Source organism: Micromonospora sediminicola (assembly GCF_900089585.1).
Lineage (GTDB): Bacteria > Actinomycetota > Actinomycetes > Mycobacteriales > Micromonosporaceae > Micromonospora > Micromonospora sediminicola.
In genome coordinates, this window is record NZ_FLRH01000003.1 from 218,691 (window position 1) to 331,268 (window position 112,578).

The 112,578-nt window shown below is 73.5% G+C and carries 104 protein-coding genes, 2 tRNA genes, 2 pseudogenes and 1 riboswitch (2 of these 109 running past the window's edge); of the genes and pseudogenes, 45 read left to right on the plus strand and 63 right to left on the minus strand.

All coding sequences use genetic code 11. From position 1 onward, the window contains the following. From GA0070622_RS01495 to GA0070622_RS01505, 3 genes are all read left to right on the plus strand, one after another. Window positions 1–1,073: the 3' portion of a 3' terminal RNA ribose 2'-O-methyltransferase Hen1 gene (locus GA0070622_RS01495; protein WP_091565836.1), read on the plus strand. Its footprint begins 370 nt before the window's first position; 1,073 of the gene's 1,443 nt are visible here — the last part of the coding sequence; its start codon lies off the left edge, out of view; the stop codon is at window positions 1,071–1,073. Then, on the plus strand, window positions 1,070–3,586 hold the full coding sequence (locus GA0070622_RS01500; protein ID WP_091565841.1) for a polynucleotide kinase-phosphatase: 2,517 nt from the start codon (window positions 1,070–1,072) through the stop codon (window positions 3,584–3,586). Before GA0070622_RS01495 ends, GA0070622_RS01500 begins: the two co-directional genes overlap by 4 nt. Window positions 3,587–3,668: 82 nt before the next feature. Further along, window positions 3,669–4,451, plus strand: a complete 783-nt coding sequence (locus GA0070622_RS01505) for a DedA family protein (protein ID WP_091565846.1) — start codon at window positions 3,669–3,671, stop codon at window positions 4,449–4,451. 220 nt (window positions 4,452–4,671) lie between these two features. Here the strand turns inward: GA0070622_RS01505 and GA0070622_RS01510 are convergent, their stop codons facing one another. The 15 genes and pseudogenes from GA0070622_RS01510 to GA0070622_RS01580 all read right to left on the minus strand — a co-directional run bounded on the left by GA0070622_RS01510 (window position 4,672) and on the right by GA0070622_RS01580 (window position 18,113). Further along, entirely contained in the window at window positions 4,672–5,049 is a 378-nt protein-coding gene (locus GA0070622_RS01510; protein ID WP_007073957.1) for an ArsR/SmtB family transcription factor, read from the minus strand. Between the two features lie 57 nt (window positions 5,050–5,106). Continuing rightward, window positions 5,107–5,646 carry an orotate phosphoribosyltransferase gene (gene pyrE / locus GA0070622_RS01515; protein ID WP_091576739.1) on the minus strand — a complete coding sequence of 180 codons (540 nt, stop codon included), beginning with the start codon at window positions 5,644–5,646 and terminating at the stop codon, window positions 5,107–5,109. A gap of 155 nt (window positions 5,647–5,801) precedes the next feature. Continuing rightward, window positions 5,802–6,611 (minus strand): SDR family NAD(P)-dependent oxidoreductase, encoded by an 810-nt coding sequence (locus GA0070622_RS01520; protein ID WP_091565850.1) that lies wholly within the window; start codon window positions 6,609–6,611, stop codon window positions 5,802–5,804. Window positions 6,612–6,871: 260 nt separating this feature from the next. Further along, window positions 6,872–7,456: pseudogene (locus GA0070622_RS01525) on the minus strand (hypothetical protein); the annotation flags it as partial. 72 nt (window positions 7,457–7,528) lie between these two features. Then, window positions 7,529–8,296, minus strand: a complete 768-nt coding sequence (locus GA0070622_RS01530) for a hypothetical protein (protein ID WP_091565855.1) — start codon at window positions 8,294–8,296, stop codon at window positions 7,529–7,531. A gap of 67 nt (window positions 8,297–8,363) precedes the next feature. After that, window positions 8,364–9,362 carry a hypothetical protein gene (locus GA0070622_RS01535; RefSeq protein ID WP_176558857.1) on the minus strand — a complete coding sequence of 333 codons (999 nt, stop codon included), beginning with the start codon at window positions 9,360–9,362 and terminating at the stop codon, window positions 8,364–8,366. 64 nt (window positions 9,363–9,426) lie between these two features. Continuing rightward, window positions 9,427–10,995: a polyamine aminopropyltransferase gene (locus GA0070622_RS01540; RefSeq protein WP_091565863.1), complete on the minus strand. Its 1,569-nt coding sequence runs from the start codon at window positions 10,993–10,995 to the stop codon at window positions 9,427–9,429. Further along, complete coding sequence (locus tag GA0070622_RS01545) at window positions 10,992–11,759, minus strand: hypothetical protein (RefSeq protein ID WP_091565866.1); 768 nt, start codon at window positions 11,757–11,759, stop codon at window positions 10,992–10,994. Before GA0070622_RS01545 ends, GA0070622_RS01540 begins: the two co-directional genes overlap by 4 nt. Next, entirely contained in the window at window positions 11,759–12,181 is a 423-nt protein-coding gene (locus GA0070622_RS01550) for a DUF350 domain-containing protein (RefSeq protein WP_091565872.1), read from the minus strand. The genes GA0070622_RS01545 and GA0070622_RS01550 overlap by 1 nt, the downstream gene beginning before the upstream one ends. 30 nt (window positions 12,182–12,211) lie before the next feature. Then, window positions 12,212–12,637, minus strand: a complete 426-nt coding sequence (locus GA0070622_RS01555) for a DUF4247 domain-containing protein (RefSeq protein ID WP_091565875.1) — start codon at window positions 12,635–12,637, stop codon at window positions 12,212–12,214. Then, window positions 12,634–13,128, minus strand: a complete 495-nt coding sequence (locus GA0070622_RS01560; protein WP_091565881.1) for a DUF2617 family protein — start codon at window positions 13,126–13,128, stop codon at window positions 12,634–12,636. The genes GA0070622_RS01555 and GA0070622_RS01560 overlap by 4 nt, the downstream gene beginning before the upstream one ends. 2 nt (window positions 13,129–13,130) lie before the next feature. Next, window positions 13,131–13,766 (minus strand): DUF4178 domain-containing protein, encoded by a 636-nt coding sequence (locus tag GA0070622_RS01565; protein ID WP_091565884.1) that lies wholly within the window; start codon window positions 13,764–13,766, stop codon window positions 13,131–13,133. Window positions 13,767–13,853: 87 nt separating this feature from the next. Continuing rightward, window positions 13,854–14,210, minus strand: a complete 357-nt coding sequence (locus GA0070622_RS01570; RefSeq protein WP_091565889.1) for a hypothetical protein — start codon at window positions 14,208–14,210, stop codon at window positions 13,854–13,856. Between the two features lie 584 nt (window positions 14,211–14,794). Continuing rightward, the gene (gene clpB / locus GA0070622_RS01575; RefSeq protein ID WP_091565893.1) at window positions 14,795–17,386 is read right to left on the minus strand and encodes an ATP-dependent chaperone ClpB; all 2,592 of its coding nucleotides are present in this window, start codon (window positions 17,384–17,386) and stop codon (window positions 14,795–14,797) included. 88 nt (window positions 17,387–17,474) lie between these two features. Beyond that, window positions 17,475–18,113 carry a TetR/AcrR family transcriptional regulator gene (locus tag GA0070622_RS01580; RefSeq protein ID WP_091565897.1) on the minus strand — a complete coding sequence of 213 codons (639 nt, stop codon included), beginning with the start codon at window positions 18,111–18,113 and terminating at the stop codon, window positions 17,475–17,477. Window positions 18,114–18,195: 82 nt separating this feature from the next. Here GA0070622_RS01580 and GA0070622_RS01585 point away from each other — a divergent pair, with 82 nt between their 5' ends. The 4 genes from GA0070622_RS01585 (at window position 18,196) to GA0070622_RS01600 (ending at window position 21,723) form a co-directional block, all read left to right on the plus strand. Continuing rightward, window positions 18,196–19,332 carry an epoxide hydrolase family protein gene (locus GA0070622_RS01585; protein ID WP_091565901.1) on the plus strand — a complete coding sequence of 379 codons (1,137 nt, stop codon included), beginning with the start codon at window positions 18,196–18,198 and terminating at the stop codon, window positions 19,330–19,332. Between the two features lie 74 nt (window positions 19,333–19,406). Next, on the plus strand, window positions 19,407–19,907 hold the full coding sequence (locus tag GA0070622_RS01590) for a cation:proton antiporter regulatory subunit (RefSeq protein WP_091565906.1): 501 nt from the start codon (window positions 19,407–19,409) through the stop codon (window positions 19,905–19,907). Window positions 19,908–19,912: 5 nt separating this feature from the next. Continuing rightward, the gene (locus GA0070622_RS01595) at window positions 19,913–21,124 is read left to right on the plus strand and encodes a cation:proton antiporter (protein ID WP_091565909.1); all 1,212 of its coding nucleotides are present in this window, start codon (window positions 19,913–19,915) and stop codon (window positions 21,122–21,124) included. A 170-nt stretch (window positions 21,125–21,294) separates the two neighbouring features. Continuing rightward, window positions 21,295–21,723, plus strand: a complete 429-nt coding sequence (locus GA0070622_RS01600; protein ID WP_091565913.1) for a hypothetical protein — start codon at window positions 21,295–21,297, stop codon at window positions 21,721–21,723. Between the two features lie 53 nt (window positions 21,724–21,776). Here the strand turns inward: GA0070622_RS01600 and GA0070622_RS01605 are convergent, their stop codons facing one another. From GA0070622_RS01605 to dnaK, 5 genes are all read right to left on the minus strand, one after another. Next, the gene (locus tag GA0070622_RS01605; RefSeq protein WP_091565916.1) at window positions 21,777–21,983 is read right to left on the minus strand and encodes a hypothetical protein; all 207 of its coding nucleotides are present in this window, start codon (window positions 21,981–21,983) and stop codon (window positions 21,777–21,779) included. A gap of 170 nt (window positions 21,984–22,153) precedes the next feature. Beyond that, on the minus strand, window positions 22,154–22,594 hold the full coding sequence (locus tag GA0070622_RS01610) for a heat shock protein transcriptional repressor HspR (protein WP_091565919.1): 441 nt from the start codon (window positions 22,592–22,594) through the stop codon (window positions 22,154–22,156). A 24-nt stretch (window positions 22,595–22,618) separates the two neighbouring features. Then, a complete protein-coding gene (gene dnaJ, locus GA0070622_RS01615; RefSeq protein ID WP_091565923.1) occupies window positions 22,619–23,815 on the minus strand; it encodes a molecular chaperone DnaJ in 1,197 nt (398 codons plus the stop codon). 79 nt (window positions 23,816–23,894) lie between these two features. After that, window positions 23,895–24,644 carry a nucleotide exchange factor GrpE gene (grpE, locus tag GA0070622_RS01620; RefSeq protein ID WP_091565928.1) on the minus strand — a complete coding sequence of 250 codons (750 nt, stop codon included), beginning with the start codon at window positions 24,642–24,644 and terminating at the stop codon, window positions 23,895–23,897. Between the two features lie 48 nt (window positions 24,645–24,692). Next, entirely contained in the window at window positions 24,693–26,561 is a 1,869-nt protein-coding gene (gene dnaK, locus GA0070622_RS01625) for a molecular chaperone DnaK (protein ID WP_091565933.1), read from the minus strand. 210 nt (window positions 26,562–26,771) lie between these two features. On the opposite strand from dnaK, the gene GA0070622_RS01630 reads away from it, so the two are divergent. The 10 genes from GA0070622_RS01630 to GA0070622_RS01675 all read left to right on the plus strand — a co-directional run bounded on the left by GA0070622_RS01630 (window position 26,772) and on the right by GA0070622_RS01675 (window position 42,572). Continuing rightward, window positions 26,772–28,610: a GTPase family protein gene (locus GA0070622_RS01630; protein ID WP_091565937.1), complete on the plus strand. Its 1,839-nt coding sequence runs from the start codon at window positions 26,772–26,774 to the stop codon at window positions 28,608–28,610. Between the two features lie 76 nt (window positions 28,611–28,686). Continuing rightward, window positions 28,687–30,345: a GTPase gene (locus GA0070622_RS01635; RefSeq protein ID WP_091576742.1), complete on the plus strand. Its 1,659-nt coding sequence runs from the start codon at window positions 28,687–28,689 to the stop codon at window positions 30,343–30,345. 52 nt (window positions 30,346–30,397) lie between these two features. Continuing rightward, window positions 30,398–31,624 carry a hypothetical protein gene (locus tag GA0070622_RS01640; protein ID WP_091565941.1) on the plus strand — a complete coding sequence of 409 codons (1,227 nt, stop codon included), beginning with the start codon at window positions 30,398–30,400 and terminating at the stop codon, window positions 31,622–31,624. A 163-nt stretch (window positions 31,625–31,787) separates the two neighbouring features. After that, window positions 31,788–32,693, plus strand: coding sequence for a collagen-like domain-containing protein (locus tag GA0070622_RS32945; RefSeq protein WP_245666096.1), 906 nt, complete (start codon window positions 31,788–31,790; stop codon window positions 32,691–32,693). 613 nt (window positions 32,694–33,306) lie between these two features. Beyond that, on the plus strand, window positions 33,307–34,485 hold the full coding sequence (gene pdhA / locus GA0070622_RS01655; protein ID WP_091565944.1) for a pyruvate dehydrogenase (acetyl-transferring) E1 component subunit alpha: 1,179 nt from the start codon (window positions 33,307–33,309) through the stop codon (window positions 34,483–34,485). After that, complete coding sequence (locus tag GA0070622_RS01660) at window positions 34,485–35,474, plus strand: alpha-ketoacid dehydrogenase subunit beta (protein WP_091565947.1); 990 nt, start codon at window positions 34,485–34,487, stop codon at window positions 35,472–35,474. Before pdhA ends, GA0070622_RS01660 begins: the two co-directional genes overlap by 1 nt. After that, window positions 35,471–36,928, plus strand: coding sequence for a dihydrolipoamide acetyltransferase family protein (locus tag GA0070622_RS01665; RefSeq protein ID WP_176558753.1), 1,458 nt, complete (start codon window positions 35,471–35,473; stop codon window positions 36,926–36,928). The genes GA0070622_RS01660 and GA0070622_RS01665 overlap by 4 nt, the downstream gene beginning before the upstream one ends. Before the next feature lie 221 nt (window positions 36,929–37,149). After that, on the plus strand, window positions 37,150–37,287 hold the full coding sequence (locus GA0070622_RS32335) for a hypothetical protein (protein WP_172967877.1): 138 nt from the start codon (window positions 37,150–37,152) through the stop codon (window positions 37,285–37,287). A gap of 348 nt (window positions 37,288–37,635) precedes the next feature. Next, window positions 37,636–40,605, plus strand: coding sequence for an LppU/SCO3897 family protein (locus tag GA0070622_RS01670; protein WP_091565956.1), 2,970 nt, complete (start codon window positions 37,636–37,638; stop codon window positions 40,603–40,605). A gap of 131 nt (window positions 40,606–40,736) precedes the next feature. Continuing rightward, a complete protein-coding gene (locus GA0070622_RS01675; protein ID WP_091565960.1) occupies window positions 40,737–42,572 on the plus strand; it encodes an NHL domain-containing thioredoxin family protein in 1,836 nt (611 codons plus the stop codon). Window positions 42,573–42,634: 62 nt separating this feature from the next. Here GA0070622_RS01675 and GA0070622_RS01680 read toward each other — a convergent pair whose 3' ends face one another. The 3 genes and pseudogenes from GA0070622_RS01680 to GA0070622_RS01690 all read right to left on the minus strand — a co-directional run bounded on the left by GA0070622_RS01680 (window position 42,635) and on the right by GA0070622_RS01690 (window position 44,959). Continuing rightward, entirely contained in the window at window positions 42,635–43,384 is a 750-nt protein-coding gene (locus GA0070622_RS01680; RefSeq protein WP_091565964.1) for a LamB/YcsF family protein, read from the minus strand. After that, window positions 43,368–44,342 (minus strand): annotated as a pseudogene (locus GA0070622_RS01685) (5-oxoprolinase subunit C family protein); the annotation flags it as partial. The pseudogene GA0070622_RS01685 and the gene GA0070622_RS01680, both read right to left, overlap by 17 nt. A gap of 2 nt (window positions 44,343–44,344) precedes the next feature. Further along, window positions 44,345–44,959 (minus strand): 5-oxoprolinase subunit B family protein, encoded by a 615-nt coding sequence (locus GA0070622_RS01690; RefSeq protein ID WP_091565973.1) that lies wholly within the window; start codon window positions 44,957–44,959, stop codon window positions 44,345–44,347. 75 nt (window positions 44,960–45,034) lie between these two features. Between GA0070622_RS01690 and trhA the strand changes: the two genes are divergently transcribed. Continuing rightward, window positions 45,035–45,712, plus strand: coding sequence for a PAQR family membrane homeostasis protein TrhA (trhA, locus tag GA0070622_RS01695; RefSeq protein WP_091565976.1), 678 nt, complete (start codon window positions 45,035–45,037; stop codon window positions 45,710–45,712). 73 nt (window positions 45,713–45,785) lie between these two features. Here trhA and GA0070622_RS01700 read toward each other — a convergent pair whose 3' ends face one another. Next, the gene (locus GA0070622_RS01700) at window positions 45,786–46,076 is read right to left on the minus strand and encodes a DUF6458 family protein (protein WP_091565981.1); all 291 of its coding nucleotides are present in this window, start codon (window positions 46,074–46,076) and stop codon (window positions 45,786–45,788) included. A gap of 116 nt (window positions 46,077–46,192) precedes the next feature. On the opposite strand from GA0070622_RS01700, the gene GA0070622_RS01705 reads away from it, so the two are divergent. Further along, window positions 46,193–46,723, plus strand: coding sequence for a SixA phosphatase family protein (locus GA0070622_RS01705; protein ID WP_091565985.1), 531 nt, complete (start codon window positions 46,193–46,195; stop codon window positions 46,721–46,723). A 575-nt stretch (window positions 46,724–47,298) separates the two neighbouring features. Here the strand turns inward: GA0070622_RS01705 and GA0070622_RS01710 are convergent. The 4 genes from GA0070622_RS01710 to GA0070622_RS01725 all read right to left on the minus strand — a co-directional run bounded on the left by GA0070622_RS01710 (window position 47,299) and on the right by GA0070622_RS01725 (window position 51,547). After that, entirely contained in the window at window positions 47,299–47,568 is a 270-nt protein-coding gene (locus tag GA0070622_RS01710; protein WP_013283345.1) for a DUF6458 family protein, read from the minus strand. A gap of 183 nt (window positions 47,569–47,751) precedes the next feature. Then, window positions 47,752–49,608: an acyl-CoA dehydrogenase gene (locus tag GA0070622_RS01715; protein WP_091565991.1), complete on the minus strand. Its 1,857-nt coding sequence runs from the start codon at window positions 49,606–49,608 to the stop codon at window positions 47,752–47,754. A gap of 116 nt (window positions 49,609–49,724) precedes the next feature. Next, window positions 49,725–50,852 (minus strand): PP2C family protein-serine/threonine phosphatase, encoded by a 1,128-nt coding sequence (locus tag GA0070622_RS01720; protein WP_091565993.1) that lies wholly within the window; start codon window positions 50,850–50,852, stop codon window positions 49,725–49,727. A 68-nt stretch (window positions 50,853–50,920) separates the two neighbouring features. Beyond that, window positions 50,921–51,547 carry a septal ring lytic transglycosylase RlpA family protein gene (locus GA0070622_RS01725; protein WP_176710403.1) on the minus strand — a complete coding sequence of 209 codons (627 nt, stop codon included), beginning with the start codon at window positions 51,545–51,547 and terminating at the stop codon, window positions 50,921–50,923. 167 nt (window positions 51,548–51,714) lie between these two features. Between GA0070622_RS01725 and GA0070622_RS01730 the strand changes: the two genes are divergently transcribed. The 3 genes from GA0070622_RS01730 to GA0070622_RS01740 are packed head-to-tail and all read left to right on the plus strand — an operon-like array spanning window position 51,715 to window position 53,784. Beyond that, window positions 51,715–52,278, plus strand: a complete 564-nt coding sequence (locus GA0070622_RS01730) for a phosphoribosyltransferase (RefSeq protein ID WP_176710404.1) — start codon at window positions 51,715–51,717, stop codon at window positions 52,276–52,278. A gap of 33 nt (window positions 52,279–52,311) precedes the next feature. Continuing rightward, a complete protein-coding gene (locus GA0070622_RS01735) occupies window positions 52,312–53,334 on the plus strand; it encodes a questin oxidase family protein (protein WP_091566002.1) in 1,023 nt (340 codons plus the stop codon). Window positions 53,335–53,370: 36 nt separating this feature from the next. After that, window positions 53,371–53,784 (plus strand): ASCH domain-containing protein, encoded by a 414-nt coding sequence (locus tag GA0070622_RS01740; RefSeq protein ID WP_091566005.1) that lies wholly within the window; start codon window positions 53,371–53,373, stop codon window positions 53,782–53,784. A 5-nt stretch (window positions 53,785–53,789) separates the two neighbouring features. On the opposite strand, the gene GA0070622_RS01745 is transcribed toward GA0070622_RS01740, so the two are convergent. The 4 genes from GA0070622_RS01745 to GA0070622_RS01760 form a co-directional block, all read right to left on the minus strand. Next, window positions 53,790–54,668, minus strand: coding sequence for an LLM class flavin-dependent oxidoreductase (locus tag GA0070622_RS01745; protein ID WP_091576744.1), 879 nt, complete (start codon window positions 54,666–54,668; stop codon window positions 53,790–53,792). A gap of 49 nt (window positions 54,669–54,717) precedes the next feature. Continuing rightward, window positions 54,718–55,773 (minus strand): MerR family transcriptional regulator, encoded by a 1,056-nt coding sequence (locus GA0070622_RS01750; RefSeq protein ID WP_091576746.1) that lies wholly within the window; start codon window positions 55,771–55,773, stop codon window positions 54,718–54,720. 70 nt (window positions 55,774–55,843) lie between these two features. Then, window positions 55,844–56,410, minus strand: a complete 567-nt coding sequence (locus tag GA0070622_RS01755; protein WP_091566007.1) for an NUDIX hydrolase — start codon at window positions 56,408–56,410, stop codon at window positions 55,844–55,846. Window positions 56,411–56,442: 32 nt separating this feature from the next. Then, the gene (locus GA0070622_RS01760; protein WP_091566010.1) at window positions 56,443–57,336 is read right to left on the minus strand and encodes a LysR family transcriptional regulator; all 894 of its coding nucleotides are present in this window, start codon (window positions 57,334–57,336) and stop codon (window positions 56,443–56,445) included. A 115-nt stretch (window positions 57,337–57,451) separates the two neighbouring features. On the opposite strand from GA0070622_RS01760, the gene GA0070622_RS01765 reads away from it, so the two are divergent. Continuing rightward, window positions 57,452–57,844 (plus strand): VOC family protein, encoded by a 393-nt coding sequence (locus GA0070622_RS01765; RefSeq protein WP_245666097.1) that lies wholly within the window; start codon window positions 57,452–57,454, stop codon window positions 57,842–57,844. Between the two features lie 9 nt (window positions 57,845–57,853). Next, window positions 57,854–58,351 carry a GNAT family N-acetyltransferase gene (locus GA0070622_RS01770; RefSeq protein ID WP_091566013.1) on the plus strand — a complete coding sequence of 166 codons (498 nt, stop codon included), beginning with the start codon at window positions 57,854–57,856 and terminating at the stop codon, window positions 58,349–58,351. A gap of 25 nt (window positions 58,352–58,376) precedes the next feature. On the opposite strand, the gene GA0070622_RS32340 is transcribed toward GA0070622_RS01770, so the two are convergent. Both GA0070622_RS32340 and map read right to left on the minus strand, forming a co-directional pair. Continuing rightward, window positions 58,377–58,538: a hypothetical protein gene (locus GA0070622_RS32340; protein WP_176558756.1), complete on the minus strand. Its 162-nt coding sequence runs from the start codon at window positions 58,536–58,538 to the stop codon at window positions 58,377–58,379. A gap of 103 nt (window positions 58,539–58,641) precedes the next feature. Then, a complete protein-coding gene (gene map / locus GA0070622_RS01775; RefSeq protein WP_091566017.1) occupies window positions 58,642–59,412 on the minus strand; it encodes a type I methionyl aminopeptidase in 771 nt (256 codons plus the stop codon). Between the two features lie 77 nt (window positions 59,413–59,489). Between map and GA0070622_RS01780 the strand changes: the two genes are divergently transcribed. The 3 genes from GA0070622_RS01780 (at window position 59,490) to GA0070622_RS01790 (ending at window position 61,738) form a co-directional block, all read left to right on the plus strand. Beyond that, window positions 59,490–59,756 carry a helix-turn-helix domain-containing protein gene (locus GA0070622_RS01780; RefSeq protein WP_091566020.1) on the plus strand — a complete coding sequence of 89 codons (267 nt, stop codon included), beginning with the start codon at window positions 59,490–59,492 and terminating at the stop codon, window positions 59,754–59,756. Between the two features lie 102 nt (window positions 59,757–59,858). After that, window positions 59,859–60,821: a phosphotransferase enzyme family protein gene (locus GA0070622_RS01785; protein WP_091576752.1), complete on the plus strand. Its 963-nt coding sequence runs from the start codon at window positions 59,859–59,861 to the stop codon at window positions 60,819–60,821. Between the two features lie 176 nt (window positions 60,822–60,997). Further along, window positions 60,998–61,738 (plus strand): dienelactone hydrolase family protein, encoded by a 741-nt coding sequence (locus tag GA0070622_RS01790; protein WP_091566026.1) that lies wholly within the window; start codon window positions 60,998–61,000, stop codon window positions 61,736–61,738. A 58-nt stretch (window positions 61,739–61,796) separates the two neighbouring features. On the opposite strand, the gene GA0070622_RS01795 is transcribed toward GA0070622_RS01790, so the two are convergent. Continuing rightward, window positions 61,797–61,870, minus strand: a tRNA-Gly gene (locus GA0070622_RS01795). Between the two features lie 202 nt (window positions 61,871–62,072). On the opposite strand from GA0070622_RS01795, the gene GA0070622_RS01800 reads away from it, so the two are divergent. Next, the gene (locus GA0070622_RS01800) at window positions 62,073–63,062 is read left to right on the plus strand and encodes a zinc metalloprotease (RefSeq protein WP_091566029.1); all 990 of its coding nucleotides are present in this window, start codon (window positions 62,073–62,075) and stop codon (window positions 63,060–63,062) included. A 74-nt stretch (window positions 63,063–63,136) separates the two neighbouring features. Here GA0070622_RS01800 and GA0070622_RS01805 read toward each other — a convergent pair whose 3' ends face one another. After that, window positions 63,137–63,682: a pyridoxamine 5'-phosphate oxidase family protein gene (locus GA0070622_RS01805; RefSeq protein WP_091566032.1), complete on the minus strand. Its 546-nt coding sequence runs from the start codon at window positions 63,680–63,682 to the stop codon at window positions 63,137–63,139. Between the two features lie 78 nt (window positions 63,683–63,760). On the opposite strand from GA0070622_RS01805, the gene dcd reads away from it, so the two are divergent. Then, window positions 63,761–64,339: a dCTP deaminase gene (dcd, locus tag GA0070622_RS01810; RefSeq protein ID WP_091566035.1), complete on the plus strand. Its 579-nt coding sequence runs from the start codon at window positions 63,761–63,763 to the stop codon at window positions 64,337–64,339. Window positions 64,340–64,411: 72 nt separating this feature from the next. Here dcd and GA0070622_RS01815 read toward each other — a convergent pair whose 3' ends face one another. Continuing rightward, a complete protein-coding gene (locus GA0070622_RS01815) occupies window positions 64,412–65,446 on the minus strand; it encodes a C40 family peptidase (RefSeq protein ID WP_091566039.1) in 1,035 nt (344 codons plus the stop codon). A 13-nt stretch (window positions 65,447–65,459) separates the two neighbouring features. Continuing rightward, a riboswitch (cyclic di-AMP (ydaO/yuaA leader) is annotated at window positions 65,460–65,597 on the minus strand. A gap of 220 nt (window positions 65,598–65,817) precedes the next feature. Here GA0070622_RS01815 and GA0070622_RS01820 point away from each other — a divergent pair. Then, entirely contained in the window at window positions 65,818–67,851 is a 2,034-nt protein-coding gene (locus GA0070622_RS01820; RefSeq protein WP_091566042.1) for an N-acetylmuramoyl-L-alanine amidase, read from the plus strand. A 67-nt stretch (window positions 67,852–67,918) separates the two neighbouring features. Here the strand turns inward: GA0070622_RS01820 and GA0070622_RS01825 are convergent, their stop codons facing one another. The 3 genes from GA0070622_RS01825 to GA0070622_RS01835 all read right to left on the minus strand — a co-directional run bounded on the left by GA0070622_RS01825 (window position 67,919) and on the right by GA0070622_RS01835 (window position 71,404). Next, on the minus strand, window positions 67,919–68,929 hold the full coding sequence (locus GA0070622_RS01825; RefSeq protein WP_091576754.1) for a C40 family peptidase: 1,011 nt from the start codon (window positions 68,927–68,929) through the stop codon (window positions 67,919–67,921). 170 nt (window positions 68,930–69,099) lie between these two features. Next, a complete protein-coding gene (locus GA0070622_RS01830) occupies window positions 69,100–70,104 on the minus strand; it encodes a hemolysin family protein (protein ID WP_091566047.1) in 1,005 nt (334 codons plus the stop codon). Further along, the gene (locus GA0070622_RS01835; RefSeq protein WP_091576757.1) at window positions 70,097–71,404 is read right to left on the minus strand and encodes a hemolysin family protein; all 1,308 of its coding nucleotides are present in this window, start codon (window positions 71,402–71,404) and stop codon (window positions 70,097–70,099) included. The genes GA0070622_RS01830 and GA0070622_RS01835 overlap by 8 nt, the downstream gene beginning before the upstream one ends. An 82-nt stretch (window positions 71,405–71,486) precedes the next feature. Here GA0070622_RS01835 and GA0070622_RS01840 point away from each other — a divergent pair, with 82 nt between their 5' ends. After that, the gene (locus GA0070622_RS01840; RefSeq protein WP_245666099.1) at window positions 71,487–72,158 is read left to right on the plus strand and encodes a GOLPH3/VPS74 family protein; all 672 of its coding nucleotides are present in this window, start codon (window positions 71,487–71,489) and stop codon (window positions 72,156–72,158) included. A gap of 67 nt (window positions 72,159–72,225) precedes the next feature. Here GA0070622_RS01840 and GA0070622_RS01845 read toward each other — a convergent pair whose 3' ends face one another. After that, on the minus strand, window positions 72,226–74,424 hold the full coding sequence (locus GA0070622_RS01845) for a (Fe-S)-binding protein (RefSeq protein WP_091566053.1): 2,199 nt from the start codon (window positions 74,422–74,424) through the stop codon (window positions 72,226–72,228). Between the two features lie 167 nt (window positions 74,425–74,591). Further along, window positions 74,592–74,855, minus strand: a complete 264-nt coding sequence (locus GA0070622_RS01850; RefSeq protein ID WP_091566056.1) for a cell division protein CrgA — start codon at window positions 74,853–74,855, stop codon at window positions 74,592–74,594. 231 nt (window positions 74,856–75,086) lie between these two features. Here GA0070622_RS01850 and GA0070622_RS01855 point away from each other — a divergent pair, with 231 nt between their 5' ends. The 4 genes from GA0070622_RS01855 (at window position 75,087) to GA0070622_RS01870 (ending at window position 79,094) form a co-directional block, all read left to right on the plus strand. Beyond that, window positions 75,087–75,893 (plus strand): DUF881 domain-containing protein, encoded by an 807-nt coding sequence (locus GA0070622_RS01855; RefSeq protein ID WP_091566060.1) that lies wholly within the window; start codon window positions 75,087–75,089, stop codon window positions 75,891–75,893. A 1,274-nt stretch (window positions 75,894–77,167) separates the two neighbouring features. Continuing rightward, entirely contained in the window at window positions 77,168–78,151 is a 984-nt protein-coding gene (locus GA0070622_RS01860; RefSeq protein WP_245666100.1) for a class E sortase, read from the plus strand. 3 nt (window positions 78,152–78,154) lie between these two features. Beyond that, window positions 78,155–78,439 carry a hypothetical protein gene (locus GA0070622_RS01865; RefSeq protein ID WP_091566062.1) on the plus strand — a complete coding sequence of 95 codons (285 nt, stop codon included), beginning with the start codon at window positions 78,155–78,157 and terminating at the stop codon, window positions 78,437–78,439. A gap of 4 nt (window positions 78,440–78,443) precedes the next feature. After that, window positions 78,444–79,094 (plus strand): aminodeoxychorismate/anthranilate synthase component II, encoded by a 651-nt coding sequence (locus GA0070622_RS01870; RefSeq protein WP_091566067.1) that lies wholly within the window; start codon window positions 78,444–78,446, stop codon window positions 79,092–79,094. A gap of 329 nt (window positions 79,095–79,423) precedes the next feature. Here GA0070622_RS01870 and pknB read toward each other — a convergent pair whose 3' ends face one another. Genes pknB through GA0070622_RS01905 form a run of 7 tightly spaced genes read right to left on the minus strand, consistent with a single transcriptional unit; the run spans window position 79,424 to window position 88,341 of the window. Continuing rightward, entirely contained in the window at window positions 79,424–81,244 is a 1,821-nt protein-coding gene (gene pknB / locus GA0070622_RS01875; RefSeq protein WP_091566072.1) for a Stk1 family PASTA domain-containing Ser/Thr kinase, read from the minus strand. Next, a complete protein-coding gene (locus GA0070622_RS01880; protein ID WP_091566076.1) occupies window positions 81,241–82,602 on the minus strand; it encodes a serine/threonine-protein kinase in 1,362 nt (453 codons plus the stop codon). The genes pknB and GA0070622_RS01880 overlap by 4 nt, the downstream gene beginning before the upstream one ends. A gap of 1 nt (window position 82,603) precedes the next feature. After that, the gene (locus GA0070622_RS01885) at window positions 82,604–84,109 is read right to left on the minus strand and encodes a peptidoglycan D,D-transpeptidase FtsI family protein (RefSeq protein ID WP_091566079.1); all 1,506 of its coding nucleotides are present in this window, start codon (window positions 84,107–84,109) and stop codon (window positions 82,604–82,606) included. Continuing rightward, window positions 84,106–85,596 (minus strand): FtsW/RodA/SpoVE family cell cycle protein, encoded by a 1,491-nt coding sequence (locus GA0070622_RS01890; RefSeq protein ID WP_091566083.1) that lies wholly within the window; start codon window positions 85,594–85,596, stop codon window positions 84,106–84,108. The genes GA0070622_RS01885 and GA0070622_RS01890 overlap by 4 nt, the downstream gene beginning before the upstream one ends. Before the next feature lie 28 nt (window positions 85,597–85,624). After that, complete coding sequence (locus GA0070622_RS01895; RefSeq protein WP_091566087.1) at window positions 85,625–87,058, minus strand: PP2C family protein-serine/threonine phosphatase; 1,434 nt, start codon at window positions 87,056–87,058, stop codon at window positions 85,625–85,627. Further along, on the minus strand, window positions 87,055–87,546 hold the full coding sequence (locus GA0070622_RS01900; protein WP_091566091.1) for an FHA domain-containing protein FhaB/FipA: 492 nt from the start codon (window positions 87,544–87,546) through the stop codon (window positions 87,055–87,057). The genes GA0070622_RS01895 and GA0070622_RS01900 overlap by 4 nt, the downstream gene beginning before the upstream one ends. 6 nt (window positions 87,547–87,552) lie before the next feature. Beyond that, window positions 87,553–88,341 carry an FHA domain-containing protein gene (locus GA0070622_RS01905; RefSeq protein WP_026267912.1) on the minus strand — a complete coding sequence of 263 codons (789 nt, stop codon included), beginning with the start codon at window positions 88,339–88,341 and terminating at the stop codon, window positions 87,553–87,555. Between the two features lie 209 nt (window positions 88,342–88,550). Here GA0070622_RS01905 and GA0070622_RS01910 point away from each other — a divergent pair. From GA0070622_RS01910 to GA0070622_RS01925, 4 genes are all read left to right on the plus strand, one after another. Then, window positions 88,551–88,636 (plus strand) — tRNA-Leu (locus GA0070622_RS01910). A gap of 71 nt (window positions 88,637–88,707) precedes the next feature. Continuing rightward, window positions 88,708–89,817 (plus strand): NAD-dependent epimerase/dehydratase family protein, encoded by a 1,110-nt coding sequence (locus GA0070622_RS01915; protein ID WP_176710405.1) that lies wholly within the window; start codon window positions 88,708–88,710, stop codon window positions 89,815–89,817. Then, window positions 89,814–90,620 carry a WecB/TagA/CpsF family glycosyltransferase gene (locus tag GA0070622_RS01920; RefSeq protein ID WP_091566098.1) on the plus strand — a complete coding sequence of 269 codons (807 nt, stop codon included), beginning with the start codon at window positions 89,814–89,816 and terminating at the stop codon, window positions 90,618–90,620. The genes GA0070622_RS01915 and GA0070622_RS01920 overlap by 4 nt, the downstream gene beginning before the upstream one ends. A gap of 254 nt (window positions 90,621–90,874) precedes the next feature. Then, window positions 90,875–91,483, plus strand: a complete 609-nt coding sequence (locus GA0070622_RS01925; RefSeq protein WP_091566102.1) for a hypothetical protein — start codon at window positions 90,875–90,877, stop codon at window positions 91,481–91,483. Here the strand turns inward: GA0070622_RS01925 and GA0070622_RS01930 are convergent. The 3 genes from GA0070622_RS01930 to GA0070622_RS01940 all read right to left on the minus strand — a co-directional run bounded on the left by GA0070622_RS01930 (window position 91,451) and on the right by GA0070622_RS01940 (window position 93,064). Further along, window positions 91,451–91,843 carry a hypothetical protein gene (locus tag GA0070622_RS01930; RefSeq protein WP_091566106.1) on the minus strand — a complete coding sequence of 131 codons (393 nt, stop codon included), beginning with the start codon at window positions 91,841–91,843 and terminating at the stop codon, window positions 91,451–91,453. The genes GA0070622_RS01925 and GA0070622_RS01930 overlap by 33 nt on opposite strands. 148 nt (window positions 91,844–91,991) lie before the next feature. Continuing rightward, window positions 91,992–92,213, minus strand: a complete 222-nt coding sequence (locus GA0070622_RS01935) for a DUF397 domain-containing protein (protein ID WP_091566110.1) — start codon at window positions 92,211–92,213, stop codon at window positions 91,992–91,994. Next, window positions 92,183–93,064: a helix-turn-helix domain-containing protein gene (locus GA0070622_RS01940; RefSeq protein WP_091576762.1), complete on the minus strand. Its 882-nt coding sequence runs from the start codon at window positions 93,062–93,064 to the stop codon at window positions 92,183–92,185. Before GA0070622_RS01940 ends, GA0070622_RS01935 begins: the two co-directional genes overlap by 31 nt. A gap of 620 nt (window positions 93,065–93,684) precedes the next feature. On the opposite strand from GA0070622_RS01940, the gene GA0070622_RS01945 reads away from it, so the two are divergent. Then, a complete protein-coding gene (locus tag GA0070622_RS01945) occupies window positions 93,685–93,972 on the plus strand; it encodes a hypothetical protein (protein WP_091566115.1) in 288 nt (95 codons plus the stop codon). 99 nt (window positions 93,973–94,071) lie between these two features. Next, window positions 94,072–94,533, plus strand: a complete 462-nt coding sequence (locus GA0070622_RS01950) for a hypothetical protein (RefSeq protein ID WP_091566119.1) — start codon at window positions 94,072–94,074, stop codon at window positions 94,531–94,533. Window positions 94,534–94,536: 3 nt separating this feature from the next. Here GA0070622_RS01950 and GA0070622_RS01955 read toward each other — a convergent pair whose 3' ends face one another. Both GA0070622_RS01955 and GA0070622_RS01960 read right to left on the minus strand, forming a co-directional pair. Continuing rightward, on the minus strand, window positions 94,537–95,385 hold the full coding sequence (locus GA0070622_RS01955; RefSeq protein WP_091566123.1) for a PASTA domain-containing protein: 849 nt from the start codon (window positions 95,383–95,385) through the stop codon (window positions 94,537–94,539). Window positions 95,386–95,495: 110 nt separating this feature from the next. Then, window positions 95,496–96,170, minus strand: coding sequence for a PASTA domain-containing protein (locus GA0070622_RS01960; protein ID WP_245666101.1), 675 nt, complete (start codon window positions 96,168–96,170; stop codon window positions 95,496–95,498). 114 nt (window positions 96,171–96,284) lie between these two features. On the opposite strand from GA0070622_RS01960, the gene GA0070622_RS33630 reads away from it, so the two are divergent. Next, complete coding sequence (locus GA0070622_RS33630) at window positions 96,285–97,793, plus strand: hypothetical protein (protein ID WP_425412752.1); 1,509 nt, start codon at window positions 96,285–96,287, stop codon at window positions 97,791–97,793. A 97-nt stretch (window positions 97,794–97,890) separates the two neighbouring features. On the opposite strand, the gene GA0070622_RS01970 is transcribed toward GA0070622_RS33630, so the two are convergent. Both GA0070622_RS01970 and GA0070622_RS01975 read right to left on the minus strand, forming a co-directional pair. Continuing rightward, the gene (locus GA0070622_RS01970) at window positions 97,891–99,369 is read right to left on the minus strand and encodes a glutamate-cysteine ligase family protein (RefSeq protein WP_091566131.1); all 1,479 of its coding nucleotides are present in this window, start codon (window positions 99,367–99,369) and stop codon (window positions 97,891–97,893) included. Between the two features lie 249 nt (window positions 99,370–99,618). After that, the gene (locus GA0070622_RS01975; protein WP_091566135.1) at window positions 99,619–100,200 is read right to left on the minus strand and encodes a YceI family protein; all 582 of its coding nucleotides are present in this window, start codon (window positions 100,198–100,200) and stop codon (window positions 99,619–99,621) included. Between the two features lie 101 nt (window positions 100,201–100,301). On the opposite strand from GA0070622_RS01975, the gene GA0070622_RS01980 reads away from it, so the two are divergent. After that, a complete protein-coding gene (locus tag GA0070622_RS01980; protein WP_091566138.1) occupies window positions 100,302–100,796 on the plus strand; it encodes a MarR family winged helix-turn-helix transcriptional regulator in 495 nt (164 codons plus the stop codon). Between the two features lie 204 nt (window positions 100,797–101,000). Here the strand turns inward: GA0070622_RS01980 and GA0070622_RS01985 are convergent, their stop codons facing one another. From GA0070622_RS01985 to GA0070622_RS02000, 4 genes are all read right to left on the minus strand, one after another. Further along, a complete protein-coding gene (locus GA0070622_RS01985; protein ID WP_091566142.1) occupies window positions 101,001–103,547 on the minus strand; it encodes an ATP-binding protein in 2,547 nt (848 codons plus the stop codon). Between the two features lie 102 nt (window positions 103,548–103,649). Further along, a complete protein-coding gene (locus tag GA0070622_RS01990) occupies window positions 103,650–104,798 on the minus strand; it encodes an acyl-CoA dehydrogenase family protein (RefSeq protein WP_091566146.1) in 1,149 nt (382 codons plus the stop codon). Window positions 104,799–104,914: 116 nt separating this feature from the next. After that, on the minus strand, window positions 104,915–106,447 hold the full coding sequence (locus GA0070622_RS01995; protein WP_091566150.1) for an acyl-CoA carboxylase subunit beta: 1,533 nt from the start codon (window positions 106,445–106,447) through the stop codon (window positions 104,915–104,917). Between the two features lie 464 nt (window positions 106,448–106,911). Beyond that, the gene (locus GA0070622_RS02000; protein ID WP_176558859.1) at window positions 106,912–107,823 is read right to left on the minus strand and encodes a hydroxymethylglutaryl-CoA lyase; all 912 of its coding nucleotides are present in this window, start codon (window positions 107,821–107,823) and stop codon (window positions 106,912–106,914) included. A 179-nt stretch (window positions 107,824–108,002) separates the two neighbouring features. Between GA0070622_RS02000 and GA0070622_RS02005 the strand changes: the two genes are divergently transcribed. Together GA0070622_RS02005 and GA0070622_RS02010 are read left to right on the plus strand one after the other, a co-directional pair. Then, window positions 108,003–108,383, plus strand: coding sequence for a YciI family protein (locus tag GA0070622_RS02005; RefSeq protein WP_091576765.1), 381 nt, complete (start codon window positions 108,003–108,005; stop codon window positions 108,381–108,383). Continuing rightward, the gene (locus GA0070622_RS02010) at window positions 108,380–109,657 is read left to right on the plus strand and encodes an RNA polymerase sigma factor (RefSeq protein WP_091566159.1); all 1,278 of its coding nucleotides are present in this window, start codon (window positions 108,380–108,382) and stop codon (window positions 109,655–109,657) included. The genes GA0070622_RS02005 and GA0070622_RS02010 overlap by 4 nt, the downstream gene beginning before the upstream one ends. 31 nt (window positions 109,658–109,688) lie before the next feature. Here the strand turns inward: GA0070622_RS02010 and GA0070622_RS02015 are convergent, their stop codons facing one another. From GA0070622_RS02015 to GA0070622_RS02025, 3 genes are all read right to left on the minus strand, one after another. Next, window positions 109,689–111,056, minus strand: a complete 1,368-nt coding sequence (locus tag GA0070622_RS02015; protein WP_091566162.1) for an acetyl-CoA carboxylase biotin carboxylase subunit — start codon at window positions 111,054–111,056, stop codon at window positions 109,689–109,691. Window positions 111,057–111,133: 77 nt separating this feature from the next. Then, window positions 111,134–111,748, minus strand: coding sequence for a TetR/AcrR family transcriptional regulator (locus tag GA0070622_RS02020; protein ID WP_091566167.1), 615 nt, complete (start codon window positions 111,746–111,748; stop codon window positions 111,134–111,136). Between the two features lie 74 nt (window positions 111,749–111,822). Continuing rightward, window positions 111,823–112,578, minus strand: the 3' portion of a protein-coding gene (locus GA0070622_RS02025; protein ID WP_091566171.1) for a tetratricopeptide repeat protein. It continues 2,082 nt past the right edge of the window; 756 of the gene's 2,838 nt are visible here — the last part of the coding sequence; its start codon lies beyond the right edge, outside the window; its stop codon occupies window positions 111,823–111,825.

Below are 112,578 nucleotides of genomic sequence, written 5' to 3' on the forward strand. Positions count from 1 at the left end.
TACGGGTGCCGGTGCTGCGCTGCCGGGGCGGCGCGGACCTGGCGGTACGGGTGTTCGCCCCGCTCGGCTGGACCGTAACGGCCACGCCGATCCCGCTCGACGAGACGTACCCGGAATGGGGTGACAGCCGGTACGTCGACCTGACGCTGACCGGCACGCTGCGGCTCGCCGACGCCCTCAACCACCTGTACGTGCTGCTGCCCGTGCTGGACGACGCCAAGCACTACTGGGTCGCGCCGGACGAGGTGGACAAGCTGCTGCGGGCCGGCTCCGGCTGGCTGGCGGACCACCCGGAGCGGGGCCTGATCACCCGGCGTTACCTGGCGCACCGGCGGGCTCTGGCCGGTACGGCACTGGCCCGCCTGGCCGAGCTGCGCCTGGCCGACGAGCCCGACGCCGACGACAGCATCGACCCGACCGCCGACGACGCCGGGGACCCGCGACGGGTCCCACTGGCCGCACAGCGGCGGGAGGCGGTGCTCGCCGCGCTGCGGGACAGCGGCGCGAGTCGGGTCGTGGACCTGGGTTGCGGTGGTGGCGCGCTGCTCACCGCGCTGGTCGCCGACCGGCGGTTCACCGAGGTGGTCGGCGTCGACGTCTCCGACCGGGCGCTCGGCCTGGCCGCCCGCCGGTTGCGGCTGGACCGGCTGCCCGAGCGGCAGCGGGACCGGATCCACCTGCGACAGTCCGCGCTGACCTACCGGGACGACCGGCTGCGCGGCTACGACGCGGCGGTGCTGATGGAGGTGGTGGAGCACCTCGACCCGCCGCGACTGCCGGCGCTGGAGGACGCGGTGTTCGGTCACGCCCGACCGGGCACCGTGGTGGTGACCACCCCGAACGTCGAGTACAACGTCCGCTACGAGGGGTTGGCGCCGGGTCGGTTCCGGCACGCCGACCACCGGTTCGAGTGGACCAGGGCGGAGTTCGCCGCCTGGGTGCGGCGGGTGGCCGCGGCCCACGGCTACACGGCCACCGTCGCCGGGGTGGGCGACGCCGACCCGGAGCTGGGCGCGCCCACCCAGATAGCAGTGCTGACCCGTGACGACCGGAAGGAGGAGACGACCCGATGACCGTCCTGGACATTCCCGAACTCGCCCTGGTGGCGCTGGTCGGCGTCTCCGGCTCCGGCAAGTCCACGTTCGCCCGCCGGCACTTCGCGGCCAGCCAGGTGCTCTCCTCGGACACCTTCCGTGGCCTGGTGGCGGACGACGAGAACGACCAGTCCGCGTCCGGCGACGCGTTCGACGCGCTGCACCACGTGGCCGGGATCCGGCTGCGGCGGGGCCGCCTGACCGTCGTCGACGCGACCAACCTCCAGCCGCACGCCCGGGCCGGGCTGATCCGGGTGGCCCGGGAGCACGACGTGCTGCCGGTGGCGATCGTGCTGGACGTGCCGGAGGCGGTGGCCTGGGAGCGCACCGAGGCCCGCGCCGACCGGACGCACGGCCGGCAGGTGCTCACCCGGATGCGCCGCGACCTGCGGCAGTCGTACGGGCGGCTGGCCCGCGAGGGCTTCCGCAAGGTGCACGTGCTGCGCGGGGTGGAGGAGATCGACGCCGCGGAGATCCGCTTCGAGCGGCTGTTCAACGACCGGCGGGAGCTGACCGGCCCGTTCGACGTGATCGGGGACGTGCACGGCTGCCGCGCCGAGCTGGAGACGCTGCTGTCCCGGCTCGGCTACGTGCTGCGGCACGACGACGCGGGCCGCCCGGTGGACGCGGCGCACCCGTCGGGACGTACCGCGGTGTTCGTGGGTGACCTGGTCGACCGCGGCCCGGACTCGCCCGGTGTGCTCCGCCTGGTCATGGGCATGGTGGCGGCCGGCCACGCGATCTGCGTGCCGGGCAACCACGAGCAGAAGCTGCTGCGCAAGCTGCGCGGCCGGGACGTCCGGCTCACCCACGGCCTGGCCGAGACGATGGAGCAGCTCGCCGCCGAGACGCCGGAGTTCGTCGCCGAGGCGGAGACGTTCATCGACGGTCTGGTCAGCCACTACGTGCTGGACGGCGGGCGGCTCGTGGTGGCGCACGCCGGCCTGAAGGAGGCCTACCACGGCCGGGCGTCCGGCCGGGTGCGGTCGTTCGCGCTCTACGGCGAGACCACCGGCGAGACCGACGAGTACGGCCTGCCGGTGCGCTACCCGTGGGCCCGCGACTACCGGGGCTCGGCCATGGTCGTGTACGGGCACACCCCGACGCCCGAGCCGGAGTGGATCAACAACACCATCTGCCTGGACACCGGCTGCGTGTTCGGCGGCAAGCTGACCGCGCTGCGTTACCCGGAGAAGGAGCTGGTCGCGGTCCCGGCGGTGCAGGAGTGGTACGCGCCGGCCCGCCCGCTGGTGCCGCCCACGCCGGCCCGCCCGGACACCGTGCTCGACCTGGCCGACGTGACCGGGCGGCGGCACCTCACCCACGCGTACGGGTCGCTGACCGTGCCGGCGGAGAACGCGGCCGCCGCGCTGGAGGTGATGAGCCGGTACGCGGTCGACCCGGGTCGGCTGGTCTGGTTGCCGCCGACCATGGCGCCCTGCTCGACGTCCACCGTCGAGGGGTTCCTGGAGCACCCGGCGGAGGCGTTCGCCGACTACCGCGCGGCCGGCGTCGACCGGGTGGTCTGCGAGGAGAAGCACATGGGCTCCCGGGCCGTGGTGCTGGTGGAACGGGAGCCGGGCCGGTTCGGCGGCGGCGCCGTGCACACCCGTACCGGTCGGCCGTTCTTCGGTCCGCCGCTCGACGACGAGCTGCTGGCCCGGGTGCGCGCGGCGGTCACCACCGCCGGCCTCTGGGCCGAGCTGGACACCGACTGGCTGCTGCTCGACGCGGAGCTGCTGCCCTGGTCGGCGAAGGCGGGCGGGCTGATCCGCGAGCAGTACGCCGGGGTCGGCGCGGCCGGCCGGGCGGCGCTGCCGGCGGTGCTCGCCACGCTGGACGCCGCCGCGGGCCGCGGCCTGCCGGTGGCGGAGCTGCACGCCCGGACCGCCGAGCGGGCGGCCGAGGTGACCGCCTACTCGGCGGCGTACCGGGCGTACGTGGGTCGCACCGACGGGCTGCGCGGGGTGACGCTCGCGCCGTTCGCCGTGCTGGCCGGCGCGGGCACGAGCTACGCGGACCGGGACCACGGGTGGCACCTGGCGCTGGCCGACCGGCTCTGTGCGGCCGACCCGGAGTTCTTCACCCCGACGCGTCGGCGGGTGGTGGAGCTGGCCGACGAGGCGGCGGTGGCGGCCGCGACGGACTGGTGGCTGGCGCTGACCGGGTCCGGCGGCGAGGGCATGGTGGTCAAGCCGTACGCGGGCCCGGCCGCCCGTTCGCCGAAGGGCTCGCTGCTCCAGCCGGGGATCAAGTGCCGCGGCCGGGAGTACCTGCGGATCATCTACGGCCCCGGGTACACCGGGGCGGGTCAGCTCGCCGCGTTGCGGCGGCGCTCGCTGGGCCGTAAGCGCGGGTTGGCGTTGCGCGAGCACGGTCTGGGCCTGGCCGCCCTGGACGCGCTGGCCGAGGACGCCCCGCTCTGGCGCCGCCACGAGCTGGTCTTCGCGATCCTCGCCTGCGAGTCCGAACCGGTGGACCCGCGCCTGTAGACGACGGTGGGCCCGGTCCGGCGCGACGCCGGACCGGGCCCGGGTAACCTGTGTGGCCGTGGACACAGCTGAGAAGACCCGGATGATCTCCGAGAACGTGGCGCTGAACCCGCTCGACCCGAAGGACCTCATCCACACCTTCGGGATGATCGGCGTCTGGGCGATCCTGTTCGCCGAGACCGGCCTGCTGGTCGGGTTCTTCTTCCCGGGCGACTCGCTGCTCTTCCTGGCCGGGGTGGCCGCCTCCCCGGTGGCCGACGCCATCTTCGGCGACGGCACCCGGCTCTCGCTGGCCGGGCTGATGATCGGCGGCCCGCTCTGCGCGATCGCCGGCGCCCAGCTCGGGCACTGGCTCGGCGCGCGCTACGGCCGGCGCATGTTCGACAAGCCCAACTCCCGCCTCTTCAAGCGGGAGTACGTGGAGAAGGCGGAGTACTACTTCCAGAAGTTCGGCCCGGCCAAGGCCGTGGTGCTGGCCCGCTTCATCCCGATCGTGCGGACGTTCCTCAACCCGGTGGCCGGCGTGCTCGGGATGCCGGCCCGGCAGTTCTTCGTGTGGAACGTGGTCGGCGCGATCCTCTGGGTGGACGGCATCCTGCTGATCGGCTACCTGCTGGCCCGCCAGATCTACGACGCCATCGGCGACAAGATCGACCGGTACATCCTGCCGGTGGTCGCGCTGATCATCGTGATCTCGGTGCTGCCGATCTTCTTCGAGTTCCTCCGCGACCGGAAGGCGCGCAAGCGGGGCGAGGCGGTGGCGGTGATCGCGGCGGCGACCGCGGCCGGCGCGGTGGAGGCCGCCCGGGACGCCGTCGACGGCGACGACCACCCGCACGGGCACGGCGGGCAGCACCGCCGCTGACCGCGACTACACCGAAGGCCGGCCCCCGTGCGGGAGCCGGCCTTCGCGCGCACGACCTGTCGAACCACGGACGGCGTCAGCCGTCGCCGTGCGACTGGTGACGCCACCCCTGGCACGCCACCGGTCACCCGCAACCGGGCGGGACGGCCTGCCGGGTTCGGCGCGCGTGCCATCGCGCCGGGGCCTCGGCCGGCCGGACCGTCCTCGGACGGGCCGTGGTTCAGCGAGCCTTCTTGGTGGCCCGCTTCCGCGGCGGGGTGAGCAGATCCGCGATCGTGGCGATCGCGGTCGGCACCAGCCGGTAGTACGCCCAGACCCCACGCTTCTCCCGCTCCAGCAAGCCGGCCTCGGTGAGGATGCGCAGGTGGTGGCTGACCGTCGGCTGCGAGAGGCCGAGCGGCGCGGTGAGGTCACACACGCACGCCTCCCCCTCGGGAGCCGACTGGATCAGGCTGAGCAGCCGGAGCCGGGCGGGGTCGGCAAGGGCCTTGAGGACCCCCGCCAGCCGCTCGGCGTCGGCGCGTTCGATCGGCTCGCCGGCAAGCGGCGAGATCTGAGGCATGGTCATTTCAGCCAACGCAGTTCCCACGTATTCCATCCTTCCACCAGCAGCATCGATCCGCCTGCATATCAGCAGATCCGAATCGGCAAACTTTTACGCCACAAGGCCGAGGTCAGCCAACGTATAGGCCGCCCGATACGGCAATCCGGCGGCTCGCACCGCGTCGCCGGCGCCTCGATCAACAATAACCGCCACGCCCACCACGTCGGCCCCGGCCTCACGCAACGCCTCGACCGCCGTCAACACGCTGCCACCCGTGGTGGAGGTGTCCTCCACCGCCAGGACCCGGCGACCCGCGACGTCCGGCCCCTCGATCCGGCGCTGGAGACCGTGCGCCTTACCCGCCTTACGGACCACGAACGCGTCCAACGGGCGGTCGGTGCCGGCCGAGGCGTGCAGCATCGCGCCCGCCACCGGATCGGCCCCCAGGGTCAGTCCACCGACCGCGTCGTACGACCAGTCGGCGGTGAGGTCGCACATCACCCGGCCGATCAGCGGGGCGGCCCGGTGATGGAGCGTGACGCGACGCAGATCGACGTACCAGTCCGCCTCACGGCCCGATGAGAGCACCACCCGACCGTGGACCACGGCCAGGTCAGTGATGAATTTACGCAGGTCGTCGTGGTCCCCCATGGCGATAGAGCGTACTTCGCAAGTCTGGACGCCGTCCGTGGGGTCCGCCCCGATCACCCGGCGGGCAACCGATGATTGGCAATGTCCGGCTACTCTGCGCGACCGTCCATCCAGGGCCGGCGGCGCGGCCGGGCCGGCGCCGGGACCGCCGACCGTCAGCCGCGGGCCCGGTCGACCTTCCCCCGGGTGTCCCGGACGGCGCCGCGCAGCAGCCGTTTCGGCGCGTGCCGCAGCCCGGCCACAGCCAGCTTGTACTTCCAGCCCGGCACGCTGACCAACTTGCCTTTGCCCAGGTCACGCAGCCCTTCGTCGACCACGTCGTCGGCCCGCAGCCACATCCACGCGGGCGTGCGCGACATGTCGATGCCGGCGCGTTCGTGGTAGCCGGTGCGGGTGTAGCCGGGGCAGAGCGCCATCACGCGCACGCCGAGCGGGGCCACCGACTGGCCGATCGACTCGCTGAAGTTCGTCACCCACGCCTTGCTGGCCGAGTACGTCGATCCCGGCATGGGTACGCCGAAACCCGCCACCGAAGAGACATTTATCACTGCCCCCTCACCCCGCTCGATCATCGGACCGAGGGCGGCGTGGGTCAGCCGGAGCACCGCCAGCACGTTGAGCCGGACCAGCCGGGCCTCGTCCGCGACGGTCGACCGCACGAACGGCGTGTTCAGACTGATCCCCGCGTTGTTCACCAGCAGCTCCACCGGCGGGACGGTGGTCAACCGGCGTTCGACCACCGCACAACCGTCGTCGGTGGACAGATCGGCCGGGATCGTCTTCACCTCGCCGCCGTGCCGGCCGGCCAGCTCGGTCGCCAGGGCGTCGAGCCGGGTGAAGTCGCGGGCCACGAGCACGAGGTTCCAACCGTCCGCGGCGAGCCGGCGGGCGAACGACTCGCCGATGCCCAGACTGGCGCCGGTGACGAGGGCCCAGCGCCGGGAGGGGTGGGGGTCAGCGGTCACGGGCGGTCCTCCGGGGGCGGCGTCGGCCCGGACGGCGGCGTCACCGGCGGGGCGGACGGGGGTGGCGTCGGCCCGACGGGGGCCGACGAGGGTGGCACCGGCCCGGGCGGGGCCGACGAGAACGGCGGTGCCACCGGCGGGGCGGACGAGGGCGGCACCGGCCCGGGCGGGGTGGAGGGCGACGTCACGCCGGCCGGCGGGCCCCACGGTGTCGGTCCGGAGACCGGAGCGCCGGACACGGTCGCGCCGTAGCCGGTCGCCGGGCCGGACCGCGGCGCGACCGGGCGGTGCAGGAAGGCGTTCGCCGAGGGGAGCGTGAGCAGCGCGGCGACCACCAGGTAGCCGAGGATCTGCGCCACCGACAGCGCCGCGTTCAGCGGAATCCACCACGCGGGATAGGCGTCACCGACCAGCCCCAGCAGGTCGGCGGTGACCCGGTCGTCGGCGCCGAGCCGCAGCGGCGCGGCCCGCTGCCCGACCAGCACCGCGAGCCCGCAGCAGCCGCAGAGCAGGCCCAGCCCGGCCACCACCCAGGTGGCCACCCGCGCCCCCGGGCGGCCGGCGAGCAGGCCCAGCGCGAGCCCGAGCAGCAGCAGCGCGGCCAGCACGCCGAGCACGGCGGCCAGCACGGTCGAGCCGCGCAGCAGGCCGGCCACCCGGTCGATGTCGCCGCCGCCCGCGCCGGTGTCCGCCGCCGCGGCTCGGAACCGGTCCACCGTGCCGCCCGCGACGGCCAGGTTCGTCACCGCGTACGCCACGGCGCCGACCGCCATCAGCAGCAGCACCGCCGCCGCGGCGACGACCGTGCCCGGTCGGCGGGGAGCTACCCGATCGGGGTTGGACACGACAGATCCCTCCGGTAGGCGTCGGCTTGCAACCTACTCGGAGGGATCGTCGGCGTCGCTGAAATCCTGCCGTCAACTTCCCTGTGGCGGCTCCGGGTCGCGGCGCTCGCCCGGCTGACCGGTCGGCCCGGCCGGCGGCTGGTCACCGGGGGCCATCGGCGGCGTGCCGCCGGTCGGCTGCTGGCCGGGGGTCGACGGGTAGGCCGGGTCGGTCGACTGGCCCGGGGTCGACGGGTACGCCGGGTAGGAGCCACCCGGCACCGAGGGCTCCCAGGCCGCCTTCGGCTTGCGGAAGAACTCGTTCGCCTTCGGCAGCGCCAGCAGGATCAGCGCGGCCAGCAGGGCGAGCAGCGCGACGATGCCGAGCAGCAGGCTGACCGGGCCGTACCAGGACGGCAGCGCGTCCTCCAGCCGACGCTGGATCTCCTGCCCGCTGGGCAGGTCGCCGTTGGCGTTGCCGCCACCGCCCATCGTGCCGCCGGAGACGCCGTTGAGCAGGCCGCCGCCGGTGCAGCAGAGCAGGATGCCGCCGAGCACCCAGGTGGTGATCCGGGAGGCGTTCTTCCCCCGGTTGTTCAGCAGCGCGAGCACGACCAGACCGGCCGCGAGAAGCAACGTCAGGATCGACGAGCCGATGGTGAAGGCGTACGCGATGTCGCCAGCCGACTCGGCCGAGGTGCCCGCGTACGCGTCCTTGAGGACGTCGCGGATCGTGCCGATCACGGACAGCGTCACGATCAGGTTCAACACCTGGATGACGGCGACGAGAATGAGCAGCCAGCTGGAAAGCGTCACCACGCTGGGACGCGCGCGGGGCGTGGTGCCCGGAGCATCGACCATGATTCTCCCTCCCTCGATGAGATGACCACCGTAGCGATCTCGCACCAGGTGGGCACGTCGGAAAGGCTCACCGGTCCGCGGCGCGCCGCAACCGGCGGTGCTCGGCGGTGACGACCCCGAGCAGGGCCAGGTCGAGCGCGACCGCGAAGACCGCGCCGAACTGGTTGACCGTGAAGTTGAAGACCTGCCCGAACAGCAGGTCGACCAGGAGCGCCAGCTTGAACAGTCGGAACGCTTCGGTCCGGTCCCGGCGCAGCAGCCAGGCCGCGCGCAGGCTCAGCACGGCGGTGACCAGCGCGGTGGCGGTGACGCCGAGGACCGCGCCCCACTCCCGTTCCTGGTCCAGCTCGCCGGTGACGCCGTCGACCAGCACCGCCATCACGGTCACCAGCGGCTCCGCCACCAGCCAGACCACCACCGGCCAGACCAGCCAGCGACGGCCGGCGGCCCAGGCGCCGAGTCGGCGGGCCCGCTCCGCCCCCCGCTGCCAGAACCGCACCGGCGGCGGTTCCCGCCGCGGGACCGCGTCCAGCAGCTGCGCCAGCGCCGCCTCGGTCGCCGGCCCGGTGCCCTGCACCAGGCGCAGCACGGCGATCCGACGCCGGTCGGTCAACCCGCCGGGCAGCGCGCTGAGCACCACGTCCAGCGCGTTGGCGGTGCGTTCGGCCGGGGTCAGCCGGGACCGGCCGGTGCGCCCGCGTACCGCCTGGACGAGCAGGACGAGCAGGGCGAAGGCCACGTAGATGATGGCGGCGGCCGGGGCGTAGAAGTAGTCAGTGCGGGCGGTGACGAACTTGCCCACCTCGTCGATGAAGAGCCCGAACCCGATCCCACCGACCACCGCCCCGGCGGTGCGGGATCCGTCGCCCAGGAAGACCAGCGGGATTCCCAGCCCCACGGCGAGCAGCAGACCACCCCAGAGGACGTGCGCGATGTGCAGCCCGCCACCGCCGAGCTGCGGGTAGTCGGCGGCCTGGAGGTAGGCGCGGACGGCCAGCACGGTGACCACGCCGGAGAGCACGAACGCCTGGAGGTGGGAGGCGGCGCCGATCGCCCGGGGCGGCAGCCGGCGGACCAGCCAGCCGAGCCCCGGCGGGTGGTGGGACGGTCCGGGTGGCATGCCCCGAAACCTAGTAGCCGCGCCACTCCTCGCGGGCGTACTCCAGCACCCTGGGCTGCAACAACGTCGAGGCCGGCACGTCCACCCGGGCCCGGTCGGCGGGGAAGGCGGCCGCCGCGGCGAGTACCGGCGGGGTGAGGAAGCGCAGCGGCGGCGCATCGGCCGGCAGCGCCAGCTCCGGCGCGGCGTCGCCGGGCGCGGCGAGCACGAAGCCCCAGTCGCCGAAGCTCGGCACGTCGACGTGGTAGGGCGTGGTGGCGAAGCCCGCCTCGCGCACCGACCGCTCGATCGACCAGTACGACCGGGGCGCGAAGTAGGGCGAGCCGGACTGGACCACGAGCCGGCCGCCCGGAGCCAGCACCGGCCGGATGAGCGCGTAGAACTCGACCGTGTAGAGCTTCGCGGTGGCCGTCTCGTCCGGGTCGGGCAGGTCGGCGACCACCACGTCGAAGCGTTCCGTGGCGGTCCGCAGCCAGCCGAACGCGTCCAGGTTCAACACCCGGACCCGGGGGTCGGTGAGCGACCGGCGGTTCAGCTCGCGCAGCTGCGGCTCGCTGCGGGCCAGCGCGACCACGGCCGGGTCGAGGTCGACCAGGGTCACCGAGCGCACGTCCGGGTACGTGAGGATCTCCCGCGCGGCCAGCCCGTCGCCGGCGCCGAGCACCAGCACGTCGCCGTGCGGCCCGCGCATCGCCGGGTGCACCAGCGCCTCGTGGTAGCGGTACTCGTCCACGGAGCTGAACTGGAGGTCACCGTTGAGGAACAGCCGCAGGTCGGTGTCGGTGTGGCCGACCTCCCGCACCGAGCGGGTCAGCACGATCTCCTGGTAGCGGCTGCGCTCGGCGTGCACCACCGGATCCCGGTAGAGCTGCTGGCGGGCGGTCACCTCGAAGTCGTGGGCGGTCACCCAGGCGTACCCGAGCAGGAGACCGACCACGACGGCGCCGGCGCCGAGCACGACCCGCGCCCGGCGGCCGAGTTCGGCGCGGAACACCGTGAAGACCAGCGCGAGCCCGGCGACGGCGTTCACCGCGCCGACCACCAGCGCGCCCTTGAGCTGGCCGAAGACCGGCATCAGCAGGAACGGGAAGGCCAGCCCGCCGAGCAGCGCGCCGACGTAGTCGGCGGCGAACAGGTCGGCCACCGCGCTGCCCGCGGACTGCTCCCGGATGCGTTGCAGCATGACCATGAGCAGCGGGATCTCCGCGCCGATCAGCAGGCCGAGCACGAACGCGGTGCCGACCAGCGCCGGCCCGTAGAGGTCGAGCCACGCGAACGCGGCGTAGAGGCCGAGCACGGAGAGGCCGCCGAGCAGCGCCAGGGTCAGCTCGATCGCCGCGAACGCGGCCGCCGCGCGGGACTGCAACGGCTTCGCCACCAGCGCGCCGACTCCCATCGCGAAGACCATCACGCCGAGCACGATCGACGCCTGGCCGACCGCGTCGCCGATCAGATAGCTGCCCAGCGCGACCAGGGCCAGCTCGTAGACCAGGCCGCAGGCCGCGCAGACGAAGACCGCGAGCAGGACCGCCGCGCGGGCCGGGCGCCACCGCGGCCGTACGGGCGCGTCGACGGTCACGTCTTCTCCCGGGTACGCCCGGCGGCGCCCGCCCCGGCGCGCTGCGCGGGCACCGGTCCCCGGAGCTGACGACGGCGTTGCCGCACGCCCACGCCGATGAAGAGCGCGGCGAGCAGGAACAGCCCGACCGTGGTCAGCAGCAGGATCCACCGGTCCCGCCAGAAGTCGCTGCCGGCGTCCGGCAGCGGGACGGCCGGGGTGGCCGGTTCGGCGGTGGGGGTGGCGGCCGGGTCGGCCAGCCCCCGCTCGGTGGCGAGCAGCGGCAGCATGGTCGCGGCCCGGGTGACGGCCCAGCCCGGATCGTCGACGAACGCGTCCTCGTCCAGCCCGAAGCGGCCCAGCCCGGATTCGATCGCGGCCAGGTCGCTGAACTCGATGTCGTCCGACCCCTTCACCCGGATGCTGGCGGAGTCGTTCGACTCGCTGCTGGACGACGTGTAGATGACGTTGGCGTAGACCTCGATCCACCGGGAGCAGCCGGGCGCGTCCGCGACCGCCGTGCCGTCGCCGAGGTTCGAGCCGACGCTCACCGGGTCGTACGTGTCGACCAGCTGCCAGCCGTAGCAGATGCCCTGGCTGTCGGCGGCGGCCCGGAGGATGGGCACGGTGCCGGAGCGCTCGTCGGCCGCCGGGGCAGGCACGTCGGTGTCCGAGTCGCCGCTGATCGCGCCGATGACGCAGGCGCCGACCGTGATGCCGATGATCACCGTCCAGATCAGCGCCTGTCGGCGCTTGTTCTGGGTGGCGGTGGCCTTTCCGGCCATCAGCTGATCGCGGCGGCGATGATCGCGCCGGTGGCGACGTGCACGGTGGCGGAGATCCAGACCGCCGGGTGCGGCTCCGGGTCGACCAGCAGCTCGCCGAGCTTGCCGGGGGTGGCCACGTCGAGCAGCACGAAGGCCGCCGCCATGATGACCAGCCCGAGGATCCCGTACGCGGCGGAACCGGCCAGCCCGAGCGCGAAGTCGTCGTCGCTGGCCACGATCGCGGCGACCACCACGGTGCCGACACCGAGCAGGTTGGAGGCGAGCAGCACCGTGGCGTTGCGGTTGCGCTCGGTCCAGATCAGCTCGTGGAGCTTGCCGGGGGTGGCCAGGTCGACCAGCGCGTAGCCGATCGCCATGAGGACGACGCCGACCACGCCGTAGGCGAGGGTGACCAGCAGATCGGTGACGAGATGCTGCACAGGGACTCCAGGGTGAGGGGGTCGGACGGGCTACTTGCCGGCGCCGGGGCCGCCGCCCCGGACGGTGCTGCCCCGGCCCCAGCCCCAGCTGTTGCCGACGACGCGGTGGTACCGGGGGTAGGCGGTGGACATCTTCTCCAGCAGGATCACCGAGCCGACGGCGAGCGGGAGGATCACCACCGAGTCGTCGTCGTAGCGCAGGTAGACGCCGCTGCCGTCGACGTACTGGTCGGCCGGCTGCCACGCGTCGGTGATCTCCTTCGACACCTGGCTGGGCGACTGCTTCGACGTGTAGGCGACCGCCTGGGCGCCGATGTCCCGGCCCGACGCGCGGGAGAAGTGGTCCTCCACGTAGCCGCGGGGCGAGAAGTTGCCGTAGAAGATCGTGAAGGCGGCGATGAGGGCGCCGACGACGGCGACCGCCACCCCGACCACGAACCACCGTCGGTACGTCACAGCTCTTCCACCACCGTCTCGGTCAGGACCAGCTCGTTGGTCTGGGGGTAGGCGTGCCACGTGCGCCAGGCGAGCGTGCCGCCGGGCGGGTCGGGGCGGACGGCGAGCGCGGTGACCGCGTCCTCGTCGCCGGGAAAGACGCCGACCAGCGCGTACGGGTCTTCGGCCAGCTCGGCGCGGAGCGCCGCGACCCGGGTGCGGAGGCCGTCGCCGGCCGGGCGGAGCACCGTGGCGGTGAACCGGTAGCCGACGGTCTCGTCGTGCAGCGTGTCCGGCAGGTGCGGCGGGCGGCCGGGCAGGCAGGCGACCGTCTCGGTCAGCCCGCCCAGCACCACCTGGTGGGAGGCGCCGAGCAGGCGCAGCCGCAGCCACGTGCCGCCCGGCAGGTCGAGGTCGCGCACGGCCAGCGCCGGCAGCTCCGGGCCGCCGAGGGTCAGGCTGAGGTCGGCGGCGCGGCTGTCGACGTACGGGGTGTGCAGAGCGACGAGCACGCCTACTTCACCTGGTCCGGGCCGCCCTGCGGGTAGATCATCACCTCGGCCCGGCGCAGTTCGTCGCCGAGGTTCACCTCCCAGCCGGCCTCGCCGTACGCCTCGAACGACAGCCGGGCCCCGCCGGGCGCCTGGTAGTCGTGGTAGCGCATCGTGCCGCGCGGGTCCAGGCCGGTGCCCTCGGTCGCGGTGTAGCGCGCCTGGCCCGACTCGTCCCAGTTGTAGCGGCGGCCGGCGATCTCCAGCGTCGGGGCGCCCGGCGTCACCGTGGCGCCCGGCTCGCTGGTCCAGAGCACCATCTCCAGGTCCGGCTCCGCCTCGACGGAGAGCCAGCGCTTCACCCCGCCCGCGTCATCGAGCAGGTGCTCCGCCCAGCTCCAGCCGCCCTCGACCAGGTGCACCGAGCCGCGCACGGTGTAGGGGACCTGCCGGATCTCGATGATGTCGCCGGGCTTGAGCGCGCGGGGGTCACCCCGCAGCGCGTCCGTGTCCCGGTCCCGGAACGGGTCCCCGGGCGTCGCCGCCTGCGGGCGGGCCGCCGAGCGGGACCGGCGCAGCGCGATCACGGCGATCACCACGCCGGCCACCCCGACCAGGCACCCCAGCGTGGTCACCAGGTACGCCACCGAACCGTTCACGAGCGCCTCCCCCCAACATGCATCGGCGGAGACGGTAACAACCCCGCGCACCCCCGCCGAAGTGCCGTTCGTTGAGTGTGCGGTCAGCTACTCTCGGCCGCCGGCCAGCCGCTCGGCGGCGTACTCACGCAGCGTTGCGCGGCCCATCACGCATCCGCTGAACGTGGTGAACTCCCCGTCGTCGTCGCGCAACCGTTCCCAGGCCGCCCGCCCGGCCGCCGGGTCGACCGCCTCCAGCAACGTCGCCGCGTAGGCCCTTCCGGCGGGCGAACCCTTCCGGAGCAGCCGGTCGAGCTTCTTCCGGGCCGCCTCCGGGTGTTCGCGCAGCGCCTGCTCCGCCTGCCGGTACGCCTCGGTCGCGGGCAGGATCTGCCCCGCGAACCCGACCCCGCCGAAGGCCAGGGTGTCCGCGCCCTCGAGTTCCCGCTCCCACTTCCCGCTCATGCCCCACTATGTGCCCACCCCGCCCACCCCTCACCCCTCGCAGGTAAGGAAGGGACCCCTGTTAACGCCTCCGGTAGAGGAAGGGACCCTTGTTAACGCCCACGACGCGCAGCACCAGCGGCACGCAGGGCGCACCGTTGATCAAGGAGTCGTGGAGCCGGTTCGGTCAGGTCAGCCGGGTCGTCGCTGACCGAGGCCACCAGCAGTGGGCCGGCGGCCATGGTGACACCGTCACCGATGGTGGAGACCGCGGAGGCGGTCCACAGTCTGGTGAAGTCCGCGCCGAGACGCGCGGAAACAAGGGCACGCGAGAAGAGCTCCTCGAGCCAGGAAGGGAAACGGTCATGAGGGACCGCTTCGCGGCGAGGAGCACCACGCCGCCGGGACCCGGCGGCGAAGCGTCAGCGAGCGGAGTGCTCTCGCGGCGAAGCGGGGACCGTCAGCAGGCCGAGGCGCATCTGCGGCTTCCCAACTGTCGATCGACGTTCCGGGCAGGATGTTCGGCCGACGCCCGCGGCGCTGTCCGTCCCACCGGATGGCGAAGGCCCGGCCTGGACGGCCGGGCCTTCGCGGGGTGCTACGGGTCAGGCGGCGGTGACCGCCAGGGACTCCTTGGTGTCGGACAGGTCGACGCGGACCGTGTCGCCGTCGCGGATCTCGCCGGCCAGCAGCGCCTTGGCGAGCTGGTCGCCGATCGCCGACTGCACCAGCCGGCGCAGCGGGCGGGCGCCGTAGATCGGGTCGTACCCGTGCTCGGCCAGCCAGGTGCGGGCCGCGTCGGTGATCTCCAGGCCAAGCCGGCGGTCGGCCAGTCGGCGGCGCATCCGGTCGAGCTGGATGTCCACGATCGCCCGCAGGTCCCCGCCCTGGAGCGCGGCGAACACCACGATGTCGTCGAGGCGGTTGAGGAACTCCGGCTTGAAGTGCGACCGGACCACCGCGAGCACACCCTCCCGACGCTCCTCCTCGCTCAGCGTCAGGTCGCTGATGACCGAGGAGCCCAGGTTCGAGGTGAGGATGAGGATGGCGTTGCGGAAGTCCACGGTGCGGCCCTGACCGTCGGTGAGCCGACCGTCGTCGAGCACCTGGAGCAGCACGTCGAAGACGTCCGGGTGGGCTTTCTCCACCTCGTCCAGCAGGATCACCGAGTAGGGCCGACGGCGCACCGCCTCGGTGAGCTGGCCGCCCTCCTCGTAGCCGACGTAGCCGGGCGGGGCGCCGACCAGGCGGGCCACCGAGTGCTTCTCGCCGTACTCGCTCATGTCGATGCGGACCATGGCCCGTTCGTCGTCGAAGAGGAACTCGGCGAGCGCCTTGGCCAGCTCGGTCTTGCCGACGCCGGTCGGGCCGAGAAAGAGGAAGCTGCCGGTCGGGCGGTCCGGGTCGGCGACGCCGGCGCGGGCGCGACGGACCGCGTCGGAGACCGCCCCCACCGCCTCGGCCTGGCCGACAACGCGACCGCGCAGCGACTCCTCCATCCGCAGCAGCTTGGCGGTCTCGCCTTCGAGCAGCCGCCCGGCGGGGATGCCGGTCCAGGAGGCGACCACGGCGGCGATGTCGTCCGCGCCGACCTCCTCCTTGAGCATCGCGCCGTCGGCCTGAAGGCGGGCCAGCTCCTCCTCGGCCTGCTTCAGCTCGGCGCGCAGCGCGGGGATCCGGCCGTACCGCAGCTCGGCGGCGCGTTCCAGCTCGCCGTCGCGCTCGGCCCGCTCGGCCTCGCCGCCGAGGCGCTCCAGCTCCTCCTTGGCGGTGGAGAGCTTGGTGATGTGGCTTTTCTCGGTCTGCCAGCGCTCGGACAGCGCGGTGAGCTGCTCACGCTTGTCGGCCAGCTCCTTGCGCAGCCGCTCCAGCCGCTCGGCGGACGCGGCGTCCGGCTCCTTGGCCAGCGCCATCTCCTCGATCTCCAGCCGGCGGACCGCACGCTCGATCTCGTCCACCTCGACCGGGCGCGAGTCGATCTCCATGCGCAGCCGGGACGCGGACTCGTCGACCAGGTCGATCGCCTTGTCCGGCAGGAACCGGTCGGTGATGTAGCGGTCGGACAGGGACGCGGCGGCGACCAGTGCGGCGTCGGTGATGCGTACGCCGTGGTGCACCTCGTAGCGCTCCTTGAGCCCGCGCAGGATGCCGATGGTGTCCTCGATGGTCGGCTCGCCGACCAGCACCGGCTGGAAGCGACGCTCCAGGGCCGGGTCCTTCTCGATGTGCTCGCGGTATTCGTCCAGCGTGGTCGCGCCGACCATCCGCAGCTCGCCCCGGGCCAGCATCGGCTTGAGCATGTTGCCGGCGTCCATCGAGCCCTCGCCCTTGCCGGCGCCGACCACGGTGTGCAGCTCGTCGAGGAACGTGATGACCTGGCCGTCGGAGTTCTTGATCTCCTCCAGCACGGACTTCAGCCGCTCCTCGAACTGGCCGCGGTAGGACGCGCCGGCCACCATGGCGCCCAGGTCGAGCGAGACGAGCTTCTTGTCCCGCAGCGACTCCGGCACGTCGCCGGCCACGATCCGCTGGGCCAGGCCCTCCACGATCGCGGTCTTGCCGACGCCCGGCTCACCGATGAGGACCGGGTTGTTCTTGGTACGCCGGGACAGCACCTGGATCACCCGGCGGATCTCCGAGTCCCGGCCGATCACCGGGTCGATCTTGCCGTCGCGGGCGCTGGCGGTGAGGTCGACGCCGTACTTGGCGAGGGCCTGGTAGGTCTGCTCCGGGTCGGCCGTGGTGACCCGGCGGTCCCCGCCCCGGACGGTGGGGAACGCGGCGACCAGGTTCTCCTCGGTGGCGCCGGCGTTCTTCAGCGCCACCGAGACCGCGCCGCCGACCCGGGCCAGCCCGGCCAGCAGGTGCTCGGTGGAGGTGTATTCGTCGCCCAGCGGCCGCGCGATCTGCTCGGCGGCGCCGATGGCGTTGACGAACTCGCGGGCGAGCGTCGGCTCGGCGATGCTGGACCCGCGTGCGGCGGGCAGCGCGTCGACCGAACGCTGGGCGACCCGGCGCAGCTCGGCGGGGTCGGCCCCGACGGCGCGCAGCAGGCCCGCCGCGGTCGAACCGTCGGTGTCCAGCAGTGACAGCAGCAGGTGCCAGGGCTCCACGGTGGCGTGGCCGCGCTGGTTCGCCAGCGCGACGGCACCGGTGATGGTCTCGCGGCTCTTGGTGGTGAGGCGTTCCGTGTTCATGGGCTCCCCCGGATCGGCGTGTCCACTGGGAACGACACAACCAGACTTGAGTCTATTCCGCTCAACTCCAGCGGTGTGACCTGAGTCACTACTTCGCTCGCCACCGCCAGTCGAACTCTCCCGCCGCCGGCGGCGGCCCGGGCAGCGGCGGCCCGGGCACGGCCAGGCCGGCCAGCAGCACCGCGAGGTGGCGGCGGCGCAGCTGCCGGGTCCGGTCCGGATCGGGTACGCGAATCGCGGCGCACCCCTCCAGCAGCAGCCCGACGTCCTGCGTCACCACGTCCGGTCGGAGCCGCCCGGCGTCCCGCGCCCGCCCGACCAGCCCGTCGACCAGCTCGTTCGCGCGCACCGCGGCCCGGCCCATCTCCTCGGTGGGCGTGAAGGTGCCGGCGAGGTGCACGGTGAGGGAGTGCACGTCGGCGTCGACGACGCGCTCCAGGAAGCCGGCGAACGCGGCCCAGTCGTCCGGCTCGGCGACGGCCTCCTCGGCCGCCGCGACGAACCGGAGCAGACCGTCGTGGCAGAGCGTGCGCAGCAGGTCCTCCTTGCCGGCGTACCGGCGGTAGAGGGCACTGATGCCGACGCCGGCCCGCTCGGCGACGGCGGCGATCGGCGCCTTCGGGTCGTCCAGGAAGACGGTGCGTGCCGCCGCCAGGATCGCGGCGTCGTTGCGGGCCGCCTGCGCGCGCCGGCCGGCCAGCGGCAGGTCGTCGGTCGGGTTCGACATGCGTCGACGATAACAGTGGAACGGATCGTTCCGCTCTGCTACGTTAGAACGGAACGAAACATTCCGTTCCGAGGGAGAAGTCATGTCGGCCACCGCTCTCCGTCCCTACCGCGTCGAGATCCCGCAGACCGCCCTGGACGACCTCGCCGACCGGCTGCGGCGCACCATCTGGCCGGGCGAGCTGCCCGACGCCGGCACGGCGTACGGCATGCCGACCGCCCGGGTCCGCGAGCTGGCGACCTACTGGCTGGAGACGTTCGACTGGCGGGCGGTCGAGGCCCGACTGAACGCGCACCCGCAGTTCGTCACCGAGATCGACGGCGAGGAGATCCACTTCCTGCACGTCCGGTCGTCCCGGCCGGACGCCACCCCGCTGGTGCTCACCCACGGCTGGCCCGGTTCCGTGGTCGAGTACCTGGACGTGATCGCCCCACTGGCCGAGCCGACCGACCCGGCCGCGCCCGCGTTCCACCTGGTGATCCCGTCGCTGCCCGGATTCGGCTTCTCCGGCCCGACCCGCAGCGCCGGCTGGAACCGCTACCGCACCGCCCGGGCCTGGGCCGAGCTGATGGCCCGCCTCGGCTACGACCGGTACGGCGCGGTCGGCAACGACGCCGGCTCGATGATCTCGCCCGAACTCGGCCGCCTCGACCCGGACCACGTGCTCGGCGTGCACGTCACCCAGCTCTTCTCGTTCCCGTCCGGCGACCCGGCCGAGTTCGACGGGCTCTCCGACGCCGACCAGGCGGCGCTGCGCCACCTCCAGTGGTTCTACGAGAACAAGTTCTCCTTCAACCAGGTGCACAGCCAGCAGCCGCAGACGCTGGCGTTCGCGCTGGCCGACTCGCCGGTCGGCCTGCTCGCCTGGAACGGGCAACTCCTCGACGAGAACCTCGACCCGGACTTCGTCCTGGCCAACGTCGCCGTCTACTGGTTCACCGGCACCGCCGCCTCGTCGATGCGCTTCTACTGGGAGGACGCCCACGCCACCGAGCAGCCGACCGGGCCGACGACGGCACCGACCGCGGTGGCGATGTTCCCCGGGGACTTCCAGTCGATCCGCCGGTTCGCCGACCGGGACCACGCCGGCATCGTCAGCTGGCACGCCTTCGACGCCGGGCCCGACCGGGGCGGGGACGTCGGCGGGCACTACGCCGCACACCAGGCCACCGACGTGCTGGTCGGCGACATCCGGCAGTTCTTCGCCGGGCTCCGTTGAGCCCGACCCCGGTCGAGGGCCCCGCGGCCCTCGACCGGGCGTCGCGGTCGGCGAGGCAGGGTAGCCTCACCCGCGTGCGAGTACGTGTCGAACAGACCGCCTTACCGGGGATCGGCGTCCGTCATGACCTGATGACGGAGTCGGGCCGCCGGCTCGGTGTGGTCTCCCACCGCAATGGCCGCCGCGACCTGGTCCTCTACGACCCGGACGATCCCGACTCCTGCCAGCACGACATACCGCTGACCGACGACGAGGCCGAGGCGTTGGCCGACATCCTCGGCGCGTCGCTGATGCTGGGCCAGCTCTCCGGGCTGCGCGAGCAGGCCGCCGGGCTGCTGACCGAGCAGATCGTGATGCCGGCCGGCTCGAAGTACGTCAACCGGCGGCTGGGCGACACCAAGGCACGCACGCGGACCAGCGCCTCCATCGTGGCGGTGCTGCGTCAGGGCGAGGTGAACGTCTCGCCCGACCCCACCTTCCGGTTCGAAGCCGGCGACGTGATCGTCGTGGTCGGAACCCGTCAGGGTCTTGACGGCGTCACCGCGATCCTCGCCGAGACCGACCCGGACGGCTGACGCGTATGCACGAAACCCAAATCCTGCTCGTCGAGGTCGGCGCGCTGCTGCTCCTGCTCGGCCTGCTCGGCCGGCTCAGCCGTCGCGTCGGCGTCTCACCCATCCCGCTCTACCTGCTCGCCGGCCTCGCCTTCGGGCACGGCGGGCTGTTGCCGCTCAACGCCAGCGAGGAGTTCTTCGCCGTCGGCGCCGAGATCGGCGTGATCCTGCTGCTGGTCATGCTCGGCCTGGAATACAGCGCGAACGAGCTGGTGGGCAACCTCCGCTCGGCCGCGCCGGCCGGGCTCATCGACGCGGTGTTCAACGCGCTGCCCGGTTTCGCCTTCGCGCTGCTGCTGGGCTGGGGTTGGGTCGCCGCCGTGGTGCTCGCCGGCGTCACCTGGGTGTCGTCCTCCGGGGTCATCGCCAAGGTGCTCGGCGACCTGGGCCGGGTCGGTAACCGGGAGACCCCGGTGATCCTCTCCGTCCTGGTGATCGAGGACCTGGCCATGGCCCTCTACCTGCCGCTGGTCACCGCGCTGCTGGCCGGGGTCGACCTGGTGAAGGGCGGCATCGCGCTCGCCGTCGCGGTCTTCACCGTGGTCGTCGTGCTGGCCGTGGCAATTCGGTACGGGCACCTGATCTCCGCCGCGCTCTCCGCCAAGGACCCGGAGGCGCTGCTGCTCGGGGTGCTCGGCCTGACCCTGCTGGTCGCCGGCATCGCGGCCAAGCTCCAGGTCTCCGCCGCGGTCGGCGCGTTCCTGGTCGGCATCGCGTTGTCCGGCCCGGTGGCGCACCACGCCACCGAGCTGCTCTCGCCCCTGCGGGACCTCTTCGCCGCGGTCTTCTTCGTGTTCTTCGGGCTGGTCACCAACCCGCTGGACATGCCGCCGGTGCTGCTGCCCGCGCTGCTGCTGGCCGTGGTCACCATGGCGACGAAGGTGGCCACCGGCTACCTGGCCGCCCGGCGGGCCGGGATCGCCGAGCCCGGTCGCTGGCGGGCCGGGCTGGCGCTCACCCCGCGCGGCGAGTTCTCCATCGTCATCGCCGGGCTGGCCGTCGCCGCCGTCTACCCGGTGGAGCCCAAGCTGGCCGCGCTCGCCACGGCGTACGTGTTGATCACGGTGGTGACCGGGCCGCTGCTCGCCCGACTGCCGGACATGCCCTGGTTCAAGCAGTGGCTGCGCCGCCGCGCCGCCGCCAGCCGGCCGCCCGCGCCGGTAAGGGTGGGCGACTGACCTCGGTCGGGCCGGATCGGCCGCACGGCGGATCCGGCCCGGCCAACGGTTGTCAAATTGATTCCGGGAAGGTCTACCACTGCTCCGCCCAACCGCGTTAACGTGTCGCCCCAGCAGCCAGGGTCCGCGGGTGGCCGGTGCCCCCGCCAGCGCAAGCGGAAGGTCGGCCGGTGAGCGTGCAGGAAGAGACGTTTCACGGCTTCGCCAACCCGGTCGACCCCTCGCCCGCCGAGCTGCGGGCCTGGGCCTACCAGCCCGACTCGGTGCCGCTGAGTTCCATGCCACCGGACTGGGACCTCCTGGTCGCCGGTGACCACCTGGTGCAGACCCTGTTCGACCTGGCCATGGACCGCTCCTGCCCGGCCCGCCGGTTCGCGCTGCACTGCCTCTACATCTACGCCGCCGACGGCATCCGGACGAACTTCCGGGCCCACCCGAAGCGCCGCTTCCGGAAGCTGGTGGAGCAGGCCGAGCGGGCCGGCGACGACCTGATGCGCAACTGGGCGCACAACAGCCGGGTCCTGCTCGCCCGCCCGGATCTCTTCGTCTACCGCGACTGGTGCGAGGGCGGCCTGGTCCGCGAGAACCGCCGCCTCTGACGGCGAACGGGCCGGGACCCCCCGTGGGTCCCGGCCCGCACGCCGACGGATCGTCAGGTCGACCCGCCCTGCTTCCTGCGCCGCTCGTCGTCCCTCGCCCGGTCCACGCCGTGGTCCGTCTGGTCGGCGAAGCGCCCTTCCTTGACCTTGTCGCTGAAACGACCCTCGGTGACCCGGTCGAATCGCTCCCGGACGTTCTCGGCCACCTTCTCCAGCCGTTCCTCCGCCCGCTCCGCCACCTTCTTCGCCGGTTCCGCCATGGCTCCCCCCGCCAGCCCGGAGTGCGATTTAGGGGCTTTTGCCCTGCTGAAAATCGTAGTGGACCCCGCCCCTGTCGCACCGCGCTTTCCCCAACCTCACCGGGGGCCGGCGCGGGAACGGCGAAGGCCGGCGCGCGCCCCGGGCGGGGGCGGCGCCGGCCTTCGTGCGGTCAGCGGTCGGGGGTGCGGCGGGGTCGCCAGACGACGAGCGCGGTCGAGGTGCGGTTGGTGGGCACCAGGTCGCCCCGGGGGAAACCACCGAGCGACTCCAGCTCGGCGATCCGCCGGTACGCGGCGTCCAACTCCGCCTCCAGCCGGGCCACCCTCCGTTGCGCCTCCTCCAGCAGGCGCTCCAGCCCGATGATCCGCTTGACCCCGGCCAGGTTGATCCCGTCGTCCTGGCTGAGCCGCTGCACCTCGCGCAGCAGCACCACGTCCCGGACGCTGTAGCGGCGACCGCCACCGGCCGCCCGGCCCGGCTGGACCAGCCCCAACCGGTCGTACTGGCGCAGCGTCTGGGGGTGCATGCCCGCCATCCGCGCGGCCACCGAAATCATCAGGACCTTGGCCTCGTAGGCCGGGTCACCCGCGCCGACGTACTCCTCCGACATGCCCGCTCACCTCCGCTGCCGCCGTCAACCGAACCGACGTACCCGCGCGTCCAGATGTTCCCGCGCGGCGGGCGGGGTCTGCTCCGCGAAGGTCTCCAAGGCCGCCCGCGCCTCGTCCGACACCTTCGCCGGGACCACCACGTCGAGCGTGACCAGCAGGTCACCGGCGCGGCCGTCCTTGCGTACGACGCCCTTGCCACGGGCGCGCAGCACCCGTCCGCTGGGCGTACCCGGCGGCACCCGCAGGGTCACCGTGCCGTCCAGGGTCGGCACCCGCAGATCGGTGCCGAACACCGCCTCGGCGTACGTGATCGGGACGCTCAGGGTGAGATCGTCCCCGGTACGCCCGAACAGCTCGTCCGGGCGGACTTTGACGTGCACGAACAGGTCGCCCGCCGGACCGCCCCGCTCACCCGGCTCGCCCCGGCCCGCCAGCCGGATCCGCTGCCCGTCGGCCACCCCGGCCGGGAAGCGCACGTTCAGCGTGCGGGTCTTGGTGACCCCGCCGGTGCCGTGGCACTCCGGGCACTTCTCCTCGACGATCGTGCCCACGCCCTGGCAGTTGCGGCACGGCTCGGAGAAGCTGAACGACCCCTGGTTGCGGGTGGTCACACCGGCGCCGTGGCAGACCGGGCACGCCACCGGCTGGGTGCCGGGCTTCGCGCCGTTGCCGTGACACGTGTCGCAGACGCCCGGCGCGCGCAACGTCAGCGGCAGGGTGACGCCGCGGACCGCGTCGGAGAAGTCCAGCGCCACCTCGGCCTCGACGTCTCGGCCCCGGGCCGGACCGCGCGGACGGGCCGCACCGCCGCCACCGCCGCCGCCGCCGCCGGAGAAGATCGTGCTGAACAGGTCGGTGAAGCCACCACCGCCGAAGCGGGCGTCGCCACCACCACCGCCGCCGCCGAACAGGTCGGAGACGTCGAACGGCGCGCCGCCGCCCGGCTGGCCCGCGCCCCGGGCGCTGCGTCGGAAGGCGCCCGAGCCGAACAGCGACCGCATCTCGTCGTACTCGCGCCGCTTCTTCTCGTCGCCGAGCACCGCGTACGCCTCGGAGACGGTCTTGAACCGCTCCTCGGCCCTGGGGTCACCGGGGTTGTGGTCCGGGTGCGACTCCCGGGCCAACTTCCGGTACGACTTCTTGATCTCGTCCGAGGAGGCGGACTTGTCCACGCCCAACGCGGCGTAGTAGTCCTTCTCGATCCAGTCCTTGGAACTCACCGGTCCACCCCCTTCCACGGGTCCGATCCCGGTCGTCCCGCCCGCCCGACAAGGGCGGACGGGACGTCACGGGTGGGCACTACTCCGGGTCCGCGACCGCGACCAGAGCCGGCCGCAGCAGGCGCTCGCCGAGCTGGTAGCCCCGGCGCATGACCTGCACGCAGGTCGGCTCGGTGACGTCGGCGGAGGTCTGGTGCGCCACCGCCTCGTGCCGGGTCGGGTCGAACGGGTCGCCCTGCTCGCCGAACGCGGTCAGGCCGAACTTGCCGAGCGCGGCGGTGAGCTGGTCGGCCACACTGCCGAACGGTCCCACCAGGTCGCCGTGCTCGCGGGCCCGGTCCAGGTCGTCCAGGATCGGCAGCAGCGCGGTGAGCACCGTGCCGGTGGCCTGCTCCTGGACCAGGCTGCGGTCCCGGTCGACCCGCTTGCGGTAGTTGGCGTACTCCGCCGAGACCCGCTGGAGGTCGCGGGTGCGCTCCTCCAGGTCCCCGCGGAGGGCCTCCAGCTCGGCGCCGAGCGGCGCCGCCTTGCCGGTCTCCCCGCTCGGCTCGGCCGGGGAGTCGACCACCGGCGGGCCGGAGACCTCGGCCTCGCCGCCGATCTCGTCGACCACGACCTCGGCCTCCTCGACCAGCCCCTCGGCGGGCGCGTCGGCGGCCGCGTCGGCCGCCGAGGCGTCGTTCGCCGGCTGCTCGGTCACCTTGCCGAGCTTGCGCTTGTCGCGGATGACGACCCGCGGCTCGTCACCGGCGTCCTTGCCGGTGCCCGCGGAGCCGCCCGGCGCCGACCCGGTGGAACCCGGGTCGGACGCTCGTGGCTTGTCCGTCATGCGGTTACCTCATCCCTCTGCCGTGCGGACCGTGCCCGGGACCGAAGGTCACTTCTTGTCCTCGTCCACGATCTCCGCGTCGACCACGTCGTCGGCGCCACCGGCCTGCGGGCCGCCGGCCGCACCGGCACCCGCGCCGGCGCCCGGCCCGGCCGCGCCCGGGGCGGTCTGCTCGCCCTCCTGCTGCTGGGCGTAGAGCAGCGAGCCGGCCTGCTGGGAGACCTGGGCCAGCTTCTCGTGGGCCGACTTGATCTTCTCGATGTCCTGGCCGCCGAGGGCGCTGCGCAGCTCGCCGAGCGCCTCGTTGAGCTGGTCCCGGTTCTCGCTGGGCAGCTTGTCGCCGCTCTCGGCGAGGAACTTCTCGGTCTGCCACTGGAGCGCCTCGGCCACGTTGCGGGTCTCGGCCTCCTCACGGCGACGCTTGTCCTCGTCGGCGTGCTCCTCGGCGTCCCGGCGCATCCGCTCGATGTCGTCCTTCGGCAGCGAGGAGCCGCCGGTGATCGTCATCTTCTGCTCCTTGCCGGTGCCCAGGTCCTTGGCGTGCACGTTGACGATGCCGTTGGCGTCGATGTCGAACGTGACCTCGATCTGCGGCACGCCGCGCGGCGCCGGCGGGAGGCCGGTCAGCTCGAACGTGCCGAGCTTCTTGTTGTAGGCCGCGATCTCCCGCTCGCCCTGGAACACCTGGATCAGCACCGACGGCTGGTTGTCGTCCGCCGTGGTGAAGACCTCGGAGCGCTTGGTCGGGATGGTGGTGTTGCGCTCGATGAGCTTGGTGAAGATGCCGCCCTTGGTCTCGATGCCCAGGCTCAGCGGGGTCACGTCGAGCAGCAGGACGTCCTTGACCTCGCCCTTGAGCACGCCGGCCTGCAGGGCGGCGCCGACGGCGACGACCTCGTCCGGGTTGACGCCCTTGTTCGGGTCACGGCCGGTGAGCTGCTTGACCAGGTCGGTCACGGCCGGCATCCGGGTGGAGCCGCCGACCAGGATCACGTGGTCGACGTCGGAGATCTTGATCCCGGCGTCCTTGACGGCCTGCTCGAACGGGCCCTTGCAGCGGTCCAGCAGGTCCTGCGTCATGCGCTGGAACTCGGCGCGGCTCAGGGTCACGTCGAGGTGCAGCGGGCCGGCCGAACCGGCGGTGATGTACGGCAGGTTGATGTTGCTGGTGGTGGCGGCGGACAGCTCGATCTTGGCCTTCTCGGCGGCCTCCTTGAGACGCTGCATGGCCATCTTGTCCTGCGACAGGTCGATGCCGTGCTCGCCGCGGAACGTCTTCACCAGGTGGTCGATGATGCGCTGGTCCCAGTCGTCGCCGCCCAGCTGGTTGTCACCGCTGGTGGACTTGACCTCCACCACGCCCTCGGCCAGCTCCAGCAGCGACACGTCGAAGGTGCCGCCACCGAGGTCGAAGACCAGGACGGTCTGCTCCTTGGAGCCCTTGTCCAGGCCGTACGCCAGCGCCGCCGCGGTCGGCTCGTTCACGATCCGCAGCACGTTGAAGCCGGCGATCTCGCCGGCCTCCTTGGTGGCCTGACGCTGGCCGTCGTTGAAGTAGGCCGGGACGGTGATCACGGCGTCGGTGATCTGCTCGCCCAGGTAGGCCTCGGCGTCCCGCTTGAGCTTCATCAGCGTGCGGGCCGAGATCTCCTGCGGGGTGTACTTCTTGCCGTCGATGTCGACGGTCCAGTTGGTGCCGATCTCCCGCTTGACCGAGCGGATGGTCCGGTCGGGGTTGGTCACCGCCTGGCGCTTGGCGACCTCACCGACGAGCACCTCGCCGTTGCGGGCGAACGCGACGATCGAGGGAGTCGTACGCGAGCCCTCGGCGTTGGCGATGACGGTGGGCTCACCGCCCTCGAGAACGCTGACGCAGGAGTTCGTCGTGCCGAGGTCGATGCCGACCGCACGTGCCATGTTCGCTTCCTCGCTTCGTAACGGGTGAGCAGGTCAGGTGGCCTGCCCGGCGGGTCGCCCGGAAGCGACCGCACCACAAGTTGAGTGAACTTGACTCAATAGTGCCACGCGATCGGCAATCCGCAAGTCGGGGTTGAGCCGACCCGGCGCAACCTGACCGTTATTACCGTCCGGTTGTCTTACCTTGCGTCGGTCGGGCACGCTTTAGCGGTGACGACGCATGGCGATTCCGCCACCCGTGCCGGCGCGCCCGCCGTCGCAGCCCGCACCGGACCTCCCACCGGCGAGGACCAGCCCGCCGAAGCCGCGGCGGGCCTGCCCGCCGCGCTCACCGGCCTGCGGGCCGCGATCGACGCGGCTCGCTTCCCGCTCGCGCTCGCCTCGGCCGAGCCGGCCCGGCACGCCGCCCGCAGCCTCACCGACCAGCTCGACGACTACCTGCTTCCCCGGCTGGCCCGGCTCGACGCCCCGCTGCTGGTGGTCGTCGGCGGGTCGACCGGCGCCGGCAAGTCGACGTTGGTCAACAGCCTGGTCCAGGCACGGGTCAGCGCGGCCGGCGTGCTCCGCCCCACGACCCGCTCGCCCGTGCTGGTCTGCAGCCCGAGCGACGCCGCCTGGTTCCGCCAGGGCGACCTGCTGCCCGGCCTGACCCGCACCACCGAGCCGAGCGAGCAGCCCGGCACCCTCCAGCTGGTCACGGCCCCGGCGCTCCCGCCCGGCCTGGCCTTCCTCGACGCGCCCGACATCGACTCGGTGGTCGACGCCAACCGGGCGCTGGCCGGGCAACTGCTGGCCGCCGCCGACCTGTGGCTGTTCGTCACCACCGCCGCCCGCTATGCCGACGCCGTCCCCTGGGAGCTGCTGCGCAGCGCCCGGGCCCGGGGCACCGCCGTCGCCATGGTGCTCGACCGGGTCCCGCCGGAGGCCGCCGACGAGATCGCCGCCCACCTGTCGGAGATGCTCGCCGCGCAGGACCTGGGCGCCGCGCCGCTGTTCGTGCTGCCGGAGACGTGGGTCGACGGTCAGGGGCTGCTGCCCGACCGGATGACCGCCCCGCTGAGCGGCTGGTTCGCCCGGCTCGCCGCCGACGCCGACGCCCGCGCGGCGGTGGTCCGGCAGACGCTCGACGGCGCGCTCGCCGCCCTGCACCCGGTGGTGGAGGCGCTGGCCGAGGCCGCCGACGAGCAGGCGACCTCGGCCGACGCGCTGGACGAGCGGGTCCGCGCCGCCTACCGGGGCGCCGAGCGGACCGTCGACCAGGGGCTCAAGGACGGCCGGCTGCTCCGCAGCGAGGTGCTGGCCCGCTGGCAGGAGTTCGTCGGCACCGGGGAGTTCTTCCGCAGCCTGGAGGCGCGGATCGGCCGGCTGCGCGACCGGGTCGTCGCGGCGGTCACCGGGCGGCCCGCGCCGGCGGCCGAGCTGCGCACGGCGATCGAGTCCCAGCTGGTCACGCTGTTGCGCGGGGTGGCCGCCGAGGCGGCCGAGAACGCGTACACCGGGTGGAAGGCGCACCCGGCCGGCGCGGCGCTGCTGGAGCCGGACCTGGCGCACGCCTCGGCCGACCTGCCCGCTCGCGCCGAGCAACTCGTCCGCGACTGGCAGCGCGGGGTGCTGGAGCTGGTCCGGGTCGAGGGCGGGGACCGGCGGTTCGTGGCCCGCACGGCCGCGTACGCGGTCAACGCCACCGGCCTGGCCGTCATGATCGGCGTCTTCGCCTCCACCGCGTTCATTCCGACCGGGCTGGAGGTGGCCGCCGGCACCGGCACGGCGGTCGCCGGGCAGACCGTGCTCCAGGCCATCTTCGGCGATCAGGCGGTGCGAAACCTGGCCCGCACGGCGCGGGTGGACCTGCTCGACCGGGTCGGCGCGCTGCTGGCCGAGGAGGCCGGCCGCTTCCTCGCCCGCACCGAGGCGGCCCGCCCGGCCGCCGACGCCGGCGCGACGCTGCGGCGGGCCGCGACCGAGGTCGAGCGGGCCCGGCACCGCAGCGGCCTGACCCGCGCCGACCGGGCCGCGCTGCCCACCACCGAGCAGGACGGTCGCCCGTGAGCGCGAGGAGTGAGCCGGGTTTGCGAGCCCCGCAGTCGCGAGCAAGGACGGCACAGTGAGCAACATCGTGGGGCGGATGCGCGAGGCGTTCCGGGGTGACCAGCGGGTCGACCCGGACGTCCTGATCGCGCGCCTCCAGGCGGTCCAGCGCTTCCTCGGCGCGGTCGACGGCCAGGTGCCCGACGCCCAGCTCGTCGCCGCGCACACCGTGGTCGAGCGGGCCGGTGACCGGCTCGCCCTCTCCGGCCGTCACACCGTGGTCGCCCTCGCCGGCGCCACCGGCAGCGGCAAGTCCAGCCTGTTCAACGCGCTGGCCCGGATGGACCTCTCCCCGGTCGGCGTCCGCCGCCCGACCACCGGCGTGACCCACGCCTGCGTCTGGGGCCCGCTCGACGGCGCGGTCCGGCTGCTCGACTGGGTCGGGGTGCTGCCCCGGCACCGGTTCGTCCGGGAGAGCCCGCTCGACGGTGACGACGAGTCGACCCTGCACGGGCTGGTCCTGCTGGACCTGCCCGACTTCGACTCCGTCCAGCACACCCACCGGCTGGAGGTCGACCGGCTGCTCGGCCTGGTCGACCTCGTGGTCTGGGTGGTCGACCCGCAGAAGTACGCCGACCGCGTGATCCACACCAGCTACCTGCGCGAGTTCCACCGGCACAAGGACGTCACCGTCGTGGTGCTCAACCAGGCCGACCGGTTGCCCCCGACCGAGCTGCCCCGGGTCCTCGACGACCTGCGCCGGCTGCTCGACGCCGACGGGCTGGGCGGCGTGCCGCTGTTGCCCACCGTGGCGGTGGATCCGGCCGGGCTGGACGGGCTGCGGGGTGAGTTGGAGCGTACGGTCGCCGAACGGCAGGCCGCCCTGCGCCGGCTCTCCGGCGACGTGGACGCCGTGGTGGCCGACCTCGAACCGCTGGTCGGGCCGGAGCCACCGGCCACCCGGCCCGGTGACGCCTCGGCCCAGGAACTCACCCGGGCGCTGGCCGGCGCGGCCGGGGTGGCGACCGTCGCGCACGCGGTCGAGGGGGCCTACCGGCACCGGGCCGTGGCCAGCACCGGCTGGCCGCTGGTGCGGGGGTGGCGGAAGCTGCGGCCGGACCCGTTGCGCCGGCTGCACCTGCCCGGGCGGGACCCGGACGCGCCGGCGGAGAGCCTGGTCGCGGCCACCTCCGTACCCGATCCGACGGCCGCGCAGCGGTCGGCGCTGAACCTGGCCATCCGGGCGGTGGCCGACCGGTCCAGCGCCGAGCTGCCGGCGCCGTGGCCGACCGCGGTGACCAGCGCGGCCCGGTCCCGCCTGGGCGAGCTGCCGGGCGCGCTCGACCACGCGGTGGCCGCCACCGACCTCGGCATGGACCGCCGCCCAAGCTGGTGGCGGGTGGTCGGCGGGCTCCAGTGGCTGGTCACCCTCGCGGCGCTGGGCGGGCTGGTCTGGCTGGTCCTCGGGTACGCCCTGCGCCTGCTCGGCCTGCCGCCGCTGGAGCACCCGAAGCTCGGCGAGGTGCCCTGGCCCACCGTGCTGCTGCTCGGCGGACTGCTGGCCGGGCTGCTGGTCGCGGTGCTGACCCGCCCGGTGGTCGGCTGGGCGGCCCGGCGGGCCCGGCGTCGGGCCGAGCAGCGCCTGCTCACCTCGGTCGGCAGCGTCGGCGAGAAGTACGTGCTGGACCCGGTCTGGGCGGTGCTGGCGCGCTACGGCACGGCCCGCGACGCGGTGCGGGACGCCGGGCGACGCTGAACCCGGCGCGCTGGCCGATGTGGTGGCCGGCAGCGCGGCGTAGGGTCGACGCATGGCCACGCCACAGACCCCCTACGACGCGGTGCTGCACGCCGCGCGCGACGTGACGAGGCTCGACTCCGCCCTGGACGCGGAGATGCTCGGCGCCGCGTTGCTGGGCAGCGTCTACGCCGTCGCGGAGCACGACCGCGAGCACGCCGTCCGCGAGTTCGTGGCCGGCTTCCTCGCCGCCACGTCCCGCCGGCGCAGCGCCGCCGCCACCACCATCCGCGCCGTCTTCGCCACCCTGGTGCCCGACGCCGAGGGCGCCGCCCGGGTCCGGCCCGGCGCGCACGCCCCGGCATGGGCCGGCCAGCTCGGTCGGGTGCGCGTCACCGGCGCCTGGGCGTACGGCGACGTGTACGGCGACCAGACCTCCTACCTCGCCACGTTCGCGTACGACGACGAGGAGCAGGGCGGCCCGGAGCACGCCCTGGTGGCGCTCGTCGACCACAACATCGGCATCACCAAGGACGTGTTCGTCGGCGGCCCGGCGGCCCGGATCGTCGAGCAGGCCCGGGAGATCTGCACCGAGGACGAGTTCACCTGGTTCCGCACCGAGGACCCGGCCCGGATGCACGCGGGGGTGAGCCGTCACCTGGCGGTCACCGACGACCTCGCCGAGCTGCCCACCCAGGGTTCGCTCGCCACCGACCGGGCCCTGGTGGGCGCCCGGCTGGCCGTACTGCCCGGGCAGGCCCCGCCGGCCGGACCGGCCGTCGTGCTCCCGCCCACCGACGAGGAACGGACCCGCCTGGTACGCGCCTTCCTCGACTCGCCCGAGGCCGCCCGGTTCGGCCTGCCCCAGGTCGCCGACGGCGAGCTGGCCTCCCTGCACTTCTGCCTCGGCCTGCTGCTCGACCACGCGGCGAGCTTCCCGGACGCGGACCCGATGCGGTGGAGCCCGATGGTGGCCGAGCTGTTCCTGCTCGACTGGGTGCACCGTCGGGCCGTGCTGGACATGGACGACGCGGCGATGCTGCCCCGGGTGCTCCGCGCCTGGGCGGCGTACGCGGCCCGGCAGCGGGGGCTGTCGCAGCCGGCGGCCGACCGGACGGACGAGACGATCACCGAGATGGTGCCCGAGTTCGCCCGGCTCTACAGCACCGGTGAACGGCGCAGCCCGGCCACCGCGGCGGTGGCCCAGCTGATGGCGGACGGCGTGGACCCGGACGACCCGGAGGCACTGAACGCCTGGATCGAGGCCAACCGGCACCGCCTCACCGACGACCCCGCCTGACCGGTCCGCCTGACCGGCCCGCCTGACCGGCCCGTGTGACGGTGCCTGCGTGCCGGCTGCAAATGATCAACACCGGCTCGCCCGGATGTGCCTCTCGCGTGACGCTGCGTGACGCGAGAGGCGAAGCCTCGGGAAGAGAGCGATATACCGGAGAGTCATAAATATGACTCCTGGTCATATCGCTCGTGACTGGTCGGGCCATCCGGCGGCGGACCGGCCGATCAGGCCGGCCCGACCACGCCGCGCGGATCGCCCGGGTCAGGCCGGCCGGACACTCCGGCCCCCGGGCCGGCCGAGCGAGAACGGGCTCGGCGCGGACCGGCTGGGCGCGACCGTCGCGCTCGGAAGCGGCGTATCGTCCGGCTCTCCACTCGGCGCGGGGCCGCCGCTCGGCGCGGGGCCGCCGCTCGGCGCGGGGCCGCCGCTCGGCGCGGGGCCGCCGCTCGGCGCGGGGCCGCCGCTCGGCGCGGGGCCGCCGCTCGGCGCGGGGCCGCCGCTCGGCGCGGGGCCGCCGCTCGGCGCGGGGCCGCCGCTCGGCGCGGGGCCGCCGCTCGGCGCGGGGCCGCCGCTCGGCTCGGAGGTCGGCTCCGGCGAACCGCCCGACGATCCGGGCGTCGGTTCGGCGGACGAGCCGGACGGCTCGGGGCTCGGGCTCGGTCCGGGAGTCCCGGGGTCGGACGGCGACGGGGACGGGGAGGGCACCGGCGACGGGCGCGGCGGCCGGACCGGCGTGGGCCGGGTGGGCGTGGCCGGCGGCGTCGGCGCGGTGGCCGGCCGGGACCGACGCTCGCGGACGAGGTCGCTGTCGTCGGCCGGGACCGGGGCGGCCGGCAGCACCGGTCGCGGGGGCACGGTGGTGGCGCCGGCCACGGGCGTGGGCGCGGGGAGCACCGGGGCCTGGGTGGTCTGCGGCAGCGGGACGACCACCGGGCCGACCGAGGGCGTGGGGAGGAACGGGGTGCTGGTGTCCGGGAGCGCGCTGTTCCCCACGGTCGCCGAGCCGGCGCTGATCGCGGCCAGGATCGGCATCGACGCGGTGCCGGCGAGCAGCGCCACGGTCAGCAGGTAGCCGCGGCTCGGTCCGCCGGCTCCGGGAGCCCGGTGCGCGCCGACCACGCGGCGGTAGCGGGCGGCGGGCAGGGCCCGGTGCCGGCCGAGGAAGGGAGCACCGGGAGGACCCTCTGGCTCGGACACCGGGCACACTCCTCGTACGCGTCGACGTGGACGGGAGAGCACGCGCGCATATTCGGACAAATGCCGCGCGAAGGCTCACCGTCAGCTTGGACCAGTGACGCTCAGTTCACCAGCCACCACCGCGTGTCGACACACAATTTGTCCGTCGGCCCTACCTGACACATCGGGCAAAAACGTCTATGCGTCGCGAACCCGATCGAACGTCACCGACGGGGGAGGCCATACTGTGGGCCCGCTCACCTCCTCTGCAATCATTCAGGCACGACGGCAACGCAGCCGCCACCTCCGCGCACCCCGCGGCTGGTGCGGTACGGCGCCGGCGCTCCCGGGCCTGGGTCCCCCGACGGACCCCGGCTCACGCCGCGCGGCAACCCTCACCGGGGCTAGGCGCGGTCGCCAGGGACCGACCCGGCAGCAGCCGGGCGGGCGCACGAGGTGCGCGGCTCGGGTCACCCCCGGCGCCGGCGCAGACAGACAGGGAGAGACGGATGGCAAAGGGCGACCCCGGGGCCGCCACCCGCAGCAAGCGGGCCGCACCCCGAACCAGGCGCGCCGCCGCGACCGGCGAGCCGGAACTCGTACAGCTGCTCACTCCCGAGGGCGAGCGGATCGAGACCGCGCTCGGCCCGGACGGGACCGAGTACCGCGTCGACTTCACCGACGAGGAGTACCGCGGGCTCTACCGCGACCTCGTCCTGGTCCGCAAGCTCGACGCCGAGGCCACCGCGCTCCAGCGTCAGGGCGAGCTGGGCCTGTGGGCCAGCCTGCTGGGCCAGGAGGCCGCCCAGGTCGGCTCCGGCCGGGCGCTGCGCGCGCAGGACATGGCGTTCCCCACCTACCGGGAGCACGGCGTGCTCTACTGCCGTGGCATCGACCCGATCATGCCGCTGGGCCTGTTCCGCGGCGTGGACCAGGGCGGCTGGGACCCGAACGAGTTCAAGTTCAACATGTACACGATCGTGATCGGGGCGCAGACCCTGCACGCGACCGGGTACGCCATGGGTGTCGCCATGGACGGCAGGACCGGCGGCGAGGACGGCGAGGCGGTGATCGCCTACTTCGGCGACGGCGCCACCAGCCAGGGCGACGTCAACGAGTCGTTCGTCTGGGCCAGCGTCTTCAACGCCCCGCTGGTGTTCTTCTGCCAGAACAACCAGTACGCCATCTCCGAGCCGCTGGAGCGGCAGACCCGGGTCCCGCTCTACCGGCGGGCCGGCGGGTTCGGCTTCCCCGGCGTCCGGGTGGACGGCAACGACGTGCTCGCGTCGTACGCGGTGACCCGGCACGCGCTGGACAACGCGCGCAACGGCCAGGGGCCGAGCCTGATCGAGGCGTACACCTACCGGATGGGCGCGCACACCACCTCCGACGACCCCACGCGCTACCGGATCGCCAGCGAGGTCGAGGCCTGGCAGGCCAAGGACCCGATCGCCCGGATGAAGGCGTTCCTGCTCAAGCAGCAGATCGCCGACGAGTCGTTCTTCACCGAGGTCGACGAGCAGGCCCGCACCGAGTCGGTGCACCTGCGCGAGCGGGTGCTCACCATGCCCGACCCGCAGCCGGTCAGCATGTTCGACCACGTCTACCCGCACGGGTCGCCCGAGCTGGACGAGCAGCGGGCCCGGTTCTCGCAGTACATGGAGTCGTTCGAGGGGAGCGCCCACTGATGGCCACGGAGACGCTCACCCTCGGCAAGGCGCTCAACACCGGCCTGCGGCGGGCCCTGGAGAACGACCCCAAGGTCGTCATCATGGGCGAGGACGTCGGCAAGCTCGGCGGCGTGTTCCGCATCACCGACGGCCTGCAGAAGGACTTCGGCGACCAGCGGGTGATCGACACGCCGCTGGCCGAGTCCGGCATCATCGGCACCGCGGTCGGCCTGGCCATCCGCGGCTACCGGCCGGTCTGCGAGATCCAGTTCGACGGCTTCGTCTACCCCGCGTACGACCAGATCGTGTCGCAGGTGGCGAAGATGCACTACCGCTCGCAGGGCAAGGTGCGGATCCCGATGGTCATCCGGATCCCCTACGGCGGCGGCATCGGCGCGGTGGAGCACCACTCCGAGTCGCCCGAGGCCTACTTCGCGCACACCGCCGGCCTCAAGGTGGTCACCTGCGCGAACCCGCAGGACGCGTACGTGATGATCCAGCAGGCCATCGCCTCGGACGACCCGATCGTGTTCCTGGAGCCGAAGCGGCGCTACTGGGAGAAGGGTCCGGTCGACCTGGACGCGCCGCTCGCCGACGCGTACCCGCTGCACTCGGCCCGGGTCGCGCGGCCCGGCACGGACGCCACCGTGCTGGCCTACGGCCCGATGGTGCGCACCGCGCTGGACGCGGCCACCGCCGCGGCCGAGGACGGCCGGGAGCTGGAGGTCGTCGACCTGCGCACGCTGTCCCCGCTGGACCTGACCGCCGCGTACGAGTCGGTGCGGCGCACCGGCCGCTGCGTGGTCGTGCACGAGGCCCCGGGCAACCTGGGCCTCGGGTCGGAGATCGCGGCCCGGGTCACCGAGGAGTGCTTCTACTCCCTGGAGTCCCCGGTGCTGCGGGTGACCGGCTTCGACACCCCCTACCCGGCCTCCCGGGTGGAGGAGGAGTACCTGCCGGACCTCGACCGGGTGCTCGACGCCGTCGACCGCACCTTCGGCTGGTGAGCGGCATGTCCCGGATCAAGGAGTTCAACCTGCCCGACCTGGGCGAGGGCCTGACCGAGGGCGAGATCCTCGCCTGGCTGGTCAAGGTGGGTGACGACATCGAGCTGAACCAGCCGATCGTCGAGGTGGAGACCGCGAAGGCGGCGGTCGAGATCCCGGCGAAGTGGGCCGGTCGGGTGCAGGCGATCTTCCACCCGGAGGGTTCGACGGTCGAGGTCGGCGTACCGATCATCGCGATCGACACCGACCCGGGCGCCGGGCCGGTGGAGGAGTCGACGACCGGTGCCCCGGCGTCGGCGCTGCCGACGCCGTCGGCCGCCTCGCTGGCCGCGGTCGAGGTCGCGCCCGCCGAGGGCATGGTCGAGCCGGGCCTGATCGGCGGCGCGGCCCCGGGCGGGCGGACCGCCGTGCTGGTCGGCTACGGCCCGCGCAACGCGCCGGCCAAGCGCCGGGCGCGCAAGGGCGACGTGCCGGCCCAGGCCGCCGCCCCGGCGCCGGTCGCGCCGGCGCCGGCCCCCGTCGCGCCCGCTCCGGCGGTGAACGGCAACGGCCGGGTCTCCGGTCCGGTGCTGGCCAAGCCGCCGGTCCGCAAGCTCGCCAAGGACCTCGGGGTCGACCTGGCCACGCTGACCGGCTCCGGTCCGCTGGGCTCGATCACCCGGGAGGACGTACAGCGGGCGGCGAGCGGCACCCCGGCGGCGGCCGAGCCGCTGACGGTCACCGCGCCGGCGACGTCGGTCGCGAGCTTCGGCGCGGACCGCGAGCAGCGCATCCCGGTCAAGGGGGTACGCAAGCTGACCGCGGAGAACATGGCCCGCTCGGCGTTCACCGCCCCGCACGTGACGGAGTTCCTCACCGTCGACGTGACCCGGGCGATGAAGGCGCTGGACCGGCTCCGCGATCGGCGGGAGTGGCGCGAGGTGCGGGTCTCCCCGCTGCTGCTGGTCGCCAAGGCGGTGCTGCTGGCGGTCAAGCGCCACCCGATGGTCAACTCGACCTGGGCCGGCGACGAGATCGTGGTGAAGGAGTACGTGAACCTGGGCATCGCGGCGGCCACCGAGCGGGGCCTGATCGTGCCGAACATCAAGGACGCCGGCCGGCTCTCGCTGCGCGAGCTGGCGGACGCGATGACCGGCCTGGTGCAGACCGCGAAGTCGGGGAAGACCTCCCCGGCGGACATGTCCGGGGGCACGCTCACCATCACCAACGTCGGCGTCTTCGGCGTCGACACCGGTACGCCGATCCTGCCTCCGGGCGAGTCGGCGATCCTCGCCTTCGGCGCGGTCCGGGAGCAGCCCTGGGTGCACAAGGGCAAGGTGAAGGCGCGCCTGGTCACCACGCTCGGGCTCTCCTTCGACCACCGGATCATCGACGGTGAGCTGGGCTCGAAGTTCCTCCGCGACATCGGGGACTTCCTGGCCGACCCGGAGGCGGCGCTGCTCGCCTGGACCTGACCTACCACCGCTCCGGTCGACGGCCGGTGTGCCACGGGTGAACGCCCGGCACACCGGCCGTTGCCGTTGGGGGTGAAATCGTCGGTTCAGGAGGGCATCCGACCTACGATCCTTAGGTGCGTGGTTCAGCTCACCTAATAATCGATGGCGTTCGGCGGCGTCATGCGCTTCAATAGAGACATCAAGGGGCTGACAACCGAATAGCCAGGAGGAGACCCAAGATGAGCATGATCGAGCGAATCCGCACCCGCCGCGACGCCAACCGCCGGGCCCGTGCCATCGAGCACGCCCTGCGTTCCGCCAACTCGCCCGCGGTCCGGAACGAGCTTCTCGCCATCGCCCAGCGTCACATGAGCTGACGCCACCGACCTTTCTCACCTCCTCCAGTTCGAAGACCCGCCCGGCACGCCGGGCGGGTCTTCGGCGTATCCGGGGTCGGTCGGCACCGGGATTCCACCCCGCCGCACCGCCCGGTACGGTTGGCACGGTCGCCAACCGACTGCCTCCGGACCGACGAGGGAAGCGAAACCCATCGACGTCGCCCGGTGACTCTCGGTGGCGACTGAGGCTCCCCCGAGCGCCTTCGGGCGACCACCGGATACGGTGCGGGGAGCCCGCACGGCCGGTACCCGCCGGCGACGCCGGTGGCCATGCCGACGGTTCCCGACCGGCATCGGCGGCCGACCTGTGATGGAGGAGGCGCACCCATGACGTCCGAGGCTCCGCACCGCCCCGGCCAGGAGCCGGGCGAGGTGTCGCCGGGCACCGGCGGACCGGTGCCGTACGGCGATCAGCCGGCGCAGCAGGACAACGGGTACAACGGGTCGTCCGACCTCGGCTGGGCCCCGCCCCCGCCGGCCGGTCGGCCCACCCAGCCGGCCCCCGCCTGGGCTGCGCCCGACGACCAGCCACCCGCCTGGGGCCCGCCCCCGGGCCAGCCGGTCAGCGGCCGGGCCAGCGCCCAGGTTCCGCCGCCCGCGGACCAGGGCGGCCGGGGCCAGCAGCCCGCCTGGGGCGCCCCCGAGCAGGGCGCGCCGGCCTGGGCCGCGTCCGGCCCGGGCAACCCGACGTGGGCCACGCCCGAGCAGCCCGGCCCGGAGCGGTCCACCGAACCGGCACCGCCCGCGTGGGCCGCCGCGCCACCGAGCGGTCCCGCCGAGCCGGCGCCCCCGGCCTGGGCCGCCGAGCAGAACAGTCCCACGTGGAATGCCGGCGGATCCTCCGGCGAGCAGCCGGCGTGGGCCCAGTCCGGCGACGCGGGTGCCCGCGGCACCGGCTACGTCCCGGCCCCGGCCACCGTGCCGAACGAGTCCTGGGCCACCCCGGCCGGCGCCGACGACCCGCACCGCTCCGGCGGGTTCACCCCGGGCGTCGGGCAGCAGGACGACGACCCGGGCCGCTCCGGCGGCTGGGCCGTCGGCGCCGCCGCCCAGCCGGACGACCCGAACCGCTCGGGCGGCTGGACGCCGCGCGACGAGCAGCCCGCCGGCGACGACCCGCACCGCTCCGGCGGTTGGACGCCCCGCGACAGCCAGCCGGCCTGGACCCCGCCGGGCCCGCAGACCGGCGCGACCTGGCCGCCCGCCGAGCCGCCCGCCCGTGCCGCCGCCAAGGTCTCCGTGCCCGGCGCCGCCCGACCCGACGCCTGGTCCAACCAGGAGCAGTCCGACCAGGACAACCGCGCGACCGGCGCCGAGGACGACCCGCACCGCTCCGGTGGATGGCCCGCTCCGCAGGCCGAGAGCCGGTCCGGTGGCTGGGACGAGTCCACCCGCGACGACGACCCGGACCGCTCCGGCGGCTGGGCCGCCGGAGGCCGGGCCGAGGCTCCGCAGCCGGGGGGCTGGGGCGGTCCGGAACAGCAGTCCCGCTCCGCCGGCGGGTGGAGCGGCGCCGCCGCCGTGCCGCAGCAGCGTGAGCCCGAGCGGCCGACCGACGAGCCGGCGCAGCCGGCCTGGGGAGCCGCTGGCGAGTCGTCGGCCCGGGCCAGCGTGTCCGTACCGGCGCCGGACGGCCGGCGCGGCCACCAGGACGAGCGCGGCGCCGAGCGCCCGGCGGTGCCGGACGCTGAGCCGTGGTCGCCGGACGAGGCCTGGGGACGGGCCGACGAGAGTGGTCAGGCGGCGTCGCCGGGCTGGCAGCCCGAGAGCGCGCCGGTCTACCAGCCGGCGCCCGCGCCGGGCATCTCCGCCGGCAACGCGGTGCCGCTGCCCGCCCAGGAGCAGCGGCGGGTGCCGGGCGCGGCTCTGGCAGCCTCGCCGCCCGCCGACCACCCGGCAGCGCCCTACGCACCGGCCGAGCGCGAACCCCAGGCGTACGAGCCGGAGCACGGTGACGCCGGCTGGGGCGCGGCCCGCCCCGGGCACGAGGAGCCGCAGTCACCCGCCGGTCCGGCCGTTCCGGGCCCGCGCACGTCGCCCGAGTCCGGCCCGGTCTCGGCCAGCGCGTCGGTGCCGATGACCAGCCGGGTCACCCCGCCGTCCGACCAGCCCCTGCACCCGACCGGCACGCCGGCGCCCCAGCCCCGGGTGTACGGCCGGCCGGCCCGGCCGGAGCCCGACGAGACTCCCGAGGCGGACGAGGCACCCGCCTTCGGCGGCCCGCAGTCCCGCCCGGACGACGCGCGCGGCTTCGCCGGGCCCGACGACCGTCCCGGGTTCCCGGGGCAGGACGACCGTCCCGGGTTCCCAGGACACGACGACCGTCCCGGGTTCGTCGGACACGACGACCGCTCCGGGTTCCCAGGACACGACGACCGTCCCGGGTTCCCGCGGCAGGACGACCGGTCGGGCCACCGCGGGTCGGACGGCCCGCGGCAGGATGGTCCGTCCGGGTTCGCCGGGCCGCAGTCCCGGTCGGACGACGACGGGCCGCACGGATACGCCGACGCCCCGGCGGCGCCGCCGTCCTCGCCGGCCGCCCCGCCGCCCTTCCCGATGGGCGTACCGTCCTTCGTCGACCCGCCCGGCAACGACCGTCCCGCCAACGGCGTCCACCCGCACGGCGAGCAGCCCGGCGGCCCGCGCGACCCGTTCGGCGGCCCTGGCGGCCAGCCCCCGTACGGCAACCAGGACCTGTACGGCGGTCCCGGAGGCCAGCAGGACCCGTTCGGCGGCCCCGGTGGGCGTCCCGACCCGTTCGGCGGGCCGCAGGACGGCTACGGCCCACCGGCCGGCGGACGCGCCTCGGTCGCGGTGCCCGGTCAGGGCGGCGATCCGGGCGGCTTCCCGCCCGCGTTCCCGCCGCCGCCGCAGCAGGCCCCGCCGGCCTGGTCCCCCGACGGCCCGTCCGGAGATCAGGACCAGGGCCGGTTCGACGCGTTCAAGCCGGAGGCCGAGCCGAAGACCGAGGCGCCCACGCCGAAGGTGCGCAACGGCCGGGTGCTGGCCGCCGTGCTGGTCGCGGCCGTGCTCATCCTCGCCGTGCCGCTCGGCCTGCTCACCCTGCTCGGCAAGGTGGGTGACGACAAGCCGGCGGGCTTCGACCCGGCGGTCGGCTCCTGCATCAAGCAGTCGGGGCAGAGCGCGGTGGCCGCGGACTGCGGCGAGCAGGGCGCGTTCACCGTGGTGTCGAAGGTGGACAACAAGGACAAGTGCGCGGACCTGTCCCAGCCCACGGTCGACCTCCAGGGCGGCGGCACCAACCGGGTGCTCTGCCTGAAGCCGGCCGGTCAGTAACCCACGTTCCCCGAGGCGCCCGTCCCCACCCGGGGGCGGGCGCCCCGCGTTGCCCGCCCGGGGCGCGGTGTGCGTCTGTTCACTCGGCCGTCCCGGGGGAGTCGGCCGGGGCGGTGCGGCACGATGGGGGCATGAGCGCACGAGTACGGGCACCCGAGCTGCGCGGTCGCGGCTGGCTGAACACCGGCGGCAGGGCCGTCACGCTGGCCGACCTGCGGGGCAAGATCGTTTTGCTGGACTTCTGGACCTTCTGCTGCATCAACTGCCTGCACGTGCTCGACGAGCTGCGCCCGCTCGAGAAGAAGTACGGCGACGTGCTGGTCGTGATCGGGGTGCACTCGCCGAAGTTCGAGCACGAGAAGGACCCGGACGCGCTGGCCGCGGCCGTCGAGCGGTACGGCGTGCACCACCCGGTGCTCGACGACCCCGAGATGGACATGTGGCAGCAGTACGCCGCCAAGGCGTGGCCGACGCTCTCGGTGGTCGACCCCGAGGGCTACGTGGTCGCCACGATGGCCGGCGAGGGGCACGCCGAGGGCCTGGCCCGGCTGGTCGACGACCTGATCGCCACCCACGAGGCGAAGGGCACGCTGCACCGGGGCGAGGGCCCGTACGTGCCGCCGGCCGAGCCGGAGACGGCGCTGCGCTTCCCCGGCAAGGCCGTGCCGCTCGACGGCGGCAACCTGCTGGTCTCGGACTCCGCCCGACACTCAGTGGTCGAGCTGGCCCCGGACGCGGAGACCGTGGTCCGCCGGATCGGCACCGGCGCCCGTGGCCGCACCGACGGCCCGGCGGAGGGCGCGACGTTCGCCGAGCCGCAGGGCCTGTGCCTGCTGCCGCCGCACGTGGCCGAGGTCGCCGGCTACGACCTGGTCGTCGCGGACACGGTCAACCACCTGCTGCGCGGCGTACGGCTGGAGACCGGCGAGGTGGTCACCGTGGCCGGCACCGGGCGGCAGTGGCGCTCGACGGTCGACGACCACGCGCACGACGCGCGCTCGGTCGACCTCTCCTCCCCCTGGGACGTGGCCTGGTACGACGACCGGGTGGTCGTGGCGATGGCCGGCATCCACCAGCTCTGGTGGTTCGACCCGATCAAGCGCACCGCCGGCATGTACGCCGGTACCACGGTCGAGGCGCTGCGGGACGGGCCGCTGCCGGACGTCTGGATGGCGCAGCCGTCCGGGCTCGCCGTCTCGGCCGACGGGGCCCGGCTCTGGATCGCCGACAGTGAGACCAGCGCGATCCGCTGGGTCGAGGCGGGTGAGATGCACACCGCCGTGGGGCAGGGCCTGTTCGACTTCGGGCACGTCGACGGTCCGGCCGACCAGGCGCTGCTCCAGCACCCGCTGGGGGTGTGCGCGCTGCCCGACGGTTCGGTGCTGATCGCGGACACGTACAACGGCGCGGTGCGCCGCTTCGACCCGGGGACCGGGCAGGTGGGCACCGTGGCCGACGGGCTGGCCGAGCCGAGCGACCTGGTGCTCACCACCGACGGCGAGGTGCTTGTGGTCGAGTCGGCCGCGCACCGGCTGACCCGGCTGGCGCCGGGCGCGTTGACCGCGGCGGGCGCGAACACGGTGCAGGGCCCGCGACACCGGCTGGAGCGCAAGCCCACCGACGTGACCGCCGGCGAGCTGACGCTCGACGTCATCTTCACGCCGGCACCGGGGCAGAAGCTCGACGAGACGTACGGGCCGTCGACCCGGCTGGTGGTGTCGGCGTCCCCGCCGAAACTGCTGGTGGAGGGCGCGGGGACGACCACCGACCTGTCCCGCCGACTGGTGATCGACGGGGACGTGGCGCAGGGCGTGTTGCAGGTGACCGCGCAGGCGGCGACGTGCGACGCCGACGTCGAGCACGCCGCCTGCCATCTGACCCGACAGGACTGGGGCGTACCGGTGCGGGTGGTGGCCGGTGGCGCCGCCCGTCTCCCGCTGGTGCTGCGCGGCTTGGACGAGTCCTGACCTGACGAGTGTTAGGAGGGGCCCCTTGTTATGCAGAATGCGTTAACAGGGGGCCCCTCCTTTCACGCGAACGGAGTGAGCGTGACCCCCGCGTCGATGAGCGCCGCGCGCACCAGCTCGCCGCACCGCACCGCCCCCGGCGTGTCCCCGTGCAGGCAGATCGACTCGACCGGGCAGGGGACCACGCTGCCGTCGACGGCGACCACGGTCCGCTCGACCGCCATCCGCACCGCCCGGACCGCGACCTGGTCGGGGTCGGTCACCAACGCGTTCGGGGCGCTGCGGGGCACCAGCGTCCCGTTGGGAAGATAGTTGCGGTCGGCGAAGCCCTCGGCCACCACCCGCAGGCCGGCACCGGCCGCGAGCTGGGCGAGCACCGTGCCGGGTTGGCAGAGCACCGGCAGCTCGTGGTCGTACCCGCTGATCGCCGCCACCAGCGCGGCGGCCTGCGCCTCGTCGCACGCCGCCGCGTGGTAGAGCGCGCCGTGCGGTTTCAGATAGCGCACCCGGGTGCGGTACAGCCGGCAGAACGCGTCCAGCGCGCCGAGCTGGTAGATCGTCTCGTCGCGCAGCTCGGCGAAGTCGTAGGCGATGTGCCGCCGGCCGAAGCCGGCGAGGTCCCGATAGCCGACCTGCGCGCCGACCGCGACACCACGTTCGGCGGCGGCGGCGCAGACCCGGTGCATGGTGGCCGCGTCGCCGGCGTGGAAGCCGCAGGCCACGTTCGCGGAGCTGATCAGGCCGAGCAGCGCCTCGTCGTCGCCGAGCCGCCAGCTGCCGAATCCCTCACCCAGGTCAGCGTTGAGGTCCATGGAACCTCACCGTAGTCCCTGGGCGGGCCTGGGCGAGCGCTGTCACGTCGTCCACCACCCCGATGACCGGGTAGCCGCCCGTGGTGGGGTGGTCGGCGAGGAAGACCAGCGGCTGGCCGTCCGGGGGCACCTGCACCGCGCCGAGCACCAGGCCCTCACTGGGCAGTTCGCCGGCCACCGCGCGGGGCAGGGCCGCGCCGGCCAGCCGCGCGCCGACCCGGTTGCTGTCCGGACCCACCGTGTACGCGTCGCGGCACAGCAGGTCGAACGCGGCCGGGGTGAACCAGTCCTGCCGGGGGCCGGGGCGCACGGCCAGCCGCACCTCGGCCGGCACCGGCCGGGTGACGGCGACGTCGACCGGGGCCGGCGGTCCGGCCGGCGTGCCCAGCGGCAGCCGGTCGCCGTCGCGCAGCGGCGGCGGTCCGAGCCCGGAGAGCGTGTCGGTGGCCCGACTGCCGAGCACCGGCTCGACCGCGATCCCGCCGGACACGGCCAGCCAGGTACGCACTCCGGCGCGAGCCGGGCCGACCCGCAGCACCGCCCCGGCCGGCAGCGACAGCGGCCGACCCACGTCAGCGGGCCGCCGCGTACCCGCCACCACGTCATCGGGCCGCCGCGCACCCGCCGTCACCTGGGCGCCTGCCTCGACGGTCCCGCGGCCGGTGCGGCGGTCGGCGGCCACCGGCCCGGGCACGGTGGCCGGGCCGGTCGGGGGCCACTCGACCAGAACGTCGGCGGGAGCGCCGGTGAGCGCGACGGTGACCGCCCGGGTGACGCGCAGCACGCAGCCGGTCAGGGTGATCTCCAGGCCGGCGGCGTGCTCGGGGTTGCCGACGAGCCGGTTGGCCAGGCGCAGCGCGTCCGGGTCGAGCGCGCCGGACCGGGGTACGCCGAGGTGGGCCCAGCCGGGTCGGCCCTGGTCCTGCACGGTGGTGAGCGGGCCGGCCCGCAGCACTTCGATCACCGGGTCTCGACCAGCCGGACCCGGGTGCCGGGGGCGAGCCGGGCCGGCGGGTCGGCGTGCACGTCGAACAGCGGCAGGTCGGTCCGCCCGACCAGCAGCCAGCCGCCGGGCGACGCGGTGGGATAGATCCCCGCGTACGGGCCGGCGAGCGCGACCGAGCCGGCCGGCACCCGGGTACGCGGGGTGGCGAGCCGGGGCACGGCCAGCTCCCGGGGCAGCCCGGTGAGGTAGGCGAACCCCGGCGCGAAGCCGCAGAACGCGACCCGGAACTCGGTACGCCGTAGCCGCGCCACCACGTCCGGCACGTCGACGCCCCAGTGGTCGGCGACGGCGGGCAGGTCAGCCCCGTCGTACACGGTGGGCACCCGGACCTCGACGGAGTCGGCCCCGCGGGAGGTGTTCCGTGGCCGCCACCCGGCGATCCGCGCGGCCGTGGCCGCCGGGTCGGGCACGCCGTCGAGCAGAACCGTGACGGCCGCCGGGACGATCTCCCGGGCGGTCAGCTCGCCGGCGTCCCGCCGGTGCCACAGCTCGGCCCGCCAGGCCTCGACCTGGTCGGCGTCGTCGCAGTCGAGCAGCAGGGCGTGCGCCCCGACGGGCCGGATCCGCATCTGGCCATCCTCGCGTCAGCCGAGGTGACGGTCCACACTACTTGCAAGTAACCTACGGTGTCGTAACCTGATGAGGTGACCACCTCCGCACCGCTCCGGCTCCGGCCGGTCGACATCGGAAAGCCGCGCATGCGCGGCTGGCTGCACGCGTACGCGTTCTTCGCCGCGCTCGTCTGCGGCATCGTGCTCTGTTCGATCGCGGCCACCCGCCCCGGCTGGGCGCCGCTGGTCAGTTGCCTGATCTACAGCCTCACCGTCTGTGGGCTCTTCGGCACCAGCGCGCTCTACCACCGGCGCGTCTGGTCCGAGCGCGGCTACCAGATCATGCGCCGGATGGACCATTCGATGATCTTCGTGTTCATCGCCGGCACGTACACGCCGTTCTGCGCCCTGCTGCTGGACACCCGGCACGCCACGATCATGCTGGCCCTGGTCTGGGGCGGCGCGCTGGCCGGCGTCGCGGTCAAGCTGATCTGGCCGCACGCGCCGCGCTGGGTCTCCGCCCCGCTCTACCTGGCGCTCGGCTGGGTGGCCGTGACCATGCTGCCGCAGATTCTGCACGGCGGCGGGGTGACCGCGCTGGTGCTGCTGAGCGTGGGCGGCGCGATCTACAGCGTGGGCGCGGTGTTCTACGCGCTGCGCCGGCCGAACCCCTGGCCCACCGTCTTCGGCCACCACGAGTTCTTCCACGCCTGCACGCTGGTCGCGGCGATCTGCCACCACATCGCGATCTACTTCGCGCTGTTCGCCTGAGCCGGTCCGGCAACCGCGCCCCGGACACGCACGAGGGCCCCGCGCCGTTGCGGGGCCCTCGGGTCTGTGGGGGTCAGGCCGGGTAGCCCGAGCCCGGGCGGCGCACCTCGCGGTACTCCTCGCGCACGACCCGGTCGCCCTGCACCGGCACGACCGGCTCGGCGACGACCTGCTCGCGCACCGGCGCGGCCACCACCCGGCGGCGGCTGTTCCAGAAGTAGAGCGTGGTCAGCAGCCCGGCCAGACCGGCGAGCATGAGCACCCAGCCCACCACGTTGAGGTTCAGCCATCCCAGGTTGGCGTCGATGGCGAACGCGAAGATCGCGCCGAGCGCGATGAGGAAGATGCTGGCACCGATGCCCATGACGTCGCCTCCTTGGCGTCCTGCTGGCGTTTCCTGCCCGCCGCGGCCATGGATGAGGTAGCGGCACACATCGACATACCCAGGCGCTCTGATCGCCAATCAGGCAAGCTGGGCGCATGACGGACGGCAGGAACGGGGAGCGGACGCTGGTGCTGCTGCGGCACGCCAAGGCGGAGCAGGAGCGGGACGCACCGGACGCGGAGCGGTCGCTCACCGCGCGCGGTCACGCCGACGCGGCGGCCGCCGGCGCCTGGCTGGCCCGGCACGAACTGCTCCCCGACGTGGTCCTCTGCTCCCCGGCCCGGCGCACCCGGCAGACCTGGCACGGCGTGGCCATGGGCATGACGGGTTCCCCGCCCGAAGGCGGGCCGGCGGGGTCCACGCCCGCGGTGCGCTACGAGCCGACGGCGTACGAGGCGCACCCGGACGAACTGCTGGACCTGGTGCGGGCGGTCGACCCGGCGGCCGGCACGGTGCTCCTGGTCGCGCACAATCCGGGCATCTCACTGCTCTCCGCGCTGCTCGACCCGGAACGGGCGGATCCGGACGGCCTGCGCACCACCGACCTGGTGGTGCACCGCCCCACCACCCGCTGGGCCGACCTGACCCGCGCGCCCCTCACCGCCCGCCACACCGCTCGCGGCTGAGAGCCGCGGCTCCGGTCCGTTCACCGCACCCAGCGACGCCGGCCCCGGTCGCCGCTGCCGCTACCTGCTCGTCACAGGGCGGCCTCGTCGACTCGGGTCGCGGGTCCGCAGCCCGCACCCACCGCGCGGCACCGAGGAGCAGACCGTCGTGCCCGCCGCCGGCCTCGCGCTCGGCTGGCCTCCGCGCGCGGCCGCGCTCGCCAGGCGCACGCCCGCACGCCGTACGCCCGTCAGCAGGTGAGCAGGTGAGCAGGTGAGCAGGTGAGCAGGTGAGCAGGTGAGCAGGTGAATTTAGAGCGATATACCGCTGAGTCATAATTATGACTCAGCGGTATATCGGCTATTCAGCGGCGCATCCTCCGTGGGGGTTACCGACAGTCACCGGGCTCCCGGCGCGAGGAAGCCAGCCGGACCAGCGCGAGCACGTCGCGGCCCAGCACCGACGGCGCATCCGGGCGCGGAGAGCCGGCGTGGACAGCGCGTCCCGGCAGGACAAGACGGCCCGACGCGGTCCGGCGCGAGGAAGCGCACCCCATCGCGAGACGGCGCAGCCCGACGCCAGACGGCGCAGCCCGTCAGGACGGCGGGGCCGTCGGCGGGGGCGGGTCGGGCGGCGGCGGCATCATCGCGGTCGGGTGGGAGAGGCGGTTCTCCTCCACGATGAGCGTGCGGGCGCGCTTGCGTCGGTCCTGCCAGAACCACAGCGTGGTCAGCAGGACGCCCAGCCCGGCGAGGATGAAGACCCAGCCGACCGCGCGCAGGTCGATCCACCAGACGTTGGCCCGGATGGCGAAGGTCATGATCGCGCCGAGCGCGATGAGAAAGATGGCGCTACCAATGCCCATGTGCGCTGCACTCCCCCGTGCGATGGCCCTTGGGCGTGCTCCGGTCGTGGTCCGCGACGGTTACCCGCCCTCCGGCCGCCTATCCACCCTGGCCCGGCAACGCCGACGGCCGGCGGGCTGTCGCCCGCCGGCCGTCGGTGAGGGGAAGAGTGACGCTTCAGGGGATGAGGACCCCGGAAGGGCTTAGAACGCCTCCTCCGGGAGGTCCATGATCTCCAGGTCGACGCCCTCGATGATCCGCCGGTCGGCGCCGATGCGGGGGAGCACCTCGCGGGCGAAGAACCGGGCGGCGGCCACCTTGCCGGTGTAGAACGCCTTGTCCGAGGCGGAGACCTCGCCGGCGAGCGCCTTCAGCGCGACGTCCGCCTGCTTCTGCAGCAGCCAGCCGACCACCAGGTCACCGATCGCCAGCAGGAACCGGCGGCTGCTCAGGCCGACCTTGTAGAGCGCGCGGGTGTCGCCACCCTGCGCCTCACCCAGCCAGCCGGTCATCACACCGAGGATGTTCTGGATCTCGGCGAGCGCCTTGCCCAGCGCCTGCCGCTCCTCCTTGAGCTGGCCGTTGCCGGCCTCGGAGGTGATGTGCTCCTGGATCTCGCCGGCGACCGCCATCAGGGCCTTGCCGTTGTCGCGGACGATCTTCCGGAAGATCAGGTCGAGGCTCTGGATGGCCGTGGTGCCCTCGTACAGGGTGTCGATCTTGGCGTCGCGGACGTACTGCTCCAGGGGGTAGTCCTGGAGGAAGCCGGAGCCGCCGAACGTCTGCAGCGACTCGTGGCCGAGCAGCTCGTACGCCCGCTCCGAGCCGACGCCCTTGACCAGCGGCAGCAGCAGGTCGTTGACCCGCTTGGCCAGCTTGGTGGCCTTCTCGTCACCGGCCGCCTCGGCGAGCGCGACCTTGTCCTGCCAGCTGGCGGTGTAGCAGACCAGCGCGCGCAGGCCCTCGGCGTACGACTTCTGCATCAGCAGCGAGCGACGCACGTCCGGGTGGTGGGTGATGGTGACCCGGGGAGCGGTCTTGTCGGCCTGCTGGATCAGGTCGGCGCCCTGCACCCGGTTCTTCGCGTACTCCAGGGCGTTCAGGTAGCCGGTGGAGAGCGTGGCGATCGCCTTGGTGCCGACCATCATCCGGGCGTACTCGATGATCATGAACATCTGCCGGATGCCGTCGTGCTTCTCGCCCAGCAGCCAGCCCTTGGCCGGTACGCCGTGCTCGCCGAAGGTCACCTCACAGGTGTTGGAGACCTTCAGGCCCATCTTGTGCTCGACGTTGGTGGCGAAGACGCCGTTGCGCTCGCCCAGCTCGCCGGTCTCGGCGTCGAAGTGGAACTTCGGCACCACGAACAGGGACAGGCCCTTGGTGCCCGGGCCGCCGACGCCCTCGACGCCGACCGGGCGGGCCAGCACGTAGTGGACGATGTTGTCGCTCAGGTCGTGCTCACCGGAGGTGATGAAGCGCTTGACGCCCTCGATGTGCCACGAGCCGTCCGGCTGCTGGATCGCGCGGGTACGGCCGGCGCCCACGTCGGAGCCGGCGTCCGGCTCGGTGAGGACCATGGTCGAGCCCCACTGCTTCTCGATGAAGAGGCGGGCCCACGTCTTCTGCTCCTCGGTGCCCTCGACGTGCAGCACGTGCGCGAAGGACGGGCCGGAGGCGTACATCCAGACCGGGGCGTTGGCGCCGAGCACCAGCTCGGCCAGGGACCACCAGAGGGCGCGCGGGGCGTTCGTGCCGCCGAGGGCCTCCGGCAGGTCGAGGCGCCAGAACTCCGAGTCCATGAACGCCTGGTACGACTTCTTGAACGACTCCGGCAGCGGCGCGGTGTGCGTGGCCGGGTCGAAGACCGGCGGGTTGCGGTCGCTGTCCGCGTAGCTGGCGGCCAGGTCCTCGCGGGCCAGGCGGTCGACCTCCGAGAGGAAACTGCGGGCGGTGTCGACGTCCAGGTCCGTGTACGGCGCCTGGCCGAACGTCCGGTCCGCCCCGAACACCTCGAACAGGTTGAACTCGAGGTCCCGAAGGTTGCTCTTGTAGTGGGTCATGCTCGCTGGCCCCGCTTCCGGACAGGTGTTACCGATCAGTAACTCCAGACTGTATTACTCGCCGGTAGCCATCGACAAGCCGATCTCGGAAGTGACAGCGATTACACACTTCCGGTTCACCCGTCGGCGGCGCCGACCTCCCAGCTCGGCACCGGGGCGGCGGTGGCGCTGCGCGGGCCCGCGTACTCCATCAGGACCAGCGCGATGTCGTCGTCGAGCCGGCCGTGCACCCACTCGACCAGGGCGGTCTCCAGTGAGGCGAGCCCGTCGCCGACCGTGCCGTGGCCGAGCAGCCGCCACGCCCGGTCGGCGGTGGGGAAGAACTCCCCGTCCCGCCGCGCCTCGCCCAGCCCGTCGGTGAACAGCAGCAGCCGGTCACCCGGTTCCAGCCGCTCGACCCGGGGCCGGACCACCGGCATGAAACCGAGCGGCGGTGCGGGCGCCGGCGGCTCCAGCGGGATCACCGCGCCCCGGCGCAGCAGCAGCGGTGGCGGGTGCCCGCAGTTGACGATGGTGAGGGTGCCGCCACGCTCCTCGACCAGCGCGGCGGTGACGAAGTCCTCGTCGCCGACGTTGCGGGCCACCGCCCGGTCCAGGTCGGCCACCACCGCGCGCAGGTCGGCCCGCTCGTACGCCACGTGGCGGTAGGAGCCGAGCACGATGCTGGCGAGCCGGACCGCGTCCAACCCCTTCCCGCGTACGTCGCCGATGATCATGCGGACGCCGTACGGGGTGTCCATCACCTCGTACAGGTCGCCGCCGATCTCGGCGGTCGCGGTGGAGGAGATGTAGCGCGCCGCCACGGCCAGCGTGCCGACCTGCGGGCCGAGCGGGCGCAGCACCGCCTGCTGGGCGACCGCGGCGAGCCGGGACAGTTCGTTGATCCGTTCCGCCTGGCGCTGCCGGACCGCGGCCGTCGCGGCCGCGATCACGGTGACCAGCGCGACGGTGGCCACGTTGACCGCAGTCACCAGCGAGGCGCCGCGCTCGGCGACCGCGAAGGCGACACCGGCGGCGGTGGCCAGCGCGCCCACGGCGAGCACCACCCGCCAGGACGTCAGCGCTCCGGCGAGGACGGGCGCGGCGGCCATCAGAGCGAGATAGTGCGCCGGACGGCCGTCGGCCAGCTCCGCAGCCGAGACGATCGCGAGCAGCGCGAGGGCCGCGCCGAGACCGGCGCGGGATCCGGGGCTCAGCGGGCCGTGGCCCGGCTGGAAGGGTTGCGTGCGTACATCGGACAGCATGCCTGATGGACGTGAAGCGGTGAATGAACCTGGCCCGTCCGTCGCGGAAGTTCTGTCTGACAGGTCGGTCAGCCCAGCACCTCGTAGCGGACGTCCACCTCACCGAGGTCGGTCGAGGCGATGGCCGCGAACGCGGCGCGCGACAGGTCGATGCACCGACCGTCGATGTACGGGCCACGGTCGTTGATCCGGACCACGACCGACTTGCCGTTGGCCGGGTTGGTGACCCGGACCCTCGTGTCGAACGGCAGCGTCTTGTGCGCCGCGGTCAGCGCGTTCGGGTTGAACGTCTCGCCGTTCGCGGTCATCTGCCCCTCGTCGTAGAACGAGGCGCCGCAGGATCCGCTGTCCACCACCTTGGGGGCGGTGGTCTTCTTCGTCGCCGTGGGCTTCGGCGCGGTCCGGGTCTTGCCCCGGGACGCCGCCTGCGTACGGCTCGATGTCGGGCTCGGGGTGGCCTTCGGCGACGGGCTGAGGCTCGGCGAGGCCGACGCGCTCGGCGACGGGCTGGCCGAGGTGGGAGCGGGCGTGCTCGGCACGACCTCGACGGCGACCGGCTCGGCCGGGGGCTCGGCGGAGGTGAGCTGCACGGCGCCGACGGTGCCGCCGACCGCGAGCACCACGCCGACCGCCGCGGTGGCGGCGATGCCGGCGGGCGAGGAGAACTTGCGGGTACGAAGGTGCCTAGCAGCCACCGGCCCGGTCCTTTCGTCAACTGAACAAACCGGCCCGGACCGTAACGAGAGAAGCACTTCCGAAGTCAACGTGATCATGGTGCTATGCCCGCATTTACCCGGGTACGTGTAGCCGATCAAGCCATCCGCACTCGGCCGAACGGTGGAAGGTGCGCTGGCCGGCGTCCATGCCGCAGGATGGTGCCGTGCTGAGCCGTCGCCTGGTCGAGCTGTTCCGGTGGATCGACCCCGGACCGGACAGCACCCACCTCGTCAGCGACCTCTCCGGCTGGTGGCGCGACCCGGCCGTGCTCGCCGAGGTCGGCCCGGCCCTGGCCGCCCTCTTTCCCGACGCGCGGCCGACCGTGGTGGTCGCGCCCGAGGTGACCGGGCTGCTGCTCGGCCCGCTGGTCGCGGTCGCCGCCGGCACCGGGTTCGTGCCCGCGTACAAGGACGGCGGGGAGCGGCACCGGGTCGGGGCGATGCGGTGGGCCGAGACGCCACCGGACCACCGCGGCCGGCGGCTGCGCGTCGGCGTGGACGACCGGCGGCTGGAGCCGGGCGACCGGGTGCTGCTGGTCGACGACTGGGTCGACACCGGGGCGCAGTCGGACGCGCTGCACCGGGTGGTCCGCGACGCCGGCGCCGTGGTCGTCGGCACCGCCGCGCTGGTGGCCACGTGCCCGCCCGAGGTCGCCGCGCGGTTGCGGCTGCGCGCCCTGCTCGGCGGGGACCGGTTGCCCGAGGGTTGACCTCAAGCGAGGTTCAACCCGGACGATCGCCGGATGGACGACGGCATCCTCGACGAGGCGTACCACCGACTGCACCGCACCGGCCCCGAGTTCGAGGGCTGGCTCTCCAACCACGGACCGATGGCCGCCGAGGCGCTGGTCCGGCACGGGCAGGGCGCACGCGTGCACCGCTGGCTCGACGGCTACCTGCGCCGGCTGGACGAGCTGCCGCGCGGGCTGCGGCCGATCGACGACTGGCGGGCCGCGCTCGGCGACCCGAAACGGGCCGGCGACTGGCTGATCCACTTCGACCGCGAGCTGCGGGAACGGCAGTGGACGGAGGTGCTCGGCGAGTGGTGGCCCCGGCTGCTGCCCGGGATCGCGGCCGGCGCCACCCACGGCGTGATCCGGGTCGGGCACGCCGTGCGGGTGCTGCGTACGGACGGGGAGACGCCGGAGCGCCGGGCCGAGCTGGGGCAGGCGCTCGGCTACTGGGCGGCCCGATGGCAGCCGGTGCCCGGGGCCGGACCGCTCACCGGGCGTTCCGACGCCGCCTCGGCCCTGGCCGCGGTGCCCCGGATCCCTGACCAGACGGGCGGGATCCGGGAACGGCTGGGGCGGCTCACCGACGTACCGGGGTGGTCCGGCGCGGTGACCGGTCTGCGCCCGCCGGCCGACCCGGGCGGGGCCACCCGCACGCTCGTCCAGGTGGTGCACCGGGCCGCGCTGGACTACCTGCGGTTCGGGCACGGCGCACCGGTGATGCTGGTGCACGCGGTCACCGCGCCCACCGCGGTGCTGCGTACCCTGCCGGCTCTCGACCCGGCGCTGCGGGCGCCGAGCGTCGCCGCGGCCTGGGCCGCGACGGCGGCCGTGACCTCGGTGTACGCCTCACCCACGCCGGCCGCCGCGCCGCCGGCCGGCGGATCCGCCGACCCGGCGGAGGTGTTCGCCCGGGCGGCCCGGCACGGCGACGAGCACGTGGTGAAGCTGGCCGACGCGGTGTTGGAGGCGCACCAGGCGACCGGCGACGAGCGGGTGCTGGTCGCACCCGGCTACGCCGGCCACCTGATCTGAGACGGAGGCGGGCGGGCGTGCCGTAGCCTCGGCAGGATGTGGCCCCGCATCGGTGGACTGCGCGCGCTCGCCCTCGGCACCCCCGGCGAGCTGCGGGCCGACCTCAACACCCTCGTGCTCTCCGGCGTGAAGACCGCCACCGCCGGCCTGATCGGCGAGTATGCCGAGGAGAACGAGGAACTGGAGCACGTCGGCGAACGGCTCGCGCTGGTCGACGACCACGACGCGCTGGTCGGCGTCGTGGAGGTGACCGGAGTCGAGGTGGTGCGCTTCGCCGACGTGCCGTGGGACTTCGCCCGCTCCGAGGGCGAGGGCGACCGGTCGATCGAGGAGTGGCGGGCCGGACACGGCGCCTACTGGGCCCGGCTGGGGACGCCGGTCACCGACGACAGCCAGATCGTCTGCCTGCGGTTCCGCCTGGTCTCCACCGAGGGCAGCGTCGGCACCTGAGGTTCCTAGGCGCGGCGCAGCTCCGGCAGCATCGCCGCCGCCTCGACCAGCACGGCCTCGTCGCCGGCGTACCAACTGCTCTCGCGCGGCCAGTGCGTCACCACGTCGGTGAAGCCCAGCCGGGCCGCCCGGGCGACCTGCTCGGCGAGGAAGTCGGCGCTGCTCAGTGAGAAAACCGGGGCCGAGTCGAGGGAGAGGTAGCGGTCCAGCGTCGCCGGGTCACGGCCGGCCTGTTCCAGCGTCCGCGTCATCCGGTCGGACAGCTCAGTCACCGTGCCCCACCAGGCCTCCAGGTCGTCACCGTCGAGCCCGGTGGTGACCCAGCCCTGCCCGAACCGGGCGACCAGCCGCATCGAGCGGGGCCCGTTGGCGGCGACCACGAACGGCACCCGGGGCCGCTGCACGCAGCCGGGGTTGTTGCGGGCGTCGACCGCGGTGAACCACTCGCCGCGCCAGGTGGCGCCGTCCTCCCGCAGGACCAGGTCGAGCAGCTCGGTGAACTCGGCGAACCGGTCGACCCGTTGCCGGGGTGGCAGCGTCTCGCCGCCGAGCACCGCCGAGTCGAAGCCGATGCCGCCGGCGCCCAGCCCGAGCAGCACCCGGCCGCCGGAGACGTCGTCCAGCGCGGTCACCTGGCGGGCGAACGCCGCCGGGTGGCGGAAGTTCGGCGAGGCGACCAGCGTGCCCAGCCGGACCCGGGAGGTCACCGTGGCCGCCGCGGTCAGCGTCGTCCACGAGTCGAACCAGGGACCGTCGACCAGGTCACGCCAGCCCAGGTGGTCGTAGGTCCAGGCGTGGTCGAAGCCCCACTCGTCCACCTGCGCCCACCGTCGGCGCGCCTCGGACCAGCGCTGGTCGGGCAGGATCACGATGCCAATTCGCATGAGCGCCAGGGTACGACCCGGGTCGGACACCCGACCCGGGTCGGACCGGCTAGGCGGCCACCAGGTCGGCCACCACGCAGGCGATGTTGTCCGGCGCGCCCGCCGCGTACGCCAGGTCGACCAGGCGCCCGACGGCGCTCTCCGGGTCGTCCGCCCCGGCCAGGGCGGCGTGCACCGCCCCGGGGTCGACCACCGCCGACAGGCCGTCCGAGCAGAGCAGGTAGCGGTCGCCGGGCAGCGCGGTCCGCACCGCCAGGTCCGCCTCGACCTCGCCGCCCGCGCCGAGCGCCCGGGCCAGCAGCGCCCGCCGCGGGTGCGCGCCGGCCTCGGCCGGCGTGAGCCGACCCTGGTCGACGAGCGTCTGCACGTACGTGTGGTCCTGGGTGAGCCGGGACAGCTCACCGCCGCGCAGCAGGTAGGCCCGGCTGTCACCGACGTGCGCCAGCACGAGCCGGGTGCCGCGCCGCACGAGCGCGGTGAGCGTGCTGGCCGGCCGGTCGTCGCCGGCGGCGTGCCCGCGTACCGCCCGGTCGGCGCGGGTCACCGCCCCGGCCAGCGCGGCGAGCAGGTCGGCCGCCGACGCGTCGGCCGGCTCCAGCGACCGCAGCGCGTCCACCGCGGCGGCGCTCGCGGCGGCCCCGGCCGGACCGCGTACGCCGTCGGCGACCGCGAGCAGCGTGTCGTCGGCGTACGCGGTGTCCTCGTTGGTGTCCCGGACCGTGCCGGTCTCGCACCGCACGGCGTACCGGAATCGGATGTCGGACATGGTGGAGCCCCTCTCGGTGAGCTGGTCGACGAGGAGCGCGACCGCCCGGCCGCGGGTCGCGGTGTCCGCGCTGACCCGCCGCCACCAGGCGTCCAACGCCTCGGCGGCGGCACCCGGCGGCAGGTCGCAGACGGTCGCGATCTCGGCCAACGGCATGCCGGCCCGGCGCAGCGCGGCGATCATCCGCGCCCGGTCGAGCTGCTCCGGCGCGTAGTAGCGGTAGCCTGAGTGCGGGTCCACCGCCGCCGGCGGCAGCAGGCCGGAGTCGTCGTAGAGCCGCAGCGCCTTGGGCGACAGGCGGGCCGCGCGGGCGAACGCCCCGATGGTCATCAGCCGCACGGCGCCCTCCTCCTCGCGCCGGCCCTGGTGGCCGGCACGGACCACGCTGGGCCCTGCCGCAGGGGACGGGTCAAGCCGCGACGGCCGCCAGCTTGGCCAGCATCCGGCCGAGGTGCGGCTCGACCGTGCCGGTCGGCGCGTCGGTCACCTCGACCGGGGTCCACCAGCGGACGCCCCGGAACTCGACCGGGTCGGGGGTGAACCGCTGGTCGCGGTGGGCGGTCAGCACGTACCAGAGGCTGACGTCGGTGTGCCGCTGCTCCGGCGGGCCGACGGTCTCGGTGACGGTGAGGAACGCCGGCCGCTCGCCGAACGGCGGCGCGAAGACGGCCGGCACACCCAGCTCCTCGCGCAGCTCGCGGCGCACCGTCTCGGCCGGGTGCTCGCCCGGCTCGACGTGGCCCCCGCTGGGCAGCCACATCCCGGCGAGGCGGTGGTCGACCAGCAGCACCGCGCCGTCGGACGGGTCGCGGAGCAGGAAGTAGGCGACCAGGTGCGGCGACGGGGTGCGCGGCTTGGCGCGGCGGAAGATGTCCTCCGTGCCGGCCAACCAGGCGAGCGCCACCTCTCGGTGTCGCGCCTCCAACTCGTCGCCCGGCGGCAGTTCCTCGACCACGGCCCTGATCTCGTCCCGCATCCCGCCGATGGTGCCAGCCGGGTACGACGCTGTCAGGCCGCCGGGGGCGGGTTGGCGTCGACCGCGGCGCGGACGAACTCGCGTACCCGGGTGGTGGTGTTGCTGGCCAGCCAGACCGGACCTCGGCGGATCGGCGGCGCGTCGTGGATCGGCACGTAGGCCAGGTCGGGCCGGGCGTGGTAGTGCCGGGTCCGCTCGCCGACCGGCAGGACCCCGCGGCCCAGCGCCACCAGCGCGAGCATCTCGGAGAACGTGCCGCCGGCCGGGCCCTTCGGCACCGGCCGGCCCGCCGGGGTCCGGTCCGGCGTGCGGTCCTGCTTGAACGCGGCCGACGTGACCGCCGGGTACTGCACCACCGGATGGTCGCCGAGCACCTCCAGCGACACGGACTCCGCGCGGGCCAGCGGGTGGTCCGCGGCCACCGCGAGCATCCGGCGCTCGTGCAGCAGCGCCGGGCCGTTCGCCATGCCGTCGAACGGGTACGCGGCGACCAGCACGTCGATCGTGCCGTCCACCAGGCTCGACCGGGTGGTGGCCAGCGGGGCCTCGTGCACGTGCACCGCGCAGTCCGGATGCCGTTCGGTGAACCGGGCCACGGCGCGGAGCAGCACCGGGGCGGCGGACTCGCCCACGTACGCCACGCGCAGCTCGCCGGTGAGCCCACGACCGGCGTCGACGGCCCGCTGGACGGCCTCCTCGATGCCGGCCACCAGCGGGCGCATCTCCTCGGCCAGGCGGGCGCCGATCGGGGTGAGCCGGACGACCCGGCTGGTGCGCTCGAACAGCGGCGCGCCGATCCGCCGCTCCAGCCGGCGCACCACGTGGCTGATCCGCCCGGTGGTCACGCCCAGCCGCTCGGCGGTGCGCCCGAAGTGCAGCTCGGAGGCCAGGGTCAGGAACGCCTCGATCTCGTACCGCTCCAGCACCCGGCGCTCCCGTCGTTGACTCCCGGTCAACGATGGTAGTGCGATCGGGGCTTGGTCACGCGCCCGCCTCCGACCAGGCTCGACGGTGTTCCCACACACGATCCAGGAGGATCTGATGACGATGCGCGTGACCGGGTTCGACCACCTGGTGCTCACGGTGAGCGACGTCGAACGCTCCCTCGACTTCTACTGCGGCACGCTCGGGCTGGCCCCGGTGCGCGTCGACCGCTGGCGCGCCGGGGAGGTGCCCTTCCCGTCGGTACGCGTCGACGCCGGCACCATCGTCGACCTGGTCCGGGGCGATCCGGGCGGCTCCACCATGGACCACTTCTGCCTGGTGGTGGAGCCGATCGACTGGCAGCCGGTGGTCGAGTCGGGCGTGTTCACCGTGCTGACCGGGCCGGTGCCGCGCTTCGGGGCCCGGGGCACCGGCACCTCGATCTACGTCCGCGACCCCGACGGCAACACCGTCGAACTGCGCACCTACCCGCCGGGCGGGGTTGGCTAGCCTGGCGCGGTGCCGCAGCTCGAACGCCTCGCCGCCCGCCACGCGTATCTCGTCTACCGGTTCGAGTGGCAGAACCGGGCCTACTTCGCCCGGTACGTTCCCGACCGTGGTGACGACTACTTCGACGAGTTCGCCGACCGGCAGGTGGCGTTGCTCCTGGAGCAGGACCGGGGCACGTGCCACTTCCACGTGCTGGTGGACGACGACGGCTGGGTGATCGGACGGTTCAACCTGGTCGACGTGGCCGACGGAAGCGCCGAGCTGGGCTACCGGGTGGCCGAACGCGCCGCCGGGCGCGGCGTCGCCCAGGAGGGCGTCCGGCGCGTCTGCGAGCTGGCCCGCGACGCGCACGGCCTGCGCCGCCTGGTCGCCTCGGCGGCGCTGGCGAACCCCGCCTCGCTGGCCGTGCTCCGGCGTACCGGGTTCGTGCCGGACGGCGAGGTGGACCTGGGCGGCGAGCCGGGGCTGCGCCACGTCCTCGACCTGACCCGGTGGTCTCCGGTCTGACCGGGGCGGCCGTGCGCCGCTCCGGTCACGGTACGCCGTCCAGTTCCGCCACGGTCGACGCGGTCAGCCCGTCCTCCCGTAACTCCATCACGGCGGTGTGGACGTAGCCGTCCCCGTACGGATCGACGGGCGGGTGCACGGTCCACCGGGGGCCCGCACCGCGATCCAGGACGTACGGTTCCTTCATGGCCCTATGATCCACACCAGACCGCCGAGGTGGCGGCATCCAACGGGCCGCGACCCCGCCACCTCCCCGAGCTGGAGTCGATCAAACGCGCCGGTGGATGCCGTCAGGCGGGGCGGCGGGTCAGGACGCGGGGTCCGGCCTCGGTGATCGCGACCGTGTGCTCGGAGTGGGCGGTGCGGGAGCCGTCGGCCGAGCGGATCGTCCAGCCGTCCTCGTCGAACTTGATCTTGTCGGTGGTGCGGCAGAACCAGGGCTCGATGGCGATGGTGAGGCCGGGGTCGAGCCGCAGGCCACGGCGGGGACGGCCACTGTTGGCCACGTGTGGGGCCTCGTGCATGGTACGGCCGATCCCGTGGCCGCCGAACTCGCCGTTGACGCCGTAGCCGTAGGAGCCGGCGACCTCGCCGATGGCGGCGGAGACGTCACCGAGGCGGGCGCCCGGCCGGGCGGCGGCGATGGCGGCCTCCAGCGCGACCTCGGTGGCCTCGATCAGCTTCAGGTCGGCCGGGTCGGGGGTGCCGACGACGACGGAGAGCGCGGAGTCGGCGACCCAGCCGTCGATGCCGACGGCCATGTCGATGCTGAGCAGGTCACCGTCGCGGAGGACGTAGTCGTGCGGGAGGCCGTGCAGCACCGCGTCGTTGACCGACAGGCACAGCACGTTGCGGAACGGGCCGCGGCCGAACGACGGGGCGTAGTCCCAGTAGCAGGACTCGGCGCCGCGCTCCTTGATCCGCCGCCGGGCGAGGTGTTCGAGGTCCATCAGGTTCACGCCGACGTCGACGACGGCGCCCAGCTCGGCGAGCAGCTCGCCGACGAACTGGCCGGTCACCGCCATCCGGTCGATCTCCTCGACGGACTTCAGCTCGATCACGACAGCCTCCCTCTCCGATGCGGTATTTTTATACCACGCCGGCCCGGCGCCGCCTCCTGGAGGGATATCCTGCTCGCATGGTTCGCCAACCGCTCACCGCCGAACAGATCGCCGCGGGCCAACGCCTCGGGGTCGCGCTCCGGGCCGCGCGCGCCGGGCGCAGCCTGGGCGAGGTGGCGCTGGCGGCCGGCATCTCCCCCGAGACGCTGCGCAAGATCGAGGCGGGCCGTCTCCCCGCGCCGGCGTTCGGCACGGTGGTCTGCCTCAGCCAGGCCCTCGGCGTCCCGCTCGCCGAGCTGGCCGACGTCTGGCTGGCCGACATGCCCGTCCGCCAGGCATCCTGACGCCCGACCGGTCAGCACCGGGTGGGCGGCGCGGGCGTCGACGTCGGTGGGTTCCGCGAAAATCGCGTTGTCGGCCCCGGCGTGGGCTGCGACGCTCTGGTGGTGATCGACAAGCCAGACGTCGACGAGCGGGCGCTGGCCGCCACGGTGAGTGCCGCGTGGGCCGTGGACGTCGCCGAGCTTGCGTTCCTGCCGGTCGGGCTCGACGGGCACGCCTGGGCCTACCGGGTCGACACCGCCCACGGCCAGCGCTACTTCCTGAAACTGCGGCACGGCGCGTTCACCCGGGCGGCCGTCCTGCTGCCGGGCTTCCTCCGCGCGCGCGGCATCCGGCAGGTCGTCGCGCCGATCGACCCGCCCGGCGGCACCGGCCACGCGTTCGGGGACTACCGGCTGTTGCTCTACCCGTTCCACGACGGCGGCAGCCTCTGGAGCCGCGGACTCACCGACCGGCAGTGGACCGAGTACGGCGAGTTCCTGGGCCGGCTGCACACCGTCGCGCCGAGCGCCGAGGTCGCGGCGGCGCTACCGGTCGAGACGTACCGGTCGGGCGCGGGCAACCGGCTGCGGGCCCTGAGCGGTCAGGCCGCGGCGAGCCCCGACCTGGGCGGGTTCTGGGACCGGTACGGCGACGCGCTGCACCGGCTGTCGGCACTGGTCGACGACCTCGCCGCCCGGGTCCCCCGGGGTCGACACGTCATCTGCCACGCCGACATCCACCCCGGCAACCTGATCGCCGACGGCGCCGGTCCCCTGCACGTCGTGGACTGGGACGCGCCGATCCTCGCGCCGCGCGAGCGCGACCTGATGTTCGTCCTCAGCCAGGACTTCGGCGACCACCCGGTCGACGCGCGCCGCGCCGACCTCTTCCGTCGCGGCTACGGCCCGTGGGAGCCCGACCCGACGACGCTGAGCTACTACCGCGGGGAGCGGCACCTCGACGACGTCGCCGCGTTCCTCGACAGCATCCTCAACTCGGGCGGCGGCCCGGAATCCCGCGCCAACGACCTGCACTGGCTGACCCGCATCGCCGAGACCGTCGCCCACCCCGACTACGCGCCCTGACCCACGCGGAAAACCGTTGGCGGCCCTCGGCGGCCACTGCTACGGTGCCGGAGGCCGTGCAGCTGACGAGGAGGTGGTACCCGTGAACGTATCGACGTGGGTGCTCCCCTCCGGGGTCACGGTCGGGCGATAGGTCGTCCGGGAGCGCCGTTCAGCGCACTCCCGAAAGGCACGACGTGCGATTCATCTCCGAACGACGCCTCGACGACGGCGTACGCGAGCGCGAGTTCACCCTCGACGAGATCCCCGGCATCCTGTGGACGCCACCGACGGCATCCGGGCCGACGCCGCTGATCCTGCAGGGCCACCCCGGCGACCTGCGCCGGATGTACCCGCGCCTGGCGGCCCGGGCCCGGCACGCCGCGGCGGCGGGCTACGCCTCGGCCACCCTCGAACTGCCCGGCGCCGGCGACCGGCCCCGTTCCGCCGCCGCCGACCAGGCCCGCGTCGACCTGCGCCGCGCGATCCAGGCCGGCGAGCCGGTCGCCGACGAGATCGTCGAACGGCTCGTCCTCCCCCTGGTCGACCAGGCGGTCCCCGAGTGGCGCGTCGCCCTCGACGCGCTCCTCGCGCTGCCCGAGATCGACGGCCCGGTCGGCTACGCGGGCGGCGTGATCGCCATCGGCGTCCGGCTGGCGGTGGTCGAGCCGCGTATCTCGGCCGCCGCGCTGTTCGCCGGCAGCTACGTGCCCCGCGTGATGTTCGAGGAGGCGCGGCAGGTCACCATCCCGCTGCTGGTCCTGCTGCAGTGGGACGACGAGGGCAACGACCGGCAGTTGGCGCTGGACCTGTTCGACGCGTTCGGCTCCCGGGAGAAGACGCTGCACGCCAACATGGGCGGGCACACCGGCATCCCGGCACACGAGGGCGACGACGGGAACCGGTTCTTCGCCCGACACCTGAGGGCCGCCGGGTGAGGTGAGCCGACATCGAAGGCCCTGACCCGGATTCACGTCCTGGCCAGGGCCTTCGTGCTGGAGCGGGTGACGGGAATCGAACCCGCACTGTCAGCTTGGGAAGCTGATGTTCTGCCATTGAACTACACCCGCAGGCGGCACCACTGTACCTGAGGTCACCACTCCCGTGCACCCAGGCACCCCCGCCCCGCCGTCGGGCAGGAGTGGATCAAGGATGTTGCGTGCCGGCAACATATGGGCGTTCTCAAATCCGTCGATGGGATGTAACGTCTGCTCCACGTTTCCGACCCGGCGTGACACACCCCCTGCCACGCCGTCAGAAAGAGGTGGGCCCATGGGACCCCGTCCCAACCTGCTGACCCGGCGTACCGCCGGTGTCGCGACGTCGACCCTCGCGCTGCTGCTCAGCACCGCTGCCGTCGGCGTCGTCCCCGCTGCCTCGGCCTTCTCGGCCGCCCCGGCCGGCGTCTGCGCCGAGCCGGCCGACGCCCACGGCCACGCCGACGCCCGCGTCGCCAAGGGCGGTCACCCCCGGCTCGACCCGAACGAGCTGACCGCCCAGCAGGTGCGCGAGCGCGAGGCCGACCTCGCCGCCGCGCAGCGCGAGCGGGCCAACTTCCGGACCGGCCCGACCGTCACCCCGCTGGCGTCCGTGACCATCCCGGTCGTGGTGCACGTGATCCAGGAGAACAGCACCCGGGCCGGCGGCAACATCCCGGACTCGCTGATCAACCAGCAGATCACCGTGCTCAACCAGTCGTACGCGGGCTCTACCGGTGGCGCCGCCACCGCCTTCGCGTTCCAGCTCACGAAGATCAACCGGGTGACGAACCCGTCCTGGTACCCGATCGTGCAGGGCTCCTCGGCCGAGCGCTCGATGAAGACCTCGCTGCGTACGGGCGGCAAGAACACGCTCAACATCTACCTGGGCGAGCTGAGCGACGGCCTGCTGGGCTGGGCGACCTTCCCGAAGCGCACGCTGGACAAGATGGACGGCGTGGTCGTGCTCAGCGAGTCGCTGCCCGGCGGCACGGCGACCAACTACAACCAGGGCGACACCGGTACGCACGAGGTCGGCCACTGGCTGAACCTCTACCACACCTTCCAGGGCGGATGCTCCGGCTCGGGTGACAGCGTCTCCGACACCCCGGCCGAGGCGTCGCCGGCGTACGAGTGCCCGACCGGTCGGGACACCTGCTCCACGGCCGGCAAGGACCCGATCACCAACTTCATGGACTACACCTACGACTCCTGCATGTACCAGTTCACCGCCGGCCAGGCGAGCCGCATGCTCACCGCGTGGAACGCCTACCGCGCGGCCTGACCTCACCCGCACCACACGACAGGTGCCGGTCCCGTTCTCAAACGGGGCCGGCACCTGTCGTTTCGGCAGGCGGCTCAGGCAGCCGGGCGGCGGGTGTCGAAGCCGTGCCGGCCGCGCCGGCCGTCCGCGGCGAGCGGGTCACGGCGTGCCGGCGTGGCGCCCCGCGGGTCGAGCCAGACCCGCATCTGCGGCCGGCCGGCACCCGGCTGGGCCACCGGGTCGCGCCGGGTCAGCATCGCCACGTCGACGGTGAACTCGAACAGCCGCCAGTCACCCTGCGGCGCCGCCCGGGCGACCCGGGCCAGTCGGGCAACCGTGGCCGGATCGGTCACCGGACGGGCCCGGCCCGCCACGTAGGCCTCGTCGTCGCTCTCCTCCGGCGGGAAGGAGTGCAGCGCGTAGCGGCCGTCGCGTTCGAGGTCGCGGCGCTTCGGGGAGTCGATGACGAAGCACCAGAGCCCGTCGGCGGTGATCACCGGGGAGACCGGGTGCACCCGCGGGCCGCCGTCGGCGCGGACCGTGGCGAGGTAGCCGAAGCCCGGCCCGTACTGCTGCATCAGGAGGCGGATCTCGTCGGCGAGGCGGGGCTCGTCGGCGGCGAATTCGGACCAGGAAGCCATGCGGACATTCTATCGAACACGTGTACGAAGAAGTAGTGCGACACGCAGGTCACCCGTACCGGTCGCTATGGTGTTCCGATGCTGCTCTCCGACCGCGACCTGGTCTCCGAGATCAAGTCGGGCACGCTCGCGCTGGAGCCCTTCGAGCCCACGCTGGTGCAGCCGTCCAGCATCGACGTACGCCTGGACCGGTTGTTCCGGGTCTTCAACAACCATCTCTACACCCACATCGACCCGTCGGTGCAGCAGGACGACCTGACGTCGATGGTGGAGGTGCCGGAGGGCCAGCCCTTCGTGCTGCACCCGGGCGAGTTCGTGCTCGCCTCCACGCTGGAGGTGATCTCGCTGGGCGACCAGCTCGCCGGGCGACTGGAGGGCAAGTCCAGCCTGGGCCGGCTCGGCCTGCTGACCCACTCCACCGCCGGCTTCATCGACCCGGGCTTCTCCGGCCACGTCACGCTGGAGCTGTCCAACGTGGCGAACCTGCCGATCACGCTCTGGCCGGGAATGAAGATCGGTCAGCTCTGCATCTTCCGGCTCTCCTCGCCGGCCGAGCACCCGTACGGCTCGGCCGTCTACGGATCGCGTTACCAGGGCCAGCGCGGCCCGACGCCGAGCCGGTCCTGGCAGAGCTGGCGCACCTGGCCGACCCGCTGACGCCGAACGCCTCTTGTTAAGAGGGGCCCCCTCCTATGCAGAATGCGTTAAGAGGGGGCCCTTCCTTACACCTCAGGCGGGGCGGCCGTAGCTGTTGATGTCGCCGTCGTCGACGCGCTTCATGGTGATCGGCTTGCCGGACTGGGAGGCGTGCACCACCCAGCCGTCGCCCACGTACATGCCCACGTGGTGCAGGTCGCCGTAGTAGAAGACCAGGTCACCGGCGCGCAGCTCGGACCGGCTGACCCGCTTCGTCACGTCGTGCTGCTGCCGCGCGTTGTGCGGCAGCGAGACCCCGCCCTTGGCCCAGGCGGCCATGGTCAGGCCGGAGCAGTCGAAGTGGTCCGGGCCGGCGGCCCCCCAGACGTAGATCTTGCCGATCTGGGCGCAGGCGAACTTGACCGCAGCCCCGGCCGGGCCGCCGGGGTAGCCGGCGGGGCACGGCGCCGGGCGCAGCGGGCCGCCGCCACCCTTGCCGTACACCTTCAGCCGCAGCTTCTCTAGCTTGGCGATCTCGGTGTCGATCTGCTTCTTCTTCGTCGCGAGCTGCGCCTCGGTGCGGCTCAGGTCGGCGACCATCTGGTCCAGCGGCCGCTTCTTGGCGGCCAGCTCGTCGCGCAATTCGGCGACGGCACGCACCTGCTCCTGCTGGTGGTGTGCGAAGCGGTCGAGCAGCTCCAGGCCGCTGACCAGGTCGCCCGGCGAGCGGCTGCCCAGCAGGGCGTTGACGGTGGAGAGGTTGTCGCCCTTGTACGCGTCGGCGGCGAGCCCGCCGACCTGGCCCAACGCCGCGTCCACCCGGGCCTGCAGCGGGGCGATCTGCCGGCCGAGCGCGTCGGCCTGCTTGCGCCGCACCGCGAGCTGCTCGCGTACGGCGTTGACCTGCTCGATGACCGGTTCGAGCTTGTTCCAGTCGCGGTCGATCTGGGCCTCGATCTCGGCGACCGAGGGTTCGGCGTGGGCCGCCGTGGCGCCGCCGGTCAGAACGACGGCGGTGCCGACCAGGGCGGCGAGGGCGGTGGTGAAGCGGGACCAGCGGGAACGCGGCGCGACGAGGGACCGGTCGACCGACCGGTTCGACGACGGCCGCGGGGCATGGAGTGCCACCGGGCGTCCGTACTCCTTCTTCCTGACCGCCTACCGGGTTAGCTGACGGATTCGGACGGGAAGGGAGCCGCCCTACCGCAGCTCCGCTGCGGATTCACCCCAGGTACCTGGTTCCCCGGCTCGCCCGTGGGCGACTCGGCGGTGCCGGACCGTCACCGACCGGGTTGGACGGTGAGACTGGCGGCCGACGATTCACCAGAGTAGGAGCCGTCGTTATCGATCCGCAACTCGGGACGCCGTGACACTCCGTACCGACACCTGGGTGAAGTTTTCTTTCATTAAGGATTACCTGCTGGAAAGGTATTGACCCTCGCGGGTGTGCGGAGTGAGGGTGGGGACGCAGTGACCCCCATCCCTGTCCAGGAGGTTCGATGCACCTCTCCACCCCACCGTCGGGCGGACGGATACTGCTGGCCGCCGCCGTGGCGACCGCCACCGCGCTGGCCGTCACCGGCCCGGTGACCGCCGCGCCGGAGACGGCCGGACCCGCCACCGACCGGCAACGGCAGTACGCCGCCGCGGCCACCGAGTACGGCGTGCCGCAGAACGTGCTGCTCGGCGTCTCCTACCTCGAGTCCCGCTGGGACACCCACCCCGGCCAACCCAGCACCAGCGGCGGCTACGGCCCGATGCACCTGACCGACGCGGCACACGTCCTCGCCACCCCGGGCAGCGCCCACGTCGACGAGGACGAGGACCCGCGCGGCGACGACTCCCGCCCGCTCACCCTCGACCCGGCCACCGCCGCCGCGCCGGCACGGGAGACCCCGCTGCCCCGCGCCTCGCTGCAGACGATCGACACCGCCGCGACGCTCACCGGGCTCGACGCGCAGACGCTGCGCACCGACCCGGCGGCGAACATCCGCGGTGGCGCGGCGCTGCTCGCGTCGTACCAGAAGGCACTGGGCGGGCCGGTCGGCGCCGGCACCGACGCGGCGGCCTGGTACGGCGCGGTGGCCCGCTACTCCGGCGCGGACACCGCCGACGCGGCGGCGGCCTTCGCCGACGAGGTCTACGACCAGCTCGGCCAGGGCGCGACCCGGACCACCGACGACGGGCAGCGGGTCACGCTGGCCGCCACCGCCGCCCGGCCGGACCGGTCCCGGCTGGCCCGGCTCGGCCTGCGCCACGCCCAGCGGCCGGACGGCCTGGAGTGCCCGGTCCGGCTGGCCTGTGAGTGGATCCCCGCCCCGTACGAGCAGCTCAGCGCCGACCCGGGCGACTACGGCAACCACGACCTGGGCAACCGGCCGAAGCAGCAGAAGATCGAATACATCGTCATCCACGACACCGAGGGCTACTTCGGCCCCAGCGTCGACCTGGTGAAGCGGGCCGACTACCTGGGCTGGCACTACACGCTGCGCTCGGTGGACGGCTACGTCGCCCAGCACATCAAGGCCAAGGACGTCGGCTGGCACGCCGGCAACTGGTACGTCAACGCCAAGTCCATCGGTCTGGAGCACGAGGGCTTCGCCGGTCAGGGCACCTGGTACACCGAGGCGATGTACCGGGCCTCGGCCAAGCTGGTCCGCCACCTCGCGCTGAAGTTCGGCATCCCGCTGGACCGGCAGCACATCATCGGGCACGACAACGTGCCGGGCACCACCGCCGGCACCGTGAAGGGCATGCACTGGGACCCGGGCCCCTACTGGGACTGGTCGCACTACTTCGACCTGATGAAGGCGCCGTTCCGGAGCACCGGCACGGCCCGCACCGGGCTGGTCACCATCGACCCGGACTTCGCCACCAACCGGCCGGCGTTCGTCGGCTGCAACCAGCAGCCGCCGGGCGTCCCGACGCCCACCCCGCCGGCCGCGACCTGCCCGTCGCGCGGCTCCTCCGCGGTGGTCCTGCGGACCGCGCCGAGCGTGGACGCCCCGCTGGTCAACGACCTCGGGCTGCGCCCGGACGGCACGCCGGACACGATGTACATCTCCGACCACGGCGCCCGCGCCTCCGCCGGCCAGACGTACGCGGTGGCCGGCCGGCAGGGCGACTGGACGGCGATCTGGTACCTCGGCCAGAAGGCGTGGTTCCTCAACCCGGCGTCGGCGCCGACCGCGAAGTGGGCCACCGGCTTCGTGGTGACCCCGCGGCCCGGCAGGGCCACGATCCCGGTGTACGGCCGCGCCTACCCGGAGCAGGCCGCCTACCCGGACACCATCCCCTACCAGACCATCTCGCCGTTGCAGTACACGCTCGCGGCGGGCCAGCGGTACGCGGTCGGCGGGGTGCTGCCCGGCGAGTACTACCGCGCGGTCTCGTTCGACGGCTCGGCGCCGGGTGACCGGACCGTGGTGCGCGGCGAGAACCGCTACGTGCAGGTCCAGTTCGGTCACCGGATCATGTACGTGAACCTCGACGACGTGCTGGTCCTGCCGTCGCCGATCGGCGCGCCGCGGTAACGGCCCACCGACACGGGAAGGCCCCCGGTCCAGCTGGACCGGGGGCCTTCCCGTCGGAGCGAACGGGTCAGTACGGCCGGCGGTAACCCGCGACCGGCATGTACTGCAGCTTGCCCACCTGGACCGGTTTGCCGGTGCGCGGCGCGTGCACCATCAGACCGTTGCCCAGGTAGATCCCGACATGATGCAGGTCGCTGAAGAAGAAGACCAGGTCACCGGGGCGTGCCTCGCTCGCCGAGATCTTCCGGCCCTCGTTCCACTGCGCGCCGGTGAAGTGCGTCAGCGAGATGCCCGCCGCCTTGTACGCGTACTGCGTCAGGCCGGAGCAGTCGAACGAGTTCGGCCCGGTGGCCCCCCACACGTACGGGTCACCGACCTGGGCGCATGCCGTCTTGATCGCGGTACGCGCGGCGCTGCTCACCACACCGTCGATCGACGGGCAGCCCTCCGGGCGGATCGAGGTCACCGGCAGCATCGCGGTCAGCCGCTTGATCTCGGAGTCGATCTGCTTCTTCTGCGCCGCCAGCTTGTTCTTGCGCTCGATCTCGGTGGCGATCAGCGCGTCCAGCTTCTGCTTCTGCGCGTTGTACTTGTCGCGGGCCGCGAGCACACCGGCGATCTGCTTGCGCTGGTCGTCGGCGATGCGGTCGAGCATCACCAGCTGCTCGGCCAGGGTGCCCGGCTTGGTGCTCACCAGCAGCGCGCCCATCTCCTGCGACGGGCCCCGCATGTAGTAGCGGGCGGCGATGTCACCGACCTTGTTCATGGCCAGCGTCGAGGCCAGCTCCAGCGGCACCATCTTCTTCTGCAGCTCCGCGGACTTCTTCTGGTCCGCCTTGAGCTGGGCGTTGACCTTGTTGTAGTCCTCGATCGTGGGTTCGAGCTTTTCCCACTGCTTGTCGATCTGGGCGTCGATCTCGTCGACCGAGGGCGCCGCGTGCGCCGGGGCCGCCAGCATCCCGGCGCCGACCGCGACGGCCGCGACCAGGGTGAGGAGACGGCGTACCACCCGGTGGAACCCGGCCGGACGGCCGGGTCGAGCGCTCGGGGCGTGACGTCGAGGGGGCATGGTTGCCACCGGCACGGACTCCTTTGCAACCGACCGCCGGGCGCCTCGCGAGAGGGAAGGTCGAGGCAGACGACCCACAGCGGTCGGTGCCCCACATTAGGGAAAGCACCGGGGTGGAATCAAGGCGACCTTTTGTTCAATCACGTATCCGCAATCGGTTGCACACCAAGGGTGTTCATTCACTTGCCGACGATGGCCGTCAATACGTCGTCGAGCGTCACCACGCCGAGGGGCCGACGACCGTCGCTGACCAGCACCATGTGCCGGCGCTCGCGACGCATCGCGAGCAGCAGATCGGCGAGCGTACGGTCCGGCGGCACCACGGCCAGCGGCCGGTAGACGTCGGCCGGCACCGGGGCCCGACGGCTCGCCCCGGCGTATCCGAGCACGTCCTTGACGTGCACGAAACCGAGCACCCGGCGGGTGGCCCGCTGCACCACCGGGAAACGCGACCGGCCGGTGCGGGTCGCCAGCACCTCCAGCGAGGCCGGTGAGACGTCTTCGGCCACCGTGGTCACCGTCGACCAGGGTTGCAGGGCGTCGGCCGCGGTACGACTGTGCAGGGCGAGCGCGCCGGTGATCCGGGCGTGCTCCTCGGCGTCCAGCAACCCCTCGGTCCGCGCCTGCGACACCAGCCCGGCCAGTTCCTCGGCGGTGAACACCGTCTTGACCGCGTCCGTCGCCTCCACCCGCCACCACCGCAGCACCTGCCGCGCCGACCACTTCATCGCCACCAGCAGCGGCTTCGTGGCCAGGCAGAACGCGAGCATGGCCGGGCCGAGCCAGAGCGCCGAGGGCTCCGGCCCGGCCAGCGTGATGTTCTTCGGCACCATCTCGCCGACCACGGTGTGCAGGAACACCACCACGGCCAGCGCGATCACGAACGCCACCGGGTGCACCGCCGACGCCGGCAGTCCGAGCGCCTCGAAGGGCACCTCCAGCAGGTGGGCCAGCGCCGGCTCGGCGATCGCGCCCAGGCCGAGCGAGCAGACCGTGATGCCGAGCTGCGCGCCGGCGATCATCAGCGGGATCTGGTTCATCGCGGCCAGCGCCCAGCGCGCCCGCTTCGAGGTCGCCGCGAGCGGTTCGATCACGGTGCGCCGGGACGCGATCAACGCGAACTCGCTGCCCACGAAGAACGCGTTGCCGAGCAGCAGCACCAGGGCGACAAGCAGTTCAGGCACCGTCGTCGGGCTCCTCGGGGCGGACCACCCGGACCTGCTCGATCCGGTGCCGGTCGACCTCCACCACGGTGAACTCGTAGCCCGCGTCGTCGACCGTCTCACCGGCGACCGGGATGTGGCCGAGCCGGGCCATCAGGAACCCGCCCAACGTCTCGTACGGCCCCTCGGGCAGCCGGAAGCCGGTCTGCTCGACCAGCTCGTCGGCCCGCAGCACGCCGTCGACCAGGACGGTCCGCTCGCCACCGGGCACGGTCAGCTCCGCCGGCCCGAAGCCGTCCACCGCGTCCGGGTCGAACTCGTCGGCGATCTCCCCGACCAGCTCCTCGACCAGGTCCTCCACGGTCACCACGCCGTCCGTGCCGCCGTACTCGTCGACCACGATGGCCAGGTCCGCGCCGGCGTCCTTCAGCGCGGCCAGCACCCCGTCGAGGTCCAGGCTCTCCGGCACGTACACCGGCTCCCGGGCGACCGCGGCGACGGTGGTGCCGGCCCGACGGGCCAGCGGCACGCCGAGCGCGTCCGGCACCCCGGCGACACCGGTGACCAGGTCGAGCGTCTCCTCGTACACCGGGAACCGGGTCCGGCCGGTCCGCCGGGACGCCTCCAGCAGCTCGGCGACGGAGGCGGTGGCCCGCAACGCGATCACGTCCACCCGGGGGGTCATCGCCTCGGCGGCCCGCTTGTCGCCGAAGCGGATGGTGCGGCGCAGCAGCATCGCGGTGTCCGGCGGCAGCGCGCCGGCCCGCGCCGAGATGGCGGCCAGCAGTCCCAGCTCCTCCGGGGAACGGGCGCTGGCGAGTTCCTCCTGCGGCTCCACGCCGAGGCGGCGCACCAGCCGGTTGGCCGAGTTGTTGAGCAGCCGGATCAGCCAGCCGAAGGCGCGGGAGAACCCCCGCATCGGCGCGGCCGTGGCCAGGGCCGCCGGCATCGGGCGGGCCAGCGCCAGGTTCTTCGGCACCAGCTCGCCGAAGAGCATCGAGACGAGCGTGGCCAGCGCCAGGGCGAGCAGCCCGGAGAAGCGGTCCGCCCCGCCGAAGGGGTGCAGGGCCGGCGCGACGAGCCGGGCCAGGGCGGGCTCGGCCAGATAGCCGGTGAGCAGCGCGGTGATGGTGATGCCGAGCTGCGCGCCGGAGAGCTGGAAGGACAGGTCCCGCAGCGCCCGCCGCACCGTGGCGGCCCGTCCGTCGCCCTCGTCGGCCCGCCGGTCGATCTCCGCGCGGTCGACCGTGACCAGGGCGAACTCGGCCGCGACGAAGAATGCGTTGCCCGCGGTCAGCAGCACGAAGCCGACCAGGGGCAACAGCGTCAGAACCAACAGGCCGTCGATGGGCGTGATTGTGGCACGTGGGCGCCGGTGGTGCGGCACCCGTAGCGTGGCGGGTATGGACGGCCTGCTGCTCACCGACGAACTGGTCCTGCTCGCCTACGACGACGCCGGCACGAACCGGCTCGGCCGCCCCCATCTGGACTACGGCCTCGCCGGGGCGGTGCTGCTGGAACTGGCCCTCGCCCGCCGGGTGGAGGTGGTGGACAAGCGGCTGGTGGTGACCGACCCCGCCCCCACCGGCGTGCCCCTGCTCGACGAGGCGCTGGCCACCGTCGGGGCCGGGCGGCCCCGCAAGCCGAAGGACTGGATCGGCAAGCTCGCCAAGGGACTGCCGGACCGGGTGCTCGACGGTCTGGTCGGCTCCGGGGTGCTGCGCCGCGACTCCGACCGGGTGCTGCTGGTCTTCCCGCGTACCCGCTATCCCTCGCCGACCGGCGCGGAGCCGGCGGTGGAGACGGCGGCCCGGCGGCGGATGGTGGACGCGCTGGTCGGCGACGGCCCGGTCGACGCCCGGACCGCCGCGCTTCTCACCCTGACCCGGGCGGTCGGCCTGGACCGCAAGCTCTTCCGCGAGCTGCCGAAGGAGCGGGTCAAGGCCCGGATGACCGAGATCGCCGCCGGTGACTGGGCCTCCGCCGCGGTGAAGAAGGCGATCGAGGAGATGCAGGCCGCGGTGATCGTCGCGACCACCGCCACCGCCGCCATCAGCGTCACCACGACCAGCTGACACGACGGCGGCGGCACCCGCGTGGGTGCCGCCGCCGTCGTGGCCCGGCTTCCCGCCGGGGTACGCCTCAGCCGGCCGCCGGAGCGGTCTCCTTCTCGCCGGCCGGCGCGTCCGGCTTGACCGAGCGCAGCAGCACGCTGGCCACGTCGACCACCTCGACGTCCTCGCCGGCGCCCTTGCCGTTCACGCCGTCGTTGAGCATGGTCGAGCAGAACGGGCAGCCGACCGCGATGGTCTTCGCACCGGTGGACATGGCCTCCTCGACCCGGTCCACGTTGATCCGCTTGCCGATCTTCTCCTCCATCCACATCCGGGCACCGCCGGCGCCGCAGCAGAAGGAGCGCTCGCTGTTGCGCGGCATCTCGGTCAGCTCGCCCTGGATGGAGTCGCCGAGCACCTCACGGGGAGCGGCGAAGACCCGGTTGTGCCGGCCCAGGTAGCAGGGGTCGTGGTAGGTCACGCCACCGTCGACCGGCTGCACCGGGGTGAGCTTGCCGGCGCTGACCAGGTGGGCCAGCAGCTGGGTGTGGTGCACCACCTCGAACTCGCCGCCGAGCTGGCCGTACTCGTTGCCCAGCGTGTTGAAGCAGTGCGGGCAGGTCGCGACGATCTTCCGCTTGCTCTTCTCCCGGCCGTCGAACGCCTCGTTCAGCGTCTCGACGTTCTGCTGGGCGAGCATCTGGAAGACGAACTCGTTGCCGATGCGCCGGGCCGGGTCACCCGAGCAGGTCTCGCCCTCGCCCAGGATGGCGAAGGAGACGCCCGCCTCGTTGAGCAGTGTGGCGACCGCGCGGGTGGTCTTCTTGGCCCGGTCCTCGAACGCGCCGGCGCAGCCGACCCAGAACAGGTACTCGAAGTCGTCGACCTCGCCGACCCGGGGCACCTCGAAGCCGAGGCCCTTGGTCCAGTCCTCGCGGGTGTTCTGCGGGGCGCCCCACGGGTTGCCCTTGTTCTCCAGGTTGCGGAGCATGACGCCGGCCTCGGACGGGAAGCTCGACTCGATCAGCACCTGGTAGCGGCGCATGTCGACGATGTGGTCCACGTGCTCGATGTCCACCGGGCACTGCTCGACGCAGGCGCCGCAGGTGGTGCAGGACCAGAGCACGTCCGGGTCGATGACGCCGCCCTCCTCGGCGGTGCCGATCAGTGGGCGGTCGGCCTCGGCCAGGGCCAGCACGTCCATGTGGGCGAGCTGCGCCTCGGTGGCCTTCTCCTCGCCGGTGAGGTCCTTGCCGCCGCCGGCCAGCAGGTAGGGCGCCTTCGCGTACGCGTGGTCGCGCAGGCTCAGCACCAGCAGCTTCGGCGACAGCGGCTTGCCGGTGTTCCAGGCCGGGCACTGCGACTGGCACCGGCCGCACTCGGTGCAGGTGCTGAAGTCGAGCAGGCCCTTCCAGCTGAACTGCTCGACCTGGGCGACACCGAACTGGTCCTTCTCCGGGTCGGCCTCCTCGAAGTCGAGCGGCTTGCCCTCGCTCGTCATCGGGCGCAGCGGGCCCAGGCCGGAACCGGCGGGCTTCTCCGGGTCGCGCTTGAAGAAGATGTTCGGGAATGCCAGGAACCGGTGCCAGGCGACACCCATCGTGACGTTCAGCGAGATCACGATGAGCCAGGTCATCGAGATGACGATCTTGATGAGCGCGGCGATGCTCGCGCCGTTCTCCCAGCTCGGCAGCGCAGCGCCGACGGCGTGGCTGAGCGGGGTGGCCCAGACCGGGTACTCGAAGTGGTCGGTGGCGACCTTGAAGCCCCGGATGACGAAACCGAAGATCAGGACCAGCAGCACGATCCACTCGACGAAGTAGCCCTGCCACATGGTCGAGCCGGTGAAGCGGGAGCGGTTCTCGGCGCGACCGGGCCGGTTGCGCAGCCGGATCGCCATCAGCACCACGATGCCGATCAGGCCGAGGATGCCGATCCACTCGGTGACCAGACCGAAGATCGTCCAGGACCCGATGATCGGCAACCCACCGGTCGGGGTGACGACCTCGAAGTAGGCCTCCAGCACCAGCAGCGACAGCACGACGAAGCCGACCATGACGGTCCAGTGCGCGGCACCGACCACGCTCCACTTCAGCATGCGGGTGTGACCGACGGTCTCCACCAGCATCTTCTTCGTGCGGGCGCCCTTGTCGGCGAACCGCTCCGGCGCGGGTTGCCCCAGCCGGATGACGGCCGTCATCTTCATGACCGCGCGCACCGCAAGCCACACCGCAACGGCGGTGATGGCGGCCGCGAGGATCGTGGTGACGATCTGGACGCTGCCCATCGAGTTGGCCTCCCGGTCTGCTGCTTGTCAGTGCAGCCTACGCGGAAGGTTACCCAGCAGTAACGTGAGTCTTCTCGCACCGGCCACGCCGCCCTGCGGACACCTTAGGTGCAGCGGAGTCCGGGTGCCGGACAGGGGCGGCGTGGCGTGACGTGCGACCGGGCGACTCAGCGCCAGCGGGAGAGCAGGATCAGCGAGGAGACCATCGCGCCGAAGCCCACCGCGAGGTTCCAGTAACCCCACGAGGCGACCGGGTAGGCCTGCTCGGAGAGGTAGTAGATCACCAGCCAGCCGATGCCCACCGCGATCAGCGCGACCGCGGTGATCGGCAGCCAGACCGGGCTAGGCTTGCGCGTCGCCGCCGTCGCCGTCGGGCGGACGTCCGTCGGCGGGGTGTACACCTTCTTCTTGCGGACCTGAGACTTGGGCACGACGCTCTCCAGAGGGGGGTACGACCTCGTCCGGCCTGACAACCGGGCGCGGGGGCGACGGTCCATGGCCAATAATGTTCGACAGCTAGCGTAGTCCCGACGGACCGTCCAGGCCACGAATGGGGTCAGGCCGGTGCACGGAGTGACCGAAAAGAGCGGGACTTTTCGGGTCGAGCAGGTCGGTTCGCATCGGCGCGGGCCGGAACGAGACGACGGGAAAGGGAACGCCCGGTGGAGTACACGTCCGGCGCCGCCTCCTGGCAGAAGGTCCTCCGCCGCGCGGTCGCCGGTCTGCTGCCCCGACGAGCGCGTCAGCGCCGCCCGGGCTGGTCGATCGGCGTGCCCCTGATCGCCGCCGCGGCGGGGCTGCTCTTCACCACCACCGCGACCACCGCCGGCGGCACCTCGCTGCGCGAGGACCGGCGGCCCCAGCTCACCCAGCTCATCGAGGACCGGCGCGAGCAGGTCGCGGCCAGCGAGGCGAAGGCGGCGCGGCTGCGCGACGAGGTCGAGCAGCAGACCGAGGCGCTGGCCGGCACCGACGGGCCGGTCAAGCTCCAGCGGGACCGGGCCGCCGCCAGCCGGCAGGCCGCCGGGTTCACCGCGCTCACCGGCACCGGAATCACCATCGAGCTGAACGACGCCGACTGGGGCCCCGGCCAGCCGCTGCCCAAGGGCGCCAGCAACGACGACCTGGTCGTGCACCAGGGCGACGTGCAGGCGGTGGTGAACGCGCTCTGGGCCGGCGGCGCGGAGGCCATGTCAATCATGAACGTCCGCGTCCTCAGCACCAGCGCGGTACGCTGCGTCGGTAACACCCTGCTGCTGCACGGCCGGGTTTACTCCCCTCCTTTCAAGATCGTGGCCATCGGCGATCCCGCGGAGTTCCAGCGGGCGCTCGCCGCCTCTGAGGGAGTCCGGGTGTTCAAGGAAGTGGCCGACCACTACCAGCTCGGCTACGTCGAGCGGGTCTCCACCGTCACCGTGCCGGCGTTCGAGGACTCCACCGCGCTGCAATCGGCGACGGTGCCCAGGTGACCGGCGACCGCCCCGCGGAACGCCACGGTCGCCCCGACGACCCGCACGAGGAGCCGACCGCGTTCCTCCCCACCGTCGACCGTCCGGCGCCCGCCCCGGCCCGGCCCCCGCTCGACCTGCCCTGGCCGGACGCCGGCCCGACCCACTCGTCCCCGGCCCGTCGCGACCTCGGCGGCCGTGACCCGGGCGCCCGTCGCCCCGGCCGTGACCCTGGCCCCGGTGACCTCGGCCGGGACCTCCGTGCCCATGGCCTGGGACGCGAACTCGACACCCGTGGGCCGGGCCGTGACCCTGGCGCCGGTGACGCGAGCCGTGGGCTACCCGACCGGTGGGATCCCCGTGGCCAGGGGCCGGACCGAGGCGACCCCGCCGGCCGGCGCCACGGCCGCCGCGCACCCGACGGCCGTGGCGCCGGCGACCGCGCACCCGACGGCCGTGGCACCGGGGACCGCGCACCCACCCGCCGCGAACCCGCCCGCCCGGAGACCGGCGGTTGGGAGCCGGAACGTCGCAACCACGGCCACGGCCACGGCGACGCGGGCGGCCGGCCCAGCGCCCCGCCCCCGCCCGCCTGGCCGGGCAACCAGGCCCGTCCGCCGAGCACCGCGGACCGGGCCGAGCCGCACGGGCCGGCGCGCGCCGAGGGCTACCCATCGACGCCCCACACCGAGACCCGCCCCCCGTCGTACCGGTCGTCGCCCCGCCCGGAGACCCGTCAGCCGGCACGCGCCGAGACGTACCCGCCCTCGTCCCACCCCGAGACCCGTCAGCCGGCACGCGCCGAGGGGTATCCGCCGTCGTCCCACGCCGGGACCCCGTCCTCGCCACGCGTCGAGGCGTACCCGCCTCCGCCCCACGAGGACGCCCGGCAGTCGGCGCGCGGCCTCGGCCGCCCGCCCACCGGTTCGGGCGGCCAGCACCCGGACGGCCCCGGGACGGCGGGGGGGCGAGCTGCCGAGAACCGGCCGGCCGGGCCCGCGGATGCCCGGTCCGCCGCGGCACCGGCCAGGCCCGCCGATCCGTACCGCTCCGACGGCCGCAGCGGAGTCGGCGGCCCGGCCACCCCCGAGGACCGGCGTTTCTCGGGGCCGTCCGGCCGCCGGTTCGATCCGACGTCGCGCACCGACCAACCCCCGCCGGGCCCCGTCGGCCCCTTTGAGCACCGCGCCGACCCGGATCGCGCGCCGGCGACGCCGTCCGGCGCTCGCGGTGGTGCTCCCGGCCCGATCCGACCGGCCGCCCCCGCCGACGGGCCGACCGACTTCCTGCCCCCGGTGGGAGAGCGGGCCGGCGCGTCCGAGCCGCGTGCCCGCGCGTCGCAACGGCACGACGCCGGCCCCGAGCAGCCCGGCGACCCGGGTGCGACGGCGGTGCTGCGCCCGGTCAGCCGCCCGCCCGCCGATCCGCGGTTGGACTCCACAGCGCTGATGGGCGCCGTACCCCCGGTGCAGGACACCGGCGACGGCGGCGACGAGCCACCGGCGGAGCCGCCGCGCCCACGGCGCGGCGAGCGGGTGGTGCAGCTCCGGCCGGAACAGACCGGCGAGGGCTACCGCAGCGTCTACTCCGAACTGACCCGCCCGACCACGGGCTCCCGGCTGCGCTCGGTGATTCGCGGCACCGGCGAGGTGCTGATCACCTTCGGCCTGGTCGTGCTGCTCTTCGCCGGTTACGAGATCTGGGGCAAGTCGGTCATCGTCGACGCCCACCAGAGCGACCTGAGCGGTCAGCTCGCCCGGGAGTGGGAGACGGACCCGACCGTCGGCCCGACCACCGGGCCGAGCGTGAAGCCGAAGCCGCCGGCCGAGGGGAAGCCCGTCGCCGGCCTCTACATCCCCAAGTTCGACAAGCACTGGGTGGTGGTGGAGGGCGTCAGCCCGGACGACATCCGGTACGCCCCGGGCCACTACCCGGACAGCGCCATGCCGGGCGAGGTGGGCAACTTCTCCGTCGCCGGTCACCGCATCCGCTCCACCTTCTGGCGGCTGGACGAGTTGAAGGCCGACGACGTCATCGTGGTCGAGACCAAGACCGAGTGGCTCGTCTACCGGGTCTACCAGCAGCGGATCGTCAAGCCCTCCCAGGTGGAGGTGGTCGCGCCGGTACCGGGCAAACCGGACCGGAAGGCGACCGAGAAGCTGCTCACGCTGACCACCTGCAACCCCAAGTTCGACAACTACCAGCGGCTCATCGTCCACGCCCGGCTGGACCACGCCCAGGCGAAGTCGGCGGGCCGCCCGGCCGAACTGGAGGCCTGACCCGTGTACTCGTGGATCTGGCGGAAGCTGCCGTTCGGCCTGCCCGGGAAGCTGATCGGCTCGGTGCTGCTGGCCACCGCCACGGTCGCCCTGCTCTGGCTCGTGGTCTTTCCCTGGGCCGAGCCGCTGCTGCCCTTCGACGACGTGCAGGTCACGCAGGACTCCGGCGTACCGGGCGACGCTCCTGGGGGAGGGCTCACCGACCCGACCGGGCTGCCGGGCGAGGAGGAGGAACTCCCCTACAGCACCGAGACCAACAACGCCCCGCCCTCCACCCCGAACAGGTGACCCGATGCGCGTCCTGGTGATCGACAACTACGACTCGTTCGTCTTCAACCTCGTGCAGTACCTCGGCCAGCTCGGCGTGGACTGCGAGGTACGGCGCAACGACGAGATCGACGTCGCCGAGGTGGGCCGCGTCGGCGCGGACGGCGTGCTGCTCTCGCCCGGACCGGGCAGCCCCGACCGGGCCGGCATCTGCCTGGACGTCATCCGCGAGTACGCGGGCAAGCTCCCCCTCTTCGGCGTCTGCCTCGGCCACCAGGCCATCGGTGAGGCGTTCAGGGCCACCGTGACCCGGGCCCCGGAGCTGCTGCACGGCAAGACCTCCGAGGTGCACCACCACGGCGTCGGCGTGCTCGCCGGCCTGCCCGACCCGTTCACCGCCACCCGCTACCACTCACTCGCGGTGCTGCCCGAGACGCTCCCGGACGAGCTGGAGGTCACCGGCAGTACCGCCTCCGGGGTGGTGATGGCGATGCGGCACCGCACGCTGCCGATCGAGGGCGTGCAGTTCCACCCCGAGTCGGTGCTGACCGAGGGCGGTCACGTCATGCTGGCGAACTGGTTGGCCACGTGCGGCTTCCCGGAGGCGCTGGAGCGCGCCCCGGAGCTGGCCGCCGAGGTCGACGCCCGCCGCCGCGCCGCCTTCGCCGCAGCCTGACGCACCCCGCGCCCCGCACCCCGCACCCCGCGCCCCGTCGATCATGAGGTTGGCGGCAGGTCACGCCCGATTTGTCGCCGCCAACTTCATGGTCAACAGGGGACGGGTTCGGGAGGGGACGACACGTTGTCGAGATCTTGGTACGGGGCTGCCCTCAGGGGGGCGGGGCCGTACCAAGATCTCGACGGGGGACGGTGTGGGTGGGACCCGGTGGGTGTTTCCCGCGTTGGGATGCGCCCGTGGCGTTCCACCCCGACTCATGCGTCCGGAGAAGCAGCGTGGCGGTGTCCCGGTCGTCCGGGGCACCGCCACGTGTGCGTCGACAGCCGTCAGCCGTTGCTTCGCGTCGGCGGGACGGTCGGGAACGGGAAGCCCCCACCGCCGCCACCCGGCGTGCTGGGCGAACCGCTCGGGGTCGCGCTCGGCGGGGTCGGGCTCTCGCTCTGCTCTTCGATCGGCACGTCGACCTCGATGGTCACGGTCTCACCGCGAGGCAGCTTGGTGCCGGCGGACGGCGACTGGCTGCTAACCTTCCCCGCCTGGGACGGCTCGACCTCGTTGCCCTCCCGGGTCCTGACGTCATAGCCGGCTTCCTTCAACCGCTGCTTCGCCTGGTCCTCGGTGTAGCCACGGACGTTCGGCACCTCACCGACGTTGCCCTTGGAGACCGAGAGCGTCACCTTGCTGCCCTCGGCCACCGGGCTGCCCTCGGCGGGCGAGACCTCGACGACCTGGCCCTCGGGCGCGCTGTTGGTCACGTCCTTGCGCACCGCGACCAGGCTCCGCTCGTCCAGGCGGGCCTTCGCGGCATCGAAGGTGCTGCCCTTCAGACCGGTGGGGATGGTGACCTCGCCGGGGCCGGTGCAGATCTGGACCGAGACGGCGGTGTTCTTCTCCACCCGCAGGCCCGGGCCCGGGCTCTGGTTGACGACGGTGCCCTTCTTGCACTCCGTGTTCTGCACCGGGTCACCGTTGACGTAGCGCAGCCCGGCCTGGGTCAGCGCCGCCTGCGCCTCGGCCTGCGTGCTGTCCACCAGCTTCGGCACGGAGACCTTCTCGGCCCCGGTCTGGTTGAGCCAGAGCGCGGTGCCCAGCGCGATCACCGCGAGCACACCGAGCGCGGCGAACGTGGCGATGACCCAGGAGGAGGACTTGCGCTTGCGCGGATCCCCGACCCGGGCCGGCGCCTGCTGGCGCGTCTGCGGGCCCATCATCTGGGTCTGCTGCGCCTGGTGGTAGCCGCCTCCGGCGGCCGCCATCGGCATCGTCTCCTCGGACGGCATCACCGGGGTCGCCAGCACCGGCCGGCCGGCGGCGGCGCGGAGCAGGTCCGCCCGCATCTCGCCGGCGCTCTGGTAGCGGTTGAGCGGGTTCTTGGAGAGCGCCTTGAGCACGATGGCGTCGACCGCGGGGTTGACGTCCGGGTTGATCGTGCTGGGCGTCGGCGGCTGCTCCCGTACGTGCTGGTAGGCCACGCTGACCGGGCTGTCGCCGACGAACGGCGGGTGCCCGCAGAGCAGCTCGAACAGCACGCACCCGGCGGCGTAGACGTCGGAGCGGGCGTCGACCGCCTCGCCGCGCGCCTGCTCGGGGGACAGGTATTGTGCCGTGCCGATGACCGCGCTGGTCTGCGTCATCGTGGTCGCGCCGCTGGCCAGCGCGCGGGCGATGCCGAAGTCCATCACCTTGACCTGGCCGGTCTGGGTGAGCATCACGTTGCCGGGCTTGATGTCCCGGTGGATGATGCCGTGCCGGTGGCTGAACTCCAGGGCGGCGCACATGTCGGCGCAGATCTCCAGCGCCCGGCGCGGCTGGAGCCGCCCCTCGACGCCGAGGACCTCCTTGAGAGTCCGCCCGTTGACGAACTCCATCACGATGAACGGCAGCGTCTCGCCGGTCGGGGCGGTCTCCTCGCCGGTGTCGTAGACGGCGACGATGGCCGGGTGGTTGAGCGAGGCGGCGTTCTGCGCCTCCCGACGGAACCGCATCTGGAACGTGGCGTCGCGGGCCAGGTCGGCACGAAGCATCTTGATCGCGACGTCCCGCCCGAGCCGGAGATCGCGACCGCGGTGCACCTCCGCCATGCCGCCGTAGCCCAGCAGCTCGCCGACCTGGTACCTGCCACCGAGCAGGCGGGCCTGCGCTGTCATCGCGTCTCTCGTCCTTCGCTCGTCGTCGAACCGCCGCCGGCCGGCTGGAGGCGTACCTCACGACGGTACGACGTGCGGACCGGATAGTCGTCCCCGTACGCCCGCACCGCGCCGGACGTCACGCTCACACTCGCCGGTACGGGCGGACCGGCGGCACCGGCCACGTATTTCCGGTACCAGAAAGAAATCACGCCCGAACAGAGGATGACCAGCACGGCCACCACGATCGCCGTGGTCCAGAGCCCGGAACGGGAACGGCGCTGGGGCGGCGGCGCGGCGGGCGGGCGGGCGTACCCCTGGGGGTGGTGTTGCGGTCGGGGCTGTGGGACGGGGGCCGCCCCGCGCGGCGCCACCGGTGGGCGGGCCTGCGGGGCGGGGTGCGCGACCATGGTCGGACGCGGCGCCACCGGTGGGCGGGCCGGGGCCACGGGCGGGCGGGGCTGCGGGCGCGGGGCGGCGGTCGGCACCTGGGCCCGCGCGACGGGCGCGGCGGGTGAGGCCGGGGCGCCGGAGATCGGGTGCCCGGCGCGCGCCTGCTGGGAGAGCGCGAGCTTGGCCTGGCGGGCGACGCTCGCCAGCGCGGCGGCGCTGGGCCAGCGGGCCGCCGGGTCCTTGGCCATCGACCGCTCGACGATCGCGCGCACCTGGGGCGGGATGTCGGCGGGGAGCGGCCGGGGTGCGTCGCGTACGTGCTTCATGGCGATCTCGAGCGGATTGTCCCCCTCGAAGGGGCGCCGCCCGGCCAGGCACTGGTAGGCCACCACGCCGAGCGCGTACACGTCGGAAGCGGGGGTGGCGACCGCGCCGGTGGCCTGCTCCGGAGAGATGTACGAGGCGGTGCCGAGCACCGAGCCGGCGGCGGTGAGCTGCCCGACCAGGTCGGACCGGGCGATGCCGAAGTCGGTGAGCACCAGCGTGCCGTTCGGCCGCACCAGCAGGTTCCCGGGCTTCACGTCCCGGTGCACGATGCCCTTCTCGTGGGCCGCGTGCAGCGCGTCGGCGGCCTGGGCCAGCAACGCCATGGTGCGGGCCGGGGTGAGCCGGCCGACCCGGCTGAGCGTGGCGGAGAGCGCGTCGCCCTCCACGTATTCCATCACCAGGAAGGCGATCTGCTGGTCGCTGCCGAAGTCGTAGACGTCGACCACGCCGGGGTGGTTGATGGTGGCCATGGTCCGCGCCTCGCCACGGAACCGCTCGGCGAAGCCCGGCTCGTCGAGCAGCGCGGGGAGCAGGCTCTTGACCGCGACCGTACGGCCCAGCACCTGGTCGGTGCCGCGCCAGACGTCGCCCATGCCACCGCTGGCGATCCGCTCGTCCAGGCGGTAGCGGTTGCCGAGCTGCACACCCGGGCTGAGCACGTCAGCGCCTCCCGGAGTCGGCGATGGCCGCCGCCATGATCCGGCCGGCGATCCGGGCCGCCTCGGCGCTGCCGCCGCTGCCGGCCTGCTCCAGCTCGACGCAGACCGCGGAGAGCGGCGTGCCGTCCTTGGCCAGCGCGAAGCCGATGAACCAGCCGTGGTCCGGCGTGTCCGGGCCGGACTGGGCGGTGCCGGTCTTGCCGCCGACCACGTAGCCGTCGATGGCGGCCCGTTGGCCGGTGCCCTCCTTCACCACGTTCTGCATCATCGACCGCAGGTCGGCCGACACCTGGCTGCTGACCGGGCGGCGCAACTCGCGCGGCTTGGCGGCGTCGTAGACGGTGGTGCGGTCCGGGCCGAGCAGCTGCTTGACCAGGTACGGGCGCATCTGGCTGCCGTCGTTGGCCACCGCGGCGGCGATCAGCGCGCCCTGCAACGGCGTCATCCGCACGTTGTTCTGGCCGATCGACGACTGGGCCAGCGCGGCCGGGTCGGTGCTGCCGTCCGGGTTCTGCATGTCGCCGGTGCGGCTGGCCGCGACCGGTAGCCCGCCGTCGCCGTCCTGCCCGACCGTGAGGTCCTCCTGCTCGAAGCCGAACTGCCGGGCCTTCTCCTTGACCTTGTCCGCGCCGAGCCGGACGCCGAGCTGGGCGAAGCCGGTGTTGCAGGACTCGGTCACCGCCTCCCGCAGCGTGACCTGGGCCTCGGGGCAGATGGACTCGGCGGCGTTGCGGATCGGCACTCCCGCGCCCGGCGCGGTGTAGCTGCGCCCCGCCGGGATCTGGGTCTGCTGGCCGATGCCGTTCTCCAACGCCGCCGCGGCCATGACGATCTTGAAGGTGGAGCCCGGCGGCAGCACCTCGGACAGCGCCCGGTTGGCCAGCGGCCGGTCCTTGTCCTTCTCCAGCGCGTTGTAGGCCCGGTCGGCCTCCGTGCTGTCGTGGCTGGCCAGCGGGTTCGGGTCGAAGCTGGGCATGGAGACCAGCGCCTGCACCGCCCCGGTACGCGGGTCGATCGCGATCGCCGCGCCCTTGGTGGCCCCCACCTGGTTGTCGTTGAGCTGCTTGTACGCCGTCTCCTGGGCCCGCTTGGAGAGGGTCAGCAGCACGTTGCCGCCACCGGTCTCGTCACCGGTGAACATGTCCTTGATCCGGTTGGCGATGAGCGCGTCGCTGGTGCCGGCGAGGAAGTCGTTCTCCACCCGCTCGATGCCGCTGGCGCCGCCGTTGACCGGCTTCCAGCCGAGCACGTGCGCGTACGTCTTCCCACCCGGATAGGTGCGCTGGAACTTCAGCTCACCGCCGGTCTCCTTGCTGACCGCGTACGCGGTGCCGCCGACCTCGATGTTGCCGCGCTTGCGGTCGTACTCGGCGACCTGGACCCGACCGTTGTAGTCGCTGGTGCGGTATTCGTCGGCCTTGTAGGCCTGGATCCAGTTCAGGTTCGCGAAGAGCAGCCCGAACAGGACCATCACGACCACACCGACGCGGCGCAGGGGTGCGTTCACGGCCGGATCACCTCCGTCGGGGCGCCGTGCAGCTGCTCGGGCGGACCGCCGGCAGGGCGCGCCGCCGGGCCACCCCCACCGGTGACCGGCCGGCGGGCGCCGTCGGACACCCGCAGCAGCACCGCGATCAGCAGCCAGTTCGCCATCAGCGAGGAGCCACCGGCGGACAGGAACGGGGTGGTCTGGCCGGTCAGCGGGATGAGCTTGCTGATCCCGCCGACGATGACGAACACCTGGAGGCCCAGGGTGAACGCCAGACCCCCGGCGAGCAGCTTGCCGAACGAGTCCCGCACCGCCAGCGCGGCGCGCAGGCCCCGCTCGACGATCAGCAGGTAGACCACCAGCAGCGCGGAGAGGCCGAACAGGCCGATCTCCTCACCGATGCCGGCGAAGATGAAGTCGGTCTGCACCTCGGGCAGCAGCGTCGGCTGGCCGCCACCCGGACCGGCGCCGAACAGGCCACCGGTGCCGAGCGTGAGCAGGCCCTGGACCAGCTGGTAGCCCCGGTCGTACGGCTCGGCGAACGGGTCCAGCCAGATCTGCGCCCGGTCGTAGAAGTTGGCGAACGGCCCGCCCACCGTGCTGCCCAGCACGTATGCCAGGTAGGCGCCACCGAAGAACAGGATCAGACCGATGAGCAGCCAACTGACCCGCTCGGTGGCGATGTAGAGCGTCACCACGAACATGCCGAAGTAGAGCAGCGAGGTGCCCAGGTCCTTCTCGAAGACCAGCACCAGGATGCTGACCAGCCAGACCACCAGGACCGGCCCGAGGTCGCGCCCACGCGGGAAGTCGATGCCGAGCACCCGCCGGCTGGCCAGCGAGAGTACCTCGCGCTTGCGCACCAGGTAGTAGGCGAAGAACGTGAGCAGGGCCAGCTTGGCGAACTCACCCGGCTGGATCTGGAACCCGCCGACCCGGATCCACAGCTTCGCGCCGTTGATCTCGGAGAACCGCCCCGGCAGCACCGCCGGGATCATCACCAGCACGATGCCGGCCAGGCCCAGGGTGTACGCGTAGCGCGAGAGCGAGCGATGGTCGCGCAGGATCGCCAGCAGAGCGGCGGCGAGCACCACCGCGGCGAGCGTCCAGGCGAGCTGGCGGCCGCCGGTGCCGGCGAAGATGGCCAGGTCCGCCCGCTCCGCCGGGGCGGCCTGCGCCAGGTCGTACCGGCGCAGAAAGCCGACGCCGATGCCGTTGAGCAGCGCCACCGCCGGCAGCAGGGCCGGATCGGCGAACGGCGCCAGCCAGCGGATCACCAGGTGCAGCCCCAGGAAGACCAGGCCCAGCGCGGCGGCCGGGATCCAGAAGTCCGGGGTGACCGTGTCCAGCGCCTTCGCCTCGATCATCGCCGCATACGCCGCCACCAGCACCATGGCGAGCAGGAGCAGGGACAGCTCGGCGTTACGCCGGGACCGGGCCAGGCGTACGCCGGACTGCTCGCCCGTCGAAGCGGGCGAGGCTGCCGGTACGGCGGCTGCGGTCACGGATGCGTCCTCAGGATCGAGCCGACACTCACTCCGGCGACCGGCAACCGGCGGGATCGGCCGGTGCGTCGGTGTCGGAGGGAGCGGCGTCGGGCGTGGTGGTCGACGTCGGCGTGGGCGTCGGCGTGCCGGCCGCCGGGGTCGGCGGCACGGCGCTGCCGGTGATGACCGGGGTCAGCGCTCCTGCCGTCGTCACCGGGGTCGGGCTCGCCGGACCGGCCGTCGGCCCGGGCGGGCAGAGCGGCTTGAGGTTCGGGTTGGCCGGGTCGTCGCTGGTCAGCTCGGCCAGCCGGCGCTCGGCATCCGGTTCGCTCTTGGCCTGGATGCCCTGCTTCACCCGCTCCTGCGCGGCCAGCGTCAGGTCGTCGAGCCGCGCCGGGCTGCGCTCGTGCACGTTCGACAGGTCGAGCCCGGCGACCTGCCCGGGCACGCCGCGGAAGACCGCGAGCTGACCGTCGTCGGTGGCGCCGACGTAGAACTGGCGCTGGGTGTAGCTCCAGCCGCCGAAGATGCCGCCGGCGACGATGACCGCCAGCGCGAGCGCCATCGCGGCGGTCCGCAGCGGGTGCCGCCGGCGCCGCTCGGGCTCGTCGTCGCGGGTGTCGACCGGCTCCTCCGGAGCGGGCGGCCGGGGCGCGGACAGCGCCGAGGCGCGGGCCGCCGGGGTGGAGTCGTCGGCGGAGGTCGCCATGCCCCGGTCCCGGGCGGCGGCGCCGCCGACGATCGGGGACGCCTCGACGATGTCGCGGTCGGTGGCGTCGGCGATGATCACCGTGATGTTGTCCGGACCGCCGCCGCGCAGCGCGAGCTGCACCAGGCGCTCCACGCACTGCTGCGGGTCGGCGTACTCCCGCAGGGTGTCACCGATGGTGTCCGCGCTGACCACGCCGGAGAGCCCGTCGGAGCAGATCAGGTAGCGGTCGCCGGGCAGCACCTGGCGGACGCTGTACTCCGGGTCGATGTCGCGGCCGTCCAACGCGCGGGTGAGCAGCGAGCGCTGGGGGTGGCTGCTCGCCTCCTCGGCGCTGATCCGGCCCTCGTCGACGAGCATCTGGACGTAGGTGTCGTCCTTGGTGATCTGCGCGAACTCACCGTTGCGCAGAAGGTAGGCCCGCGAGTCACCGATGTGGACCATGCCGAGCTTGCTGCCGGAGAAGAGGGTCGCGGTGAGCGTCGTGCCCATCCCCTCCAGCTGCGGGTTGGCGTCCACGGTGTCGCGGAGCTGCTGGTTGGCGGTGCCTACGGCGGAGCGGAGCGCGTCGACCAGGGCGTCACCGGGGACGTCCTCGTCGAGCGGCGCCATGGCACCGATGACGATGTTGCTGGCGACGTCACCGGCGGCCATGCCGCCCATGCCGTCGGCAACGGCGAGCAGCCGCGGTCCGGCGTAGACGGAATCCTGGTTGCCGTCACGGATCAGACCGCGGTCGCTGTGGGCCGCGTAGCGCAGGGTCAGAGTCATGGCCGTAATTCGAGGGAAGTGCGGCCGATCCGGATCGGCACGCCGAGGGGGACGGGGGTTGGTCCGGTGACCTTAGCGCGATCCAGGTAGGTGCCGTTAGTCGATCCGAGGTCCTCGACGTACCACTGCCCGTCACGCGGCACGAGCCGGGCGTGTCGCGCCGAGGCGTAGTCGTCGGTGATCACCAGGGTGGAGTCCTCCGCCCGCCCGATGGTGATCTGGGCCTCGCCCAGGGTGATCCGGGTGCCGGCCAGTTGACCTGCGGTGACCACCAACTGGTGGGCGGCCCGACCCCGCTTGGCCTTTGCCGGCTTCCCCGCGGGCGGCGCTCCGGTGGAGGCGCCGACCCCGCGCGGCGCGGCCACCAGCCGACCCGACCGGGCCCCGGCGAAGAGGTCCCGACGGATCACGCCGACCACCGTGAACACGAAGATCCACAGCAGGATGAGGAACCCGAACCGGGCGACGGTGATGACGAGCTCCGGCAACGGGGATCAGCCGTCCACGCGGAAGGTCAGCGTCGTCGTGCCGAGCTGGATCATGTCGCCCGGGTTGAGGGCGACCGCCGAGACGCGCTGGCCGTTGACCATCGTGCCGTTCGTGGAGCCCAGGTCGGTCAGCACGACCTGGCCGCCGTCGAAGTCGAGCCGGGCGTGGCGCCGGGAGATGCCGACGTCGGGCAGGCGCAGGTTGGCCTGGTCACCGCGGCCGATCACGGTCGAGCCCATCTGCAACGGGTAGGTGCGGCCGTCGCCGGACACCAGGCGGACGTTGCGACCGCCGCCGTGGCCGGGCGGGGGGCCGTAGCCGCCGCCCTGGTCGTACGCCGGGTAGGCCGGACCGGCGTCGTAGCCGCCGGGGGCCGAGACCGGGGCGACGTCGCCGCCGGTGTAGACCTCGGCGGTGACCCGGAACATGCCGGTGTCCAGCCCCTCACCACGTTCGACCTCGACGATCACGTCGCCGTAGACCGTCCAGGCCTGCTCGCCGATGAACTCCGCCTGCGACTGGGCCAGCTCCTGGGCCAGCGCGGCGGCGTACGGCGCCAGGCGACTGTGGTCGTAGGGCGAGAGATCGATCACGTAGCGGTTGGGCACCAACGTACGCCCACCGGCCAGGATCGCCTTGTGCGCCTCGGCCTCCCGCTGCATGGCGTTGAGGATCTCCACGGGGTGGACCACCCCTTTGAAGACCTTGGCGAAGGCCCCCTCGACCAGGCCTTCCAGACGCTTCTCGAAGCGTTGCAGCACGCTCACCGGCTCCTCCTCGGGTCCCGAGGCAATGATGGTATCCGGACACCGCCTCCGCAGCTCACACGCCGCTCGGCCGGCTACCGTCGACCCGTTCGTGACCAGGGCCGCAAGCGTGCTACAGTTTCGCCCGCCACGAGCGGTGACCGCTCGTGGCGTGACCAGTGGACAGCGTAGTATGTCCCGACACCTGCCGCAGATGGCGGGCGAGGGATGCGATATGGTGTTGCGGGTCGTGCCACGGGGATGTGGCGGAATGGCAGACGCGCACGGTTCAGGTCCGTGTGTCCGAAAGGACGTGGGGGTTCAACTCCCCCCATCCCCACCAGAACGAGGGCTCCGCAGGATGCGGGGCCCTCGCGCCGTATCGGGGCGTACCGGACGTCACGCTATGCTCCGATGGTTTCCCTGCCTCCTATAAACCAGGAGTGGCGTGTGAGTGTCGCGTTGGTGACCGGTTCGGGCGGTCTGATCGGCTCCGAGGCGGCCCGGCACTTCGCCGGCCTCGGTCTCGACGTGGTCGGCATCGACAACGACATGCGGCGATACTTCTTCGGCGAGGACGGCTCGACCGCCTGGAGCCTCGACCGCCTCGCCGCCGACCTCGGCACCACGTACACCCACCATGCCGTGGACATCCGCGACCGGGACGGCCTGGAGCAGGTCTTCAAGCGGTACGGCCGGGACATCGCCGTGGTGATCCACAGCGCCGCCCAGCCGAGTCACGACTGGGCCGCCAAGGAGCCGTACACCGACTTCGACGTGAACGCCGGCGGCACGCTCAACGTGCTGGAGAACACCCGGCGGCACGCGATCGACGCGCCGTTCATCCACTGTTCCACCAACAAGGTCTACGGCGACCGGCCGAACTCGCTCCCGCTGGTCGAGCTGGAGACCCGCTACGAGCTGCCCGAGGACCACCACTGGTACGACGGCATCACCGAGGACATGTCGATCGACGAGTCGCTGCACTCGATCTTCGGCGCCTCGAAGGTGGCCGCGGACGTGATGGTCCAGGAGTACGGCCGGTACTTCGACATGAAGACCGCCTGCTTCCGGGGCGGCACGCTGACCGGGCCGGCGCACTCCGCGGCGGAGCTGCACGGCTTCCTGGCGTACCTGATGCGGTGCGTGATGGAGGGCCGGACCTACAACCTCTTCGGCTACAAGGGAAAGATGGTCCGGGACGCGATCCACTCCCGGGACGTGCTGACCGCGTTCGAGGCGTTCTTCCGCGAGCCGCGCTCCGCCCAGGTCTACAACCTCGGCGGCGGCCGGCACTCGAACACCTCGCACATCGAGGCGTTCCGGATCGCCCAGGAGATCACCGGCCGCGAGGCGCAGATCAACTACGTCGAGCAGGCCCGCACCGGCGACCACCAGTGGTACGTCAGCAGCATGGCCCGGTTCGAGGAGCACTATCCGTCCTGGAAGATCACCTACGACGTGCCGATGATCCTCCGGGAGATCTACGAGGCGAACGTCGACAAGTGGGTGCCGAAGCCATGACCGGCGACACCAAGCGCAACGTGCTCGGCGTCGGGGTCGACGCGACCGACTACGACCGGGCCACCGAGGCCGTGGTCGCGGCCGCGCACGAACGCCGCCCGATGGCGCTGACCGCGCTGGCCGTGCACGGCGTGATGACCGGGGTGCTCGACCCGGCGCACAACGCCCGGCTCAACTCGTTCGACGTGGTGACCCCCGACGGGCAGCCGGTGCGCTGGGCGCTCAACCTGCTGCACGGCGCCGGTCTCACCGACCGCGTCTACGGGCCGGAGCTGACGCTGCGTGTGCTGTCCCGGTTCGCCGACGAGGGGCTGCCCGTCTACCTCTACGGCTCCACCGAGGAGACGCTGGCCCGCCTGGTCCCGGCACTGGAGCGCCGGTTCCCGGCGCTGAAGATCGCCGGCGTCGAGCCGTCCAAGTTCCGCGCGGTCGCACCGGGCGAGGACGCCGAGATCGCCGACCGGATCCGGGCCAGCGGCGCCCGCCTCGTCCTGGTCGGGCTCGGCTGCCCCCGGCAGGAGGTCTTCGCGTACGCGATGCGGCCGCTGCTGGACATGCCGCTGATGGCGGTCGGCGCGGCGTTCGACTACCACGCCGGCCTGCTGCGCAACCCGCCCCCGTGGATGCAGCGCGCCGGGCTGGAGTGGTTCTGGCGGCTCGGCCTGGAGCCGAAGCGGCTGTGGCGCCGCTACGTCATCCTCAACCCGGCCTACCTGGCCCGGTTGGCGGCGCAGAAGACCGGCCTGTGGAAGGCCACCCCGCCGGCGCCGGCCACCGGTCGACCCGCCACCTTCGACGTCTGACCCGACGACGTCCGGCGGCCACCCGTGAGGGGGACCGCCGGACGCCGGTGGGAGAGGTTGGCTGCGGTGGGTGACGGTCGCCCGGGTGAGGCTCCGGGAGACCGGTCGACACGATGCTAGGTCGCCGCACGACCACTGTGAACATTCCGGAACCGCCATACCGCCGGCGCGATGACCCCTACGGGAGCGCGTACCGGGAGAACCGGGGGGCCGTCCCCGATTCGGTGGGCGTCGAACTGGGCAAGGCTGGGTCCATGGATGACCGTCTCGCCGTGTTGCTCCCCGTCGCCGCCGTCTGGTTGGCCGCCGGACTGGTCGCCGAGGGCCTGCCCCGGCTGGACCGGGCCCGGGCGCTGCGTCGGCGTACCGGATGGTTGTCCGCCCTGGTGCTGACCGGCCTCGCGCTCACCGCGGCGGTCCTGACCGCGGGCCTGCAGAGCGCCGGCGACACGGCGGTCGACCGGGCCGCCGCCGGTCTCGCCGTCGCGGCCGTCCCGGCGGCGGTCGTCGCGGCCTGCACGGTACGCCGGGTCCGGCGGGTGCGGGCCGGTGCCGGCGCCTTCGCGGCGGCGCCCGGGATCCCGGCCCCGCACGGTCTGCGGGCCGCCGCCGCGCACCCGCTGATCGCGCTGCCGTTGCAGGCGACCGCGCTCGCGGTGCTCGTCGCCGTGCTCCCGGCCGCCGGGGTCGACCTCTTCGCCGCACCGGGCCTGGCCGGCCCGGCGATCACGGTCGCGGTGCTCGCGGTGTCCGCGATCGGGGTACGGCACGCGTTGCGGCACAACCGGCTCGCCGAGCGGGCGTTGCCGCCCGCGCGGGCGGCGGCGGTGTCAGCGCGTCCGGCCGGTGCCCTGCACGTATAGCAGCTCCAGGATCGCCCGGGTCGCCTCGAACCAGCGGTCCAGCCAGCCGGGCGGGGGGACGCTGCCCTTCGGGGGCAGCTCCATCAGCAGGCCGCGCAGGAGCGGGTGGTCCACCAGGGACTCCTGCTGCTCCATCGGCCACCCGCTGGGCGGGAAGGACGGCTCGGTGAGCGGGTTGGGGTCCAGCGACGGCAGGGAGAGCGGCCCGGCGGACTGCTCCGGCGCGGCGGCCATCTCCTCGCCGTCGGTGGAGACCACCTCGGTGAGGACGGTGTCCCGGCGCGCCCCGCGGTATTTGCCACCGAACCGCTCGGGCTTTCCCGGGCCGCTGGTGAGGTTCTCTGAACCGATCGTCGTCATCCGTCTCGCCTGCCTCGTTCGGTTGCCGATCCGTGCGGTTCAACGAGGCGGAACGAAACTGGCGACGGGTGGCCGGCGCCGGCCGGCACCCGAACGAAATGGTCCCGCCCGGCGACGCTGCCGGGCGGGACCACGCTTTCGGTGACGATCAGCTCCGGCCGAACGCACCGCCCCTGGCGCGGGCGACGAAGGCGTGCCAGTCGCCCGGGGCGAAGACCAGGGCCGGGCCCGTCTTGTCCTTCGAGTCCCGCACTCCGACCGCCCCGGTCACGTACGCGACCTCGACACAGTTGTCGCAGTTCGGCCCGCTCTTCGAGCTCTTGAACCACGTCGCCTGCGTCAGGTCCACGGGGAACTCCTTGGTCGCCATTTCCACAGTGGCTCCTCTGCCAGTTTCGCGATGTGTGCGATGGATTCCTCCGGGCGTATGGCCGCTGCTCGAATGTGATCGAAGATGAAGCTGTACTTCTGCAGTTCGTCGCTCTTCTCCAGGAAGAGCCCACCCGTGGCGTTCTCCGCGTACACGACATCGGGATCACTCGGTTCGGGGAAGCTGAGGATGGTGAAGGTCCCGTCCATGCCGGCGTGCGCGCCCACCTCGAAGGGCAGGACCTGCACCGTCACGTTCGGCAGTTCGGCCACCTCCACCAGCCGCTTGAGCTGGCCACGCATCACCGCGTCGCCGCCCACCGGCCGGCTCAGCACCGCCTCATCGAGCACCACCCACAGATCGACCGGATCGTCCTGGGTCAACAACGACTGACGGCCCAGTCGGACACGCACCCGTTGTTCGACCTGTTCGGCGGTGAAGTCCGGCCGGGCGGCTCGGATCATCGCCCCGGCGTACTCCTCGGTCTCCAGCAGCCCCGGCACGACCTGCTGCTCGTAGGCGCGGATCGAGCTGGCCGCGGCCTCCAGGCCGACGTACGCCCCGACCAGCACCGTGCTGTAGGGATGCCACCAGCCCTTCTGCCGGGCCTCGCGGGCGATCTGCACCAGCTCGTCGCTCTCCGCGCCGACCACCCCGTAGATCCGGAGCATGTCCCGTACGTCGCGGGGCGTCGCGGTGGTGTGGCCGGTCTCGATCCGGGAGATCTTGGACGCCGAACACTCCAGTTGCTCGGCGACCACCTCGATGGTGATGCCGGCGGCCTCCCGCTGCCGGCGGAGTTCCGCACCCAGCCGGCGCCGGCGGATGGTCGGGCTGCGCCGTTCACTCATGACGCCGCCCACCGGCTCGCGGGACCAGGACTCACAGACACCCGGCTACCTCCGGTCGGTCGCGCCCCGGTTCGGCACCCGCCGTGGGCGCGACCCGGGGGCGGCGGGCGAGCGTTCGCGGCAGGGGTGGTGCCGGTCGTCGACCGGCCGCGACGGGCGAAACCGGCGTCCAGTGTGCCGTTTGGGTACCTGAGGGTTCAAGCGCCCCGTTCACGTGTCCCCCTCACCTATCGGCAAAAGTCGACGTGCAACTTGCATCCGGCAGGTCGCTGATGCACTCTGTCGGTATGGCACGGGTTACTCACCGTCTTCGCATGATCTCCGGGCGTGGTGACACCACGGTCCGTGGGACGGCCGGAGGGGAGCCGTCCCGCGCCGCGAGACCTGCCCCGGGGTGAAGACCCCGCCGCTGCACGCCGGCTCGGCTGCGGCGGCGGGAGCGGTAACCGGGAGCAGCCGGGTGATGGTCGGGTGGCGGTCCGCCACCGTGGGTACGGCCCGACCAGCACCGACCCACCGACCGCCGGTCCACCGAGGTAGACCCCCCGTCACCGGACCGCACCGACCCCCGTTCCGTCTCGCCGGCCCGAACCGCCGGCCGAACCTTCCCAGGAGCCCATGTGCTTCCCCGCTCCGGTGACGTACTGCACGTGACTCGCGCGGCGAGTGTCCAGTTCTTCCGACCGATCATGTTCCGGGTGATCCGGGTGCTCGACTGGCCGACCTACGACGGTTGGCTCTGGCTTGACGGCTACGAGTTGAACGCGGCGGGGGACGCGGTCAACCGGCGGTCGATCTTCGTACTTCAGGAGGGGTTGCGGCAGGTCCAGGCCGCACCGGCCCCTCGTCAGCACACCGTACGGACGGCCCGACGTCCGGTGGTCCGGACTCCGGTCCGGGTGGGCTGACCTCACGATTCCCGGTCGGGAGGGCGTGCCGCCGCCATAGAATCGGTACGCCCACCCCGGCACCGTTCCACCCCGCGCGCCACGGACCCTGAACCTGGGATGGTCATGGTCAATCTGCCCGCCGCGCGGCGGCACCACCGGTCCCGTGTCGGCTATGCCCTCGGGCTCTTCCTCTTCCTCGGCCTCGCCACCGTGCTCGCGCTCGTGGTCCGCCATCCGGCCTTCTCCGCCACCCAGCAACTGGCCGAGCCCGTGCCCGCCCCGGAGATCACCGTGGCCGGCGAGGGCGCGCGGTCGGCCGGCGAGCCGGCGGAGGCCGAGCCCTACGGGGACGAACCCGACGAGGACGAGCGGGACGGGGCCGGGTCGGCGACGGCGGACGACACCGACGAGGAGCCCGACGACGATCAGGCGGGCTCCGGGGCCGGGGAGGGCGCGCTCGCGGACCGCCCCACCGACTCGACCGACCTCAGCCGGTCACTGTTCTATTCCGGCCTGCTCGGGCTCGCCATCTCGCTCGCCGGGCTCGGCCTGGTGGGCACCCGACGCCGGCAGTGGTGACCGTCAGGGCGTGGTGGTGGTCGCCGGCGCGGAACTCGGCGTGGTCGCGCCGGTGGTGGGCGGGGCCGCTGCGGCCACCACGAGCGTGACCCGGTCGCCGTCGCCGACGGAGTAACCGGCCTCCGGGTCGGTGGCGATGACCGTGCCGGCCGGTCGGTCCGACGGCCGACGCTGCACCCGGTAGTCGACACCCAACCGGTCCAGCGCCGCCCGGGCGGCGGACTCGGGCAGCCCGACCAGCGGCGGCATCGGCACCTCGGCGGGCGGCGTCGTGGTCGGGGGCGTGCTCGACGGCGAACTGCTCGGTGACGCGCTGGTCGGCGCGGCACTGGTCCGCGCCGAGGTGCTGGGCACCGCCGACGGCGTCGGGCCCGGACCGTCGTTCCGCTCGGCGGCACGCAGGGCCAGCCACACCCCGGCCGCGATCAGACCGAGCAGGACCAGCGCCAGGATGCCCAGCAGGATCGGCATCCACCAGCGGCGTCCGGCCTGCTCGTCGCCGTACCACTCGGCGCCCGGCTCGGGGTAGCCGGCCGGTCGCGGCGGCGGTACGCCGGCGCGCCCGGACCAGGCCCCGCCGCCGACCGGTTCCTGGCGAGTGGTGGCGTCCAGCGGTCGGCGTCCCTCGCCGGGCAGCGGTCGGGTGGCGTCACCGTCCGCCCCGCCGGGCACCGGCCGCGTCGCGTCGGGGTCGTCGCCGGGGTTGCGGGGCATCGCGCGGGTGGCGTCGGCGTCCTCGCCGCCCGCTCCCCGCGGCATGGCGCGGGTGGCGTCGGCGTCGTCCCCGTGCGGGGGCAGCGCCCGGGTGGCGTCCGCGTCACCGGCGGGTGGATCCTGACGGTCGTCGCTCATGGCACACGTCCTTTCCCCACCGGGACGGGGCACACGGCCCTCGATCGTCCACGGTAGCGGTCCGCGGCCACGCCGGCCGGCATCAGCGCGCCGTCCTGCCCGGCCGGCCGTCAGGGAGTGGGCGACGGGCTCGCGGTCGGCGCGTCCCCGCAGGTGAGCGCGATCTGGTCGTTCCACCGGGCGGCGCTCCCGGCGGCCGGCTCCTGCCCGGTGACCGGCCCCTGCCGGCCGCTGCGGTAACGCGGGTAGAGCCCCGCCTCCACCAGGTCGTCCGCCGCGTCGGCGCAGGACAGGGCGCCGACGTCCGGCACGGTGACGGCCGGGGCCGGCCCGGCGACCCAGACGGTGACCGTGACGCCGCGCTTGACCGGCTCGCCGGGGCCCGGCGAGGTCCGCTCGACCGCACGGCCCGAGCCAGCGCCGAACACCAGCCGCCAGCCGAGCCGGCGGTCGCGCAACTCCTGCCGGGCCCGCGCGAAGTCGGCGCCGACCAGATCCGGCACGGTGAGGCCGGACGGGGTACGCGACCGCGGACCGCTGGGACGGTCGTCGGCGGGTCGGGTGGACGGGGCGCTCGGCGTGGCCGGCGGACCGGAGGTCCCCGCGCCACCGCTCGGCGCGACCCCGGAGGAGGCGGCGGGCCGGTCCGGCTCACCGGCGAGCACCCAGCCACCGCTGGCCCCGATCACCGCCAGCAGGACCGCCGCCAGAGCGCCGCCGAGAAAGAGCCGGGTACGCCCCGGACCGGTCCCGTCGTCGCGTACCGGCTGCCGATCGTCCGTCATCGCGTCCCCCGCCTCGTTCATCGGCGACCGTAGCCGGTGTCGCCAAGCCGTCCGCGACCGGTCGCCGGATCCCACGACTCGCCGGGGCGACCTCGGGACGCTACGCTCCCCCGCATGGCCAGACGGGGCTGGGGAGGATCGACCGCCGCCGCACTCGGCGTCGCCGCCGGTGCGGGCGCCGCGCAGCTCGGCTTCGGCTACGGGCTGGGCATCATCAACTGGGCGCCGACCGGCTCGGTACGCGTCGAGGCGGCCTGGGTGGCGAGTCTCGCCTGGGCCACCTGGATCGCGGCGACCTCGGTCATCGCCGGCGCGGTCTGCGCCCAACGACTGCGGGGTGGCGGCGACGAACCGGTGGGCACCCTGCCCCGGCTCGGTCTCGCGCTCGCCGCCGGTGCCGGCGCGCTGGTCACGGTGCTGCTGGTGGCGGTGCCGGCCCGGTCGGCCCGGGTGCCCGACACGTCCTCGCCGCAGACCGTCGCGGCGACGTACGCGGCCGTGGGGCTCGTGCTCGGGGTGCTGCTGGCGACCTGGGCGCTGCACACCCGTGCCGCCGCCACCAACCTGATCGCCACCACCGGTTGGCTCTGGCTGCTCGCCGTGGTGTCGGTGATCGACGGCGTGCTCTCCGGCCGTGGCCTCAGCACCGCCCAGCTCGGCATCTGGCAGATCAGCGCGGACCGGGCCGGATTCTGGATCCGGGACTACTTCTACTGGCCGGGCGTACTGCTCTCTCTGGGCTCGGCGCTGGTGATCGGCGTGCTGGCCGCCCGCCGCGCGGTGCGCCCGGCGGACGTGCGGGTCGGGGCGGCGGCGTCCGGCGCGGCCGGTCCGCTGCTGGTCTCGATCGCGTACCTGCTGGCCGTGCCGCGCCTCGCCGGGATCGCCGCCGAGCAGCTGTCGGCCCATCTGATCGCCCCGTACGCGGTCATCGCCGGCCTGGCCGGCTCGGTCCTGGTGGCCGCGCTCGCCCAGCGTGCCGACCGCCGAGCCAACGATCGCCCGCCGGCGTCGGTGCCCCGCCAGCGCGCCGGGGAGCCGGATCCGACGTCGACCCTCGCCGGGTACCCGCAGGCGGGGCGGACCGGCGTCACCGGGTTGGAGTCCACGTCATCCGGTGGTGATGCCGAGTCGACCACCGGGTCCGACGTCGTCGGCGCCGAGCGGGCACCGGGCACGGAGGACAAGCCGGCGCGCAGGTTCTTCGGCCGCCGGGCGGGCCGGGCCACGCCGGACGCGGACGCCGCAACCGCGCCGGCACGGACGAGCGAGCCGGCATCCACCACTCCGGAGACGGCGGTCGGTCGCCTCGACGAGCCGACCGGGGGAACGGGCCCGGACTCCGGTGCCGACCCGGACCCGACTCCGGGTACCGGCGCGGAGTCCACCAGGGTGGACCTGCCGGCCCCGGCAGCGGGCCGCACGAGTCGGTCGTCCGGCACGCGCGCCGGCTCGTCGGGGCGCCCCTCGCGGGCCGCCGCCGACCGTGCCGGCCGCGCGGTACCGCCCCAGCGGCAGCCCGACGCCGCTCTGCCGGTCACCGACGCTCCCGACGGCGAGAACGGCTCGGACGCGACCCCGCCCGCGCGCGCCGACGAGCCGAAGGCCCGTCGCAAGCCCTGACCACCCCGGTCCCGCCGCAACCTCGCCGAAGTGGCGGGAACGGAGGCGGTCCGATGCCACCACTTCCCCGAAGTGGCGGCGGACCGGGCGGGCTGGGTCAGTCGACCGGCCAGGTGTGGACCGGCTCGTTGCCGCGCTGCAACTCGGCGTAACGCTGGACCATGTGGTGCAGCGCGGCCTTCCGGTCCATGCCCTGGTGCCGCTCCGCCGCCCACACCGTCTCGGTCTGCCAGACCGCGCCGTTGCGACCGGTCCGGCAGCGACCCTCGATCACGCCGAGCAGGCGGTCCCGCTCGGCCGGGGCGACGCCGAACCGGTCCAGCCCCTGCGCCGCCACGGGCAGCAGCGTGTCGAGGACGAGCCGGGTGACCGGCACGTCGCCGACCCGGGGCCAGTGCAGCACCGCGTCCATCCCGCGCCGCGCGGCCGCGTGGAAGTTCTCCTCGGCGGAGCTGAACGTGAGCTGACTCCAGATCGGACGATCCGACTCGGCCAGGCCACGGGCGAGGCCGAAGTAGAACGCGGCGTTGGCGAGCATGTCCACCACGGTCGGGCCGGCCGGCAGCACCCGGTTCTCCACCCGCAGGTGGGGGCGGCCGTTCATGATGTCGTAGACCGGGCGGTTCCAGCGGTAGACGGTCCCGTTGTGCAGCCGCAGCTCGCCGAGCTGGGGCACGCCGCCGGCGTGCAGCACCTCGACCGGGTCCTCCTCCTCGCAGATCGGCAGCAGCGGCGGGAAGTAGCGGACGTTCTCCTCGAACAGGTCGAAGATCGAGGTGATCCAGCGCTCCCCGAACCAGACCCGGGGGCGTACGCCCTGTGCCTTCAACTCGTCCGGGCGGGTGTCGGTGGCCTGCTCGAAGAGGGCGATCCGGGTCTCCGCCCAGAGCTGCCGGCCGTAGAGGAAGGGCGAGTTGGCCCCGACCGCGACCTGCACGCCCGCGATGGCCTGGGACGCGTTCCAGTAGTCGGCGAAGCTGTCCGGCGCGACCTGGAGGTGGAACTGGAGGCTGGTGCAGGCGGCCTCCGGCGCGATCGAGTCGGTGTGCGTGCGCAGCCGCTCGACACCGTTGATGTCCAGCTCGATGTCCTCACCGCGGGCACCGACGATCTGGTCGTTGAGCACCCGGTAGCGCTCGTCCGTGGAGAGGTTGTCGGCGACCAGGTGGCGTTCGGTGAGGGTGGGCAGGATGCCGACCATCACGATGGTCGCGTCGGACTTGGCGGCCCGCTCGTCGGCGCGGCTGAGGCTGCTGCGCAGATCCTGCTCGTAGTCGGCGAAGCCGCCGCCCTCGATCAGCCGGGGGGAGGCGTTCAGTTCGAGGTTGAACTGCCCCAGCTCGGTCTGGAACAGCGGGTCGGCGATGTCGGCCAGGATCTGGTCGTTGCGCATGGCCGGCTCGGCGGCGGCGTCGACCAGGTTCAGCTCGATCTCCAGCCCGGTCATCGGGCGGTCCGCGTCGAAGCCGAAGTCGTCCAGCATCAGCGCGAACACGTCCAGACAGCGCCGGACCTTCTGCCGGTAGCGGACCCGATCCTCCCGGGAGAAGGCGCCCTGCTCGACGTCCCTACCCATGTGTCCTCCCGGCGCCGGTGCGACGGAACCGTACCGTTCCGCAACGCATTGTGAACCATCCACGTGGTGTGCGTAAGTGCGTCCGGTCCGGTGGTATCCGTCGCTCGGTCGCAGGTCTGCACCTGTACCCAGCGGAGACGTCGTGCAGCGCCCGGGACCGAAGAACAACACGTGACAATTCGCACGACCCCGCGTACGCGAACGGGCCCGCGCCGAGGAGACGGCGCGGGCCCGTGGGCCTGGTGGGGCTCAGCCCTGGCGGACGGCCTCGCCCTCGATCTCGATCTTGACCTTGCGGCCGACCAGGACGCCGCCGGTCTCCAGCGCGACGTTCCAGGTCAGACCGAAGTCCTCCCGGTCGATCTCGGTGGACGCGGAGAAGCCGAAGATGTCCTGCCCGAACGGGCTGCGGCCGACGCCCTCGAACTCCACCTCCAGCTCGACCGGGCGGGTCACGCCCTTGATGGTCAGGTCACCGGCGAGCACGAACTCGTTGCCCGAGCGCGACTTCACTCCGGTGCTGCGGAACTCCAGCGTGGGGAACTGCTCGGCGTCGAGGAACTCCGGGCTGCGCAGGTGCGCGTCCCGGTCGGCCTGCGCGGTGTTGATGCTGGCGGCCTGGATGGTGGCGGTGACCGCGGACTCCAGCGGGTCGTCGGTGACCGTGATGGTGGCGGTGGCGTCGGCGAACTCACCGCGTACCTTGCTGACCATCATGTGCCGTGCGACGAAACCCACCCGCTTGTGCGCGGCGTCCAGGAGGTACGTGCCGGGGGCGGGGATGGTGAGGCCCTCCCAGTCGCGGGTAGTCGCCTCGGTGCTGCTGGTCATGATGCTCTCCTCCGGAGAAGATTGTTGAGTAGCCCAACGGCTGACTGAGCAACTATAGCTACGGCAATATTCCCTGTGTCAAGTGTTGCTAGGATGGTGGCGTGGACCAGAACGTGTTCGACGACCCCCGGATCACCGCCGTCGGCCTGCTCGTCGAGGCGCACGCCGGGCTGTCCGCCCGGTTCGCCGCCCAGTTCGAGGAGCACGGCCTGTCACCTGTCGAGTTCGAGGTGCTCACCCGGCTCGCCCGGTCGCCGCACAACCAGTTGCGGATGACCGACCTGGCGGCACAGACCTCGCTCTCGACCAGCGGCGTGACCCGGGTGGTCGACCGGATGGAGCGCGACGGCCTGATCTGCCGACGGGCCTGCCCGTCCGACCGGCGCAGCTCCTTCGCGGTGGTGACCGCCGCCGGGCTGAGCCGACTGGACGAGATCCTGCCCGGTCACCTGAAGATCATCGAGCAGTGGTTCACCGGCCAGCTCGACCCGGCCCAGCTGGACGGGCTCCTGGACGGCCTGCGCCGGGTGCGCGACGCGGTCCACCCGGGCGCCACCGCCGGCAGCACCGAGCCGGCCGGCACGCCCGCCTGCTGAGGCGTGCCTACCGGTCGGTCACCGGCAGAATGACCGGCAGAACCGTCCTGGGATCGGGGCAAAGTACGGCACAAGCGTGCGAAACGCCCAGCAGGCACGGATAGGCTTCCGGCAGCGGGGGGCACCGGGGGGTGCTGGCGCGAGCGTGGAGCGAGGGGCAGCACCAGGGGGCTACTTCGCTCGCGCCACCCCCGCGCCCTCCGCTCAGCCCCGCCGCGCGCGATCCCGCTGCGCCACCAGGGAGTAGAGCAGTTCCTCCTCCCGGGGCAGCAGGCTGACCCCGGTGACCTGCCGGGCGCGATCCAGCCGGTCCAGCACGGCCACCTCACCGGTGCTGGCGGCCAACCCGACCAGCGCCTCGACCAGGTCCCGCCGGTCCGCGCCGCCGGACGCCGCCTCGGCCGCGGCCGCGAACCACTCCGCCGCCAGCTCACGATCCCCCCGGTGCAGCGCCACCTGACCCTCGATGAGTCCGCGGAGCGCGTCCTCGGGGCGGACGTCCCGGCCCGCGCCGGGCGGGTCCCAGCGCTCGGCGGCCGACGGCCGACGGGGCCTCGGCACCGGTCCGGACGGCCACAGCTCCGCCACCACGGCCGACGCGTCGTCGATCCGCCCCTGAAGCGCGAGCGCCAACCCGACCGTGCCGACCACTCGACGGAGCCGCCCGGGATCGCCCAGCTCCACCAGCGCGGCGGCGGCCCGCCGCCCCTGCTCGACCGCCTCCGCGTAGCGGCCCTCCCACCGGGTCAGCTCGGCCAGATCGGCCCGGGCCAGCAGGCGCAGGCGCTGATCGCCGCACTGCGCTGCCAGCCGGTCGACCGTGGCCAGCCGCCGCCGGGCCCCGGCCAACTGCCCCACGCGTACGTCGTGCCAGGTCAGGTGGTGCTGGGCGACGGCCATCTCGCGTGCCCGGCCGTGCCGGGTGGCCAACGACAGCGCGGCCTCGGCCTGCTCACGCGCCTCGTCGTGCGCGCCGAGCCCGCGCAGCAGCGCGCAGAGCACCGACCGGGCGGACAGCTCCCCGGTCACGTCGCCGACCTCGGTGAAGGTGACCAGCGCCGCCCGCGCCGCCGGCAGCTCCTCCGCCCCCGCGCCGTGCTCGACGGCCAGCCGGGCCGCACCGAGCAGCGCCCAGGCGCGCAGCACCGGCGGCACCCCGGCGGTACGCGGATCGTCCAGCAGTCGACGCAGCCACCGACGGCCGGACACGTCCCGCCCCCGCAGCCGCCACCAGCGGGGCAGCGCGGCGGCCAACAGCAGCGCCGTCGCCGGGGCCCGCTCGCCCGCGTACGCCAGCGCGGCGGTGATGTCGCTCGTCGCCTCGTCGAGCAGGTGGACGGTGCCGGGCAGCTCCGCGCCGACCAGGCCGGGGGCGGTACGCCGGACCAGCCCGGCGACCACCGTCGCGTGCCGCAACCGGATCCCGTCCGTCTCGCCCTCGGCGTCGGCCTGCTCGGCCGCGAAGTCACGCACCGCGTCCAGCAGCCGGAACCGGAACGGGCCCGTCCCCCGGACGCTGAGCAGGCCCAGCTCCCGCAGCCGGTCCAGCAGCGGCACGGCGTCCCACCGATCGGCGCCGGTGGCGAGCAGTTCCTCGGCCAGCTCCACCGACCAGCGGTTGCGGAAGGCGGACAGGCGGCGCAACGCCGCCCGCTCGGCCGGGGCGAGCAGGTGGTAGCTGGTCGCCACCGCCTCGCGCAACGTCACCGTGCCGGCTGCCGGCTGCCCGCCGGGCCGCACGGCGGCCAGGTCGAGGACGCGGTCGCCGTAGCGGTCGAGCAGCTCGGTGACGTCGAGGATGCGGCCGCGGGCCGCCATCAGCTCGACGGCCAGCGGCAGCCCACCGAGCCGGCGGACCAGCGCGGCGAGCGCCGGTAGCTCGGCCGGGGTGGGCGGCGCGTGCCGGGCCTGGGTGAGCCGGGCGGCGAAGAGCGCCGCGGCGGGCCACCGGTCCAGGTCGGCCCGCTCCGTCGGCCGCGCGCCCGGCGGTGGCACGTCCAGCGGCGCCACCGGCCGGACCAGCTCACCGGGGAGGCCGACCGGCCGGCGACCGGTCACCAGCACCCGCAGCGTCGGCGCCGCGGCGGTCAGCGACCGCAGCGCCTCGGCCACCGGCCCGGGCGCCCGTTCGACGGCGTCGACCAGCAGCAGCGCCGGGCGGCCGGCGAGCCGGCAGGAGAGGTCGGCCAGCCGGCTCACGCCGAAGACCGCCGCCGAGGCGGCCAGCACGTCGGCCGTGTCCGAGCCCTCGCCGACCAGCACCCCGACCACACCGGCGGGATGGCGGGCCGCCACCGCGTGGGCGACGGTCAGCGCGAGGGCGCTCTTGCCGACGCCGGCCAGCCCGACCAGGCTCACCACCGGATGCGCGCCGATCAGGTCGGACACCTCGGCCACGTCCCGGTCCCGCCCGAGCAGCGCCACCGGTTGCGGCAACGCGGTCGGCGTGCCCGGATCGTCGGCGGCCGGGACGCGCGGCGCCGGGTCGGCCGGTGCGGGCCGGGCGGTGGTGACGAACTCCCGACGGTCGTCGCCGGTCAGCCCGAGCGCGTCGGCCAGCAGATCCACTGTGGTGCGTTGGGGTCGGGTCGCCCGCCCCCGTTCCAGATCACGGACCGTGCGCACGCCCACGCCGGCCCGGCCCGCCAGCTCGGCCTGGGTCAGGCCGGCGGCGAGCCGGTGCCCGCGCACCAGATCGGACAGCAGGGTCCGACCACCGGGGCTCCGCGAACGATCATGATCGGGAGTCATGGGCACGAAGAGTACGGATCGGGTCCGACGCTCCACAGCCCATCGTCAACCACCCGACCGTCCATCGCCGATATCCGACAGACGGCCGAAACGGGGCGTCGCTCACATACCGAGGTCGCGGGCGATGATCATGAGCTGCACCTCGCTGGTGCCCTCGCCGATCTCCAGGATCTTGGAGTCCCGCCAGAAGCGGGCCACCGGGTACTCGTTCATGAAGCCGTAGCCGCCGTGGATCTGGGTCGCCTCCCGGGCGTTGTCCACCGCGACGGTGCTGGCGTGCAGCTTGGCGATCGCCGCCTGCCGCTTGAACGGCTCACCGGCGAGCATCCGGGCGGCAGCGTCGTAGTAGGCCAGCCGCGCGGTGTGCGCCTTCATCTCCATGTCCGCGATCTTGAACTGGATCGCCTGGTAGTTGCCGATCGGCTGGCCGAACGCCTGGCGCTCCTTGGCGTACGTGATCGACTCGTCCACGCAACCCTGGGCCAGCCCGACCGCCAGTGCGGCGATGGCGATCCGGCCCTCGTCGAGGATCCGCAGGAACTGCGCGAAACCCCGACCGCGCTCACCGAGCAGGTTGGCCGCCGGCACCCGGCAGTCGTCGAAGGTCAGCTCGTGGGTGTCCGAGGCGTTCCAGCCGACCTTGGAGTAGCCGGGCGCGACCGTGAAGCCGGGCGTGCCGGACGGCACGATGATGGTGGACAGCTCCTTGCTGCCGTCGGGCTTCGTGCCGGTGACCGCGGTGACCGTGACCAGCGCGGTGATGTCGGTGCCGGAGTTGGTGATGAACGCCTTCGAGCCGTTGATCACCCACTCGTCGCCGTCCAGCACCGCCCGGGTCCGGGTGCCACCCGCGTCCGAGCCGGTGCCCGGCTCGGTGAGCCCGAAGCCGGCCAGCGCCTCACCGCTGAGCAGCTTCGGCAGCCACCGCGCCTTCTGCTCCTCGGTGCCGAACCGGTAGATCGGCATGGCGCCGAGCGAGACCGCCGCCTCCAGCGTGATCGCCACGCTGGAGTCGACCCGGGCCAGCTCCTCCAGCACCAGGCAGAGCGCGAAGTAGTCGCCGCCCATGCCGCCGTGCTCCTCCGCGAAGGGAAGCCCGAACAGGCCCATCTTGCCCATCTGCCGGACGATCTCGTACGGGAAGGTGTGCTTCTCGTAGTGCTCGCCGATCACCGGGGCGACCACCTCGCGGGCGAAGTCCCGGACGCTCTCCCGCAGCGCCTGCTGCTCCTCGTCGAGCCGGAAGTCCATGTCGATCCTCCTGGAAGGCGGGCCGCCGGGCGCTCGTGACGCCGGGAGCGGCTGAAAGCGTTAGGAGGGGCCCCTTTCCATGCACCAGGCGTTAAGAAGGGGCCCTTCCTTACCGGTCAGACGGGGGTGACGCCGTGCCGGCGCCGGGAGAAGTGCCGCTCCTTGCCGCGCGCGGCGGCGAACCGGCGCACCAGCTCGGCGCGCAGCTCGTGCGGCTCGACGATCGCGTCCACCACCAGCTCGCTGGCGAGCCGGACCACATCGATGTCGCGCTCGTACTCCTCGCGCCTGGCGGCGACGAACGCGGCCCGCTCGGCCTCGTCCTCGATCGCGGCGATCTTGTTGGCGTAGACCGCGTTCACCGCGGCCTCCGCGCCCATCACCGCGATCTTCGCGGTGGGCAGCGCGATGGTGGCGTCGGGCTCGAAGCCGGGGCCGGCCATCGCGTAGAGGCCCGCGCCGTACGCCTTGCGGACCACCACGCAGATCTTGGGTACGGTCGCCTCCGAGATCGCGGTGATCATCTTCGCGCCGTGCCGGATGATGCCCTGCTTCTCCACCGCGCTGCCGACCATGAAGCCGGGCACGTCGCTGAGGAACAGCAGCGGCACGTTGAACGCGTCGCAGAGCTGCACGAACCGGGTCGCCTTGTCGGCCGAGTCGACGAAGAGCACGCCGCCCTTGAACATCGAGTTGTTGCCGACCACGCCGACGACCTCGCCGTTCAGCCGGCCGAACCCGATGGTCAGCTCCTTGGCCCACAGCGCCTGGATCTCGAAGAAGCTGCCCTCGTCGAGCAGGCCCTTGACGTACCGGCGCATGTCGAACGCCTGCCGCTCGCTGGCCGGGACCAACGCGGCCAGGTCGGCCTTCGCCGGCGCGTCCACGGCCTCGGCGGCCGGCGGCTCCTGCTTCCAGTTCGACGGCAGGTAGGACAGGTACGTCCGCACCACGTCGAGCGCGTCGTTCTCGGTCTTGCAGAGGAAGTGCCCGACGCCGGACTCGGTGCAGTGCACCTTGGCGCCGCCCATCGCCTCCAGCGTGGTCTTCTCACCGGTGACCATCTCGACCATCCGGTCGGAGCCGAGGTACATGCTGGCGTTGCCGTCCACCATGGCCACCACGTCGCAGAACGCCGGGATGTACGCCCCGCCCGCCGCGCTCGGCCCGAACAGCGCGCAGACCTGCGGGATCGAACCCGAGGCGCGGACCTGGTTCCAGAAGATCTTGCCGGCGCCGCGCCGGCCCGGGAACAGGTCGACCTGGTCGGTGATCCGGGCGCCGGCCGAGTCGACCAGGTAGACCATCGGCACGCCGGTCGAGTAGGCCCGCTCGATGATCCGGATGATCTTCTCGACGGTGCGCGCGCCCCAGCTGCCGGCCTTGACCGTGGAGTCGTTCGCCATCAGGCAGACCTGCCGGCCGTCGATGGTCGCGGTGCCGGTCACCACGCCGTCGGCGGGCAACCCGTCGGCCATGGCGTTGGCGTAGAGCCCGTCCTCGACGAAGGAGCCCTCGTCGACCAGGTAGGCCACGCGCTCGCGGGCGAACAGCTTGCCCTTGGCGGCGTTGGCCGCATGGTATTTGTCCGCACCGCCGGCGCGGGCGCGCTTGCGCAGCTGCTCCAGAGCCTCACCGTCGAGCGTCACGCCGACTCCCTTGCACCCCACCGACCTGAACGATCGTTAGGCTACCCCACCCCCGCCCCCTCCGGCGACCCACCACCCGCCGCGCCCCGCACCTCCGGCCGGGGCGGCTCGCGAGGTCGGGGCGGCCCCGGCGAATCCGACGGCTCGCCAGTTCGGCGTAGTGGCGCCATCCACGCCGTCGGGACCCAGCCACCTCCCCGAGCTGGCGACCCTCTCCACCAGTTCCCCGAGGTGGCGGCACCCTGAGCCCGACCACGCCGGCGCTCCGACCCCGCCCATGCCCCGCGTCCCCGCCCCTGTCGCCCGCCCCTGCCCGCCCTCCAGCCCTCCCGTCCGCCCCCGCGATCAAGGGCTTAGCGTCACCCGAGCGTTCGGGGCCGACGCAAACTCCTTGATCAACAGGGAGGGGGCGGGCGGGACGGGGAGGGGCGGGGCGGGGAGGTGGGGTCAGGAGGGGAGGGGGGTCAGGAGGGGAGGGGGGTCAGGCGGGTGCGGGGGCCGGCGCGGAGGACGCCCGACGGCAGCTTCTTGCCGACCAGGTGTTCGGCCAACTCCGCCGCCTCGATCAGGGCGTCCAGGTCGATGCCGGTGTCGATGCCCATGTCGTGCAGCATGTGCACCGCCTCCTCGGTGGCCAGGTTGCCGCTGGCGCCCGGGGCGTAGGGGCAGCCCCCGAGCCCGCCGACGCTGGCGTCGAACTCGGTGACACCCAGCTCCATGGCGGTCAGCATGTTGGCCAGGGCGGTGCCCCGGGTGTTGTGGAAGTGCAGCAGCACCGGCAGGTGGGCGTTGCGGTCGCGGACGGCGGTGACCAGCTCGCGGACCCGTCGGGGCGTACCCATGCCGGTGGTGTCGCCGAAGGCGACGCGGTCCGCGCCGTCGCGGGCGACGCGGTCGACGATCGCGGCGACCCGCCGCGGGTCGACGTCGCCCTCGTAGGGGCAGCCGAAGCTGGTCGCCACGATCACCTCGGCGGTGGCGCCCGCGCCGTGCAGCAGGTCGATCAGCTCGGCGATGTCGTCGAGCGACTCCTCGGTCGAGCGGTTGACGTTGCGCCGGTTGTGCGTGTCGCTGGCCGAGACCACCACCTCGATCTCGGTGAAGCCGGCGGCCAGTGCCCGCTGGGCGCCCCGGGTGTTGGGCACCAGGGCCGAGTAGCGCACCCCGTCGACCTTCTCCGCCCGCCGCCACACCTCGTCGGCGTCGGCCATCTGCGGGATGGCCTTCGGGTGGACGAAGGAGACGGCCTCGATGCGCCGCACCCCGGTCCGGGACAGCGCGTCGAGCAGCCGCACCTTGGCGTCGGTGGGGATCGGCTCCTCGTTCTGGAGCCCGTCCCGGGGTCCTACCTCACGGATGCTGACGTGGTCCGGCAGTTCCGCCATTGGGGGTCACCTCGCTGTGACGTCGTTCGTGCCTCGTCTCCCCGAAGTGTGACACCCCGGCCGGGGTCGACCCGCCGGCAGATCCGTGATGGTGTCGTATCGGGCCGCCGCCGTTCGTGGAACTGGTGGGGCGGCCGATCGGGCCGCGGCCCGGGACCGAGGGGGACGACATGACGGAGTACCTGATCGCGTTCAACGACGAGTGGGTGCACGAGCACACGGCGGACGAGATGCGCGAGAAGGACGTCGCCGTGCGGGCCGTGATCGACGAGATGCTGGCGGAGGACGTGCTGATCTTCGCCAACGGCGGGCTCGACCGGTCCACCGTGGTGTGCGCGGTCGAGTCGGTCGACGGCGGGCCCGTCTTCACCGACGGCCCGTACGCCGAGACCAAGGAGCACCTCGGCGGGTTCGTCGTCGTGGACGTGGCGGACGACGCGGCGGCCCGGCACTGGGCCGGCCGGCTCGCGACGGCGCTCGGCTGGCCGCAGGAGGTGCACCGGTTCCGCGGCCCCGGGCAGGCCCGGCGCGCCGTCTCCGTCCAGCGGTGAACGCCCCCTCGGCGGTCGCCGCCGAAGGAGCGCTCACCCGGGCCCACCGCGAGGAGTGGGCGCGGGTGGTCGCCGACCTCACGCGCCGTTTCGGCGACCTGCACGTCGCCGAGGACGCGACGGCGGAGGCGTTCGCGGCGGCCGCGGCACGCTGGCCGTGCGAGGGCGTGCCGCCCAGTCCCGGTGGCTGGCTCGCCACCACGGCGACCCGCAAGGCGATCGACTGGCTCCGTCGTGAATCGCAGCGCGACGCCAAGCACCGGGCGGCCCTGATCATGTACGACGACACCCCTCCCCGGCCGACCGGCCCGATCGCTGACGACCGGCTCCGGCTGGTCTTCGTCTGCTGCCACCCGGCCCTGGGCATGGAGGCCCGGGTGGCGCTCACCCTGCGCCTGGTCGGCGGCCTCACCGTCGCCGAGATCGCCCGCGCCTTCCTGGTGCGGGAGACCGCGATGGCGCGGCGGATCACCCGGGCCAAGGAGAAGATCAGAGCCGCGGGCATCCCGTACCGGGTGCCGTCGGCCGACGACATCCGCGAACGGCTCGACGGCGTGCTCGCGGTGGTCCACCTCGTCTTCAACGAGGGCTACCTGGCCGGCGAGGGGGACGACCCGCTCCGCGTCGACCTCAGCGACCGGGCGATCCACCTCGGCCGGCTGCTCCGGACCCTGCTCCCGGACGACGGCGAGGTCGCCGGGCTGCTCGCCCTGATGCTCCTCGTCGACGCCCGGCGGCCGGCGCGGGTGGCCCGCACCGGAGAGCTGGTGACCCTCGCCGAGCAGGACCGTGGCGCGTGGGACCGGGCCCGCGCCGCCGAGGGCAGGGCCCTGGTCCGGGAGCGGATCGGGGCGCTCGCCGCCGGCGGTGACCCACCCGGGCGCTACCAGCTCCAGGCCGCGATCAACGCGGTCCACATGGAGGCGCCGTGCGCGGCGGACACCAACTGGTCCACGATCGTCGCCCTCTACGACCGCCTGGTGCTGCTCGACCCGTCGCCGGTCGTGCGGCTCAACCGCGCGGTCGCGGTCGCCGAGGTCGACGGCCCCGGCGCCGGGCTCGCCGAGATCGACCGGCTCACCCGGGCCCTCGACGGCTACCACGCCCTGCACGCCGCCCGCGCCGACCTGCTGCGTCGGCTCGGCCGCGACGACGCGCGGGCGGCGTACGACCGGGCGATCGGTCTCGCCGGCAACGCCGCGGAACGCGCCTACCTGACCCGCCGCCGCGACCAGCTCGGCGGCGACCCCGTCCTGGTGCCGGACGGCCGGTAGCGACGGCACCGCCGTCCGGCACCAGCGCTGGTCAGCGCATCCGGCCGACGATGCCGGTGTCGTAGTCGCCGGAGAGGAACTCCGGGTTCTCCAGCAGTTCGGCGAAGAACGGCAGGTTGCACTTCGGGCCGACGATCTCGAACTGGGCGACCGCCGCGCGCGCCCGCTCGACCGCCTCCTCCCGGGTCGCGCCGCTGACGATCAGCTTGGCCAGCAGGCTGTCGTAGAACGGGGTGACGGTGTTGCCGGCGACGTAGCCGGAGTCGACCCGCACGCCGGCGCCGGAAGGCTCGTTCCAGGTGGTGATCGCGCCGGGGCCGGGCAGGAAGCGCTTCGGGTCCTCGGCGTTGATCCGCAGCTCGATGGCGTGGCCGCGCGGGGTGAGCGCGTCCGGGTCGAACGTCGGCGCCAGGCCGGACGCCACCCGGAGCTGCTCCTCGACCAGGTCGACGCCGTAGACGTACTCGGTGACCGGGTGCTCGACCTGGAGCCGCGTGTTCATCTCCAGGAAGAAAAATTCTTCGGCGAGGGAGCTGTCGCCCTTGAGATCCCGCTGACGCGGGACCAGCAGGCACTCGACCGTGCCGGCGTTGCGGTAGTCGACCGCCTCACCCGCCCGGACCGCCGCGGCCAGGAACCGCTCCCGCAGCTCCGGCGAGACCGCCGGGGACGGCGACTCCTCGACCAGCTTCTGGTTGCGCCGCTGCACCGAGCACTCCCGCTCGCCCAGCGCCACCACCCGGCCGTCGGCCAGGCCGAGGATCTGCACCTCGACGTGGCGCACCCGGGGGAAGTAGCGCTCGATCAGCACCGAGCCGTCGCCGAACATCCGCTCGGCGAACGCGCGGACCTTGTCGTACTCGGTGCGCAGCGCGGCCTCGTCGGCGGCCACGCCCATACCCATGCCGCCGCCGCCCGCGGCGGCCTTGACCATCACCGGGTAGCCGATCTCGGCGGCGGCGGCGACGGCCGCGTCCAGGTCGGCGGCCGGTTCGGTGGTGCCGGGCGCGACCGGCACGCCGGCCGCCGCCATCAGGTTACGAGCGTTGATCTTGTCGCCCATCGCGGTGATCGCGTCCGCGCCGGGTCCGACCCAGATCAGGCCGGCCCCCTCGACGGTACGGGCGAAGTCGGCGTTCTCCGACAGGAAGCCGTAGCCGGGGTGGATCGCCTGCGCGCCGGTGCTCCGGGCCGCGTCGAGGATCGCCTCCACGTTGCGGTAGCTCTGCGCCGGGTTGGCCGGCCCGACACAGACCGCCTCGTCGGCCTCGGCGACGAACGGCAGGTCGGCGTCGGCCTCCGAGTGCACCGCGACGGCCCGGATCCCGAGCCGCCGGGCGGTGCGGATCACCCGCCGGGCGATCTCCCCCCGATTGGCGACCAACAACGATTCGATCATGTTCGGCACGGACGTGACCCCTTCTCGACGCAAAGCCGGGGTCCCTTCTTAACACGCGTTAAGGTGAGCGCGGCGTGTCAGGTCGGGTCGGTGGGCGCGAGCAGGGCCGCCAGGGTCGCGCCGCGCAGCAGCTCGGCCCGCCGCCGGCGGTCCACCTCGCCGCCGAGGAACGGGGTGGAGTTCATCAGGCCGAACGCGGCGTGGGCGAGCACCCGCGCGGCGCCGTCCGGCAGACCGGGGTGCAGCGCGGTCAGCACGGTGACCCACTCCTCCACGTACATCCGCTGGAGGCGGCGGATGCGGCGGCGCGGCTCGTCCGGGAGGCGGTCCAGCTCGTGCAGGTGCAGCGCGATCACCGCCGGGTTCGCCAACGCGAACTCGACGTGGAAGTCGATCAGCGACTCCAGCGCGCCGCAGGCGTCGTCCGGGTGGCCGGCGGCCCGTTCCCGCCCGCCCGCGAGCAACCCCTCGCTCACCGGGATCAGGGCGGCGACGAGCATCGCCTCCTTGCCGGCGAAGTGGTGGTAGAGCGCCGGGCCGGTGACGCCGGCGGCCGCGCCGATGTCGTCCATCGACACGCCGTGGTAGCCGCGGGCCGCGAAGAGGCCGACCGCGATCTCCAGGATCTCGTCCCGCCGGGACCGACGCCGGGCCGCGCCCGCCGCACCCCGCGCCTGCTGTTCCACCGCCACCGGGCCAGCCTAGACCTCGCGTCCCGGGTGAGGCAGCCGTGGTTACCCGTCGGTCGCCTCACACCGGCACGCTCTCACTCCTCCCCGATGCCGTGCTCCGCCCGGATCTTCGCCGCCTCGGCCGGGCGGTCCTGGTCGTCCAGCGCCCGGGCGAGCAACCAGGCGGCCTGGGCGGCCGGACGGGAACCGGTGGGCAACCCGGCGAGCACCGGGCCCAGCAGACGTTCGGCCTGGTCGGGTCGACCGTCGCGGAGCAGCAGCTCACCGGTGAGGACCTCGACCTGCGCCGCCTCGCCGAACGCCTCGATCGACCGGAGCCGGTCGGGCACGCCGTCCAGCCGGTCCAGCGCCGCGGTGATCCGCTCCTCGGCGATCAGCACCCGGGCCACCGCGTCGGCGGCCATCGCCCGCTCGTACGTCACCACGGGCGGCTCGTCCGGCAGCCCGGCGAGCGCCCCGAGAGCCTCGTCCACCCGCTCGATCGCGGCCACCGCCGCCGGCAGGTCACCGGACCAGTGCAGGGCGAGCATCTCCCGCCGCCGGGCCCGCAGCTCGTCCACCGGATAGCCGGCCAGCCGCCAGGCGGTCGCGGCCGCCGCGAACCGTTGCGCGGCCAGCGCGTCCCGGTCGTCGTCGTACAGGATGCCGCCGGCCTCCTCCAGCACCTGCGCCCGCTGCGGGAGATTGTCCGGCCCGTCCAGGTTCTCGGCCAGTTGGTCGAGCAGCCCGAGCGCCAGGTCGGGCTCGCTGAGCCCCTCGTAGATCCCCGCCAGCAGGTGCCGGCAGCGGTCGGCCTCGGCCTGCGCGCCGGCCCGGTCGAGGCCGAGCAC

Excerpts from the sequence above, each read along its gene's own strand:
- GA0070622_RS01500 (WP_091565841.1), top strand. The coding sequence starts at position 1,070 with ATGACCGTCCTGGACATTCCCGAACTCGCCCTGGTGGCGCTGGTCGGC.
- GA0070622_RS01505 (WP_091565846.1), top strand. The coding sequence starts at position 3,669 with ATGATCTCCGAGAACGTGGCGCTGAACCCGCTCGACCCGAAGGACCTC.
- GA0070622_RS01510 (WP_007073957.1), bottom strand. The coding sequence starts at position 5,049 with ATGGAATACGTGGGAACTGCGTTGGCTGAAATGACCATGCCTCAGATC.
- pyrE (WP_091576739.1), bottom strand. The coding sequence starts at position 5,646 with ATGGGGGACCACGACGACCTGCGTAAATTCATCACTGACCTGGCCGTG.
- GA0070622_RS01530 (WP_091565855.1), bottom strand. The coding sequence starts at position 8,296 with ATGGTCGATGCTCCGGGCACCACGCCCCGCGCGCGTCCCAGCGTGGTG.
- GA0070622_RS01545 (WP_091565866.1), bottom strand. The coding sequence starts at position 11,759 with ATGGCCGGAAAGGCCACCGCCACCCAGAACAAGCGCCGACAGGCGCTG.
- GA0070622_RS01570 (WP_091565889.1), bottom strand. The coding sequence starts at position 14,210 with ATGAGCGGGAAGTGGGAGCGGGAACTCGAGGGCGCGGACACCCTGGCC.
- clpB (WP_091565893.1), bottom strand. The coding sequence starts at position 17,386 with ATGAACACGGAACGCCTCACCACCAAGAGCCGCGAGACCATCACCGGT.
- GA0070622_RS01580 (WP_091565897.1), bottom strand. The coding sequence starts at position 18,113 with ATGTCGAACCCGACCGACGACCTGCCGCTGGCCGGCCGGCGCGCGCAG.
- GA0070622_RS01585 (WP_091565901.1), top strand. The coding sequence starts at position 18,196 with ATGTCGGCCACCGCTCTCCGTCCCTACCGCGTCGAGATCCCGCAGACC.
- GA0070622_RS01595 (WP_091565909.1), top strand. The coding sequence starts at position 19,913 with ATGCACGAAACCCAAATCCTGCTCGTCGAGGTCGGCGCGCTGCTGCTC.
- GA0070622_RS01605 (WP_091565916.1), bottom strand. The coding sequence starts at position 21,983 with ATGGCGGAACCGGCGAAGAAGGTGGCGGAGCGGGCGGAGGAACGGCTG.
- GA0070622_RS01610 (WP_091565919.1), bottom strand. The coding sequence starts at position 22,594 with ATGTCGGAGGAGTACGTCGGCGCGGGTGACCCGGCCTACGAGGCCAAG.
- grpE (WP_091565928.1), bottom strand. The coding sequence starts at position 24,644 with ATGACGGACAAGCCACGAGCGTCCGACCCGGGTTCCACCGGGTCGGCG.
- dnaK (WP_091565933.1), bottom strand. The coding sequence starts at position 26,561 with ATGGCACGTGCGGTCGGCATCGACCTCGGCACGACGAACTCCTGCGTC.
- GA0070622_RS01635 (WP_091576742.1), top strand. The coding sequence starts at position 28,687 with ATGCGCGAGGCGTTCCGGGGTGACCAGCGGGTCGACCCGGACGTCCTG.
- GA0070622_RS01640 (WP_091565941.1), top strand. The coding sequence starts at position 30,398 with ATGGCCACGCCACAGACCCCCTACGACGCGGTGCTGCACGCCGCGCGC.
- GA0070622_RS32945 (WP_245666096.1), top strand. The coding sequence starts at position 31,788 with ATGACTCCTGGTCATATCGCTCGTGACTGGTCGGGCCATCCGGCGGCG.
- pdhA (WP_091565944.1), top strand. The coding sequence starts at position 33,307 with ATGGCAAAGGGCGACCCCGGGGCCGCCACCCGCAGCAAGCGGGCCGCA.
- GA0070622_RS01660 (WP_091565947.1), top strand. The coding sequence starts at position 34,485 with ATGGCCACGGAGACGCTCACCCTCGGCAAGGCGCTCAACACCGGCCTG.
- GA0070622_RS32335 (WP_172967877.1), top strand. The coding sequence starts at position 37,150 with ATGAGCATGATCGAGCGAATCCGCACCCGCCGCGACGCCAACCGCCGG.
- GA0070622_RS01670 (WP_091565956.1), top strand. The coding sequence starts at position 37,636 with ATGACGTCCGAGGCTCCGCACCGCCCCGGCCAGGAGCCGGGCGAGGTG.
- GA0070622_RS01675 (WP_091565960.1), top strand. The coding sequence starts at position 40,737 with ATGAGCGCACGAGTACGGGCACCCGAGCTGCGCGGTCGCGGCTGGCTG.
- GA0070622_RS01680 (WP_091565964.1), bottom strand. The coding sequence starts at position 43,384 with ATGGACCTCAACGCTGACCTGGGTGAGGGATTCGGCAGCTGGCGGCTC.
- GA0070622_RS01690 (WP_091565973.1), bottom strand. The coding sequence starts at position 44,959 with ATGCGGATCCGGCCCGTCGGGGCGCACGCCCTGCTGCTCGACTGCGAC.
- GA0070622_RS01700 (WP_091565981.1), bottom strand. The coding sequence starts at position 46,076 with ATGGGCATCGGTGCCAGCATCTTCCTCATCGCGCTCGGCGCGATCTTC.
- GA0070622_RS01705 (WP_091565985.1), top strand. The coding sequence starts at position 46,193 with ATGACGGACGGCAGGAACGGGGAGCGGACGCTGGTGCTGCTGCGGCAC.
- GA0070622_RS01710 (WP_013283345.1), bottom strand. The coding sequence starts at position 47,568 with ATGGGCATTGGTAGCGCCATCTTTCTCATCGCGCTCGGCGCGATCATG.
- GA0070622_RS01715 (WP_091565991.1), bottom strand. The coding sequence starts at position 49,608 with ATGACCCACTACAAGAGCAACCTTCGGGACCTCGAGTTCAACCTGTTC.
- GA0070622_RS01720 (WP_091565993.1), bottom strand. The coding sequence starts at position 50,852 with ATGCTGTCCGATGTACGCACGCAACCCTTCCAGCCGGGCCACGGCCCG.
- GA0070622_RS01730 (WP_176710404.1), top strand. The coding sequence starts at position 51,715 with ATGCCGCAGGATGGTGCCGTGCTGAGCCGTCGCCTGGTCGAGCTGTTC.
- GA0070622_RS01735 (WP_091566002.1), top strand. The coding sequence starts at position 52,312 with ATGGACGACGGCATCCTCGACGAGGCGTACCACCGACTGCACCGCACC.
- GA0070622_RS01740 (WP_091566005.1), top strand. The coding sequence starts at position 53,371 with ATGTGGCCCCGCATCGGTGGACTGCGCGCGCTCGCCCTCGGCACCCCC.
- GA0070622_RS01745 (WP_091576744.1), bottom strand. The coding sequence starts at position 54,668 with ATGCGAATTGGCATCGTGATCCTGCCCGACCAGCGCTGGTCCGAGGCG.
- GA0070622_RS01755 (WP_091566007.1), bottom strand. The coding sequence starts at position 56,410 with ATGCGGGACGAGATCAGGGCCGTGGTCGAGGAACTGCCGCCGGGCGAC.
- GA0070622_RS01765 (WP_245666097.1), top strand. The coding sequence starts at position 57,452 with ATGACGATGCGCGTGACCGGGTTCGACCACCTGGTGCTCACGGTGAGC.
- GA0070622_RS32340 (WP_176558756.1), bottom strand. The coding sequence starts at position 58,538 with ATGAAGGAACCGTACGTCCTGGATCGCGGTGCGGGCCCCCGGTGGACC.
- GA0070622_RS01780 (WP_091566020.1), top strand. The coding sequence starts at position 59,490 with ATGGTTCGCCAACCGCTCACCGCCGAACAGATCGCCGCGGGCCAACGC.
- GA0070622_RS01800 (WP_091566029.1), top strand. The coding sequence starts at position 62,073 with ATGGGACCCCGTCCCAACCTGCTGACCCGGCGTACCGCCGGTGTCGCG.
- GA0070622_RS01805 (WP_091566032.1), bottom strand. The coding sequence starts at position 63,682 with ATGGCTTCCTGGTCCGAATTCGCCGCCGACGAGCCCCGCCTCGCCGAC.
- dcd (WP_091566035.1), top strand. The coding sequence starts at position 63,761 with ATGCTGCTCTCCGACCGCGACCTGGTCTCCGAGATCAAGTCGGGCACG.
- GA0070622_RS01820 (WP_091566042.1), top strand. The coding sequence starts at position 65,818 with ATGCACCTCTCCACCCCACCGTCGGGCGGACGGATACTGCTGGCCGCC.
- GA0070622_RS01840 (WP_245666099.1), top strand. The coding sequence starts at position 71,487 with ATGGACGGCCTGCTGCTCACCGACGAACTGGTCCTGCTCGCCTACGAC.
- GA0070622_RS01845 (WP_091566053.1), bottom strand. The coding sequence starts at position 74,424 with ATGGGCAGCGTCCAGATCGTCACCACGATCCTCGCGGCCGCCATCACC.
- GA0070622_RS01870 (WP_091566067.1), top strand. The coding sequence starts at position 78,444 with ATGCGCGTCCTGGTGATCGACAACTACGACTCGTTCGTCTTCAACCTC.
- pknB (WP_091566072.1), bottom strand. The coding sequence starts at position 81,244 with ATGACAGCGCAGGCCCGCCTGCTCGGTGGCAGGTACCAGGTCGGCGAG.
- GA0070622_RS01895 (WP_091566087.1), bottom strand. The coding sequence starts at position 87,058 with ATGACTCTGACCCTGCGCTACGCGGCCCACAGCGACCGCGGTCTGATC.
- GA0070622_RS01915 (WP_176710405.1), top strand. The coding sequence starts at position 88,708 with ATGGTTTCCCTGCCTCCTATAAACCAGGAGTGGCGTGTGAGTGTCGCG.
- GA0070622_RS01920 (WP_091566098.1), top strand. The coding sequence starts at position 89,814 with ATGACCGGCGACACCAAGCGCAACGTGCTCGGCGTCGGGGTCGACGCG.
- GA0070622_RS01925 (WP_091566102.1), top strand. The coding sequence starts at position 90,875 with ATGGATGACCGTCTCGCCGTGTTGCTCCCCGTCGCCGCCGTCTGGTTG.
- GA0070622_RS01930 (WP_091566106.1), bottom strand. The coding sequence starts at position 91,843 with ATGACGACGATCGGTTCAGAGAACCTCACCAGCGGCCCGGGAAAGCCC.
- GA0070622_RS01935 (WP_091566110.1), bottom strand. The coding sequence starts at position 92,213 with ATGGCGACCAAGGAGTTCCCCGTGGACCTGACGCAGGCGACGTGGTTC.
- GA0070622_RS01940 (WP_091576762.1), bottom strand. The coding sequence starts at position 93,064 with ATGAGTGAACGGCGCAGCCCGACCATCCGCCGGCGCCGGCTGGGTGCG.
- GA0070622_RS01950 (WP_091566119.1), top strand. The coding sequence starts at position 94,072 with ATGGTCATGGTCAATCTGCCCGCCGCGCGGCGGCACCACCGGTCCCGT.
- GA0070622_RS01955 (WP_091566123.1), bottom strand. The coding sequence starts at position 95,385 with ATGAGCGACGACCGTCAGGATCCACCCGCCGGTGACGCGGACGCCACC.
- GA0070622_RS01960 (WP_245666101.1), bottom strand. The coding sequence starts at position 96,170 with ATGACGGACGATCGGCAGCCGGTACGCGACGACGGGACCGGTCCGGGG.
- GA0070622_RS33630 (WP_425412752.1), top strand. The coding sequence starts at position 96,285 with ATGGCCAGACGGGGCTGGGGAGGATCGACCGCCGCCGCACTCGGCGTC.
- GA0070622_RS01970 (WP_091566131.1), bottom strand. The coding sequence starts at position 99,369 with ATGGGTAGGGACGTCGAGCAGGGCGCCTTCTCCCGGGAGGATCGGGTC.
- GA0070622_RS01975 (WP_091566135.1), bottom strand. The coding sequence starts at position 100,200 with ATGACCAGCAGCACCGAGGCGACTACCCGCGACTGGGAGGGCCTCACC.
- GA0070622_RS01985 (WP_091566142.1), bottom strand. The coding sequence starts at position 103,547 with ATGACTCCCGATCATGATCGTTCGCGGAGCCCCGGTGGTCGGACCCTG.
- GA0070622_RS01990 (WP_091566146.1), bottom strand. The coding sequence starts at position 104,798 with ATGGACTTCCGGCTCGACGAGGAGCAGCAGGCGCTGCGGGAGAGCGTC.
- GA0070622_RS02005 (WP_091576765.1), top strand. The coding sequence starts at position 108,003 with ATGACGGAGTACCTGATCGCGTTCAACGACGAGTGGGTGCACGAGCAC.
- GA0070622_RS02015 (WP_091566162.1), bottom strand. The coding sequence starts at position 111,056 with ATGATCGAATCGTTGTTGGTCGCCAATCGGGGGGAGATCGCCCGGCGG.